Origin of the sequence: Lysinibacillus sp. FJAT-14222, assembly GCF_001278875.1 — a bacterium.
GTDB classification, from domain to species: Bacteria; Bacillota; Bacilli; order Bacillales_A; family Planococcaceae; genus Lysinibacillus; species Lysinibacillus agricola.
The window spans coordinates 57,672-149,134 of the sequence record NZ_LIYL01000059.1 but is presented as its reverse complement, the minus strand read 5'-3'; the positions used below and the strand labels follow the sequence as shown (position 1 = coordinate 149,134).

Sequence of the window (91,463 nt, the reverse complement as noted above, 5' to 3'; positions counted from 1 at the left end):
CAGCAACAGGGTTTTGTCTGTGCGAAAGCGAAGCGGCAGCAACAGGGTTTTGTCTGTGCGAAAGCGAAGCGGCAGCAACAATACTGTTTTATCTGCGCGAAAACGAAGTGTCAGCGACAAAGCGAGTAGCCCTACGCTACAATCAGCCTCTTCGAATTAATTCAAATGGATAAAGATGGTTAATAAACACACCTAGGAATTTAGTTTATTCAATTTAAGCCCCATGTTTTTACCCAATTCTCACTAATCTCAGCGAATTTTTTAACTGCAGGTGAAACAGGCCTTCTAATGGCTAATCCAATCGTTCGAGTTTGTTCTAATTCTAGTGGGATGACCTTTATGGTATCCAATCCTTTAGGGATGATCATTTCTGGTAAAATGCTAATACCTAAATTATTTTCAACCATAGAAAAAATAGAATTTTCATTCATATTTTCGAATCGAATATTTGGCTGGATATTGTTCTCTTTAAAAAATAATTGTATATCGTCAAAGCATTGATATGTTGGCATAATGAAAGGAGCATTTTCTATATCTTCAACCGATAGATGTTTGTTGCTATGTAAAGGTGATTGCTCTGATACTACACATAAAAGTGGCTCAGTCTTTAACTTTACAATATCGAAAGAATGTAAAGAGGTAGTTTTGTTATTAACAAAACCACAATCCACTTCACTTTCTAGCAACCATTTTTCTATCTCAGCATAGTTTCCTTCTATTAGCTGTATTTCTATATCAGGATATTTCTCCTCCATTTCCTTGATAATATAAGGAATCCAGTTTGTAGATATACTACTAAATACCCCTACCTTTACCGTCCCTTTATTCAATCCGTTAATAGCGTTTACTTCCTGCTTTAACATATCGTTATAGTATAGAATCTCTCGAATAGTGACTAATAAATCCTTCCCATTCTGAGTTAGCTTAATTGCAGAGTTATTCCGAATAAATAAAGGAAAGTTAAATTCTTTTTCTAAACTTGTAATGGCATGACTTACAGCAGATTGCGTTAATCCTAATTCTTCCGCGGTTTTTGTAAAGCTATTTACCTCTGCTGCTTTACTAAAAATTTCATACTTAACTAAACTCATCGTTGACACCCCAAGAAATTTTTTCATGTACTTCATTATAATTATTCGCTGTACTAATGACAAACGTGTACCTATAATCAGGATTACATTTAACAATGATTAAAAGGAGCTGAATTGTGATGAAGAAAATTTTAATTACAGGAGCTGCTGGAAAGATTGGTCAACATATAACCAATACTTTAATGAAGCAAACAAGCTATCCATTAAGATTGGCAAATATTAATTTATTTCCTTTAGAAAAATTTAAAAAGTCGTCAGTACATGAAGTTATTTATCTAGATGTATCTAGTTTAGAAGAATGTCAGGAAGCATGTAAAAACATAGATATTGTTATTCATTTAGCAGGAGACCCTTCTCCAGATGCAGATTTTTATAGTTCTTTATTAGAGAGTACTATCAAAGGTTCATACAATATATTTAAAGCCGCATCGGATAACGGTGTATCTAGAGTCGTAGCTGCTTCCAGTGCTCAAACAATTGAAGGATATCCACTAGACTTTCAAGTAACCGATTCTTCACCTATTAGACCAAAGAATATGTATGGGGTTAGTAAATGTTTTGTGGAAGCACTTGCATCTTATTTTGCTTATGAGAAACAGTTACAAAGTATTGCTATCCGTATTGGTGCTTATGACGATTACAAGCCTAAGGGTCAACTACTTTCAGCTCGAGACATGAGTGCGTATATAAGTCCAGAAGATTTTAGTGATCTTCTTCTAAAAACGATTTCTGCTAAAAACCTGCCTCCCTTTTCAATCTTACATGGTATATCTGACAATCGTTTTAAACGTTTAAATATTGAAGAAACAAAAAGATTAGTAGGATATACTCCGAATTCAGATGCATTTAAATTGTGCGGAATTCAATTTTTTGACCGTTAAACGTTGCATACACAAAGCACATTTCAATTATGACGAGGCATAATTGCGTCCGGAGGCTTTCGGCCAACAGATGTTTTTTGTGCGAAAGCGTAGCGGCAGCAACAGATGTTTCTTGTGCGAAAGCGTAGTGCTAACGTAGCGGCAGCACATGATGTTGGTCACTCAGTCGTGTGTTGCTGTCGCTGCAGAGGTCAGCCACTTTCAGCTCGAGACATGAGTACTGATGTAAGGCAGAAGACTTTAGTGACCTTCTCCTCATCTGTTTCTAGTTGAGAGAAGCAAGAAATGGAATCCATATTTCGATGAAAATTTAAATGTTTATATTTTAATATAAATATTGAAAATATGTATAAAGTGAAACATCAATCAGTGGGGGTTTCCTCCCCCATTGATATCGAATTCAGCTTGTTGACCGTTAGACATTGCATACAAAGCACATTTAAAAGGAGAATTTTCAGTGAAGAGCCTAACAAAAAACGCTAAAAAGGAAAAGATTATTCAGTCAGAACAGGTAGAAAATAAAAAGAAAAAAACTTATAAAGATTACTGGAACGAAATTATTAAAGCTCTTATTGCTACCAAGTAAATCTTTAATAATATATTAAATTGATATTAATAACGCCCACAGCATATAAGCCAAATTTTAATGCCAAGAGAAGAATTTCAGGTAAGTTTTCTGAATTCCCCTATAACCCATTGACGTTTTTGAGGTAGCAATCATCTCAAATCCTATCATGAACTAATTTCAACATCGAGCCTACACACTTCCGAAAAAAGGTCGATTCAAGGTTTTAAATGAACCTCGATTCGACCTTTCCCTCTTCTATCCGATTTAACTATGGTGCGGTGGCATGAATCGTTTGCGCTCGTACATTCGGAGATATTAAATATGCTATTAACTGGACTCTATTTTAGTACACTTCTTGCCAATTCGATAAAGACACTCATCGATGGTGAAATCCATTTCTCTTGATGCCACAGCATTTGAGTAGCAAATCGTATTTCAGATAAATCCCAAGGTAAAGCGATCAGCTCTCCCCGCTCCATCTCTCCCTTTATCGCCATTTCAGGTAGTAAAGCAATGCCAAGCCCAACCATTGTGCATTGTTTAATAGCCTCTACACTATTAAACTCCAGCTCGGTCAAGCTATCGGCCCCTTTTCTCAATAACGTGCGATAGAAGAAAGTCCAATAAGAGCAACCCTTTTCACTTAATAGAATTTGCTCTCTGTTAAAATCTTCGATACTTAATGTAGAGCGTGTAGCTAATGGATGTTCAGGTGAAACTACCATAAGAAAAGGTTCGTCCAATAAAATCTCTGTATGAAGATCCGTAGATATGACAGGTTCATCCAGCATAAAGACCACATCAACATTTCCTTCTCTCAGACTCTGTTTCAAATTGTCACTAGACAAGGGCCTAAATAAAAGACGAACGTGCGGATATCGTTCACGAAAAAGCCGGAGCAATGCGGGTAACCGATATGTACAGAGCACTTCGTCTGCACCGATTATCACCGTGCCAGTTAATTCTCCGCTCTGACTTGAGACATACCGAGCCTCCTCTACATCATTTAAAATTTTGTTGGCATAGGGCAACAGCTGCTGGCCTGCATCTGTTAATACAACACTCTTGCCCAATCGATCCAATAGCTTAACTCCCAATTCTTCTTCTAAAGCCTTGATTTGCATGGTTACAGTAGACGGAACATAGTTCAATACTTCGGCAGTGCGGCTAAAACTGCGAGTGGAAGCAAGCGTCCAAAATGTTTTAAGTTGGCGGATTTCCAATGAGACAGCACCTCTTCATTCAAAAAAATTGAACGTTATAGTCAAAAACGTTTCGTTGATTTGATGGTAGCAGTATCGTAGAGTAAAAATCAAGCTTCAACACCAAATCTTGTATAACTAAGGAGAATCGAATGATGAAAGATTACGAAATTTATTCACTGGGAGATGTCATACTGCAATCGGGTCAAAAGCTTCCTCAAGCCTTTCTTGCCTATAAAACCTATGGAACTTTAAATTCTGCCAAGTCCAATGCGATTGTCTATCCTACCTGGTTCGCTGGCCAGCACACCGATAATGAGTGGTTAATTGGACCTGGTAAAGCGCTTGACCCAGACAAGTATTTTATTATTGTGCCAAATATGCTTGGGAATGGTCTATCTTCTTCCCCAAGCAATACACCAGCCCCTTTTGACAGAGCAAATTTCCCGCTCATTACGATTTATGATAATGTTCAGCTACAACATCGGCTAGTAACCGAGAAATTTGGTATTAAGAAAATTGCTCTAGTCGTTGGGTGGTCACTTGGAGCACTGCAAACCTTTCAATGGGGAACAAGTTATCCTGAGATGGTCGAGCGGATTGCCCCGTTTGGCGGAACAGCAAAAACCAGACCACATGCTCAAGTTGTTTTTGAAGGGCTTATCGCAGCATTGCAAGCGGACTCTAATTGGAAGGAAGGCTTCTATGACAGTCAGCCTGTAGCAGGACTTGCCGCGATGGGACGCGCCTATGCTCCTTGGGGATTTTCTCAGGCTTATTATTTAGAGCAACTCTATCAGTCGGAGGGATATTCAACATTAAAGGCATATCTGGAAGACTATTGGGATCAAGTGTTTCTTTCTTTTGATGCCAACGATTTGATTGCTATGCTCCGTACAGGAATCAATGGAGATATTAGCGCCACCCCCGAAGACAACAGAAATTTTGAACAGGCATTAAACAAGATCACGGCTCATGCTCTTGTTATGCCAGGATCGACTGATCTGTTCTTCCCTCCTGAGGATAATGCATATGAAGTAAAACATATGCCTAATGTTTGTTTTCAACCTATCGAATCCAAATGGGGACATTGCTTTGGAATCGGACAAAACGAACAGGATTCACTTGAGATAGACAACTATCTGAAACAATTTTTGCAGTTGGGATGAGTATTTTTACGTATTCTAGTAACAGGGAAGTAAACTGAAACTTTAATCAGTGGGGGTTTGCTTCTTCCTCCACTGATAATTAGTCTTCACCAATCGGGCTTTTATGGGCAGTTCATCTCTCGCCTAAACTTCTTGCTTTCTCTGAATTTTGAGGTTGGAGTCTTATATCTGACGCTTCGCTTTCGGTACTGATAAATGACTACCAATTAATGTGGGATAAAACGAAAGACATAAATCCAGCATCATAGTTTGCAACAGCGACCACCGTGCCATTCAGGTATCAAGTTCACATCGTTTCATCGGCTTCATCCATTCTCTTATACGCTCCCTATATTGATCCCATTATGATTGTATAAGGTTATGATAATCAAAAAAAGCTGGATATAGGTTTAAAGTGTACACTTTCTAGTCGAGAAGGGATTTTATAATCCTGGAGAAGAGGAATTTATCGCTAACTATTATATGAGGTAGTACGGTTATAGTATTATATTAATGAAGCCTGAATCATTAAAACAAATAATCCAGGATAAAGTAGAAAACCTTTTCAAACACTATCAAAAACTATAAATCAGCATCGTTAGGAGTTAACTCTCAATTTTAATGAACAAATGATTTTGCTCTTTTCTTCTAAAAAAACGATAGATGTACAGAGAAGATTAGGAGAAAACCGAAATCAGTTTTCCCCTCTTTTTTATTTAAAACCCGGCTATGCTTCATCATCAATCTTCCACCCGAGACTAATGCGCTCAGGCTATCCATTTTTACATCAATTAGTTTGTAAAGTAAATTCGGGGTGATCACCAACGGTTTGCTCTAATAACTTCAATGGCTGTTTTTTTAAATAGTGATTGAAGAAATCTAGTGAGTAATCGTTAATAAGGTGATGAGCGCTTCGTATATCGACTCCCTCTATCTTTTCATATAACGGTAAAAACAAGTAAAAATCAGAAAAACCCATATGCGTCATATTTTTAATTTGAAGCCAATAATTTTTATGACGTTCAGCATCCGCATCCTTCGATAAAGTTGCCTCTATAAGTCCGGCGAAGTCCTCAGTACCTGCGCCTTCATCGGCAGTCATGACCATAAAGGGTTTCTTCAACTCGCCCGCGGAAACTGGACGTTTGCCATATGGAAAACCATCCATATTAATAGCTGCTTTTATTCTAGAATCCCTCATTACCATCTGAGTAGCTGTTGCTCCACCGAATGAATGACCAAACACACCTATATTTTGCATATCCATTCGACCTGTAAAACGATGGTCTGGATCAGCTTTGGCCAACTTTTCTACTTGATCCAGTACAAATTTTGCGTCTTCCACCCAAACTTCATTAGCTTCATTCCAATAAGTAACTGAATCCGAATCTTGCGGTACATAATTAGCTACTCGTCCATCTGGAAAAATAGAAACTATGCTACTGTAAGTGTGATCTATACTTACGACAATATATCCATGACTAACTAATTGTTCAATCTGAAATGTGTTCTGGTTTTTTTGCCCATTAAACCCATGTGAAAAGACAAGAACAGGATACGAAGATTCCTGATTGGATATCATCGCATTCTCAATGGCATTTGTTTTGACATAGCCAAGAGTTGTAAATAAAAATTTGGGTAGATCCATCACTTTACTGTACGCCTCGGCAAATACATCCCCATCAGAGTGGTACTTAACCTTCTCACCTTCAGCCGTGGCATCAGCAGGATACCAAATTTGTACCATTAACTCTCGCTTGTCGCCAGATTCGGGTGTCAGCGTTTCCTCCCGCTGATGATCCTGCCAATCATAGGTTACTGTACCAATTTTGTACGGACCTGTGGGCTTCTCAAAGGTGAACACTGGAAATATAATTGGTAGAGCCACTGCTACGGCAGAATAAATCACAGTTAGCGCTGATAGCATAATCAGCTTTGCAGCGGATGTCTTGTTGGCTAGTCCCTCATCAGGCTTGGATTTCAATCTGATAGCGAGCATTACTAGTGGGACTACTGTCATCGTATAGGCAGGAATCATTTGCCAACGCACACCCTCAATAACCACATGTAGCAATGTAAAGATGGCAGAGATACCAAAACCAATAAGCAACTGACGCTGCGATTTGTTCTTAGCGAACATGAACCAAACTAATAGAAAAATATTGAAAGCAATTAGTAACATTTCAAAAATCCTCATAATTCTATAACCGCTCTCCTTACGATTGCCATTCGCTGAATTCTTTAAAGAAGTTCAATATTCAATCTTTATTTTTTGCGCTTTTTCCTAAAATAATTTCCACCATTTTGATAGCATATTCTTCACTATCAAAATCATCATAATTACTTAATACTGCAATCGTTAAATGGTCTTCAAGGAAGCGCATAAAGTGTGCAGTGTAACTAACCCAGAGCCCTGAATGTTCCAAGTAGTGACAATCAAAGTCTTCACCAATAGACAAGCCAAAAGCATAGTCTTCATTATCAATAATTAGCTCACCAGCTGGAGTAGTTTTTGGTCCTACCTCTCCCATTCTTGTAACAAGCTCTTTCCCACCTACAGTACCTGTAGCGAAGTTTTGTCCCCATTTTACTAAGTCCTCAACAGTTGTATGGACCGCTCCATCTCCAGTATGTTCCCAAAGGCTTTCAAAAACTTCATATGCCTCTTGCTCATTCTTCGTGTAACCACGAGCAACCGGAGTATCTGTAGGATAACAATCAACGATCGTTGTGTCGTTCATATTTAAAGGCTTAAAAATACGCTCCTTCGAAAATTCGCGAAGAGATTTTCCACTAGCTTTTTCAACTACTATAGATAATAAAAAATATCCTGTATTACTATACTCATATTTTGTTCCGGCTGGAAAATCTGCAACTGGATGATTGGCAAGATGCTCAAGTGATTTTTCAACAGGTAAACTTTCCGAATATAAAATCCCCTCTTTTTCAGCTAATTCAATATAATCTACTAATCCACCAGTATGATGAATTAAATGCCTTAAAGTCACAGGCTCAGCATATACACCTAGAGAAGGTACATATTTTAATATTGAATCGTCTAGACTCAGTTTCCCTTCTTGTTCTAATAATAAAATGGCGAATGCTGTGAATTGTTTAGAGCTGGATGCGATATTAAAAACGGTTTTTGTTGTGATCGGCAGTTTTTTCTCTATCGAATCCAAACCAATGGCCTCTTTATAAGTAGCGCCATCATCGAAACTCGCCATATAAGCACACCCTGGTCCATCTGGTGAGAGGTTTTTAAATAATTGTTGAATCGCTGCATCTGTTGTTTGATTGTATGTACTATTCATTTAGTTCCACCTCATTTAGAATCTGATAAATTTTTCCCATAAAGGGTTATGGCCCTATTATAAAGCTTCACATTGTGTGAACCTCAAGTCTTTTCCGTATATACGCAAACAAACTTCTTCATCACGTCTATCCAAAACAAAGGCTATCCTTCAAATTAGCGTTTTTTTATAGCAATACTAACTTCAGTGACATACTCATCTCTATATAATGTAATAAACTCATCTGTATAATATTTTTCTATAAAAGGCCCATCTAAACGATATCCATTTGAATGAGCCCAGTCATACAAGGCACTATAAGCATAACTAATACTGTCATAATTACCTATATGTATGGTATAGATATAATTTGTTTCCTCAAAATATTTTATTCTAGTATCATTTGCTTCCTCTTCTAATACTATTGGTTGACATACTTCTACATCATATCGAGAATTATCTCCCTCCTCCATTGAATGAAAAATCGCAAGGTGTTTGCTTTTTAAAATTAGATTCAATTGATTTACGGATATAAGAAGTTGATCTATTAACAATTCCAAGGCATTTTCATCGACAACCTTTCTTAAACATAGAGCATGAAATGGTTTCCTTACACCACAAAACACGTCATAGGCATTTACCCTTTTTATCATATTTTTCGGTTCAATATAGGTTTTCATTTCCTCGATAACACGGTAATATTCAATTGTTTTTTCATACAATTCAGCAATCTTCTGTTCATATTTGCCTTTGATTGATGTGGCATCCATTTCCATCACATTTTTTATTTCATCAATGGAGAAATGGTATTTACGCAATAATTTTATTTTATTAGCTATGGCAATATCCTCGTTCGTATAATATCGATAACCGTTCGTTTCATCTTTTTTTGGCTTTAATAAACCTTTCTCATCGTAATACCTTAACATTCTTTGGGATACTTTATTTCTCCTCGAAAATTCCCCGATTTTATACAACAATAACACCTCTTTTGATTGAACCGTTTAGCTCAATAAAATGTTAACCCTTAACCTTATACACATTTGAATATAGAATTTCTCTGTAAAGGGCAAACTCTCCATCCGTTAAAAGTTGAGGGTAGCTCATGATTTTAAGTGGTAAATCGTCCTGCCCTTTCTGAAGAGGAGGCTGTACATAGTCGAAAGGATTGAGACGAAAACCCAATCGCTCATAAAAGCCTATTCTCCGTTGCGCCAATTCCGTGTCAGGATACTCCACCTCCAAAAGAATGGGCTTTTTTGACTCTTCGATATACGTGGCCATTATTTTTCCACCTATGCCACTTCCACGCATGATCGGATCGACAGCAATATGCTCCACAAATCGGAACAAAGGAAATTCCCATGCCGCTAAAAAAGCTTCAATTTGGTTGTTGTTATCCGTTTCCGTAATGAAACGGTAATGTGGATCGGTCAGCAACTCCTTCTGTCCCGCATATGTTCTCCGCTCACTTTCTGGAAATGATGCCTCCATAAGTGCAAAAATTTTATCAAACTCTCTTTCGTTCATCATCACATTTCTCCTTTGTTAGATGCTTATCACGATAAATATCGTCTCACCAATAGGATGCATTATTCCACATATTTGATTTATGTAAAAGGGATAGACCTATGTAATAAATGAGATTACAACACAAAAATTTAAAAGAAATAACTACTAGATAAAAGAAATTATAAAGCTTCTCAACGTGTGAACCTCAAGTCTTTACCTATGAAATAATGAAAACAGTCCTGATCGTTTGCTATTTCATAAACCTTTCCCTATCATAAATTACATCTAAAATTAGCAATAAAGAGGACAGTTAAAGCCATATTTCAGTATAAAAATAAAAATCTTGCTACACTTATTTATGCAACAAGACTTTTTAAAGTTGTCTCATCTTAAATTAATAAGTCTATGCTTTCAAATGAATAACCCTTAGCTTAATAAAGATATCCTAATAAATCGACCTTGCCATTTTCCCATTTGATATTGCCCACTTCTTTAATCATTAGTTCATTCATTTTTTCATGTCCTATTCCGTAAGTCGTTTGATTTTCATCGTCGATTTTGAACCATGTACACTCATTATTAACAGACTTGAATCCTGCATTTAAGTACAATTTTTTGTTATCTGCAAACAAGAGTAAAAAATCAACTGACTTCCCTTCACAGAAATCATCTATATTAGAGAGTATTAATGAACCTATTCCCTGTGACCGCTTCATTTTTGATACACATAAGTCAATTATGCCAAGAACCCTTATAGGTTTCCCGTTTAAATTCATTACTCTATAATCCAAGCCCACTTGACCAACAAGTTCATTTTTGTCATCAATAGCTATGAACCTAAAATGCGGTAATTGCTTAAAGTAAATCCTGTCTTTTGGATATTCATCTGTAAAACACTCTACTAATAACTGCTGTAACTCGGTTCTCAATTGGCCATTAATTTCATATTCAAAAATTTTTTCAATTTGCAATTCAGTTTCTCCTTATTAGTTTGTCTTAGGAATTAACACTAAATTTGTTCTGAATAAATCTGACTGATAGTTCAATTTCTTTAATCAAGGCAAGAATTCCTCTATAGTTTTAGAGAATGTCTTTGCTCAATACCGTTATTTAATGAGTATATATTTTCTTCTCTTACTATTTTTTACCATAAACATAGACTATTCATCTTAAAAAAATAAATAACTTGCACTTGCTAAAAGAACTCACGGTGTTTTAACATAGTGAAGCAATGAATACGGGACAGTAACCCTTACTCTTACACAACCTAGAAAACATCTTACCTAAGGAGTGATAGAATTGGCACGTGTTTTATTTATTAATGGTGGATCAGAAGGACATATCAATCCAACTATTGGCGTTGTACAGGAGCTCATTTCGCGAGGAGAAGAGGTCGTGTACTTTACAATAGAAGCTTTTCGAGAGCGTTTTGAGAAAACAGGAGCGACTGTGCGCACATTTGATGGTCAAAAATTTATAAAAGCTTTTATCTCAGGTGGAAGAAATCATTTGCTCGAAAGGGTCAATGGACTTTTACTTACTGCAGATGTCGTCATACCAAGCGTACTTGAACAGATTAAAGGAGAGCATTTTGATTACATCATCCACGATTCTATGTTTGGTTGTGGGCATTTACTTGCCAAAATCCTGAAGCTTCCAGCAATCAATTCATGTACATCTTTCGCAGAGACTAAACAATCATTTGATCAAACATTAGAGCATCTTTCACAAAATGTCCCAACTGAAGATTTAACAAGGATCAATAATGATTTTCTAAACCTGACGACAAAAATCAAAGAAAAATATGGTGTTGAAATCAATTCTCCGTATGAAGTTTTCTGTAACCCGGCACCACTGACAATCGTTTATACAACTAGAGAATTTCAACCTTCTGGAGAAGCTTTTGACCAATCCTATAATTTTGTAGGCCCGTCTATTTCTTCACGATTAACGCAAGAAGACTTCGACCTTACTGCATTCAAAGGAAAAAACCCTATCTACATTTCACTCGGTACTGTTTTAAATCAAGCCATTGATTTCTATAAGCTTTGTATAAAGGCATTTGAGAATACTGAGCATACCGTTGTCATGTCTATCGGGGAACAAACCCAACTTGATGCATTAGGAGAGATTCCTGAAAACTTCATTGTGAAAAATTATGTTCCACAAACAGAATTGCTAAAATACACCAAACTATTTATCACACATGGTGGAATGAACAGTACCAATGAAGCTCTCTATTACGGGGTTCCGCTAATCGTAACTCCACTCAGTGCGGATCAGCCAATAATTGCTGAACAAGTTACCAATATCGGAGCAGGTATTCAATTACAAATACAAGGTTTGACGGCAAATCAACTACATGAAGCTGCCAATCATGTGTTAAACAACTCTTCCATCCATAAAGCTGTAGCAAACATTAGAGAATCCTTCCTAACATCAGGTGGGTATCACAAAGCTGTTGATGAAATTTTCAAATTTAAAAGTCAATACGATTTTTAAAAGCTTCCATGTTCAGCTATTTTGCACGTTCTTAATATATATTTGTTCTCTATGAATAGACAAAGGAAAGGAGAAAATGAAGATGAAGTCACTTTTCTCCTTTTTTATCTAAAAACTCTGCTATACCTCCTCTTCGGCCATTAACCAACTCACAATTGCAACTATTGGGAATGTAATGATGGCCGTTAAAATAGCTATTATAGGGGCTATACTAATAGTTTGTGCAACATATATCAAATACATAATTGGCGCAAGTAATAACATACTTGGAACTGTCCAGCCTGCAACTGCTACGTAATGATACAAAGCCTTCGCCCATTTTACTTTTAATAGGATTGGTAAAATCAACAGTAAGCTAATGATTACTGGAATCGTAAATGCGTAACTAATACCTTTGAACGTAAAACTAGTGATCACAGCTAATACAATCCATAAAACTTGCGTACTCATGGCAAAATTCGTAGAACCACATTTTTTCGAAATCCACTTCGCAAAAAAGAAACAAAACACAATAGTGAGTAAGACCATCAACGTAAGAATCAACGGATCATAAGTACCAAATATAACCATACTATCTTCATCTATTCTAGCGTTAAATACAATTGTTAAAAGACGAATTAGAAGGAAATAGAAAATAAAAATGGAAACAAGACTACCAATCATCGCTAATAAACTAAGAGCAAACCCTTTAATATGTGTCACTTTCTTTTTAAAGCTGAAGAAGAATATCGTAACTGTTAAGACAAGTAAAACAATCATCAATGGGATGACTAACTTTTCGGAATACACGATTAATGTTTTTTTCATTAATGGGAAATAAATCGCATTCCCTTTACTTTCTTCTATAGCTTGAAACTCTTTTGGGTCCATCATCATATACTTTTTCACTAAAGGAAGAGCATAATCACCAAAGTGACGAATCGTTTCCTCATCACTATTTCCTACATGATCTATCGCTGCGTGATATGCCTCTAAACCACCCATATTTGCAAAGTTATACCCTATTTTTTTTGTCACTTTTAATTCGGTAAAATCTGTATCATTCGGCATCTTTTTATACATTTCTGTAGCAAATGAGTATGCCACTGGGTATGGAACAATCTGTTTATACAATTGCACCATTTTTAAATCATTTGAACTCGTTTCAAACAACATTGGTACTCCTGTATTGCCTCTTGCTTCGAAATTAATCATCACGCGTATTTGGTCTAAAATATCTTTTCGATCTAGAAAAGCACTCGCTCCGATTAAACCTTGCTCCTCACCGTCTGTTAAAACAAAATAGATTGTATTTTTAGGTGCCGGCATTTGTTTTAATGCTCTGGCTGTCTCCATAATTGTGACGACGCCGTAACCATCATCTGATGCTCCAGGAGTTTCTATTTCAGAATCATAATGAGCTGTTAATAAAATCGCATTATCATCACCGGATGTCCCTTGGATTTTTGCAATAATATTTTCAACATTCTCTGCACCTATTTCTGAAGCATACTCCCCACCACTAATATCCTTAACTGGCTTCGTTTGAATTTCAACAGGCACATCTATATTTTGAAAGTGTTTAACAATATAATCTCTTACCTTTTTATTCGCTGGCGAGCCTATTGGATGTGGTTCCTTAGCTACTTCTTTTAAATAATTAAGAGCTCGATCCGATGAAAAATCCTTTTCTGTTTCCCCCACTTCTTGTTGAGAAGGACTTAAAAATTGACTAAAGCTTATAAAAAACGTTAACAAACCTAGTAAGATTGCAAAAAAAAGCAATTTTCTTTTTTTCATCTTTTTCTCTCCTCGTATCTTTTACTAAAACTAAGTTTGATAAAATCCCTGATATTTCTACCAAACCTCTAAAAAAATAATTGGTTCACCAAAAACTAACCGAACGGTCAAGTAAATTGTACTCAAAACTAACCAATCGGTCAACAAATTTAATTTGTGATATAATGATTAAAAATGAGACAACCACTCTCTTAGGAGGTACGTTCATGATAGATGGTAGGGAAAAAAAGGGAAATAAAACAAAAGAGGCATTACTGAATGCTACTATTTCTTTAATTGCAGAAAACGGGATAGAGGCGCTAAGCGCTAGCAGCATTGCAAAGAAGGCTAATGTCAGTAAAGCAAGTGTATTTCATCACTTCGGTTCTATGGAGACTATCCAACAAGAAGCTTTTATTTTTTCTGATGTATTAATGAATGAAGCATTAGAACAAATTTATAATAAATCTAAAGAAACAGATTCTTTTTCTGATATTATGCTAAAATATTTTCTTTTTTTTATTGATGAAAATAATAAAAAATACTTGAATCTGATTAATGTTCAAATGCAATTTGTGGTGAAATCTTCATACGATCAAGAGTTTGATGATCTTATCTTCAATCAAGACCGAGAAAAAACACCGTTTGATTTATTTGAGCTTTTATTAAATGATTTTTATGGTGATCAATTAACCCCTTCTGACATTGAACTAATAAATGATTTAATCGTAACTTATTTAAATGGATTTGCTACTTTTTTGATCTCGGTGGAAGACACAGAATGGCTCATTTCATTATGGAAAGAACAAATTAAAATGACCGAAATCTATATTCAATCACTTCTAGACAAGAAATAATTCAAAGGCCAATATTCAAAAAAAACTAGAATCTATCACTCATTGAAACAAGCATTGTGTATAAAAAAAGTGAAGTTTCAACCTTTGCTAATTTAATCTTTTGTCGACAAACTGACGAATCTATTAATACATATATTGATAGATTCGTTCTTTATTTAGTTTCAATATTCTTGATATTACATCATGTCCACTTTAACGTTGACTCAAGCTCGGTTCATTCAAAAAACACAACGAATATCAAAACCCCTTTTCATTCTTCACTATAATTAATATTAGGAGTGATACATGATGAACAACATGATTCAAGATATGATTAATTGGATTGAAGAGCATCTGTTTGAGGGTTTTTCTCTGAAGAATCTAAGTGAAGCAATGGGCTATTCTTCTTACTATTGTTCCTTTAAATTTCATCAAATAACGGGCATTAGCATCAAACGATATATGACCCTTAGAAAAACCTATCTTTCTTCAATCTCTCTTACAGAAACAGATGAAAGGATCATTGAGATAGCAATAAAACATGGCTATTCATCCCAAGAAGCATTTTCCAGAGCTTTTAAGGAGATATTCGGCGTAAGCCCCAATGCCTTTCGTTTATGTCCTGAACCATTGCAATCATATGTAAAACTCACTATGAATGAAGCGAGGGATTATTATATGGACATTTCAAAAAAATTAAAAATTGAAGATTTACAAAATCGTCTGGATGAGTCTTTTGATCACGAAGTATTGAATATTTTAAATGGACAAATGATGTATGAAGAATTCAGTTCTCAACAATTAATGGGAAAAAGCGATTACGCACCTTTTAATGAAGCGATGTGTGTACACGACACCATTAAAACCATTTTTAGCGACTCATTCAAACAGGTTCGAGCGACAGGACATGAAATCTCATTAGCAGAATATGAAGCAATTACAGTTGCACCACTTGAAAAGACCTTATTTTCAAAAGAATATCAATGTATCGTTCTTTGGTTTGGAGAAGATATGTTTTGTCAGATGAATTTAATAACCGTGTTAGCGTATTTAGAACAAATATCATTCAAAGGAACGATTTACTATCATGCGGTGAGAGAGCAAACATATGATGTGAAAGAAACTGACATAACTTTAGGTAACTATTATGATATATATGAAGCAGTGTTAGTAGACCACCGCATGCCAGATGTAGAATTGATGCCTGTGATGTATCAAGGAATCAAATTGTATTTAGAACTTTTGCAAAACGACAACGAAATTACAAAATATATTCAAACACATCAACATCTATCTCACCATGAAATCGTACGAAATCTACTACACCTCTTCCCTCAGTATGGTTTAGGGGATTCTCAATATTTAGAATTAATTAAAGCAACGCAAATTAAAGATTGAGCGTTGCTTTCCTCCCCTTTAGAGTGATGAAGAGTTGCTATCAAACTCTTAACCGTTCATTTCAACACCACGAAAAAACGAATCATCTGCTTTGTAGTTATTTTCAAATAGCACAATTGACAATGCATTAGATTTTTTATTATCTTTAATAATATATAAAATTTGTCAAGTAACATGAAAACAAAGAATGGAGTGTATTGAATGAAGCTTATAAAAGTTGTAGATTATAACCACAATTGGAGCAGCGACTATCAAAAAGAAGAACATTCTATTAGGGCTATTCTTCAAGAAGAATTAGTAAATAGTTTTCATATTGGAAGTACATCGGTTCCGGGTCTAAAAGCAAAACCAATTATTGATATTTTACTAGTAGTCCAAGATATTAATAAATTGGATTCATTTTCTAAGCAATTTCAAGAGATTGGATACGAAGTCAAGGGCGAATTCGGGATAACTGGAAGAAGATATTTCCGTAAAGGTGGCGATCATCGCACACACCAAATTCACGCTTTTCAATATAACAACATTGAAGAAATAGAAAGACATTTAGCATTTAGAGATTATCTTCGAGAGTATCCCGAAGTTTGCAGGCAGTATGGGGAATTAAAGAGTCAGCTTGCCGAAAAGTATCCAAATGATATGAATGGCTATTGCGACGGGAAAGATGATTTTGTCAAAAGTGTTGAAAAAGATGCTATTAAATGGCATTGGACTGTCCGTTAATAGTAATGTTCATTTAATGGCTGTCCTTGAAAGCCCACTTTACTATATAATAAGGATTTAGAATATTGAGTAACAAAAAATGGGATATAATTTTTTATCAGACAATATCATAAACGAGGGTGTAATGAATGAAAAAAACAGTGAAAATTGCCTCCTAAATAAAAATTAATACTATTTAGGAGGCAAATAATAATGATTTTCAATAAAATTGATCGAAAGAACTGGCATCGACACGAGTATTTCGAGCATTATATTACCCAACAAACAACATTTAGTATGACGTCAGAAATAGATATTAGCATTCTTTATAAAAACATAAAAGATAATAATTTTAAGTTTTATCCAGCGTTCATTTATATGGTGACAAAAGCTGTCAATACTAATATTGTATTTAGAACGGGTTTTAATAGCCAAGCTGAATTAGGTTATTGGGAAAAATTAAATCCAAGTTACACGATTTTTAATGAGGAATCAGAGACATTTTCGAGCATTTGGACAGAAACATCGGATAATTTTAAACAGTTCCATCAGAATTACGAAAGTGATTTAAAGAAATATAACGGTAGGATACGTTTATTTCCGAAATCCCCTATTCCTGAAAATATTTTTCACCTATCAATGATTCCATGGAGTTCATTTACTGGTTTTAACCTCAACATTAATAATGGAGGTAATTACCTTTTACCGATTATCACTGCAGGTAAATTTGTGCAGAAGGAAAATGCTATTTATCTTCCTGTTTCTTTACAAATGCACCACGCTGTATGTGATGGTTATCATGCAAGCTTATTCATGAATTCCCTTCAGAGTTTTGCCGATGAATCCCATGATTGGTTATTAGATTGAATATTTCTCAGTAATTCTCAAAAATGCGTTCCTGCTTATTGTAGGTTTGGAATAAAGTTTGATTAAAATCACCTCTCAAGCCTACATTTTACGATAAATAAATAAAAAGAATCTGTTTTGAAAAAAGTTTGATCAAAATGGATTCTTTTTTTGTGAAGTATTGTTCAATTTTTATAAAAAAGTTTGATTATTTTCTACTGTTGATCTTCAACAAACGCGCTCTTCAACGGAATAAAATTTCAGTTAAGTGAAAGGTGGTTTCATTCGTTCATTAAAACAACTTTCCCTTTATTTCTGTTTGAGGATTCTGCAATATCTCATTAATGATATATAGTTCTAGAAAATGTGTACAAAATTTCCATTGTATTGTTATCGCTTTTCCTGGGTCTGGCTAAGACAAGATTCTATAGAGTTTTTCATATGATTAACGAGTGCTGTCACCTCGGAATCCAGCCCTTCCCACTTATCAACATATTCTCCTCGATAGGCTTTTCTGGCTAAGTTGAGTAAAGTCGAATATTCTTTGGGCAACCGAGGTAAAGCCCATTTTGCAGCCACATCTTTTGGAGAAATTTCACTGATAGACACTGTCTGCCACATTCGAGCTAGGGTTAAAATTACATTACGCTCATCACCTTTGATACCCTCAATCACCCCAGGCAAAGACTCCTTAATCGCTCTTCGAATATCTGTCATCGGAATGGGGTCAAGTATATCTGAAGCATCAGGTCCAAATAGAGAAATGCTATTCTTTCTCGCTTGTGCTAGAACAATAGCCAAATCAGGGTCATTAGTTGGTTCCTGAATTTGTCCTTTCTCAAACTCACTCCTGAGCCACTCACCATAGGTAAATTCATTTCTTGGTGGATATAGCCAAGGTACAACATCGCTATGGTTTATAACCGTGACTTCAAGTGGTCTCACAGAATCTGTATTTCCTATCTTTCCAGATATAAGCTTTAGTCGGTCTTGTTAGTTTTTTTCGAGTTACTTCAAGTAAACTATGATTCACGACCACTAAGACATCTACATCACTGTTAATGCGTAAGCCACCATTTACTGCAGAACCAAATAGATATACCCCGACTATCGAACTTCCAAGCAACTCCTCTACGATTTTTAATGCTTGCATCGCTTGTTTTGGTATTTTTTCGTTACTCAAATCGCTCATCAACTACAAACTCCTCTCCTCTGATTTTGTTCGCATAATGTACGTTCATATTGGTTTCATTGGTATTCAATTAAATGACCGATTACTGAACAAAAGAAACATTTTTTACAGAACATTTTATCAAACTTTATTTCAAAACCACACTTATTAACACTTATTACAGAAACGCTTTTATAATCTCCCTTTTGTAATAAAATTCACTTCCACTATTACATTATTAATTTGTTATTTTTCTCATAACCCATTCAATGGGCCCTCTTTTAAATTTTCTACTCCATAAAGCAGAAAATAAAATACTCGCTACGAAAAACAATACAGTAAATATTAGTGAAAATGCTAGCGTTTGGTTTTCTAATCTATTTAATATTGTTAATATGCTAACACCTATGAATACATGGCTTACATAATGAGTTAATGTTAATTGTCCTGTTTGTATAAGTAATTTTGTCAACCAATGGCTAGCGAACTTTTCTGCTATATAAATAGAAGCAACGATGACAATTATCGCTGAAGCGGAATTTGATAAGATATAGAAGATGTTTGGTGGAATTGGCCCAGTATGAAACAGATATTCTGCACTGTTTACATCTAATACCGACAGAGATAGTAGCATTAATACTTTTGAAAGTACCTCTATTGTTATTAGTAAAAATAAAGAAATAAACAACATTTTGTTTCTTACAGCTTTCTTCAATAAATCAAGTCTGCCAAGGATCATTCCAAGAAAAAAGAAACATACCCAAGGGAATACTGGATGATACCCATTAAACAAAAGATTTCTTATAAAGCCTTCTATTGTCCAAAAATCAAGATATTCCATAAATGGTTGTTCAGGATGCCATCCTTTCAAATAATTCATTGTCACTTGTAAGATTTGCGAGGTTATTAAAAAAAGACTAGATATGATGATCATGAACTTTGTAGAAGCTACTATTAGAAATGATGCAATCAGCATATAAACACCATAATAATGGAGGATATCTCCAGTCCAATCTGCCACATATAAAAGTAAACCTAGAATAAAGAGAAAAGCGGAACGTTTCCTTAAACTCATCCTATTTTCTTTTATATAAGAAAGGTCACCGCTATTTCTAGCTTTTCTTGTCATCAAAGCAACTCCGATACCTGCCAGCGTAACAAAAGTGGCAGACGCTCTTCCTTCAAAAAGTCCAGTAAACCATATAAGCCAATCCGGCCCATTTCCTACCGCTCCCATTATAATTTTAAAGTTAACTATAAGCATTCCAAACATAGCCAAGGCTCTAGCGAAATCAAGCCCTTCAATACGCTTAGATTGTAACTGTTTGGTCATAAATGTTCCTCCTTAAATACACTATTAATCGCTTCCTTTCATACTTCTCTAAAATCTAATAAACTATGAAAAAAATTTCATTCTCCTGCCCTTCCCTGATTAAACAAGCCTCAGTTTTATATTTAACAGTAAAAGTAAATTTTGATGTAATGTAAAAAAGCTGTATCATTCATTTTTCGTTTTTTTACCGACCGGTAAGTAAATAATAATTAATTCTTTTAACAAAATCAAGCAATTTGTATTACTCTTTTTTGAAAGCGCTAGATTTAGGTTTTATGTAAAACATCAAATTTGAATGGTTACGTGGACAACCCTATCGAGCAGACCTTTACCACTAAAGCAGAAAGTGAAAAAATATCCGAGTAAGCAGGCATCCATTGTTAGGACACATGTTCACTTGGATACTCCTGAAGTAGTAAGATGAATTTGAAAAGATTAAAGAGATAGTCTGCAGCTGACATTCACAATCCTGTAACTTAAGCCAATTTCTAAATCTCCCCCTATTAAGTTATCCTATAGTTTAGCTGGTAATGAATTTAAAAATTTCACCCGGTTTTCATTCTTACCTAGAGGTACATAGCCACAGTGTAACCATTGAATGTTTTTCATGCCTACAGCTTTCAATGTAGCTTTAATAAACGTTTTTTTGATACCATTTCCGCCAATAAATTGAATATACCATTTAGGAGCTTGGCCGGTTGTGATCACTTTTACCGATTGGATATTCGTTAGCAACCCTTTCATTGAACCATTCTTATTTTCAATATAAGCAAAATCTTTAAGCAGTACTTTATCTAGAAATCCTTTTAAAATAGCTGGGACATTATACCACCAAACTGGGAATATAAAAATCACCTCATTACTAGACTTTAACATTGACTGATACTTACCCACTAAATCATTTCCATACTGACCTCTTGAATATAATTTCAATTCACTAGCGTGATAGGTTGGATCAAATTCATCTTGGTACAAATCAATAATTTGATACTGTTGATTTCTTTCCTTAAATGTTTCTACTACTTTAGATAAAATTGCATGATTATAACTTCCATCCCATGGATGAACATATACGATTGTTTTCATATTTTTCTCCTTTAGCTTTTAAAATAAGGTGGTTTTCAAATATGCAATAGTGCACACACTTGCACATATAGAACAGAAAAACTCACAATGTTAGCAATTATTTAAGAGTTTTTCTAATTGATCAGTCGTCATTTTAAATTTATCAAATATCATTTGGCTATTTACTTCGTAATAAATATTTCGGCCTATTTTCGTTTTGGAAACAATTTCAAACCTAAACATTAAATCTAAATGTCTTGAAATAACCGATCGATCCTGAGGGAGATTTTCAGCAATTTCAGTTATATTTTTCGCTCCATAAACAGCTAAATATCTAATAATTTCAATTCTAACAGGGTCAAATAATGTTTTATAAAAGTCAAAATCAATCGCATTATTTATTTCATTTGAACATTGAAGTTCTTCATCTCTGTTCATATTTGTCTCACCACCTGTAACACATGATATATGCATGAGTATGCACACGTCAAGTGTAAAGATTAAGAAAGCAGATTTAAATTATTTGTATTTAAAAAGTTACACCAACAAAATACCCAATAGAAATAAAAATTAATACCCATGTCAAAGCTCCAAAACAAGCAAAAGCAAGGTAATACCTAAACTTCATCTGGGTTATTCCAGAAATGTAACTTGTCAGATGCCTTATTCCTGGAACATAGTATCCTATAATGATTGTCCATGGTCCAAAACGTTGAAACCAACGTTCCACTTTAGTAAACCGCTTATTATTTAGGCCAACCCATTTTCCATATTTTAATATAATAGGTTTCCCCAATTTATTACCAATTAAATAACTAATAATCATACCCGTAGATGAGCCAAGAAAACTTAAGATTATACTCAACGTAAAGCTTAAATTCCCCTCTTGACACATATATCCGATAAACATCATTAAAATCTCATCAGGAATAGGTAATCCTATTATTCCTAAAGATAAGAGTAAAAATATAGCAAGATACCCATATTGACTTATAAAATCGTTCATGAATTCCATGAATAAGTTTCTCCTTTTTTAAACGGTTCTTGTTGAACTACACATAGATGCTCGTTAGTTGTAACCCGCGTGCCTAGCATCTATATAAGCTCCTATCATTCCAGACTCAATTACAATCAATATGGTATTTTGTGGATTTTTATTAATAATGATATATAAATTGGAGCCAAAAATCATTGTAACCAATTTGACGGTGCTGGCCTATATTAAAAAGCTCGCATTTTGAAAAAGAATAATCCAAATGCGAGCTGTATTTTTTTATACTGAATTATGCATTCATATCTGTAATAGCTGGAATATTAATTTCCTTTACGCATGAAACAGGCGATAAATTAATCACACATTGGACAATGGCAACAATATCTTGTACAGGAATGCGTGTACCTTCATACAACATAATTGCCTTTTCAGCCCCTTCTTCATATGGTACTTCAGCAGCTAACTCTCCTGGATTAATACATGTTACAGAGATTTTATCTTTCCTAACATGCTCACGTAAAGCATTTGTAATACCACGTAAGCCAAATTTAGATGTGACAAACGAAACTTGTACATTATTCGTATGATCTAAACCTGCTGTCGAACCAATCAATATAATTTTTCCGTTCTTCGCCTGTCTCAAATTAGGTAAAAGCGCCTGAATATATGTAATTGTTGAAGTTAAATTAATATTAATTAAGTTTGCAATATCCCCAACTTCATCGTTATCAAACGTATAGTCATCTTCAAAACCACGCTTTTCCCAAACACCGACATTGTAAATTAATACATCAATCGCAATGTCTTTTAAAGCTTCTTTTAAAGTAGGAATATGTTGCTGACTAGTTAAATCAATTGTCAGCCATTTACGATTTACGCCATCATCTATATCTAAACTGCTTGGTCGTGTGCGAGATACTAGCCACACTGTATCCCCTTTGGTCGGCAAGCCCTTTACAAATGCATCACCTAGACCTTGGCTTGCCCCAAATATAATAAAGTTCCTACTCATCCAATCATCCTTTCTATTTTACTACAACCTAGTATAGTTAATCAGAAAATTAATAACAACTAAAGTGATTTGGCGCATCACCATAACGTGTGGTAGATTTCCGTTCCGACCGGGAGCTTTGTTGCTGTCGCTTCGCTTTCGCACAGAGCAAAGCTTCCTGGGGGCGTTCGATGAACCGCTTCACTCGCGAGGCTCGCTATTAACTTTCGGTTATAAGACCGTTATTTCAAAAAAATAAATTTAATAGACATTTACTATTTGAATCTTTCGAAAAGGTCTGTTTTAAACTTCTTTCACCCAATAAGTTATACAATCGTCACTTCGATCTAGAAAACCATATTCAATTAAGTATCTTCTAATTGAAACATAATCGATATATATAGGCTTTAAAATAGCATTTACTTCTTTTTCGCTATATTTACGCCCTACCGCAAACTTCGTGACAATATGTTGCAGTAAAATTATTTTTCGTTTTTCCTTACTCGGAAAGCTTTCAATAGGACCATCTAAGCCATTTTTAAAATACGTTGCTAGTACTTTTTCTTTCTCTTCTACTGTAATCGCATAACGCTCATCCACCTGTGTTGCCCCCTTATGAATTGGTTCATATACTTTTGTTGTTTCTAAAGCTTGCATAATTGCCAGAAAAACTTTTGCTTGTTTTTCTTTTTCTTTCAATTTAAATCGATGTTGTCGAATTGTTGAAATGCTATTTGCAGAAGTGCTATTAACAATTTCCTTATCTGGCGCCCCTGTTGCAAATAGCTTTAGCAATTCGGTTTGGATATCTGATAGCCCTGTATCCTTCTTATCTAATTGAAGTAACGCTTCAAACACAGAGATATGTTCATTTTCGATATGGCGTTGTATAGCTTTTTTAGCCGTAAAAAAACGATCATTTATTTTGAATACTTCTTCGGCATCAAATGATTCTTTACAAAATATACATTCATATGCATCGCCTGCTTTTACATACCCCTTCGATAATTCCTCTATTGTCAAATCACTTACATTCACAAACAAAACCCCTCTTTGTTTATTATTTAATAAACAACATACAATAAGTTTATTCATTTGTAAACAACAGCAACTTTTGTTTATATAAAAAAGAAGAATCCATTTTGAAGTTATTAATCAATAATAGATTCCACTTTAGTAGATTTAAAGTATTTCATTCTTTTTTTCTTCAACATCAAAAATATTGCCATTCACTAATGTATGAAAATATTCATCTAGCTGCTCTAAGCTTACTAGATTCGGATTTTTACGCCACCATTCACTTAAAGCAACCATTGTAGCCACATGAAATTCAGCTAACAAATCATGCGGAATATCTATGGTTTTAGAATGTTGGATAAATTTTAATGAGTCTTTTTTTAATAACCGCATAGAGTAAGTCGTCATACAATCAAAGAAAAGTTCATCACCTTGTTGTGCAGAAACTAACTTATGCGTCTCTGAGTCTTCAAAAAATTCATCGGACCAATAAAATGGTTGTAAAATTCTTTTGTCCAATGGAATTTCCCAATATCCCTCCATAATTTCATTTAGTCCGTACTCTAGCAATTTAAATTTATCATCGAAATGCTTATAAAACGTGGAACGATGAACCATTGCCTTTTCGCAAATTTGATCGACTGTCAATTTAGAAAACAATATCTTTTTTTCCGTCATGAGATCAAACAGGGCTTTCCATAACAATTGCATGGAGCGACGTTTCCTCAAATCCATCCGCATTCACCTTCTTTTTTAATCAATTTCTCCAACATTTATTCGATTTTGTCTCCTAACTACCCAAAGTAAAAATATTGAATATATTTTACTGTGAAAAATATTTCTATAATTGAAACGCATCAACAACATTTGTACGAAAGGAAGGAACACAACATGAACTTACATTTACAAAATGTAAAACGAACACCAATCATGGTCGCCCTTATGACGGGGGCATTCGTAGCAACATTAAACGAAACATTGCTAGGCAATGCCTTGCCTGTGCTAATGAATGAATTCCAGGTCGGGGCAACTACAATACAATGGCTAACTGCGGCTTACCTGCTCGTCGTTGGCGCACTTATTCCTGTAACAGCTTTAATTCAACAATGGTTTACTACAAGACAACTATTTTTCATTTCTATGATTACCTTTTTAATTGGCACGATTGTCGCTGCATTAGCACCTACTTTTATGCTGCTACTAGTTGGTCGAGTGGTTCAAGCCATTGGTACGGGATTAATCATTCCACTACTGATGAATACGTTGTTAATGATTTACCCTGCTGAAAAACGAGGTTCCATTATGGGCATACTCTTTTTAATATTTACATTTGCCCCTGCTATTGGACCTACACTTTCAGGAATTGTAATAGAAGCATTGGATTGGCGCTGGCTATTTTATATCGTTATTCCTATTACACTTCTTTCCTTTATTATAGGGTATTTTTATCTTGTCAATGTAACAGAGCTCACAAAATCCAAAGTTGATATTCTTTCCATTATTTTATCGACATTAGGTTTTGGAGGTGTAGTGTATGGTTTTAGTGCTACAGGCAACGGTGGTTGGTCTGACCCGCAAGTTTATTGGCCAATTGTTATTGGTAGCCTGGCATTAATCTTATTCGTAGTTCGCCAACTGCGTATTTCAAACCCCATTTTGGAATTACGTACATTCAAGTTTCCGATGTTCTCTCTCTCGATTATTCTATTAATTATTGTAATGATGTCGATGTTTGCAACAACCACCCTACTACCAATGTTTATGCAAAGCGTGTTGCTAGTAACAGCTTTTCAGTCAGGTCTCACTATGCTACCCGGAAGTGTCGTCAACGGATTAATGTCGCCTATTACAGGAAAACTATTTGATAGATTTGGCGCTAGAATCATTATTATTCCAGGTCTATTGATCGTCAGTATTGCGTTGTATCTCTTTACCAGATTTACACTTGAATCGACGACCTTGCAAATCACTATAACTCATTGCTTGTTAATGATAGGAGTGGCGCTCGTTCTTGTTCCCGTCCAAACATATGGTCTGAATCAAATTACGTCGGAATACTATCCACATGGATCTGCCATTTTTAGTACATTGCAGCAAGTTGCCGGAGCGATTGGCACATCCTTGTTTATCGCTACTATGTCAGCGCGGTCCCGTAGTCATTTGGCACAGTCTACTGATTCAAATGATGTAACTCAACAATTAACAGCATCTGTTGCAGGTTATAGCGACACGTTCATGTTAGGCTTTATCATTTCTATCATTGCCGTAGTAGTGTCTCTGTTTATTAGAAAAAAACAAGTAAATTGATCTCTTTTCTTTATCAAGGACTGCTTTGAGAAATCTCAGAGTAGTCTTTAACCATACAACTAAAACACTTAAGAAATTTTAGTTCATTGCCGCTCTTAACATTCATACCATATTAATATGTCAACTCGTGTCATATTAAAAAAGAATGGCGTGTGGTTCGACGGCTGATGAAAAAGGACAACTTCACTAATTGGTGAAGTTGTCCAAATTTAATCTAATTTTTATTGAATCGTACTCTAGAGTGCACAACATATGCTAGGCTATTTCTTAGTTTGATTCACCTTATAATGCAGTTGTACAAACTGCCCATACCGTCTTGTATCAATTAAAATTAAATCTATTTGTGGACTTTTTTCTTTAAACAAAGGGATACCCGAGCCTAAAATATGAGGTGTGACCGTAATAATATACTCGTCAATTAAATTTTGTTTGATAAAAGCATCGAGTATACCCGCTCCACCAACCATCCATATTTTAGAACCCTCTTGTTCTTTTAGCTTTCTCGTAAACTCTACTACATCTTCATGGACAAATTCCACATATTCATCTGACCCTTTTTCAGAATTGCTGAAGACGTAGCATTTTTTTTCAGGATACGGAAATGATTCTGAGTTTTTCAATATATAATCATAAGTCTTTTTCCCCATTATCGTTGTATCAATAGATTGATACATTTCTGCATATCCTGCATCCCCCTCCCCTTCTGTGTCAGTTAACCATTGTAAGTCATTATCTTCCTTAGCAATAAAACCATCTAGGCTTGCAGCAATGTATAAAACTACTTCACGTGACATACTTTAACCTCTCCTTTTATCTTATAAACTTCCCTTATTGATTAAGGAACAAACCTATACTAACCATAAAACATGACAAGTAATGGCATGATTAAATAAAAAAGGAGAAAATATTTTTTTACAAACAAGAATTACACTACTACTTTAATTTTTTTAGTACTTCAATATCATAGGATAGAATAACTTCGATATTATCAGACATCAGTTCTTGCTCAAAATTCCACCATTGTATTTTTTAGTAATTCCTCTATTTTCTCTTCAGAAAATCGTTTTTTTATTTCTTTAGCAGGGTTCCCATCAACAATTGTGAAGGGTTCAACATCCTTTGCTACTACAGAATTAGCTGCAATAATTGCTCTGTCCCCAATAGTTACGCTAGGCATAATGGTTACATCTTTTCCTATCCACACATCATTCCCAATAATTGTATCACCTTTGTATGGAAGCATCTCCAATGTTGAAGTATATTTTTCCCACCCATTTCCAAAAATATTAAAAGGATACATAGAACCATCCATTCTATGATTGGCCCCATTCATAATAAGGGTTACGCCAGGTACAATCGAACAAAATAGAGTCTGCAATTACATGCATTCCCAGCATGAATACTTCCAACTGTGACAAAGGCCGCTTCAGTTGGATTAATACGACGACTAACAATTTGTTGTAGATGTTGAACTAGTTGAGTTGCCGCAATAATGGAGTCTTTCGTTTCATGTGGTCGAGCTCCATGACCGCCCTTACCAAAGATTTTAATTGTAAAAGCATCAACTGAGGCCATTATTGCATTTGAAGCGGTTGACAGCTTGCCAATGGGAAGATCTGTCGCTAAATGTGCACCGAACACATAATCCACATCATCTAAAACCCCGTCTTCAATCATAAATTTCGCCCCACCTGGTGGCTTTTCTTCGGCTGGCTGGAAAATAAATTTAGCGGTTCCATGAAAACTGTCCTTATGTTTTTGAAGAACTTTTGCCATAGCGAGTAAGGTGGCTGTATGTCCATCATGTCCACAGGCATGCATAACGCCAGGCACTGTGGATTTATATGTAACTTCTTTTTGATCTTCGATTGGTAATGCATCAAAATCTGCTCGAAATGCTATCGTTTTTCCCGGTTCTTTACCTTGAATAAATCCGACTACACCTTTATCACCAACATTTTCTTGTACAGAAATTCCATAGCTTTTTAATGTATCTGCTATAAAGCGAGATGTTTTTTCTTCTTGAAAAGAAAGCTCTGGGTTTCGATGTAAAAAGCGACGATTTTCTACGATCTCGTCAAATAAACCCGTCAACTCATTGGTAAGTGTTTCAATAGCCATTCCTTAACCCCTCCTTATATCAGTTAATCATTCAATATATTCGAACAATAAATACGATTTTAAACATACAAACCTTATAAATAAACTACGTTTTATATAATTTGTATCCATTCCCAAAATGAAACAGCCACCTAGCCTCGATTAAATATCGATGCCAGATGGCTGCAAAAGTCTTCTATTCGACAGGGATAAAATAATTATTAGCCTTCATTAATCGGGCTTTTACGAGGTTGCGGTTTTACAATAAAGATGCACAACTGAAAAATATTACTTTTCGGATTTAATCAGTTCTTCCCTTTTAGCTAGGTAAAAAGTTAATGTTACTTATCTAATCGTTTTTTACACCTTTTCGATATATGAAAACACTGCTTAATATTCCAAGTCCACCAAATAACAAAATCCATATATTTTTTAAAAAAAGTCCATAAATCGTAATTACACTACTAATAATTCCACTTGAAAAAGCACTGGATACCATGGATTTTTTTGTTGGTTTAGGGAACTGAATAGAGGTTCCAAAATTTTCATTTCCCCATTTACATGCCACATCCATGATCTTTTGTAGTTTGTCTAACATCTTTTTATCCTCCAAATTTTAAAATATGAAATAAGAAAAAAATGCATTGGACAGAGCACCTAAAAAAGCCAACATTGAAAATGATAAACAAACCATTCCGCCAATCATTTTCGACTTCTGTTCTCTATTCTTTTTGGATAGTAAAACGAACCCGAAGATTAGTAGGAAAATTGCTAAAATGATATTCATCGCGATAAAGAACGGTGCTGTTTCTTTTAGAAAATCTATAATACGCCAAAATAAACTCATTGATATCTCCTCCTATTTTATAGTTGAAATCGAGCCTCTACTCAAAGATGCTTGCTACCAACTGCTTCGTCATAAATTGAAATGCGGCTAAGTGATCACAGTTTTGTGAAATTCCTTCTTTACTTGCAATGCTTGAAAGAAGGACGGTGAAGGTAGAAAAGGCTAAATTTTCAGAAACTTTCAATTTGAGATTTGCTCGTTTGATTGCTGTACGAAAAAGTTCACTACTATCAAATATTAGTTTTTCTTTCATTTCCTCCGAAAGTTTACTATAAAATGATGTGAAATCAGTCGTTTTCACGTCATAAAGAAATGGTTTGCTTTCGTATTCATAGTAAAGCTGGATTATTGCTGTTTCAAAGCCGGACTTTTCAGGGCATTGTTCAATTCGCTCAATGAAATTTTCATAAATAGTATCTTGAATGTCATACAGAACTTCAAAAAAAAGTTCTTCCTTACTTGAATATAAATTATAAAAAGTACCTGTAGATATTTCTGCTTTCTTACACAATGCGCCAATGCTTGTTTCTTTATAACCCGGAGAAATCCAAAATGCCATACACTCATCTTTCAATTTACTTTTAATCAGAGTTTTATCTTCTTCTGAAAAAACTTTTTTGCCCCTTGCCATAGATGACCCCTCCTTTTATGAATTATTTATATGAATATTCATATATTATATTCACATGATAGCATCAACACCAATTTTTAACAAGATATTAAATAACAAATTATTTCACATCTTTATCATTGCATGTGATTAAGGTTAATAGAGACAATCAAAACTTTATTTTAAAGCTACTGAATATTATCACCCGATTGCACCAGATCTATATATGAACCTTGCGGAATCATGAAATTTGTCAGGTTCCTTCTGCATTCTGGCACTTGTTAAATCAAAGTAATCTAAGTAAAAAAAGTTGTTTGATACTTTTGTATAAGTTTACTTTACTTTTTTTGTAAAAAGTGAGTTTGTTTATAATTTGATGCTAGAGATGATCGTCATGAAGAAAGATTTTGGTAATTCGATATCAAATAAGGTTTATGAAAATCGTGTACTTGCCAGAATGTCTCAGCAAGAATTAGCAGAGAAAGTCGGGGTTTCCAAGCAAACCATCTTCGTAATAGAAAAAGGAAATTATGGACCGACTCTCGAATTGCTGAATTAGTTAGTGTTGATATAAACGATATATTTACGTATGAGAAAGGAAATGACCAAAATGATAACTAAGTTTATGTCAGATATCCATAACGAAATTATTAGTTCAAGAAAGAAAAAAAGAGCTGCCTAGGCAACTCAACACCTTTATTTAATACCCTTCGATAGTTAAAGAATGAAATGAAAGCCTTTCCGCGGTTGATCCGATCTCAAATTTTAATTTAGCTGTCTATGCAAAAATTTAGACCCTTAGCGAGCCACGGAAACCCCTTGTAGCATAGTGGATTCTGCTCCATCGTGGTACATAACTCAACCTTTTTCTCTTGCCCGCTGTGTATCTCTTATATTCTTTTGAACCGTTATAGCTGCAAATAAACTAAGAACAAATGCCATACCAAAAAAGCCTTTTTCGCTTAAAACTACACTTCCTGCATTGTATAAACCGATGGCCATTAATGAAATAGATACAATAAGTGCGAACCAACTAAGACCATAATAAATAGTAGTAACTGGTACGCCCTCATCTTTATCTCTAACTGCTTTTTGTAAAGATATCGCCGAATACAGTCCGAACACTAAAACTGCAAAGTAAAATCCTTTTTCATTCAATTCCATAGTTGCGTTAAACAAGCCTATAAGATACGACGCAACACCTACTAATAGCGCTGCCCACGAAGCCCCTTTGAAGGCAGGAGTTGGTTCTCCTTCTTTCCGTTCTTCTTTCACTTTTAAATCATTTCGTTTTTCTTTATCTACTAAAACTTCATGATCATTGGACATTCAATTTTCGCCTCCATCTTTTAATCTAATAAAAATGGAGCACCAGAGACACTGCAGTGCACCTTCTTTGCTAAACTAACCTGCCAATAAGTTGAAAAAGAAAAAACGATCTTCGTTATTAAAGTATATGCTCATTCGCATTATAACTTCACAACCTTTAGGTGGCTGTTTGAATTGATTAAATCCTTGACGTTGATAATGATGGAATTACTTAACGATTAAACTCATTCCTAAACAGAGTATTGTAAAGAAATTACTGTATTTTCATTTTGAATGCATCCGTTTAAAACCATAATATTTCTCATTGGAATATTGTCGACTTGAGTCATTCCTAAATAAGAGATAGCTTTAAATTCGTTTTTCAATCTGTATAATCCAATTGCATGTAAGTTCCTTCCAAAACCTGACCCCAGAAAATTAGGATGCATGCCTATCCAAAAAATGCGTCCTTCCTTATCTGTATTTGGTTCTATATGTGGAAAAACTACACCAACAGGCTCTTTATTAACTTTATATACTGTAAACATTTCCTTAACTTGTGATGGGAGTTCAATGCTCATTCCCGTTAAAAACTTCTCTGCATCAATAAAACTTATACCCATCACTTCAGATAGAAAAGAGACAGAGTTATTATCAGAAATTGACCATACTTCATAATCTGGTATCGAAACATTTAATGATGTCATTAAAGATCTCTTGTATACAACCCTTTCACCAATGATTTCCATTTTAGACCTTGTACGATTTAAGCTATCTAAAAGCATTTTAGGGCACTCCAACATAATTTTTTTCAGACAACTACTATGTAATTTATCTAAAAGTTCATTTATAAGCACATCTATTTCAGAAGCAAGATGAAGTTTATTCTCTAAAATTTCTAACATAATTACACGATCATTTTTTAGGTTATGTACGCCAACTCTTTGTAAATGTTGAAGCAATTGATCCACGAATTTTCACCTCTTTTTATGTTTAAAACAATTACCTTCTTCCACTATCCTGCACTGTTAGTTGAAGAAGAAAAGGATGGGATTCAAGAAAAGCTCCATTAGTAAAAAAGCGATTGCCCTAATTAGTTTGACTGATCATTCTTTACACATAATTGACGTTCAAGAGTAGTCCAGGACTCTTAGCTTTTCAGTACCTTGAACTTCAATCCATCTTCCGTCTATTTCTTGACGAAAAATCCTTGGATCATTATGATTTTCTTCTATACATACCAAATAATAATTGCCACTTTTTCTAACTTCCCTTATTACATTAAAACTTGGATCCTCACCCGATCTATAGGGACCATTAATACTTACCTCAACTGGCTTTGGCTCTGGATAATATAAATTTGTATGGTTTTCTAGCGAATCACCAAGTAACGGACTAAAGCCTCGTATTATTCGTTGTTCAGAATACAAATCATAAGACCATTTAAGATACTCTAAAGGATTTTTTATATTCATCAGATTTTCTCCAGGGGGGCTCACAAGAATAATTGCGTTTTTTTCTCCATAATATTCTTCTAACTTAGATGTCAATTCGGATTTAGAGTAACTTCTAATACCCATATATGATCCTACTAGTAAAAGTACTATTATAATACTCTTCATGCTATGTTTAGAACTAAAAATAACAATTATTAGCGTAATCATTAAAGGGAACCAAACCCAAGGATCTCCAGCCTCAAATATTACATAAGCATATTGCTTTTGGGATAAAGGGTATATTAACGAAACTTCATGGGTTAAAAAGTCTACGATAATATGTCCGACAATTGTTGCTGAAGTGAGTATAATCCAAATTTTCCACCATATGATTTCTCGAAATATTTTTTTGGTAATCAAAGCAACAGGTAAAACAAAAATGGGAGCAAATAGTATGGAATGAGACCAAGGAGTAGAAGTTCTAACACCTAAAGTATCAGGTAATATACCTGCAAAACCACCAATAACAGATAAAATTATTTTTTTAGGTATCGAAAGATTTCTTGCATCTTTTAGAAGAAATACAATAACAGCTCCAACAAGGGCATGGGTAAGAACATGCATAAATAAAAGTAACATTTTCCTCCTCCTAATATTATAAAAACTCCAAACAAAATATTATTCTATTAAAACTAAAGCATGCGTTAGTTCAATAAAAAGCTAGAATTCAATTTAATTTTTTTACAAATAAAACTCTGTCTTGATTTGGTCCGTCAAAGTCTGTATTTATGGATAGATCCTCAACAATTCTATCTCCATCTTCAATTTCAAACCCCATTTTGGTATGATAGGCAATCGAACCTTTATTGACAGGTGACGTTACACAACGAACAATACTTCGATTATTTTGCTTTACCACATTAAAAAACATATTGTATAAATGTTTTCCAATATTATGCTTTCTGTATTCAGGATGAACTCCGACGAAATGAATATACGCTTCATTTGAATGAGTTTGAGAAAGGAATCCTATTAGAAACCCCACAAGTTTACCGTCCTTTTCCGCAACGAAACTTGTTTGTGTAAAATGGTCGAAGAATAATTTTGGTAGCATATCAGACATATTCCTACCACCCCACCACTCATTGATTAGAGGTGAAATTACATAGTAGTCTGAACCTTTAACTAACGATGTTCCATTTTAATCCCCTTCTATGTAAAATTCTATTTAAACTAATATTAACAAGGCTCAATAAGAAAAGTTCCTTTGACTTCGGCAACTGGATCTTAAACTCTTGTACTCGTTACTTCAAAAGTTAAACTACTAAACTAATTTTTATATACTCCGCCCAGTGACGGACTTCATTATCGTCTACTGTCAATTAGTATTTCACAATCATCAATCTAAGGTTCAAAATCGGCAGATATAAATCATAGAATTCATATCTGCCAAAGCTGCTTGCTCTAATTTTCTAAATTGTCTGTTCTTCGATTTAATCATTGTGGTTATATATTTGCCCGATAAAAAGTGAGGAATCTGCATCTCGTTTTTCTTTATTTTCGATGATGATTTTACCTTCATATAATGATTCACTTGTCCGTAAATCACCGATTAAGAACAAATGACCGTCAGAAATACGATTGACTAAATATAGTTTACCATCTGTAATCTGTAAAAAAGGTTCTTCTTTAACATTAGCAATGCTTGGATACTTAAAATTTAAAGGCTCTTCCCACTGTTTCTTTTCAATATTATAACGGTTCAGCTCTAACCCATTGGCTGAATGAACAGGAATGAATATATCTGTTCCTTGAAGAACCATCGACTTCACATGTGGTTTTAATTCGACTGGAATTGTCAATTCCTTCACTTCATTATTAAGATAGTTATAAAGATATATTTCGCTAGAGATTGTTTCACGATCACCATTATCTGGGTATTTGTATTTTTCAACCATATATAAGAAATAATTTTCATTACTAAATTTATTATAGTTATTTAATATACTAATGCTGGCCTGGCCGATCTCTTCTGATTCTAATTTTGCAAGTATTGAGTCATGTTCTAATTCCTTTTTGTTTTCATCAACCGTATATATATGCAGCTCTTCCTCACCATTGAGATAACTTATTGCTAATATCTTTATTTTTCCATTTTCTACATAGACATCTTGCTCATTGATCCAGTCATATCTTACTTGGTCTGGCATATTGATTTCAAATGAAGAACTGTCATTTGTTTTTTTATCAAGTGTATCGATTTGAAGAGTGAAAAAATTTCCGAGACCCTTATTTCGACCATTACTTTGAAAAGTGGTGTAAATCAAACGGTCTTCGTCTTCAAAATACTGACCAGGATTTAATTCTTTTCCACGCATAAAACTACGGTGTTCTTCAATATATTTTTGAAACATCAAAGGGTTATTTCGTCCTATCAACTCTCCAATAAAAGACCTGTTCTGATTAGTCGAACCATCCTTCGATATATTCAACTCACGATAAATATTACCGCTCTGATATCTCGCTTGAAGAATAAGATTGTCGATTTCCCCCTTATTTCCGCTAGTAGTTTCAATTTTAAAGGATGCACCCTTAGCCATTGCCTGTTGAATATAGTAAGTACCGATTGTCATCACGATGATTAAACTAATCAATATCGTTTTCCAATATTTTTTCATAGCTATCCCCCCCTTAGACCCTGATTTTATATTTTAGCAAATGATTCGCGATCCAAATGGCACTTCCTAATACGATGATGCTCACTACTATTATCATAAGAAGGACTTCAAGTGAGTAAAAATAACCATTAGAAAATTCATTCAATAAAATTGGCACAAAAAAGACACCGAACGAAAGCATTCCATAAACGATTGCGAAAAAAATGCCTTTTAAACCGTAACTTCGTTCAATTAAAATGGCAGTGAATAAAACTGCTACAAAGATTAGCCCTACTCCATAAATCAGGATAAATTCAGTAAAAGTATTCGGATACATCCAACCCCATATTTCAAAACTACTAAAATGATAAAACGAAAAATGCGATTGTAAATCTGTTGGTATAATACTATTAACAATTTGTATTTCGATCGGAATTAACAATATTTGCAAGGTAACTAAACCAAGTATTAATAGCATAATAGTCGTCAATTTTGCGAAATAAATAGTAATTCTTTCAGTTGGCAACATTAATAATCTGTAAATAAACGTATTTTTTCCAAACCAATCCCGATACCAAATAAAGAAAACATAAATCATCAAAATGGCTATGCTAAAAAAGATTGGCAGCAGAAACCATTCTGAGTCACCGAAATAATTAAATGAAAAGTATTCCTTAACATTTTGGCTCATTGATAGTTGATTCTGATCCGCTCTATCCATATATATTTTTGACACGACAATCGCCCCAATGAACTGACTGACAATTATCACACCTATTAAGATTAGGTACAATTTGAAAAATCGATTTACTTCGAAATTAAGAAGTTTTAAATAGTTTCTCATCCACGATACACCTCTCTCATGACATCAACTACTGATTTCCCTTCCTTTTCACGCACTTCCTCTACACTAAATTCCTTTAATACTTTACCGTTATCAATAAGCACTGCTCTATCTATCAAGTGTTCAATATCACTAATTTCATGGGTTGTGATAATCACACCACGCTCTTCAATTAAATGACTTGTAAACACTTCGGCAATCTGTTCACGGGAAAAAATATCAATACCAGAAAATGGTTCATCCATCAGTAAGTAATCTACGTCCAGTGCCAAACCTAATATCATATTGACTTTAGCCATATTCCCCTTTGATAAATTGGCAATTCGTTCAGTAGGGTCTAGTTTAAAAAATTGCAGCAACTCTTCTGCCCTTTGAGGATCCCAGTTTTTATAAAAATCGGCCATGAACGCAAAGGCATCACAAATTTTCATTTGTGGTAACATCGTAATCGTATCTGGAATAAAGGTAACTTTTTCAAAGCTTTCTTTCCGGATTTTTTCCCCATCAATCAAAATTTCACCGCTATTAATAGGCGTGAGCGCCATAATAGCTTTCATGATTGTCGTCTTTCCTACTCCGTTTATACCGATTAAACAAGTAATTTCACCTTTTTCAGCAGTGAATGAAAGACCTTTTAATACCTGTTTCCTGCCGTATTTTTTCATGACATTTTTTACTTCAATCATTTCGATTCCTCCGCTTCTCCGCTTTCGGCATCATGCTTTTTCTTTACTAGTTCCAACACTTCAGATAACGGCACATCGATGGATTTAATAGAACCTAAAAATAAGTCAACCGCTTCGATAATCAATTCCTCACGGACACTTTTAAGGACCGCTTCATCTTTAGTAATACAGCTCGGCATATTCCCCTCAGTAAAAATCAATCCTTGTTCCTCCATTTCCTTATAAGCTCGTTGTGCAGTATTTGGGTTAATCTTCAGCTGGTTGGCTAGTTCTCTTCTTGATGGAATCTCCTGACCAGGTTCAAAATACCCCTTGGCGATTTGCTCTTTAAAATGCCGGATAACCTGGACATAAACCGGATCCCGATTATTAAACTTTACAGTCAATTAACTCAACTCCCAGAAAATCATATTTTCGTGTATCAAGCGCTTAATACAGTTTGTGCATACTGGTGGGCAAAGAACTTTAAAGAACTACCCGATTTATTATTTAGCCATTACCCAGCTAATCGGTCTTTGTGTATTAATACCTTAATACACCATTCTCAAAAAAATGTAAAGTGTATTAAGCATACAATACACTCTTCGTAATGTATTATAGGCTTAATACACTTTACATGTCAATCAAATCCATGGAAATATATCTCTATGTTTAAAAAGACAACCAGTTGTGAAACTAACCTGCCACGAAACTTGAAGTAGAAAAAACTCTATGCCTACTTGAAGAAAAGCATCCTAATCCATTTAAGTACAATTCTCCACAAACTCTTTCATATGGTTTTTCTGATTGATGTGTAGCGCAAAATGCTAAACACTAAGTAAAATGTTTGGCATATATTTAGTTTGTTATTTTAACAAATGATTTTTCATTCTCGGTGTTTGTCAATATAGTTGTCGTATTTAGTTACTTTAGTATTTTGAAAGATTGGGTGAATCCCCATGTTCAGTCAAGGCTATCTCGCTGAGCTTGTTGGCCTGGCAATTAAGATTGAAAGAAAAAGCGTGCTTTCAATCTTAATCGCCAGGGAAATGGGACTATTATGGTTTTGTCACTGCTTCAGTTTGTCCTCATCTCGCATTGGATTGAGTGCTACTTGTTCAGTCGGTGCCCAATTTCTTGTACCTCGTGCCCAACGCTCCGGATGCTTCTCCTTCGCAGCCTCGTACACGTCTTTGCGCTTTTCTAATAGGGCTATGTGTTCGCCCGTATGACATTGTACAGGTGTTACAAAATTCAGCCCGCTATGCAGGTGGATTTCGTTGTACCAATGGACAAATTGTTGTGCCCATAACCATTGTTCCAGTTAAACTGGATCCCATACCAACTGAAACATCCTCGACTCATTCTTTCCAACAGACAGCTGGGCCAAGCTGTGTGATTAAAACTGCTGCGGGCGAAATCTCCTTCTTCAATGGCGTAGAAAGACGGGTCATTCGGAAGTTCTTTAACTGGCTCGAAAAGTCTCAATTCTTTGGCAAAAACGCATTAGCCACAGCAACAGAGTATACGTTGAACAGAAGAAATGAACTAAAAGCATTTTTGTATAATGGGCAAATCGAAATCGATAATAATCCAGCCAAAAATGCGATCCTTCCAACCGTGATTGGAAGGAAGAACTGGCTCTTCTCTGTCAGTGAGGCGGGCGCAAAAGCCAATGCAATCTGCTTAAGTCTAGCGGAAACAGCAAAAGCGAATGGTATAGATATCTATAAATACCTCGTTAAGCTTTTGACGGATTTACCCAATCTCGCAATTCATCAACAACCAGAATTATTACAAGAATACATGCCTTGGTCCGAGTCAATTCGAGCTACATATGCATAATAAAGCCAGCTATCTGAAAAAAATCATCAGAAAGCTGGCCATTTGTCGTGCGTGCTGTAATACTTGCTCTCTATTTATTAAAAATGAGTACTGAAGAAATCAAAAATATGTTCTAAAGAAAGTGATGATTCAATGAAAAAGTTTATGTTCGAATGTAAATAACTAATTGAAGTTGTCATATAAGATCTCAAATTTCATACCATTTCTTCCCAATCATAATTTTTTTATATTTTCTATTGTTAGTTCAGCAGAAATTATTGAATTAGCGAAATGAGCTTCCTCATTAGATTCTAAGTGATATTTTTTTAGTATTTCAGTATCCTTTAAAAGGTTTCCAGTTAAAATACAAACGGCTGTTTCATCAGAATCTATTACATTTTGAGCAACAAGTTTTTTCAATCCTGCAACTGTTGAGGCAGAAGCGGGTTCACATCCTATTCCACTTTGATCAACTATTGCCTTGGCGTTAAGTATTTCCTCATCAGTAACAGAAACGGTTATGCCATTTGTTTGTTCAAGAGTACGTAATCCCTTTTTCCAACTTGGTGGATCTCCAATATTTAAAGCAGAAGCTACAGTATCGGGATTTGGATTAGGAATTAGGGTTTCTTGATTATTTTCTACCATCTTGTGAAACGGACTGGCTCCTTCTGCCTGAACAACTGCTACTCTTGGAATTTTGTCTATAAAACCTAAAGTGTAAAGATCATTTAATCCTTTCCCTAAGGCGGATACATTACTTAATGCTCCTCCTGGTACGATTACCCAATCTGGTAATTTCCATTGAAGGTATTGTGCAATTTCATAAATTATACTTTTTTGACCTTCAATTCTGAACGGATTTATCGAGTTGCAAACGTATAATCCTAAATCATCACTATATTTTTCTAAAAACTGAATCCCATTATCATAAGTTCCTTCAAATGTAATAACTTTGGCTCCATAAGATAAAGTTTGCAGCACTTTATTCACAGATATATTTTTATTTGGAACAAAGACATAAGATTCTGAATTAGCCAGAGAAGCATACATTGCGAGTGAAGAAGAAGTGTTACCCGTTGATGTGCAAGTAAATTTTGTTTTTCCAAGTGAGTAGCCATGAGAAACAGCTACTGTCATACCGTTGTCTTTAAATGATCCACTCGGATTCTCACTCTGTGCTTTCACCCAAGTGCAGCGGTTACCTATATAGTTTGATATCTTTTCCGTTTTATAAAGACCAGTATTACCCTCGTATTTTGTAACAATATGGTTAGTCTCCAGTTCAGGGGAAATTAGTTCTTTATATCTCCAAACACCGCTAGCAAAAGGCGAAACTCGGTCTGCAAGTCGTTTATTGAATATTTGTTTTAAGTATTCAGAATCAATAGATTTAAAATCATGTATTACATCAAGTAGATTTCCACAATCGCACAAGTAGCGGAATGAATCTATAGAATATTCTTTGTGACAATCGATACATGAAAGTTTCATTTCTAGTTCATCCCCCTTTTAGCGTAACTCTATTATATTAGAAGAGTTATATTTATCTTCTAATTGTCTCATTTCGAACATTCCTTGAAGCTCAAAGACTTTTTGCATTGTTGAAATATTAGATTCTATATTTACTGTAGTTCCATCTAAAAGGATTTTGGAGAAAGTTTCCTCCATCGCTGTAATTGAACTACGTAAACCATGGTTAGCCTAAATCACCATATCTACACCCATAATTTCCAAATTTTTAACAGTTACATTAGGATATGTGGTCGGAACAATAACGATAGGTACAGTACCTTTAAACAATTCAGCAAACTTTTTAATTTCATTAATATCTTTCATTTTTGAATGGATTAATATTGCATCTGCTTCAGCTGCTTCGTAAATTCTTCGCAACATTTTGGCGTAGTTAACATTATTAAATCTTCATTTAAGTCTTGAGTAACCAAACATCATATGGAGATTTAGAATAAGAAGTCTTATTAATGATTAGGATACTCATATTTGCTTCCCCTTTCAGGAATAAACATTCCTCTCTACTTATTTAGTAGTAAAAAATATCATTTTAGTTTGTAAGTATTGTATATTGCTTGAAATTAGGGTCTTGATTATATACAATAATTATAATAATTAGAAAATTATTCATGTTTATTCTATTGTGGAATTTACACTATTTACAACCTCCTAAATCTTTATTTTGTTGCAACAACTTTTACATAACTTTATAATAAAGATAATTTTCTGAAAAATCTAATACACATTTTTATGGTATTTATAACTAAAAATTATGAATTGTAGAGGTGGAAGATGAACCTTCATGCATTAAGGATATTTCACATAGTCGCTGAAAAAGGAAGTGTAACCCAAGCTGCTAATGAAATTAACATAAGTCAGCCGGCTGTTACTGCACAAGTAAAAAAATTAGAACAAGAAATTGGCCTTAGTCTATTAGCTCCAAAGGGAAGAGGAGTTTTTTTAACCGAGTCGGGTCGTCAACTTACCAAATACACTAAGAAATTATTTACTCTTGAGGAAGAAATCGAAAAATATATAGAACAATTCAAAAAAGGACTAGTTGGAAAGTTAAGCATTTCAGCTACGTATCTACCAGCAAATTTTCTCCTACCAAAATGGCTTGCCGATTTTAAACAAAAATTTCCAGATATTGAAGTAGAATTAACTAGTACAAATTCTAGTAAAGCTATTAACCAATTAATTAATTATGAAGCTGATATAGCTTTTATTGGGGGCATAAATGAATCTCACCCTTTGATATACTGGAAGGAATTATTTAAGGACGAAATGTGGTTTGTAGTTAGTAGGAATCATAAGTTTGCTAAAAAAAAAGTTACCTTAGCAGAAACTATGCTTGAGCCTTTTGTTTTTCGGGAAGAGGGTAGTTCTTCTCGTGAAAAATTAGTTTCACTATGTAAAATAAATAATATTAATCAACCGTCTATTGGATTACAAATGAATGGATTAAACGAAACTATTAGAGCTGTTATGGAAGGTTACGGAATTACATTTGTTTCCTCTCTAGAAGCAAAAGAATATATTGCTCGTGGTGATTTAGCAAAAATTGATGTTGAAGATATTAGGATTGTAAATCCAATATCAATTTGTACACGAAAAGATGATGAACTTTCATCTCCTGCACTAAATTTCGTAGAAAGTATTATGGAAAAGGATAATAGTTGCACCTAATAACCTATAGAATCATTTTAAAACACCCTTTAAAAGGTGGAATTTTTTTATAGGGTTCCTAAATTAAAAGGATAAGTAATTATTTATATAAGAGCACCTATTTCTGGGTGCTCTCTTTTCTGAAATACAATTAAATTAAAATTGTTTCAATCTTTGTGGAATCAATGTCGTTTGTTACAGGCTAAAAAGCAAAGCTAACTCCATTTGTGGCTGGCTTACATAGAATTCTACTTCGTAAGTTTTTAATTAGATTCTTGTTTCATATAACCTTCAATTCGAAAAAAATACTTAAGGAGTAGAGACTTAATTCAAAAAATATATAAAAAACAATCAATCTTTTTTTACAAGCTACACTCGCCCCCAGTAACCGAAAGCGAGTATATGGGCATTCATTTTTAAGAAACATTTTCAAACTGACTATTATATAGATCCGCATAGAATCCTTTTTCTGCAATCAGCTCTTCATGATTACCACTTTCAATAATATCTCCGTCTTTCATCACTAAAATCAAATCGGCGTTTTTAATTGTTGAAAGTCTGTGTGCAATGACAAATGATGTTTTTCCTACCATCAATTTATCCATTGCTTCTTGAATAAGTGCTTCAGTACGCGTGTCAACGGAACTAGTAGCTTCATCTAAAATAAGCAACGGTGCTTTTTTAACCATCGCCCTTGCAATGGTAATAAGCTGTTTTTGTCCTACAGATAAACTTGTTTTATCGTTTAAAACTGTCTCATAACCTTTCGGCAAGGTTCTAATAAAGTGGTCCAAACCTACTGCCTTACAAGCTGCTACCACTTCTTCTTCGGTTACAGCTTCTTTGTTATAAACGATATTTTCCTTAACGGTACCTTCGAATAGCCAAGTATCTTGCAGCACCATGCAAAATAAGTCGTGAACATTTTTACGAGTAATCGACTTAGTCGCTACGTCCTCAATCATGATTTCTCCACTATCTACTTCATAGAAACGCATGAGAAGATTAACAAGCGTTGTTTTCCCAGCCCCAGTAGGTCCGACAATGGCAACTTTTTGACCAGCTTTTATCTGAGCAGAGAAATCATTAATAATAAGTTTCTCTTTTGTATATCCAAACTTAACGTTTTTAAATTGCACATTACCTTTAACATCTTTGGCATCTAAAGTGGCTTTCTTATCGCTTTCATCTTTAAGCTCCTCTTCTTGTAAGAACTCAAATACACGTTCACTTGCTGCGGCAGTTGACTGCAAGCTTGTAGCTGCCTGTGCAAACTGAGACAATGGTTGCGTAAATAAGCGGATATACACCATAAATGAAACAATAACACCAAATGTAATGGAACCTTTCATTGTAAGTGCAGCACCTACTACACAAACAACAACATAGCCTAAATTTCCAATAAAGATCATGAGAGGCATCATCATGCCCGACATAAACTGCGCGCGCCAAGCGCTATTAAAAAGACTTTCATTGATTTCATTAAATTCTTGCTTAGCTGCTTTTTCACCGTTATAAACCTTCATGACTTCATGCCCTGAATAGATTTCTTCAATATGACCGTTTATTCTACCAAGGTCTTGCTGCTGGCGTATGAAGTATTTGCGGGATTTGGATATGATAAAGATCATTAATACAAATCCAACGACAGTTGCAGCAATGGCAGAAAGTGTCATCGTAACATTAATAGAGAACATCATAATCAAAGATCCAAAGAACATGACTCCCGCTGTCACTAATGAACCAATACTTTGGTTTAGAGACTGCCCAATCATATCCACATCATTCGTGACACGACTTAACACATCTCCGTAGGTTGTAGAGTCAAAGTATTTCAACGGTAATTTATCGATTTTGTTCGAAATATCTGAACGTAGCCTTTTGGAAACTCGCTGCGTAATAGTTGCCATAATAAACGCCTGAATATAATTGAAAATAAAACTCAATCCATACAAAATAGCAAGAAGCAGACCAATTTTTCCTATAGCCGTAATATCAATCTCACCAGTAATACCTTCCATTATCAAATCGGTTATCTCACTGAGCATATTGGGTCCAATGATCGTGAAAATTGTTCCTACAGTTGCCAAGACAAGTGCAAAGATAATCGCTGGTAAATAAGGTTTACAATAGGCAATCAGCTTTCCCCAAGGCTTTTTAAAATTCTTTGGCTTTTCTCCAGGAGCTGCCATATTACCTGGAGCACCAGTACCTTTTCGGGGCTTATTTGCTTGTTTATTACTCATTTTCCAACTCCTCCTTCGATAGTTGCGAATAGGCGATTTCCTGATAAGTCTTACAAGTTTTCAATAATTCACTATGTTTCCCCATACCAACGATTTTACCTTCATCAAGAACAATAATTTTATCAGCATCTTTAATCGTTCCAATCCGCTGTGCCACAATCAAAGAAGTTGCACCTTTCGTTTCTTTTTTCAAAGTAGAACGAAGTTGACGGTCCGTTTTATAATCTAAGGCAGAGAACGAGTCATCAAAAATAAAGATTTCTGGATTTCTATTCACTGCTCGTGCAATAGAAAGACGTTGTTTCTGTCCTCCTGAGAGATTTGTTCCGCCTTGAGCAATAGCCGCTTCATATTCACCATCCATGTTCTCCACAAATTCTTTACCTTGGGCAATTTCCACCGCTTTTTTGATCTCCTCATCTGTTGATGGGGTCTGGCCGTTATCACCGTAAGTAACATTAGATTTTACTGTACCTGAAAATAATACGACTTTTTGAGAAACGTAACCTAGCTTATTATGAAGAGCTTCTTGTGCATATTCTTTCACATTAATGCCGTCGACTAATACCTCCCCCTCAGTAGAATCGTAAAATCTTGGGATTAAATTAATGAGCGTACTTTTACCACTACCCGTAGAACCGATTAAAGCGACAGTTTCACCTTTATGTGCTGTAAAGCTAATATCCTTTAAAACATAGTCTTCTGCATCAGGATATTTAAAACTAACATTACGGAGTTCGATCTCACCTTCGATACCCTTAGGCGACGATTGTATTTCTCCATCAATAATTGTCTGAGGTGTATCTAGTACTTCATTAATACGTGCTGCAGATACTGCTGCTCTCGGTAGCAAAATGAACGTCATTGATAATAGCATAAATGCCATAACCACCTGCATTGCATAAGATGAAAATACGACCATATCACTGAACAAACCGATTCGATCCATCCCCCCTGCATTATTAATCAAATGCGCTCCAATCCAGTAGATAGAAAGAGTTAAACCTGACATAATCAGACCCATCCCCGGCTGCATAATGGCCATAAGTCGGTTCACCAAAAGATTTGTATCTGTTAAATTCTTATTTACTTGTTCGAATTTTTCTTCCTGATACTCTTGTGCGTTATAGGCATGAACAACACGAAGACCAGTTAAACCTTCTCTTGCTACTCGGTTAAGATTATCTGTCAGTTTTTGAACGACTTTAAATTTCGGTAGCACAAAGATGATCAGGTTGCCTATCATAATAAGTAAAACAATTACTGCTATTCCTGTTGCCGCTGACCACTCCCAACTTTTTCCGGTAATCTTCAAAATAGCCCATACTGCAAGGATCGGAGCCTTAATCATAACTTGAAGACCCATTGCAACAGTTTGCTGTATTTGCGTTATATCATTAGTAGAACGAGTAATAAGACTTGCGATCGAAAAACCATTAATCTCCTCCATAGAGAAAGATAACGTTTTGTCAAATACTCCTTTTCGCAATTCCTTTGAAAGAGATGTTGCTACCCTTGCCGCAAAATAGCCCACAATGACTGCCAATATCATACTGCCAAGGGCACATAAAAGCATCATCCCTCCAGCTGCCCATACCTCGCTCGTTTTACTGCCCTCTGTTTGTACAAGGGTCGTAATTTTAGACATATAATCCGGTAACTTCAAATCCAAATAAACTTGCCCTACAATGAACACAATACTAGCTACAATTAGCGTCCATTCTTTCGGTTTTAAGTATTTAAATATTTTCAACATATTTGCAGTCCTCCTCATTTAGTTAGCATGCTAACTATATAGTCATAAAAACTTCAAAATAGCATCTTCTTCAAGATTCAATATTCTCTTTCATAGCATCCATCACTTCAAAAAACACGTCAAGTTTCTCTTCCGGGATACCTGATAGTAATTTTTGTTCAAGAATCGCTCTACGAGTCATGATGCCGTCATGTATTTTCAGCGCATCTTCTGTTAAGACAATTTTTTTAAGTCTTGAATCGTAAGGCACAGATTGTCTTGTGATCAAACCGTTATTTTCCATAGCCTTTAGTATTCTGGATGCTGTTGATTTGCGAATAGAAAATTCTCGTTCAAAATCTTTTTGAAAGACATCTTTATCTTGGTTTTTGCAAAGATAACTAATCGTCCAACCATGCATGGCAGTAAGGTGGTTATCTTTTTCCATTAGTGTATGATCCAATTGTCTTCTCATTAAAAGCGATAATGTGCGAAACTCTAATCCAACTGATCTCCTTTTAGTCAATTTATCTTCCTCCAATATGTTAGCCTACTATCTTTAAAACTAGTTTTAGTGTCCTAGATGAGCATGGCGTACTTAACAATTTATTCGTAAGATGCTTATGCCCTTAGGTGAAAGATGGACCATGTTCAGATTTATCTCCGTATTCAGTTTGCCATATTGACAGCAAAAAATTCAACAAAAAAGCAAAACCACTTTTTAGTTATGAAAATAAGTGGTCTTGCTTTCAACATATAGAAAACTGTACATAGTTCAAAAAACTAAGTTTCTTGTTGCTTTTAACTAAAGTATGCTTAAAAACGGCAAAATAACAATGTCCATTTTGCTGTCTAAGTCAGAGTGCGTGAATAATTTTTCAGCTTGACCTGGAGCCTCTACTCACATGATTGGGGACCCACAATCATGAACAAATTCTCTAGGATAGACTGGGGTTCATCTTAATTTAAATTCTTTTTTTAGCAAACCCAATCTTCCAACTAAAGTATTCGTTATCTACATTTTTTTCATATTTTAAATAAGCGTCGAATTTAGTACCTTCTTTACTTGTTAAGCCTTTTACCAATACCGTTTCTATCAAGAGGAATGAGTATAGATCTTTTTATTATATTTTTTTTTGTTTTGTATATGGTTTTTAAGGGTTAGGTTAAGAATGATTATTGTTGGTACAAAAGTAATGATATTTGTTAATAGAATGGCCAAATCATTAATCATCAGTCCATAGATGATCCAGATAAACACTCCAATTGTACATAAGCTATACATCGGTAGAGAGATATCTTGCGTTCTATTTGTTTTAATGACTTTGTATGCTTGCGGAATAAACGAACAGCTAGTTAATAGCCCAGCAAATACTCCTAATAATGTAATTGACATAAATCCCCTCCAAAATATTTGATCATGCAAATCGAAAACTCACCCTAAACCTGATTGGTCAACATTTCCTTCTTTTCCTTCAATTCTATATTTATGTTTTCTACATATTTTTTAAACTGAGGTTGATCTTCTGTTAATAGTTTTAGTATATGTTTTCCAATGATTTCTTCCGTATGTTTTAAATCGATTCTCTGGCCATTTTCAAAAACAGTCTCTCGCTTTCCATTTATGATTGTTTTTTTCGCTTTAGCAAGCCATGGATACATCGTTCTGACAACAGAGTTATTCGAGAGAAAATAACTTGCCGTATTGCCACCTAGTAAATTGATTTGTTCCGAAATTTCTGGACTGTTGAGCCAAGTAAGAAATTCAATGGATGCTTCCACATTTTTAGTTGATTTCGTTAGCCCTAAAATCCCTCCACCAAGCAAAGGTGTGTTCCCTGGAACATCGGCAATTCCAATTGAACCCTTAATATTACTTTGAGAGACAACAGACAAATGGTTCATAAATCCAATCACCATTGCCGATTTCCCTTTATTAAAAGCCTGTACTTCCTCTCCCCACCAATTCGAGTCAATGACCAGAGAATTCCTGTAATTATCATAAAGTAACTTCATAGCATTGATCGCTACTTCTGGGTCTAAATGAATATCTGTGCCAGTGAGAAGATCACCTTTTAAGGAATAATACCTGAGCAAATATTCAGCTGCAATGGTCTCAAAGTTTCCTGAAATCATGGACGCACCAGTTAATTCTTTTACTTGGTCAAAGTCGTTCTCATTGAAAAATGTGATTATTTCGTTATATTTTTCAAATGTCGTTGGAATTTTAAGTTCTGATTTGGTTTTTTCAAAGTATTTTCGCTTTACGATGTCATTTTCAAAAATATCTTTCCTATAAAATAACATCTGAATACTGATGTCAAATGGAACAGCATATGCAGTATCATTGATATTGACATAAGCATCTTTGATAAAGTATGGCAATGCTTCAATAAATGCATCTATTTCTACTTCCAATCCTCGCAGTGGGCGGTAAATTTTCTGCCCGTACCAAGAATAACCAGCAATATCCAATCTTATAATATCAAAGTCTTTCCACTTTTCGTCGTCCTCAATGATTTGAAAAACCTCATTATAGGATTTTATATCAAGATGTACGATGCAGTTTGTATTCTTTTCAAAATGCGTAATGACTTTTTTTAGCGCATGCGTTGCTGGTGAATCAATGGTAAGAATCTTAATCTCTGATTGAAAGTTTTTATATCGATCTGGCTTCATTAGAAATCCATAATTGGGATAAACGTTGGAATGACTTTTATCTTTTAAATTTATCGTTTGAATGATATTTTTCACGACTCGTTCACCTAAATATCCAAAATCCTGAAAATAGTACATCATTTCATTACTATGCATGTTTTTTAATGGTCCGAGCGCGATAATTTTTGGTAATTTTTTATTTGAAGCATAATGAAATGCTTTAATCAATAATTGTGCTTTAGAGACATTTGTTACAATGATACAGTCAAAGGACGATTCTAAGACTATTTTAAACGCATTTTCATATTCATGGGATAAAGTAGACTGATATACAGTAATATCTCGATTATCTAAATTCTCCAACAATGCATTTGTAAACTCATGCTCATTCGTAAAATTGTCTTTTCCAGTAAACAAGGCAATTTTTCCGATAATATGTTGATCAATAAGCGTTGCAATATCAATCCCAGCCTGATTAAAATCAAAAGTTATAAATTCCTGTACATTGGCTAAATTCCTATTAATAAAAATGATGTCACTTTTACTAATTGGAATATTCTCATAATACTCATTAGCATCATGTAATGCAGAGACCGTAATAATGCTAGCTGGACGCTCTTTAATAATTTCTTTAATAATTTGCTTTTCCCTTATTGGATTGTCATAAGTACAGTACAGCCTTATCTGATAATCTATGGAACTTGCTTCTTTTAAAGCATTTTCGTAAAAAATAGAGTATTCCTCTAATGCGAGGCTAGGTAATATCATAATAATAGTTTGGCTTTTTCCGGAACGAAGCAGCTTTGCATTATTATTTAGATTGTATCCTAATTTTTCAGCCGCATTTAAAACAAGTTCCATTTTTTTTGAACTGACATTTCCTTTGCCGTTTAAAACATTGGATACTGTACCATGTGATACGCCTGCTTCTTTTGCTATATCCAATATGGTCACCATCAATTCCACCACCTTTTAATTCTAACAATCATTTTTATCTATCTTACGTTTTCAAGTGTTAAAATTCTTTAACAATTGTTAAAAGGTCCTCGTATGCAGCCTTATTGGAAATTACCCAATTTCCACCTTTCAAATAATTGACATCACTTCCATCAAATTTAGATACACATAGCCCTAACTCTTTTGCGAAAATTCGTTGAGCCGCTATATCCCAAGGGCCCGCTATCGATGCTGCAAATGCAGCAAACTTACCCGTTATCACATGAATGCTGTCAATACCACCACAGCCAAAATATCGGATATCGAAGGCCTCAGTAGCCAACCTTTCCAAACTTGCTTTTCCATACCAGTTCCGTACATCAATAGAGACAAGTCCCTCCTGTAAAGAAATAGCTGGTGGAGTAGGTAATTTACTATTGTTTAAGAAAACACCTGCATTTTCTATCGCGTAATATAGATTCTTATTCATTACATCATAAATATAGCCTAATTTTCCAATATCATTTTCGTAATAGGAAATAAGGATACAAAAATGATCCTGTTGTTTTACGAAATTCGCCGTCCCGTCAATCGGATCGATTACCCATACATGTTCCCTATTCGTATCTTTGAATTGTTCTGCAGACTCCTCACCTAAAATCTGATGAGTGGGATAGTACTCCATGATTTTCTGGATAAAGAAATTTTGTACACTTTTATCCATATTTGTAACTAAATCGCTGAAGTTAGATTTTGTCTCAATTATTAATTGTTCAGTAAACGACTCACGTATCATATTCGCCGCTTCTTCAAGCCATATTAAAACATGGGCATGGGTATCTTGGATATATTTATTCATATTCATCCTCTTTTCATTTTCTTACTAATTTCTTGTCTATACTGATTTAATAGACTTGGCCAATCGGTTTGAATGACGTCGCACCCTTTTTCAATAAGTTTCCCCCAACCATAATCAGGCCCTTTTATGATGGATTGGTCATCATCATACTTTGCATACAATACATCCTTATCGTTCAATACGATTGCATTTAGCCAAATAAATAATCCCTTTTCTTTAATACCGCGGATGATACTATCTTGAAAGAATACACTATCCGTGTCCTTTGCAATTAATTCCATGCCTGTCAAATTAATAGTCTGATAGCTTAGGACCTCGTCTATTTCTTCTAATTTTTTTATAATCGGCATGTACGGATACTTTATAGGGTGTTGTTCCAAAATAGATAGGCAACTTTGATTCACTGGGGATTTTAAAATAATTTGATCTGCCATGTCAAACTGATCTAGGAAAGGAAGCAATGTCTCCCAATCTTCCCAAGAACGATCTAAATTGAGGAGCATACCACTACCTTTTAAGCTCGTTAAGACATTTTCTAACTTTTCTACTTTATAATTGACAACTTGTCCGATATTATTTCGATAGTTTAAAGACTCAATGAAGACAGAATCCATTTCCCTGATATTTTTTTCCTGTCCCAGAAGCCTGCGCTCATTTCCATCATGGAATATGTAAAATTCACCATCACTTGAGCGAACCACATCAATTTCTAAAATATCTGCACCGGATTGTATCGCTGCATAAAAAGCAGAGAGCGTATTTTCAATTATATTTCCCATGCTACTACCACGATGGACAGCAATTAAAAAGGACTCCGATCCTAATTTCTCATTTAATAATTTTGTCGTATCATTGTTGTTTTTGTTCCCAATCATGATGTACCTCCATTTTTTGTTTCCACAATTGCTATTTCATTTCATCGAACTTATCGTGTTATTTTCCTGCCTTTGTTCCTCGGCCATAAACAAGGTAAAGAACAATACTTGAAATGACCATTAATAGTACCGTATAGACAAAGGTTAATGCTCTTGTATCCTGTAACGCTTCTGGTGATGTACTGTTTTGTATCGTAATTCCTAATGTCTGATAAAATGGATGACTTAAAAACATCGATAAATTATATTCATCCAAAGTTGAATTGAATGTTAAGGCAACTAATGCCAAAGCAGAAGGTAAAATAATTGGCAATAACACTTTAAAGAAGGCCCTTATATTGCTTGCTCCTAAATTCTTTGCCGCTTCTTCCAATGAAGTGTCAATGGAATAAAAGGACGCTTTTAACATTCTTAATACAAAAGGAATTTGAACAATAATATAACCAATTAATAATATGCCTACCGTTCCAGTTAGTACTTTGTTAAACATTACTGCATTTGGAATGCTATATGTAATGATCAGACCCATCGCAATTAACACGGAAGGTAACATCCAAGGAATATGAAGAATATATTCGAGAATCGCCGTCCATCTGTTGTTATGCTTCTGAATTAACCGTGCAATATATAGGATCAACCCTACAACAATGATGGCAGTGAGTGCTGAATAAATGATACTCACAAGGAAAGGTTGGTAAGCACTTGCGTTGGTAAATACCGTAATATAGTTTTCTAATGTAAAACTGTCCCATGTTAATTTACCTGTAGTAATCGCCTTGGAATCAGTAAACGAAAATATAAAGATCAGAACAACTGGCAGTGTATAGAGCACAAATAATACATATGCCATCATGTGAATTATGACATTGGTAAATTTATTGTTGATCTTTTGTTTGATCAAACTTGTTTTTACTTTTGAAACGGACATATAGTTCCCCTTAGATTCTACCTTTGTCATGATTGCAAGTAGAATCATCGAAGCTAACCCTAGACAAATAGCTAAAAGGGCTGCTAAATCTCTAGAACTGACTATACCGGAAAATGTTAAAATCATCGGTGTAATCGTTTGGAATTCTCCTCCGACCACTTTTGGTGCTGCAAATGCCCCTAATCCGCCGATAAACTGCAAAATAGTCAAGGCAAAAATAGTTGGTTTTAAAACGGGAAGAATCACCTTTCTTATAATTTGAAAGTCAGTTGCCCCCATATTTCTTGCAGCTTCAATCGTTTGATAGTCTACCTTTTGCAAGGCATTTAATAAGAAGATGACATAATTTGATGTACTAGAGAAAGTCATAACAAACAAGACAGCCCAAAATCCCTTAAACCAATGCGGGTTCATATCCGGAAAAATGGCTAGCAAAACATTGGTTACGAGTCCTACATCGCCATAAATAAATTGATAGCCTGCTACTAATACTATTCCTCCATAGATTAAGGTTGAATAATAGCCAAACCGTAGAAACTTCATTCCCTTAATTTCAAAATAACTCATGATAAATACTAGAAACAGACCAACCATATTCACTGTTATAACCACAGCAATTGCTAAAATAAAGCTGTTCCATAAGCTTCTCATTGCACGTTCAGATTTCATCAACTTTTCAAATGGCTCTAACGTAAAGCCTCCATCCTGGAAAAACGTTGCGATTAATAAATTGATATTCGGGTAAATAAGAAAGGCGATACATAGCCACGATAATACAATTCCAATAGTAAGGAGAAACAGGTTATTGTTTAATTTATACTTATTTTGTATTTGCATCATGTCCACCTTCTAATAAGTTAAAATATCTGATGTTTGAAATGCGATTCTTTTTTTGCTTCCCACTTCATAATCGTTTGAATTATCTTCCGTTTCCATATTTGCGATTCGTTGATTACCTAACTCATAAATGACTTTAGAAGAAATGCCGTGATACTCTTTTTCAACAATTTCTCCTTCTACTATCACATCATATTTTTTGACATCGACATTTTTAGTTGTCACTTTACCTGGTCTGATATATGCTTTTTTCGACGGATCGATTTCTACATTACATTCATTTTTTATTCGCTGTAAAAATGATGGCTCTAAATAGTTGTTGTCGCCAATAAAATTACAGACAAATTCTGTTTTCGAATGATCAAATATTTCCTTTGGTGTTCCAACCTGTTCAATATTGCCTTTGCTAAATACTGCGATTCGGTCAGACATTGTTAATGCTTCTTCCTGATCATGTGTAACATAAATGGACGTGATTCCGAATTGCGACTGTAATTTTTTTAATTCTCTTCTAAGTTGTTTCCTTAGTTTGGCATCCAAGTTCGATAACGGTTCGTCAAGCACAAGAATTTTTGGTTTCAATACAAGAGCCCTTGCAATGGCAACCCGTTGCTGCTGTCCACCTGATAAGTCAGATACTTTTTTAAAAAGCTGTTCTTCATTTAAATCTACTTTTCTGGCTATTTCCCTAACTTGTTTATCCACTTCATCTTTTTTGTATTTTCTTAATTGAAGTCCAAATGCTAAATTTTCATATACATTCATAGTTGGAAACAGTGCATAGCTCTGAAATACCATACCTATTTCACGGCGTTCTACAGGAATATCGTTTATTCTCTCTCCATTAATTAGGATGTCGCCATTTGTTGGTTTGATAAATCCAACTAAACTCCTTAGCGTCGTTGTTTTTCCACATCCTGAAGGTCCCAGAAGTGTAAAAAACTCACCTTCTTTAATTTCAAGATTTAAATTTTGAATGGCTATGAAATCATCAAATTTGATTTGAATATTTTTGAATTCAATCATCTTATTCCCTCCGCTAGTACTAGAAAAGTGAACCTTGGTTTTCAACAAAAAACCAAGGCCAATTATTCTTATAAAATTTATTGAATTTCTAAGGTGATTTTTTCAATCCAAGCGTCAATATTTTCAGTAATGAATTCCCAATCCATATCTTGTTTCGTCACGGATTCATGTAATGCTTTTACCTCTGGATTAGCTGATTTAGCTGCCTCTATATTCGTTGGCATTGAGTTAAATTCTTTTGCCCATTCTGCTTGTACATCAGCACTTCCAAACCAGTTAATAAATTCTTCTGCAACCTCTTTTTTCTTCGTTCCTTTCACAATTGCAACTTGTTCTATAACATAGGGTACACCAATTTCAGGTGATACAATCCCTGCTTTCACACCGTATTCTTCTTCTCTTTGTTGAATTCCACTTGAGAACATTTGACCGAATGGAGTCGTTCCATTTGCTAAGTTTGCATAGAAAGGAGTACCTTCTGTCGCAGGAGTACCATTGTCAAAGAATTTCTCAATTTCCTCCCAGCCCTCAGCCGATATACCAAGTTCACCATTTGGATCCTGGTGACGTACTAGAATACCAGCAATGACGGTTCTAGTTGTGTCCCCTCCTAAATTAGTCGGTACTTCATATAAACCGTGAAATGCTTTATTTTCCCATAATTCCGGCCAGTCAGATGCAGCCGTTTCTTCTGTATATAAGTCAGAATTATAAATCAATAGAATAGCTTGTTTTACTAATGAATGATAGTAACCTTCTGGGTCGCTTGTTCCCGCTTCTACCTCGTCTGCCCAAACAGGAGTGAATGCTTCCAGAACACCTTCATTTTTTAATGCGATATAGTTCATTTCATTTAATCCGTAAACAACGTCTGCAATTGGATTTGCTTTTTCTGCAATTAATTTATTGCGAATATCTCCTCCACCAGCTTCAACGATTTCAATTTTAAATCCTTGTTCAGCAGCTTTTTCCTTCAGCCAGTCTCCACGACCATCTGATCCGGAGTTTGTATAAATTACTAGAGATTTATCTTTTCCTTTCGCAGCTCCCTCAGAGGAATCTTGATTCCCTCCACAAGCTGTTAAAACCAAACTAAAAACAAGTGCAACGATTAGCAACCACGTTTTCTTCATGAAAAATGTTCTCTCCTTTATTTTTTGAACGTGTCAATTTTGTCTTGCATGGTTATTATATAAGCTGATTTATTTTAAAACAATACGATTTACGGAGTCTTTAAAATGTTAATACATGCTTTACAAATTGAAAATAAGGATAACAAATATGGGTTTTTATATTATTGGAACGTGTCAAATTAAGGTTTTTCTGTTTTGTAAACATTGTAAAGTTCTTCATTTATCTACCTTTATCTCCCAATGATACAATCCAGAATTTCACTGTGGAAAAAGCTCTTATATCAAAGATTGAAGCTCCTTTTGCTAAGATAACACCCTGATATTAACTTCATACTACAATAATCTATCTAGGCCTAATTTTTGCATATTTTAATAGACTAACCTAGATTCTTATAACCTTGTATTATGTAACACGATTTCAAAACACCTAAATTAATTGATATACATAATCGTATTTGTGATTTGTAATATTGATTGACCTTTGATCCAACAAAAATAGAACGTATTTTGAAAAAAGATTAATCAAAATACGCTCTTAATATATACGGTAAAATATTCTTATAGACAAAAGAGTAATTATATTTATTAATGTTATTCCAGATAATGGCCCGATTGTTGAACACATGTAAAAGTAAAACACCGCTCTTCAACTAAACTGAAGTGGTTAGTTCAATAAAGAAAAAGATGGTTGCCTACGCAACTCAATAATCTTTAATTAACGTCCCCATTAGTTGAAGCTGAGGAGCCGGTTTTAAAAATGCAGATTTACAGCGTTACTAAATTGTCTATTTATACACGTTCCCTTATCCTGCGAATTCAATACCATCTTGGGAAAAGGAATATGAAGGAGTCTATAAAGAAAAGATGGCACAGGTTGTTGGTAATAACGTCATTCCTCTGCATCTTTCGAAATAAAAGAGCGTTACTTTTTGTTAACGGGTTCGGTTGAGATGTGCAAAACTCTAATTCACAACCTAATTAGCAAGGTAAATCGTAAAATTTGCAAAAGATGATTCGCAATATACTTCACATCAAAAATGGCTTGGAGGAAAACTCCGAGCCATTTTTAGTGTTTTACACTGTTATAATCGAAATCAACAATTTTAGTTTCCAAGTCGCCTTGAAAGTTTTTGGCGTAGGTCATAGTTAGATGAACGCTCTTGTCAATCCATCTAGTCGCATCGTCGGTAGAGGTATCCCATACAACATCAAAACTACCTAATTTATTAAAAAAATCCAATTGTTTAGTTGCAACAGTTTCACCATTCATTTTGTAATGTATATAAGCAATCTTCATATCCAGAATTCCCGTACCATATTTCACTATCTCTAAGCTATATGGCTTATCAGGACATTGCTCTTCAAAAACAACTTCAGGTTTAACAAATAAAAAATAACAGAGTAATATAATTGGTATAATCATTAGTATCAAATATGTTTTTCTCGTGATATTAACACACCCAAAGTTACTCATTTAATTTCCTATAAATTCAATCTTAGTCCCGGATATTCCTCTACTTGTTTTTACGTTTTCATCAGTATCATGGGTAATTGCAATATTTCTTATGTTCTTGTTCTCATCAGTAATAACTCTTATACCATTAGATAAATAATAAAAATCCGGATTAAGCATGTCCTCTGAGATTTTATCTGCATTTAACTTATTAATATTTTCGTTTAAATAATTACCATCGAAATTTTCTTCTTTAAGACTTATATAATTAGGATAAATTTATCGCAAAAAATCCGTTATTCATTACTCTTTTCTATGAATACTATACGGCATCCCTTTAGTATTCTTTCCTTGCGGTATCCATTCATAGTTTAGCTCTCGTTTAATTTAAAATCACTCTTTATTAATGAACAAAAATAAAAAAACATGGGAGAAATAACATTAAATGCTTTTACCCCCTCCAATAATTGTTTAGCTTATTTCAATGACCAATTATTATGACAATCTGGACATTCCCAATACAAAATTCTGTCTGCTTCTAACTTTGTGATTCCAATTTTTCTCGTAAAATGCGTTGCATTATACGATTTTTGCTGTTCTTTTGGTATTTCATCACCTTGTAAGCTAACACGACAGTGAGGGCAACGCTCTACATAATCTGCTAACAAATCTCTCACTCCATACAATGATTTACTCTTAATTTAACTAAACAATTCGACATTAGAACCATCAACATTTCGAGCAACTCTATAACGAATTAGTGGTTTCAAGCTCATTTATTCACCTTGTAGAAAATCCAAAATCTAAAGTGTATAAATTCAATAAAAAACATTTGGATATTAACTCTGATTTAGAGAGTAATTTACGTCTAGAAAACTTAAGCTCTCTTTCTTGATACTTATAAGACTATAAGCCCCGATGAAACAAAGAAAAAAGAAAATTTCAAAAAACTACAAGATGAATTCAATTTATAAGTTTTTTGCTGAATAGATTAAAAATCTCTTCCGCTTTTATTTTTCATTAAACTCAAATTCAATTTTTCCTTCTACCAAACGGAGTGACGCATTAAATTGTTTACCATTCTTTGATTTAAACCCTTTAACTACAGCTGTTTTACCAATCTTACATAAATCATTAATGTTCTTTTCAGTTAGTTTTTTTCCTAATAGCCTTCCTGGGAACGTTTGCTTACATCCATTTTTATAATTCGAACAACCGTAAAAACTTTTACGCAAACCTATCTTTCCTACTTTACATGTTGGACACGTCACAATATCTTTCACAGTAGCTGGTTTAAACTGCTCAGCTTCAATTGTAAGTGACTCTATCTGTTTAGGCACTTCCGCTATTAATTGATTAACAAACTTGCCTATGCTTTCAATAAAATGTTTTGCAGAGCCTTCACCACGACCAATTTTATTTAAGTAAATTTCCCATTTCGCAGTCATAGATGGACTTGAAAGTAATGTCCCTTCAATTGCCCGACATAAAAGCTCCCCTTTAGGCGTAATGCTCACTATGTTTTTTCGTACCTCAATAAATCCATGCTTTTTAATCGTCTCTATAATGCCACTCCGAGTTGCTTCTGTACCAATACCTTCAATCGATTTCAGCACCTCGATTTCCTCTTCATCCTCAACTGATTTACCACATGTTTTCATCATCGTAATGAGTTGCCCTTCTGTATAAGACTTAGGAGGCGTTGTCGTGCCTTCTAGAATAGAAACCTTACTTTGTACCATCTCATCTTGGAAAACGACAGGTAACGACTCTTCACGCTCCTGTAACTCTTTTCCACTTGAAAACAATTCTTTCCAACCTTTTACAAGTTCTGTTTTCCCTACCGTTTTAAACTCTATATTTTTGACATTTGTTATAATCGTTTTTTCATCGTATTCATAATCTTGGTGAAACATGGCGAGTGTCGTATTGACTATTTCGAAATAAATATTTCGTTCATCAACATTCATTGATTGTAACGCTTTTTCTGTCGGCACTTTTTTCGTTGGAATAATAGCATAGTGCTCCCCAACGTTGGCACTGTCGACGTAGCGTTTGTTATTCCCTCGATTTATCGTATTAAATGACTTTCCCACGAGCTGCTGATATTTTGCCAATGATTCATTTAAATAAGCAAACTCATTATGTGTAATGAGCTGTGAATCGGTACGTGGGTAAGAAACGAGCTTTTTCTCATAAAGTGATTGCGTAAGTTTCAACACATGCGACGGACTGTATTTCCAACGTTTATTCGCGGTGGCTTGTAATGTTGATAACGCATGTAGTTTGGGTGGTGCAATACGCTTCTTTTTATTTGTTACACTCGTAATTAGACCTGTATCCATCGGTTCAACCCCATGTTGTTGCAATAATTGCACAGCCTCGGTCCGCTCTTTTGTTTTTAACTTTGCCTTCCCTTTATATACACCATTTTGTGCTTTAAAAATTCCTTCAATTTCATAAAATTTTTCAGGCTTGAAATGTTCAATTTCCTGTTGTCTTTTATAAATTAAATATACGGTTGGCGATTGCACACGACCGATAGAGATACTACCCTTAAAGCCTTTTTTTTGTAAAAGTAGCGTATATAGGCGACTACAGTTCATACCTACTAACCAATCGCTAATTTGACGTGTTTTTGCTTCTTGGTACATAAGCAAATCACGCTCATTACTTTGCATATTATTAAAACCTTTTCGAATTTCCTCAACCTCTAATGAATTGATCCATAATCGTTTAACAGGCTTTTTTACTTTCGTCATTTTTAAAAGTGAGTAGAAGATATTTGAACCCTCACGTTCACTATCGCAACAATTATAAATCATTGTTACTTGCGGATCACTAAAGATTTTTTTGACAGCATTAAATTGTGAATACATTTTAGAGACAACTTTATCTTCAAATTTTTGTGGAATGATAGGTAATGATCCAAGCGACCATTTCTCCCATTCCTTTTGATATTCTTTTGGTTCCTTTAATTCAACAAGATGACCAACTGCCCAGGTAATTACTGCACCATTAGGAAAAGTAGAACAAGGTTCCAGTTCAATAAATGTTTTCTCTTTTTGTTTTATTTTAAATGCGTCTGCATAAGCTCTTGCTTGAGATGGTTTCTCTGCCAAAATACATACGTATCCCATTTATAGGTCAATCTCCTTCATTCTTTATTTTACAAGGTATAAGTCTTGTTCGGCCTTTTTAATAAGTCAAACAAGTCAATGTCAAATAATATAACGCTCAAAAATGCAAAAATTATTTAACACTTTATAATTCCCCTTTGTTAAAAATTTTCATATCTGTTTACTCCTAATCCTATTATTACTTCTAACTTCTCATATTTTAATAGTCATTTCGAATTTCCTCATTAATCATCACATCTTCTTTAAAATATTTTAGTAGCTTTTTATATAAAAACAAATAAACTCAACTAATCAGATTAGTTGAGTTTATTGTGAAATACCTTACTACTATTTTACTTTAAACAATTTAAAATATCACTTACTAAAATCTTTGTACCAGAGGCACCCTTCAAATATTTTAAATCTCCAGTCGCAAGCCAATCGATTTCGTCTAGCTTCATTAAAATTTGTGCAATTTTGACAGAATCAGGCTGCTGTGATTTAACTAAGTAATTTTCATTTATCACTTTATTACCAACTATCGCTAATGCATTTAAACATGTAATATGTGTCATTCGATAAAGCTTATTATCATCCCATTCATCAGGGAACAATTCTTTAATTGTATTGAAATAAAACAAACATAAGTTTAACTTTTTCTCTTTAGGAATTTTATCAAGTACAGATTTTTTAGTTAAAAGCTTAATCAAATTATAAAGATTTTGTAAGGTAATATTCTTTTCTTTACTACGTTTACCTGTAAGCGTTCCCTTGTTGAAAAACGGGCTTCAGGTTTCAAGATTAGGTTTGTTGCTACCCAGCTAATATCATCCTTATCGCGATTCAAATAACGACTTAATGACGTACCTATTCCTTTTGCTTTTGTATTAATGACATCAAACAGCAATTCCTTTACCTTTACAATCATTTGATATATAAACACTTACTTCTCCAGCTCCAGAATATACTGCTCGGTAGATACCGGTGAAATTGCAATCCAACCGACTACTAGCTTTTCTAGCACTACCACAAAACGCAACGTTGCATGATGTCCTTCATCCCACATATATTCACTTGGTACCTCTGTTTGAAATGTTGCCATCCCTGTTTCGATTCCTTCTTTATAAATTTTTAATACCTCTTGTATAAGGATAATAAAGTTATTGAATTTTGATTAATAAAAGCTAAGAGCCTTACTACATTCTATGTAGCAAGGCTCTTTAAAGTTGTTTCAAATTACATCCATCTGTTTATATAATACTTAAAAAATGAATAATAAAGTTGTTTACTTCTTATTGAACTAACGCATCTGTTCAAAGAATAGATTAATATCTTGTTTCCACTAATTATTAAAAGGCGATTATAACTTGTATATGCCATAATTGTGCGAATTTTGAAGTTCAAACTTACTTCTGCCTATTTTTTGGGAAACAATGTATAAGACCATGAATAAATAAAGTCAGCAATAAATACAATTCCCCAAATTACACCTATTGCAAACGCAGCATCATTTGGATAAGGTGATCCTTTAGCATTTTCATTTCCTAGCCACGAAAAATCACTTAAGTACATCTTTATTTCTGCCAAACTTTCTGTACCAATTACCCACAGAATAGCTTGAACTGTAATGAACAAAACTAAATGAATATAGGATGATACACGATATTTCTTTGCAATATATTTAGGATTATTATTTTTTTCAATAATCTCATAATCTTTATCAGTCAATAATTCAACGCCACGTAACTTGCCAATTTTTTTACGCATCCAACGATCCAATTTGATAAAATCGAGTATACCAAATGTAAAAGCATAAATGATAAAGATGATAATAACGATTTGAAAAGTTGATATTTCTCCTGTTTGACGATAGACATACAGTCCGAGTAATCCCTCAATTATCAACAAAAACAGAAATAAAAAAATAAACATTAGGCTATATCGAGTTTTTTTAAAAAAATAGCGAAATATACCGAATAAGATCAGGGATCCCAATGACAATACCTCTATAGAGATAAACAATTCCCAATTGTAATCAAGGATAACATCCAAAAAATTTTCACTCCCCTTCAAAAGATTGAATAACGGCAAAGGTTTTTAAAAGAGAAAACCTTTACCTAGAATTATGGTCTATTTCGATTTTCAACTTGATTTATCCAGTTTAAATCTGCTTCTAAATGCAAGAGGGTACCATTGATTAATAAATACCTATTCTCGTCACCTTGAAGAAGAAATTCCGTTTTAAATTTAGTCAATTCCATGACATCTTTCATTATCATCGCTTTTTGTTGATCAAGCATTTTCTTTTCTTGTTCGAAATCAATCTTACGAGCACAGCTCCATTTAAAATGAAAGTCTTCTTTAGTAGAATGATAGGGTACAGGTTCCAGTAACCAATTTTCCAACTCTTTTTTACCTTCCGTAGTGATTTCATAAAGTTTTCTTTCTTGGTCATCCATTCCTACAGATAAGACAAGTTGATCACGTATTAGACGGTCTAGAGTCGTATAAATTTGACCAGGATTAATTTTTCCTTTAACTCCCAGATGGGATTCTAGCTCTAGTTTTAATTCATACCCATGATTTTTTTGTAAAAATAGCAGTGTTAATATTCCGTACTTAACCGACATAATTGCTTAACCTTCTTTGAGTGATGATATAATATTTATTTTACTAGCTGTAGTACTGGAAATCCAAGAAGCAAGGAGACTTAGAGAAACACCAGCAATCAGTGCCAGAATAATATTCCCTAAAGGTAATTGAAAAGATATAAACCCTCCCAATAGTTCGGATTGGCTAGTTGTATAAAGTAAAACTACACCCGAAATTATACCACCAATAACCCCCGACAATCCTATAAGTAAACCTTCTCCAATGATCATCTTTTTAACTTGCTGTTTCGTAAAACCAAGCGCTCGCATTGTCCCTATCTCGGTGGTGCGTTCCAACGTATTCATTAATAAAGTGTTTGCTGTACCGATACTAGCTAGTCCAATGATTAAAACTAACATGATTAAAATCAACTCATTCATACCGGTTAATGCTGAAGTAGTTGATTTAATTTCATCTTCTACTGTTTCTACTTTTGAGAGATGAGTGCTGAAATCCAACCATAACTCATTACGTAATTGTTCACCAGTATATCCGTCATTTAAAGTTAATAATATGTCGAAATGATTCGCCCAACCAAATTTATTATTTAAATGATTCTCATTCATAAATGCAACATAGCCTGAGTAATTCGATGTTTTCACTACATCAAGGACTTCAAGTTGTTGTTTACCTGAGGGTGTATTAATGTAAATATATTCTCCTATATTTCCACCCCATTCATCAAAAGCTCTTTCGCCGAGGATAACAGAAGGTTCCTTTGCCAGTTCATAATATAAATTGTCTTTATTAGAACTTTCAAATAAGGTGGGGCCTTCTTCATCTACAGCAAAAATGGAAAACTGTCTCTTCTCCCCATCAGTGGTTACCCATGTAATTGGCTTAGCTTCCGTTAAAGGATCAACATTTACAACAGCATCATACGATAGTAACTTTTCTATATCCTGATTAGACCAAGGTGCTTCTGATGAAACTCTCAGGTCTCCTCCATACGTATTCCCGATTTCATTTTCATAACCTTCAGGTGCGGATTCAATAACAGCACTTAGTAATAGTATCACTGCAATCCCCACAGCAAGAATAGCAGCAGTATTAGCATTTCGATTTAATTGTTTTGTAAGGGTTTGCGTTGCCAGACTACCAGAGTAGCCGAAGATTAATTTTAAAATAGGTTTAAATATCCTGCTCACACCAAGTAACAATAATGGAAACAACAAAATGGTGCTTACTAAAATCGCTAAATAAGAGATGGGATGATTGATAAATACAAAAGCAAGCAAGCCAACACCTAGAACTGCCCTAACTATGTACAGGCTTCTCGATGATTGGGTTTGATTTGCCATTTTTAATGTCAATAACACAGAGGTTTTCCCCGCATTGTAAATAGGAAATAATGAAGATACAACAGGAAATAAAATTCCAACTACTACAGCTATTAATGCAGGTATTTTCCAATTTAATGTGTAAACCATGTCAAATTCAAATACGCTTAGTAAAGTTTGCATGAACATATCCCCAAGCCAAATTCCCATAGGCACCCCAACAGCTGTACCTATTAGCCCCAACAGTAGTACTTCAATAAGAATAAGTCTGGAAACAGAACTTTGTAGATATCCGAAACTTTTCATGATTGCAAATTCCTTTTTTCGCTCCATAACACTTGTATAAATCATATTAAAAACAATGAATCCGCTAATAAACATAGATAACCCAGCAATTAAGTAAAAGAACGTATATAGTCCCCCGATATCGTTACTTTGCCGATCATCCGCGACAACTGGTTGTACATATACATTTGAATTACGAAATTCTTCCTGGAGAGATTGAAAAAGTTTCTCTCCTTCTTCAGTTGTTTGAAATCTTACATAGGAAAGTTTGTCCTCCATACCAGTCCATTCTTGTAGCAATTCAAGTGGAGCCATGATTCGGAAGCTGGTTGATTCAGCACGCTCCCAGTTACTCGGACTTGCAAGCAACTGCGTATATTCAACAATGGCGGAAACCTTAGCTTCTCCCAAATCGGTAAACCTAATTGTATCTCCTACGTTTTTATTTAACAGATTTGCAACAGCTTTTGGTATCACCAAACCTTCATTATCCAAACTCCCTTCGATAACAGGAAGTTTCAGTAAAGAACTGCTTTGATCATTCACGCCTGTAATTCGGACGGATCTTTGATTTAAAGATTGATCACCCTCCAGCTCAAAAAAGGCTTGTTTATCAAGTGCAAGCATGGTTTCCGTCACAATTGGGCTAGTTAAAACTGACGAAACCACATCCTCAGAGTAAGTATGTTCATCGCTTAGAACCCAATAATCCGCATTTGCCACATACATTTCTTCATAATAATCGAAAACATCATTTGTTGTTTTGTCTGCAATAAGCATAGATGTTACAAAAGCTATACCTAAGATTATCCCAAGTAGGGAAATGAAAAACCTTTTTTTATTTTGTGTTATATTACGCCAAGAAATTCGCCACATATTTAGCATAATCATCATCCTTTCTAGAAATCACTTGATCAATAACACCATCCTTAAAAAGAATAATTCGATCAGCAAACCCAGCTGCGAAAATATCATGCGTTACCATGATGATTGTTTGATTATTCTCTCGATTGAATCTTGATATTAATCCGAGTATTTCTTCGGCTTTACCTCTATCTAAATTTCCTGTTGGTTCATCGGCTAATAGAACAGAAGGGTTATTAACTAACGCCCTGGCTATAGCAACTCGTTGTTGTTGACCGCCACTCAGCAAATTAGCACGTTTCCGACCAAGTCCTTTCAATCCGACAGAATCAAGTAGTTCTATAATAATTTGGTTCTTCTTTTTAGTTAAACTACCATCTGCATGAAGAGGGAAAGCTATATTTTCTTCTACACTTAATGTAGGGAGTAGCTGGTAATTCTGAAAAATAAAACCGATATACTTTCTACGAAATATCGTTCTTTCTTTTTCCGTCATATTACTTAAATTACTTTGATTTATTACTATATCTCCTTCAGTAGGGACATCAAGACCCCCTAAAAGTTGTAGTAATGTGCTCTTTCCAGAACCACTTGGGCCCATTACAGCCACAAATTCGCCTTCTTCAACGTTCAAATCAAAACCCTTCAAGACTTGAGTTCTTTCTTGCCCCTGTATAAATTCCTTTTTCAAATTTCTAACTTTAATCATGTTTTAATTCCTCCTATCCTTTCGAAATTATTATATACTAAGTATATAGTACATAAAAGTAAAATCGTTTAAATTTCATTATAAATTATGTATTTTTTATAAAAGACCCCCTAAGTATAATATATACTTAGTATACATTATACTTAAATATTGTATAATGATAATAAAGTCGTCACTTTATCGTAAGCCCGTATTCAAATAACGCATATAAACACGCAGCACCTCCGGTACTATAAAGGTACTCTGGTAATTCTAGAAATGGTTCCTATACGTGTATGCTACATACTGAGTTTGGTGATCTTCAACTTGCTATCCCTCGAAATCGTAATGGAGAATTTAAACAACAAACCGTAGTGCCCTATCGCCGTTCAAACGATACACTAGAAGCGTTCGTGATTCATATGTTTCAAAAAGGCGTGACAAACGCTGAAATTGCCGATCTCATCGAGCGGATGTATGGTCACCATTACACACCACAAACGATTTCGAACCTCACAAAGGTGATGTCTGACGAATTTCTGATCGCCAAAAAATCTGTGACGATTTCAAAAAGGTTTACCGTGCAGATAACTTGGAAAATGCACAGAAAGCGCTCCAAGATTTCATTGAAAAGTGGAAAACACTCTATCCCAAAGTCACAAAACCGTTAGCTGCCAATCCTTATATACTCACGTTCTATAGCTTTCCAAAATCCATTTGGCGTAGTATTTACTCCACCAACTTGATTGAATCATTCAATAAACAAATCAAGATATATAGCAAGCGTAAGGAGCAATTCCCCAACGAAGAATCGTTAGAACGCTTTCTAGTTTCACAGTTTTAAGAATATAATCAACGGTTCGCCACCAGGTACCATATAGGTTTTGACAAAGCTCTAGCAGAACTTGAAAATCTGTTCAAAACGAAAGAATAAAAGAGCGTCTACAAGAAAAGGAAAAACTTATTTACACAAAATTATTGACGGTACCTAATTTTTCAAAAAGGAGAGTTTATGAATAAGATTATTGTTTTTGTATTAACGATATTTATATTATTCTCAGGATTCGCAACACAAAGTTATGCGTTGTCAGATTCGAAATCTGCGGCAATTCAAGCGTTGCTAGATGATGCCCGTCGTATATCAGGTGTGCCGGGAATGTCAATCTCAATACTTGCTGATGATGAAGTGTTCTACTTTTCTTCAGGGTATGCAGACCGTGAAAAGGGGTTGTCTGCAAGTGAAAATACACTCTATGAGTTAGCCTCGGTCAGTAAAGCTTTTACCGGTATGGGTATTATGCTGTTGGAAGAGCAAGGGCTGCTCTCAATGACTGACCCTGTCCAAAAATATTTACCTTGGTTTACGTTAAAGTATCAAGGGAAACCTGTTGATATGCAAAGCCTTACACTAAATAACTTTCTTTACCATACCAGTGGTCTAACAAATATTAGGCATACTCAAAATATTCCTCAAGGCAATACACCGGATATGTTGCAAAAGACTGTGGAAATGCTCGTGGATGCTGAATTGGCGTTCCCTCCCGGTGAACAGTATAACTATGGAACTGTTAATTATGACGTATTGGGTTTGGTTATTGAGATTGTGTCGCGACAAAGCTATGAAGACTTTATGAGGGAACAGGTATTTCAGCCATTAGGTCTTCACCAGACGTATGTTTATAAAGAAGATGCTCAAGCCACTGGACAGTTGGCGCAGGGCTACCGTTCTTCCTTTTTTATGACAACTCCATTTAAAGCTCCGGATTATGCTGGGAATAAACCCGCAGGCTACATCATTTCTAATACAAAAGATATGGCGCGTTGGATGGGCATACAGATGGGTATCGTGCAGGACATACCCGAAATATTTCACACGGTTATCGAAAAATCACATAAGGGTGATATGTCTGTTTCGGCTGTCAACGATATGTATTATGCGGCAGGTTGGTCGGTAAACACCGACCAAACGATTATAGAACACACTGGGGGCAATCCAAATTTCAGAACCGAAGTAGCCATACTGCTAAATGAACGAACAGCTGTCTGCTTGCTGAGCAACGGTGCAAATACCAATATAAACCTGGTACTAAAAGTTAAAGATATATTAGACGGCAATCTAACTCAGTCATATGAAATAAGCGGCACACAGCTTTTGGATATCACTTTGTCGTCTATCACAATTATTCTTTGCCTATTGGCCGTTTTGTTATTTCTCTTAGGATTACGCAGAAGGAAAACGAATGAGCGGCAGCCAATGACAAAAAAGAGAATAATCGTAACAATTATTTTCCTGATCGCTACGATTGCCCTGGGTATACTGTGCTGTGCTTTAGATTGGTCAACGATACTTATTTGGCAAACATATAGTGTTCTTACAGCTTTGATTTCGTCAGCATTATTAACAGCAAGCATTACATGGTTTGTATACACTCACCGATAAAATACCTTGCTCCCAAGATAAGCATAATGTTAAGTAATTAAATTTCAATTTATCGGTATGCTTAATTTGAAAAACATAAGACACTTCGGTGTCTTTTTTAATATCATCGACAATTTTCCCAGCCAAACCTAATTACTATTACTTCCACTAACTTGTTCGTTCGGAATAAGGATTTTTAAACAACTATATTATTTTTTAAATGACTTTATTGTAAATTAAACAACTTTATTATTTCTGCACACCTCTGCTATATGCAAGCCAATCGAATGAGTGTTTAGTGAGTTATCTTTTATTCCATTTCAATTAATTTTATTTGATAATCTTCGCTTAACTTAACATTTACCCATTCGTTAGCATTAGATATCTATTTTATTGATTGTATTTGAATCTGTAGCATTATATTTTAGCTATATGATAACGCTAATTCAACAGGTGATTTCGTTTCAAAAGGTGAAACAACAAACCCGATGACATCTCCTTTGTCAAAAGTACTATTAACTGCATTAATAACATTTTCGCTAAATACCTCTTTACCACCTACATACGTAATTAAGGTTATATGTTTAATATTTAAAGAGTCACTCATTTCAACTGAAATGCCACCCCCGTTATGGATAAGATAGATTATTAGTTTATATGAGCTAATTTCATTAAATATAGAATTTTGGGTGATTTATGTAATTTCAACTCTCCCCCTCCCCAATTCTCCGCACTTGTCTATTTCTCTTTATAACTCTCATCATAATATATCTTAATTACAATTCATTTTTACAAATGCAAAAGGAGAGGGTGTAAAAACTTAAATGAATCTAACAAATGAGATTAACCAAAAAATACAACAAATTATTAAAAATCTGAAGCAAGACCAATTTAATGATGGCTCGTGGAGATATTGTTTTGAAAATGGACCAACGACCGATGCAAATATGATTATCCTGTTAAGATTATTAGATTATGATGATGAGAATCTTATAAAGAAACTTGTTGCACGTCTACTTCAGCAACAACAAAATAACGGTGCCTGGAAGCTCTATGATGATGAAAAAGGAAATTTATCTGCAACAATTGAAGCATATACAGCTCTTTTATTTTCCGGACATTTGAATAAAGATGATCCGTCGATGAAATTAAGTGAACAATTTATTGTGAAGAATGGAGGACTTGAAAAAAGTCATATTTCTACGAAGTGTTTACTAGCTATTACCAACTTATACCCTTGGCCAAAACTATTTCCTATCCCACTTAGTATCATGAATATACCAAAGTTTCTAACATTTAATTTTTTTCATTTCAGCTCATACGTACAAGCACACTTTCTTCCTATCTTAATATTAGGACACGATAAATTTGTAGTTACTAATAAATGGACGCCTGATTTACAACATTTATTTTTATCTCAAAAGAAATATAAAGCACTTAAAAAGAAAAAAAGATGGTTTAATTTATTTAAAAAGATATTGCCTACTTATAAGGATTCAACGAGGCTAAAAGCTGAACAACATATATATAATTGCATTGAAAAGGATGGGACATTATATAGTTACTCAAGTTCTACATTTTTTATGATTTATGCACTACTTTCTCTAGGTTATAAAAAATCTTCTCCTATTATTAAAAATGCTATTGGCGGTATTAGATCTTTTTTATACGAAAAAGGAGATGTTTTTCATATTCAAAACTCTCCTTCGACTGTTTGGGACACTGCGCTAATTTCTTATTCCTTACAAGAATCGGGTCTTACCATTAAGGATCCAGCTATCCAATTAGCTTCGAACTTCTTAATGGAATTACAACACAAACACTCTAATAAAGGATGGGGTTTTTCAGAAAGCAACTCCATTAATCCTGATGTTGATGATACACAAGCGGCATTAAGGGCACTATCTAATTTTACATGTAGTCATTCTAAATTTCGTATAGCCTGGAATTCGGGCGTTAATTGGTTATTAACCATGCAAAACAATGACGGAGGCTGGGGAGCATTTAATAAAAATAGTCCTTCATACATTAAATGGCTTTTCCCCATACAGAGTTTTGAAGACACTGCTATAGATCCTTCTGCTGCTGACATCACCGGCAGGACATTGGAATTTCTAGGGAATCATTTAAATTTGACTATGCAACATCCTCGTGTAATGAACAGTGTAAAATGGCTAATAAAGAATCAAACTAATGATGGTTCATGGTACGGACGTTGGGGGATATCTTACATTTATGGTACATGGGCCGCTATCACAGGCTTAAAGGCAGTTGGGGTTTCATCTGATCATCAAACTATTCAGAAAGCAAAAGAGTGGTTGTTAAATATAAGACAACCTGACGGAGGCTGGGGTGAATCATGCCAGAGTGATTTGCATAGAGAATATATTCCTTTGCCCTATTCTACACTAGTGCAAACTTGTTGGGCGGTTGATGCATTAATTTCTATCTCTGAGTTTCCTACAAAAGAAATCACAGAAGGAATTATAAGAATTTTAGAATGGCAAAATACAGAAACTAGTCGGATCTCTTATCCTACAGGTGCAGGTTTACCAGGACACTTTTATATATACTATCACAGCTATCAATACGTATGGCCTTTGGTTACATTGAGCCATTACTTAAAAAAATACAATTAGTTCATTATTGGAGTTTTTTTTGAAAAAATAGTTAATCTATCTACCCCCCTCCTTCTTCATCTCATATACTATATTGTTCCTATCTTTATCTCTGTAATTTACTTTTATTTGAAAGGAGGTTATGTCAATGTCCAATATTGATCCTAGTTTAATGCGTGTTTTCCGACAAAGAATTAGAAACCCTCATTGTTTCGGTCGTGTATGTGGAGTTCTTAGATCATGCAACCATCGTCAGTTAAGAAGTCCCGCAGGTGCATACGGTCTTGTTGATCGTCTATCTGATTGCTGTGGAGTACCTGTAACAAAAGCTCAGAGAGATCATGCAGCACACTGGCTTATGAATTGTGGAGTTGATCCCCAAAACACAGCTCATCGAAGAAGGATGTGGGGTATTGTTAGGGGAGGTTTGTGGTAAACCGAAACACTTTTAGAACTATGCATAAAGAATCTTAAATGTTATTAAGTAGACAATCAATCCAATTAAAGGAATTGAGGCAGTAGTGAACATTGGATACCAAACGTAATCTAGAAGTAATTAAAGACGGTCATTAAATATATTCCCTAATTGTTTAATTAAATAGCCCTAAAATGAAAAATTGGCGCTGATCCTTATTCCAGGAAAGCGCCCGATTGTAAAAGACTCGGAAAGCCGGTAGCCTCATTGGAGTGACTTTCTTGGCATTCTCAGAGCAATTGATTGAAATTAGCGCCCATCGCACACACTGATGTAACTTTGGCATAAAGTTTGATAAAAGGGAGATCACAAAACCTTATTTAGCAGCTAACAAAAAACTCCATTTTGAATAAAGATTGATCAAAATGGAGTCACGCTATTAAGTTTAGTATAAGAATTTTATATTAAACTTTGAACATTTGAATGAATCCTATTCAACAAACTCACCCGATTGCTTAAGTATGGTTATTCATATTTTTAGTAGTTTTCATTATTATGTCATAAATTTTCTAAACTGGTTTTAGGTATAATAGATTTGGTACTAGTTTTAATCTTAGATATTATTTGATCTCTTGGACCATTTAACCACTCAGAATTACTATAAAATTCCCGTTGTGAGTTCTCCAAATGTTCACTATTTTCATATTCTCTTATTAAATAATACGAATCAGGATTATGTAAAGATTGACCATAACTAATAACTTTCATTTTTTCTTTTTCGTGAAGAGGAATACTTTGTTCTACCATTATCTTGTGAAATTCAGTTCCAGTACCTTCTTCTAATTTGTATAATAATATTTCTAGTATAGCTTCCCTATTCATAATCTACCTTCTCCTTTTATAAAATGTAAGTGAATAAAATCCATTTTAAGAAAAAATCTATGCAATCATTCTATCTCATTTTATCAACTCTCTATTCATTTCTATTACATGATAACACCATGCTTTCCTTAATGTGTTTTTTATGGTGAACTTCTTCGTTTGTTGCGTAAGAAATGCAATTCCAACACGCTCTTAATATATTTTATTGATCATTCTTTTATAAAAAAGTTTGATCATTTCTATGATATTTCTTCCATTCAAAATATTATTTGGTCAACAGGATTTGTTCCTGACTATAAATGGATAGACATAGAGGGAATTTTAGATGCAAAAGGTTTTCCTCTTCATAAAAGAGGTGTGAGTCCAACACAAGGGTTATATTATATTGGATTACCGTGGCAACATCAAAGAGGATCGGCACTTATTTGTGGCGTAGGAAAAGATGCTGAGTTTTTATATTCAGTTCTGAAAAAGATGAATTAAGTTTATCAAAAGGGACGGTCTGTGCATCCCTACTATTAGAGGGACCGTCAGGAAAATATGAATTTACAATGTAAAGGAAATTTCAATAATAAAAAGCCCAACTTCTCTGCAAATTAAACTATAAAAAATAAAAGAGCCGCATTAAAATGCGACCCTCATCTTGGCTTATATTCTTATTTGATAATTTTAAACAAACTCTACGCAATAACTATAGAACCCCATCCTTGATAAAAAATAAATCATCAATAAGATTTGTCGATAGTCTCTTATTGCAACTTCTAATGACTGTATTTTCCTAGGATTGGAATATGTTTCGTTAGTCTTTTATACATGGAGAATATTATTTGTACTACAGGCTCCAATTTTTTTGAGAACTGCACAACTATCATACTTGCTCCTAAAGAAAGAAGAGCGCCGCCAATCACGTCCGCTGGATAATGGACTCCGACGAATATACGCGAAATACCAACAATGATGGCCCATACTAATACGGGGTACTTCCACGAGTCTTTTCGTAGAAGCAACGTACATGCTACAGAGAATACTAATACTGCATGATCACTTACGAACGAAGAATCAGTTGCATGAGGTACTAACTGATGAACATGGTATGTCACGAATGGACGTCGATGATAGTAGACAGAATGAAGGATTGCGTTTAGGGCCAATCCAAGTAAACAGGTGAAGACAATGTATATAGCAGTATATTGTTTTTCCACTCTTTTTTCTTTGTTTCCAGTAAACCATAAAAATAACATGAATACGATTACGACATAAGGAACGCTATTAGTGATGAAAATCATACCTTTATCCAGAAAAGGATAGCGGCCCGCTATATCATTAATCCAGTGAAATAGTCCATAATTCATTATTGTTTATCTCCTTGCTTTTATACTTTTGGTCCTCAGATAATTCAAGTGAACAAATTTGCATATTAAATGTAGCAAGTGTTTCTGAATGTTCTCTAAAAATCACGATCAATTATAGTTCAAAAATAGAGACATAAATCACATGATACAAATTGAATACCTGATTGCTTTCATAAATGACGACATCATTAGCCTCATGGTTGCTTTAACTTCTTTCAGCAAATGTTTTTGTACCGAAAGCGTAGCGACAGGTACAGAAGTCCCCCATGAACTTAAGACTCCCTCGTGATCATAAGGAGTTACGCTAGCTTAATAATATAAAAAAAGATAACTTTTTGGCTGTCCCCCACATAAGGCTAAGAATTGGAATCTTTATAGAACGAAAATACGCTCTTATGCATATTCTCGTTTTATATTTAGTTGTAATCTTAATCTTACGTACTAATGTCCTCTCCTATTTTGCATAACAAGATAAAATCATTAAATAGAAAATATTATAGTAAGCTAGCAAAAATCAGTATAAAGGTGATAAAATATTATAAAGGGGGCTACAAATATGGGGAGACTAAGCAAAAGGAATATACTGTGGATTGTGCCAATCGGGATTTTAGGGGTATTCTGGTATTTTTACGGTCCACAAAAGGACATTACAGATAATGAATATATTACATATGTTAAAAACTATTCATTTGAAAATAGTAATAAATCGTTAGAATCTGGCTTTGCCAACACTTGTAAAAATCCATATTGGGTATATTTTGAAACTCAAAAAGGACAGGACGTTGTAGAATTTAAAGGAGAGTGTCCTGTCAATAATAAAACTGAAAAAGTGAATGTTCAATTTTTAGTTGATCGGGATATGACAAATGTGAGATACGGTGCAATGCTAGTCGATAATAAAATGCTGGAGGAAGCGGATCGAGATAAATACCTAGTCGCTTTAGTAAGTGAATAAATAAAATGAAGTTCTCGTTTGAACAGCGAACGAGAGCTTCATTTTATTTAATCGACGGATAGGAAGGTCGAACTGACGGATTGAATTACTCAACCGACGGGATAACACCTCTCTACATTCGATAAAGAGCTCTTATTAATCATTTCACAGCTTTCCAAATGGTCCATCGATCCTTTTCCACTATAGAACCCTCAGTTAAAATGGCCTGATCAATATAATTCACTAAGTCATTTAATTCTGTATCGTCTAATTCATGTAAAATACTTCTACCTGTTCGTTCCCGTAAATCGTTTAATAATTGCTCTTTCTGTTCATACTCGTTTCTTGTTTCCAATAACTTTACTTCTGTAATCTCGCTAAAACCAATTTCCTTCAGGGTCTCAACGACTAGCTCACTGCTATGTCTGCGTTTAACTTCTTGTTCCTTTAATTTTGGAAACCGTTCAAAGAAATAGCCTCTAATATGGCTGTCATCTCCCTTAAGAAGACAATCTTCAGGAGTCCGGTCTTGGATAATATAGACCCCTTTATCCTCCAAAATCCTATATACCTCTTGAAAACAATCCTTTACATCTTGGATATGATGTATTAATGCTCGTTCCAGGACTAACTGAAAGCTGTCATCGTCTAATCCTGTAGCCAGTGCATTTCCTTGCTTGAAAGTTATATGATGATATTGTTTACAGTTTTCTTTTGCCCCAACGAGCATCATTTGTCTACTCCTACTCGCTATCTTTTTCAATAATTGAACGTAATTCACTAGCTTCAAAAGGTCCGTTTATCATTGTTTCTACCAACATAGTAGCAATTTCCTCTGGAGATTGTTGCATATCGTGTTGCAGCCAGTACGTAATAACCCTTAAAAGGGCATTTGAGTTATACGCTAATATTAATTCAATTGGAAACCTCCATTTGCTTTTATCAATACGATTAACTAGATAAGTATTGAAGTATCTCACGAAAAACTGTCTCATTTTTTCATGGAAAAATGGATCACCTTGTGTTCCTAATACTTCTTCATAACTTTTTGCATGAGTTTTTTTATTTTGTTTATTTTACGGACTGGATAATATTTAGTTCAAGTATTCGAATTTCCTTATTCAGCTTTGTAATGGCTGCTTCTATTTGTTCAAAGCGTTCCAAATAACTTTTACTGACATTGTGCGTGGGTAGCGCATCTTTTAACGCTGCCTGCCCTGCATATAGAATTTCAAGTGAATCCAACTTTTCAAAATAAGCTGTGCTATATTGTATCTCCATTCTCTCAAAGCCCCTTACTGTTACTTTTTCACTACTAATAAAAATCGATGTATTTACTAGCACTATAACCGAAAAAAGCAAGCACAAAACCATGTCTTAGTTATCATTTATTATCCAACAAAAGGTATAACCTATGCTAAAAAATATTTTTCCGTAGGTTAAGAGAATTTATTCTCAAGAAAAAGAAATTCATTATTCATTTTTTAAAATGGAATAGACAAACGTATCGTGTGCCTGCCCATTTTGATACATATAATCTCTAAGAATTCCTTCCTTTTGAAAGCCCATTTTCGTTAGCAACCTATTCGAGGCTTCATTTTCAATAAATACAACAGCACCTATACGAGTCAGCCCCATATGCTGAAATCCATACGACACAATTTCGGTAACCGCTTCTTGTGTATATCCTTTTCTCCAATAATCAGGATGAATTTCATAACCGATTTCTGCTCGTTTATGTATAGGCGACCAGAGGTTTAAACCAATCGTTCCAATTATTTCCTTTGACCCTTTTCTCTCAATTCCCCATCGTATCCCTCTTTTTTCAGCAAAGTTCTTTGAAAATAATTTCACTAAATTTTCTGCTTGCTGTATCTCAACGAATGGCTCTTGTCCATAATAGCGTGTGACATCTTCATTAGAAAAACATTTAAAAACGTCCTCCGCATCATCCTGCGTAAGCTCTCTTAAAATAAGTCTTTCTGTTTCTAAATAAGGAAACATTTTATTCTCCCCCTTTAATATCATCTATTCTCCACGCTTCCATTAAAATCCTTTTGAAATAAAAAAGAGGCACACCCAATTAAAGTGTACCTTCTTTGTTTAAGTAATCTTATCCAAAAATTTGAGCGGCAATGGTAAATAGTGTATTATTTCTTGTCGGCATTTTTTCAGCATGAAGAATCATAACGGGAGGTGTGTTTGCCTCTGTAAAGCCACTTTGTTCTAACCATTTCATTAATTCAGCGTGACCAGATGGTATATCAATTCTTAATTTTCCATCATGGTCTTTCGCTAAAATATTTATTATAAGACTAGCTGTTTTAGAATCAGGTGCTATAATTGGGCCTAAAATTAGATTGATTGGCCCTAAAATGGACATGCCAAAGCCTATAATATTTGCCTGATGATCTCTCATAACGATACAGCGCTTAGATTGTTTAATCCTATTCCTTAGAAATTTACTTCTTTTATCTCCAAAGGCAGCTGCATCTAAGCTGACAATATCAGTAAAGTCCTGCTCATTGAAATCTTCAATTGTACACTCGTTAGTAGCTAAGTTATGTGCACCTATATAACTGTCAGCCAGATATTTATGAACATAATCTACAGTGGTAAAGCCCATTTTCTTATATAACGGTTCCCCGTCTTTCGTTGCAACGAGCAGTATCACTGTATGTTCTGAAACACTTTCAATACATTTTTGAGTGGCTAATTTGCCTAGACCGAGTCCTCTGTAATTTTCATGCACAATGACCATGCCAATCGAAGCTAAATTTGAATCATATGTGATGATGGCAGCACTTGAAACTATTTTCCCCTCAGCATTTTTGTGACCAAATATTTTGCCTGACAACATAACCGTTCTAATTTCGAATTCATCGTAATCCCACCCAACAGAGTCAGAAAGAGCAATTAATCCTGGAATATCATTTTCATTAAATAATACTAGCTGTAATTGATTATGATATGTAGTCATTTATTCTCCCTTCAGCAAGAACATTTGTTTCTATTTTATATGGATACTATAATATTTACAAGTGGACTTTTTAAAAAATTTAGATTTATCATCAAAAATTGGTGATGACATTTTATAAAACGTAGCAATTTTAATACGTTGATTGGTGTGGAGGCTGGGCGACTCCTTGGGGATCAGCGTCGCAGATGAGACCCTGGAGCGAAGCGGATGTTTTCTGTGCGAAAGCGTAGTGCTAACGTAGCGGCAACAACAATGTTTTAGCTGTGCGAAAGCGAAGCGTCAGCAACAAAGCGCCCAGCCGGAACGGAAATCAACCCCATGTTATGGTGATGAACCCAAAGTATGATAGTGGTAGAAAAGATTTCCGTATAAACCTTGTAAAAATAGTAAAAATCTTTATAATAGTAGGCAGACTATGCACTCCTACTTTAAGCATATTAGGTGATTGAACATGACATCTTATGAACGCATACTTATAATGGTCCCGCCGTTTCCCTAGCTACGTCTACTCTTTTCTAAAGAAGTAGATTTTGCTTGTAGGAGGGCAATAAGTTGAAAAAATATGTAGCACCATCTTTACTTTTAATGATTGTTCTTGTAGCTTTTCCACAGATTAGCGAGACAATCTATACACCATCTCTACCTGATATTTCAGATGCATTGAATGCTTCAAATAGCTCCGTACAGTTAACCTTAAGTGTCTACTTTATAGGGTTTGCAATTGGTGTCTTTTGTTGGGGATGGATTTCTGATTTTATTGGACGAAGACCGGCAATGTTGGGCGGTTTAATTATTTATGGTATTGGAAGTTTCATGTGTTTTTACGCGGAAACGATAACTTTTCTATTAGTTAGTAGATTTATACAAGCTTTTGGGGCAGCGACAGGCTCGATTATAACGCAGACGATTTTGCGGGAAAGTGTATCTGGCAGTAAAAGACATGCGATGTTCGCACAAATTTCTGCAGTGATTGCCTTTACCCCTGCAGTGGGGCCGCTTATTGGTGGCTGGGTCGATCAAGCACTTGGTTTTAGAGCTGTTTTCTTTGTGCTCGTTGCGATGAGTATTTTGTTGTTTATCTATGCTTATTTCAGACTTCCTGAAACAACAGATAAATCAACGAGAAAAAGAATTGCTATTTTCCCAGTTGCAAAACGTATTATTTCATCACCACGGGTTCTTGTCTTTGGATTGCTGATTGGTGGGATAAATGGCGTGTTATTCAGTTACTATGCTGAAGCTCCCTTTATCTTTATTGACCACTTCAATTTATCGCCTGGACTTTATGGATTTCTTGGCATAATTGTAGCTCTTGCCTCAATTATTGGTGCCATGATTTCAAAAAAACTTGTAAACAATTATCAGCCAGAAAAAGTTATTCATCTCGGTTGTATTGTTATGACAGTTGGAGCTTTATTACTACTAATCGTTAGTACTTTACCACTCTCTAATATCGTCTTACTAATAGGCATTTTAGTAACCATGTTTATTACGTTATTAGGATCAGGAATTGCTCTGCCAAACTGCTTAAGCCTTGCGCTTGTTAGCTTTCAAGATGTTATAGGAACGGCTGGCGCGATTTTCAGCTTAGGCTATTACTTACTCGTTAGCTTACTAACGTCAGGTATGAGTTTCCTGCATAATGGCTCATTAACGATAATGCCACTTTATTTCTTCATCCTAACGATGATAATGTTAATATTCGGAAGAAAGTTTATTGTTTAAATTATTGTAGCGGGAATAAATAATCAATAACGCTTCCTTTTTCAGCCACCCTATAATATCTAGTAGGGTGGCTTCATTTTTACTGAAAGTAGTAATTGACTACCTCATCTGCCGAATTAAAAATGGTATTATTCTGAGTTTTATAAATAAACTTTGGTGAAGTACAGGCTTTTTCGAGACTCCTTGCTTGCTTTAGCGTATCGGTCATTTGCTCGATTATCTCAGTATAGCCATCGAGATTATTGGAGATTTTCGGCATCATTGAATTCGAAATGTCTAAAACGATGGAAACTTGATCCTCCGCAAAATTATTTAAATTAATAAAAAAACACTCCTCCAAATCTTTCGAATGCTTGTCAACATTAATAACAGCTTCACTATATTTTGCGATTAGTCCAGTAGATGTTACTGTAATCGTAAAGCCTTGTTCGGTTAGTTTTTTATTAATGGCATCTAACAATTTATTGACTTCCGTATCCATTAAGGGCGTTACAGTTGTCTGTATTAATTGATCACAATTTTGATGAGTGGTATCAATTTCTGTCTGCTTATCAACAAGTAATTTAAAGTTTGATATCGAGTACACAATAAATCTCCCCTTTTTTATAAGTTTGACATTCGGGCGTTTTTTTAGTCATCTTTGAGCTATATATTTTTACAACAATAATCGAATTTAGGAGAGATTACATGCAAATAAGAAATTCTGTTAAAGCTTTAATAATAGAAGATGACAAAATTTTACTAACAAAAAATCAAGATGTAGAAGGCAATTTTTATCTTTGTCCTGGTGGCGGACAGGAACATGGAGAGACTTTTCACGCCACTTTATTAAGGGAATGCATAGAGGAGATTGGCTGTTCAGTTGAAATCGGAGAGCTACTTTTTATTCGTGAATATGTAGGGAAAAATCATGAGTATGCATCTTTTGACTTTAATGTTCATCAAGTAGAGTTTTATTTTGCTTGTCAGTTAATTCTAGGGGAAAAAACGAACTTTCAGCCAACAAATCCTGATAGTCATCAAATTGGATTAGAATGGGTGACGATTAAAGACTTATCTAGCTTTCGACTTTATCCAAAAGAATTAAAAAAGTACCTCCAGCAATATTGTAGCGGTCAAGTAACTCCCATCTATTTAGGAGATATAAATTAATAAATGGTAAAAGGCTGTCGCAACGAAATATTGTGACAGCCTCTCTTAATTTAAACTAAATGTTTTACCATTGTATAATAGCTACTTCCAGGAGGATAATCTTTTATTTCGCCTACAACCTGATAGCCCCTAGTTTCATAAAACGTACGTGCTTGAAAGTCATATGTAGTTAGCAGTGCCTTCGTAGCTCCCATTTGCGTGGCCGTTTCTTCAGCTTTCGCCAGTAGCTGTCCCCCAATGCCTTTTCCACGATATTCTTCACTAAACCAAAACTTATTGATTTCCATCCACCCCCAATAAACTTCGGCAGTGATACCGCCAATCCATTGTTGTTGATGATCTGTAACGATCAAGTTTAACGGACGTATGGAGCCTTTTTGTCGAGCTTCTTTATGGTAGGGTGAATTTTCATCATTGTACTCTTTTAGATTTGTATTTAAAAACGTAGTAAAGTCATCATGCTTTTCTAATAAAACTTCTACTTGATAATCCATATGAATCCCCTTTCCATTTGCATTTTTATGCTTTATAACGCTCCATTAGCTTTTCCTGATGAGATGAAAAAATTTCTTCTAGTGAAATATCATATTTATTGGCTATAGCAATAATATTCCCTAAAACATCTCCAAGCTCCTCCACTAATTCTTGCTTATTTTCTTCATAGGATTGAATCTTTTCATCTGGTCGATTCCTACCAATTTCCAACGCTCGTATAGCTCTTGCTACTTCCCCAGTTTCTTCAGCAAGGAAGCCTATGCGCGTAAAAATACTTAAATCAGACCAACCGCGTGTATCGTAATAATCTTTCACCCATTTTTGAAACTCATTTAATTCCATTTCCTCTTCCTCCATTTCTTTCCTCTTGAAATTAAATTATACTATAAAAGTGAAACTTGAATCAGTGGGGTTTTTTTATCCTCCACTTAATTATTAAAGTTCACTGATCGTTAATGCGGAAAGAAACTTATCAGATATGGAGGAACGATTATGGATAGTATTGCAGTATTTTGCGGATCAAGCATCGGTGCTTCTGAGGCATATAAAGAAGGAGCTATTCTTCTAGGAAAAGAATTAGCAAAACGGAATATTACCTTAATTTATGGTGGAGCCAGTGTAGGTGTAATGGGAACAGTCGCAGATACGGTTCTTAGTGAAGGTGGCAAGGTGATTGGAGTAATTCCGACGTTATTAGAGGAACGTGAAATTTCTCATAAGCATTTAACAGAGCTCATTGTCGTCAATTCTATGCATGAACGCAAAAGCAAAATGATGGAACTAGCTGACGGATTTATTGCTTTACCTGGAGGACCTGGTACGTTAGAAGAATTATTTGAAGTATTCACATGGAATCAAATCGGCCTTCTACAAAAGCCTTGTGGTATTTTAAATATCAATCATTATTATGATTTACTCATTGGGTTATTTGACCATATGCAAAACGAACAATTTTTACAAGCCCAATCTAGAAATGCACTACTTGTAGATAAAGACGTTGCGGCACTATTAGACAAATGTGCAGCTTATGTTCCTCCTGCAGTTAAAACATATCAAACAAATAAATGAAATAAAGACTTCTTAAACCATGGAATTATAGGATATTGTATGGGTTTTAATAAAAATTCATTACTGTCTTACATACTTAAAAACAGCTGAACATATGCATTCAGCTGTTTTTCATGTTGTTGATAATTTTATACTACTCTCATAACTTTCTTGTTATTTCTCCAGACTTTATAATAATTGTGACATATTTTGCTTGACCACCGTCTATGTGGTTTTCCATCTGCGACACATCCATATCTGTCTCAAGCTAAAGAACAAAACGTTAACTTACAAGAAGGTGTTTATGCTTGGTGGAGTGGACCTGCATACGAAACTCCAGCTGAAATTCGTATGATACGTACATTAGGTGCAGATGCTGTAGGGATGTCAACAGTACCGGAAGCTATTGTAGCAACTCATGGAAATATGAAAGTGCTAGGCATTTCTTGTTTAACAAATATGGCTTGTGGAATTTTAGATCCGCCATTAAGCATGATGAAGTCATTGAAGTCGCAGCTTTAGCAAGAGAGAAATTTATCAAATTAGTAAAAGAAACAATTGCAAGAATGTAGATCTTATATTTTTATGGTTCATCACCAAAGGTTAAAACGTTTGTCATGAATAGAAGTTGATTGGAGTGGAGGCTGGACGACTACTTGGGGTTCACGGCTCATCGGACGCCCCCACGAAACATGGTTTGTGCTACCAGTGGGGGGTTCTTCATCCCCCACTTTGTACTATTATTTTCATGTCTTTTGCAAAACCTTTAAAATATCTTGAATTTCTATTAAATTATCAATGTTGTAATCCGCTTCAACTTTTTGCCATGCATCATTTCTTTTCCAAATAGCCATCATCCCTACTTTTTTAGCAGCTTCCACATCATTAAAAGGATGGTCCCCAATGTACATACTTTCATTTGCAAACACCCCTAGTTTGGATAGTGCACGATGAAATATTTCTGCATTCGGCTTTTTGATGCCTTCACATTCAGAGATAAGAATCACGTCAAAGTCCTCTTCAATCCTTAACGCTCGTATATTATCTAATTGAAATTGCCCATAACCATTTGTTATCATGCCAAGTTTTAAACCTTGCTTTTTCAAAATGTGCAGCATGCTATGCAAGTTTTCAAATGGAACACAATGTTGCTTAAATTCCTGTACATAATCCTCTAACATTGCTTCTGAAGATAACTCAATAGAAAAATCTTCGACCATTTGCTTATAGACTATATCTTTCCATACATAGCCTCGATTATCTAACTCAATAAAGCGATGAACATATGTCTCTTTTAAAATATGTGATAGTTTTGTCTTTAATCGTTCATATTGCTCTTCAATAAATAAACGAACAGAACGATCACGATCTAACAATGTTCCATCTAAATCAAATATTACTGCTTTTATCAATGTCATTTATCCCCTTTCATTTCACCTCTTTACGTTTTTTCACTGTCACTATTGCAATAATAACCATTTTGTTAATACTTCAGCTATTCCCACGTTGTCACCACCTGTCAAATTTAAATGTAAAATCTTTACAATAAATTCCTGAACTTCGTCATAATCCTGACTTTATGATAAGTCTTTGCTTAAATTAAACTGCTTAAACTTTTGTTGTTATACGTCAATTAAAACACTATACATAGAATGTTTTAAACTTTTTAACTTTTTAAAAAAACAATGAACCTTTTCAATTGGTAATCCGTCTAAATATTGGAAACATCAAATTCCAGTCAAAAAAGGAGAAATGATAATGAAAAAACCGATTAAAAAAACTTGGATGATTGCTTCAGCACTAACAATAGGAATGGCTGTTCTGACGCCACTTCAAGCAGGTGCTACATCAGTAGAACCAACAAATAATATTAATGTTCAAATTGAACAACAAATTACAGGAACGATTAAAGACATCTACGGAGATGGAATGAACCTTAAAGGAAGAGATGGTAAAAATTATTTTATCAGTTTCTATAAATTTTCTGAAGAACAACTAGAAAAAATGAACTTAGTAGAAGGACAGGAAATTACTGTAGAAGGTAGTGTAGTAGAGGATTATTCAGACTTCTTTACATTTGAAGTTTATAAAAGGTACTTGCCTAAAGAGGTAACAAATGAAGATCTAACAAAATTAGAAAAATTGTTTAATGAAATGAAGAAGATACAAAAAGAAATGACAAATGAAGAAAAGTTTACAGATAAAGAATTAGAAAAGAAATTTGAGGAAATTAATAAAATTTATGAAGAAATGTATACAATTACAAAGCCATATATTTTAGCTAATTGGCAGCCTCAAACATTCGAAGAATATTTAGGAGATTACGGATTTAGCGAAAATAATATAATTATTGCAGAAAATGATAAAAAAGAGCTTAAAGCCATTTATGAAGAATGGGTAAAGCTTGAAAAAGATGGTCAAGAGGAAAAGGCTAACGAAAAATATGATGAATTTTATCAATTACTTCAACCATATTTTGATGAACTTTATCCGCCTCTAACATTTGAAGAATACATCGAAGGCATGGAGTTTGATATCCCTGCTGAAACTTTAACAAAACTAAAAAATATTTATGAGGATGCCCGAAAAGCAGAAAAAGATGACAATTCTGAGTTGATTGAAAAACTATGGGAGGAATTCCATGACATCCTTGATCAGTTCATAAAGCCTCAAACATTCGAGGAATACATGGTTGATTTCGAATTCGAAGTTAGTGAGGCAGATCAGAAGCAATTAAAACAGCTTTATGAAGAAATCTTAAAGCTTGATAAAAAAGAAGATCAAGAAAAAGCTGATGAAAAATGGGAGGCATTTTACAATATTTTAGACCCATATTTTACAGCCAATAGAGAGATTCTATTCTCCGCTTCTAAAGTAATAATGAACGGCCAAGATTATCTTCCACAATAAGTAAAAGAAATCGGGGTGTCTCAAAAGTCATGGAAAATGATTTTGAGATTTCCCCTTTCATTGACTTCAATTAATTTGGTAACCTTTAAATGAATATAATAAATGCTTATAATAAGGGGTGAATGAATTGACGTTTTATCTATTCAAATTACTTGCTCGTTAGGGGACGAATGCCTAAGTCAGTGATTATAGGAGAACACCTACTAGTGGAAGATGGAGCTGTCCGTCTTACAGTGGTTGACACAAATCCATAAAATCAATCGTGGTCCGGATCAAAGGATGAAATAAGTCTTTGTGAAGTAGGAACTAGAAGTAATCGTTTTGAAGAGCAAGACGGTGAATTGGTACATTCCCTATAAAAGCCTGATACTACAATTGTAGAAAAAGAAAACGGAACCCTTTCTCCAAAGATGAAATAATATCTTGGAGGAAGAGCAAATGAGTAGAAAAAATGAAAATACAGCATTTCAATGTGAAAATTGTGGTACGATGGTTGATCCCTTAACCAATGGAAGTTTCCGAAATCATTGTCCAAATTGTTTATTTTCAAAACATATGGATAATATCCCAGGAGACAGAGCAAGTACTTGTCAAAGTTTAATGAGACCAATCGGAATCGATTATACTGGAAAAAAAGGCTTTCAACTTATCAATCAATGTACCAAATGTCAAAAGATTAGTCGCAATAAAATAGCTGTTGATTCCATTCAAGAAGATCAAATTATCCAATTTATGAAATCAATAATTTAGTAAAATATTTGTATAGACACATTGGAGATTAACCTCAATGTGTCTTTTATTATTGGGAAGTGAGTAAAAATAGAACAGTTATTTTACTTCTATAGCAAAAATATAAGAAGCACTTCCTTTGTCCCATCTACCAGAAATACTATATATAAGTCCCCTTCTCTTTTGGTGCAGTAAAAACATTACATTACCTTCTACTTTTACTTGTTTACTCTCACCTAAATTTTCTATTTCAACTTCTATTTCATCAATAGGCTGTTTTTTAAAATTGATTTTTATTGCACTTTGAGGGGATACTGGAAATGGAACAATTTTATTATTAGCAATAATTTCTGTTGGTGGAATTTTATCAACACACTCCACCTCTATCAATTTTTCCCAACAATATGTACCTTGTAGTATTGGTATATTTTCACTTTCCGACATTACAATTGGCTTTGATGGCCCAGCATTAAGTAACATAATAATCCATACAAATGCGAAAATAAATAAAATACTTATTATTTTCATCTTCAGACTACCCATATATTATCCCTCCTAACAACATTCATAATTACTAAATACAATTTCGCTGGAATGGAAAATGCGTTATCTTGCGCACCATTTTGTTATTAATATTGGATCAACACCATAACGTGTAGTTGATTTCCGTTCCGACTGGGCGCTTTCCCGGGGGCGTCCAGCCTCCGCCTCCACTCCAATCAACTTATATATATGGTATACGTTTAACAAATGTCATCTATAACTTTTGGTGATGAGCCTTAATACTATATGGGGATTTTTTTGTATGATTATTAATAAATTCATACGCTCAATTGATTAGAACCGTGCATAAAAATTAGATACATTAAAAAATTGGTATTAAAAATTCAATTTCACGTCATTTATATTATTATAGGCGTGTGTTGATTAGGAAAAAATAGGTTTATTATGGAGCGATAAAAGGGTTTTTGTTGCTATTTTGCTAATATATTCCTATTTTAACTGATTGTAGCGTAGGGCTACTCGACTCCCGCAGGAAAACGAGTAGCCCGTAGCGGAAACAGCCTCTTTGAATTAATTCGAGTGTATAAAAATGGTTAATCACCATACCTGATATTATTAGTTTCTATTTTGGTTATATAATAAAAAAGCGAAAGAAGTGAATAATTAGCAATCTTATATGACACATTACATATAGGAGGTGGAAGAATAATGTCTAGAATAATTGGTGTGGAACAAACATTAACAAACGTTGAGGACGCTTTAAAAGCAAAAGGTTATGAAGTTATTCAGCTTCGTACTGAAGAAGATGCAAAAAAATGTGATGCCTGTGTAATCACTGGGCAAGACAGAGATATTATGGGAATTAGCGATCCTATCATGGCAGGACCTATTATTGACGCTGATGGTCTTTCTGCTGACGAAGTACTTCAACGTGTCGATAAATATTTCCACTAATAAATGACTAGGTGCTGTCGCTATAGCTTTGTTGACTATAGAGCAGCACCTTTTAATATTTATGTGATTATAGAATGCTCATTAATAAATTCGCCAATTCACGTCTTTTATATCTTCTTTGTTTGGTTGTCTTACAAATTTTACGTACTCTTTTTCGCAAGCCCCAAATGAAAGAAATTGTTGTGCTTGTTTTAAGGATACCTCATTTGCACCACCTCTATAATCTGGATCACTAAATTGAATCCTATCATCTTCCCAGAAGCAAATCTTACAAATTTTATATGTATCTGGCGTTCCTCATCAATGCTTGTAATGAATCACCAACGATAACTTTGATACGCCTTTGATGACTTAGATACATACAACATATTTACCAATAATCAGTTACCCTTTCATCATTTCACTTATTTTCTTGTTGAATCACAATTCTTCCCCCTACTACACAATCCATTGTCACTCCTCTAAAAAAGAAATTTTAATACTGCAAATTCTTAAGAAATCTTCATAAATACCCTCAATAATTATTAATGATTTCCATTTACAATAATGATAAAGCCACAGGATTCTAGTAGTTCGCAAATGACAAGAGGAATCGGTGAGGAGATAAAATATGAAAAAACGAAATGTAATTTTGATGATTACTATACTATACACAGGTCTGATCTTATACTTCATGTTCTTAGGCTTTAATCGTCTAGACCGATACGAAGATTACAAAAGCTACGGCTACGAATTTCTGTTCATCCCATCAGGCGTTCCTCTGAATTTTCCTAGATTTACGTTTTCTTGGTTGTACGATTTTGGAAATATAGCAGCATTTATCCCCTTAGGTATTCTGTTTCCTTTACTTTATCAAGTTGATTATAAAAAATTTATAGGATGGTTCATGATCGTGATTTTTGGATTGGAAACGATTCAATCATTAGTACATCTCGGTACTTTTGATGTAAATGATGTTATTTCTAATACTATAGGTGCAACAATAGGATATGTTGTATACAAAGTTGGATTCACTTCAAACTTGACTTTAAAAAAACTCATTGCTTCGTCCTTATCTGCCATTATACTGTTAGTTTGCGTGATGATTGTCTCTGAAGTTTTAGATAAACGAGTAAGTCCTATACAACCCTTGCATGCTATTAAAGAAATAACAGGAGCTAAACCACTAACAAACGATGTACCGACCTTCACTGTAGCTGGTAATAAAATTGAACCTCAATTCAATTTATATAGTAATGAAGGAAATACTACCAAGACCTACACATATCCTATTGAGGATAAAGAAGAGCTAACATTGTTTCTAAACTTAGGCATTCCAGATCATGAGGAATTCAAAGGAGAAATAGCAATAATTACGGATGGAAATGTAATTTTCCAAAAAAATGAAGAGGATTTGAAAGAATCAGAAACAATAGAAATAATGCCATTGGAAATTCCGTTATATTACGAAGCCAAAAAAATGACCATTATGATCACAGGTAATATAATGCTATGGGATGTAGGCTTCACAGAACTGAAGCATTGGTGGGAATAGAGTGATTCATTTCGTCATTGGAGTAATTGCATCTTTCTAAACAATGCAGAAGAATGCTCTTATTTATACCATTCTGGACGTTCTCTTACGTTTCATAAACAAAGTGAAGCTTTGGCTCAAAATTAATTGAGTACTTGGGCTTCACTTTGTTTATTGTATATTTTTTATTTCAATGTTGTTGAATCGTAAAAAACTTCGTGACAACTAACTTTAAAAGATACTGAATTTCACATATCAATCGAGAATCCGAAAAGGTGCGCTTTTTTTATAATTCGGGCTTACCACCTTGTTAGAAGTTGTGACTTTATACATTAGATTAATCAAATTCTAAAATATTTTGTTCTACTACTACCTTATAAACATCTATAGTACTAATTAGAATCGATTTAAAATTTTCTGTTTCAATAAATGAATACCAAGACTTCTCATTGAACCTATTAGAAATTTCTTCTGTAAATGTTTCTTGTTCAATATTCGTCTTGATTTTATATTCTTCTTCACGATCTTCGTCAAAGTAAAACTTCATTGTATATTCATACTCCATAAGTCAACACCTCCCATCTATCTATATAATGGATTGGAATGACAAGAAATATGAGCATAATAAAAAGCCACACCTAGTTAGGTATGACATTTTATAAGTAAGCTTTAACTTTTGGCTCACTCGCTCCATTTTCAGATTCAATACTGCTCACACAATACTTTAAAATACACGCTCATTCTTCTTCCCAATTAACAGACATACCTCTCCAAAAGCCAATGTATATTGTTGAAGGTTTTCCATTGGGTTAGTAGAATTTTTCTCCAGAACAAATTTTATAAGTATTTCTTTGCCTCTGCTTTGTTAAATAGCGCTTACTGCACATTACTCAGTATTTAAGGGCTCAATATAAAAATACTTTTATAAAGTAAATAATTAAACTGACAGCAACAACCGTATTGATCACCAACGCGATCTTATATTGAAACCTAATTTTAAATAAAGACACCAGTATATTATGAAGAAGTAAATATATTGTTAATACAACAAAATGCATGATAGAAAACACGAAACTCATTATGACTAAAGAAAAACGACTCAAATCTCCTGGAAAACTATCTGCGGCTGTAAAACGTATACTGCCCACAAAAAGTACAGTTATCCATTGCATATAGTAGGTTAAGATAAACACTATTAAAAAATAAACTACATAAGATAAATATTGAAAAAATGACTTAATATCCATTTCACACTCCTTAACTAAACGAGAGTAATTGAACTCTGATTTCTATGTATGATTAATTACAATAACGGTATTACTAATTGATTTGTTGCACATTTCTCCAAATGTTCCAATCCAATTTTTTGTTCCCTGCTAACTGATCCTCATGTAAGTATTCAACGGCAACGGCCTTCTTGATTGCAAACACCTCAAAAATGTTCTGTTCTAACATTCTGATAATATCAATAGTTGATATATTTTCAATCAGTTTATCAGTTTATTTATAAAGTTCCATATTCCATTGTTCCAATTTATATACACCATTTTTATGTGGGGGATAGCTAAATTGTAAATTTCGTCAATCGTCTTGCTTATTGAGATTTTTCTTATACCTTCGCTCTAATCAAAACATAAAAAAAACATGAGAAATATGAGAAACATCGTGCCCATCTCGGGTGCATTCTATTGCGCATAATAAAAACACCCACATTGCGGGTATTAAATCAATCTTCATTTATTAAAACTATTTTCTGCTTCATTAGCCGTGAACAATGATTCTTTTGCCACTTGCTTTAGTTCACACTCATTTTCCTCATAATAAAGATTAAAATACTGCACTGCTTCTTCGTCTTCCATTATTTCGTTGTATATTTCAAGATTTTTTTGTAAATAACAATTAATTTTTTCTTGAGCAGCTATCGTTAGAAGACTTGCTGAAGTTAATTTTAGCAATAATTCATCATTCTTTTTTATTATAGTCCCCATTCTAATCCACTCCTTAACTATATTCTCACTTAAGTGGATCTGCAATATTTTTTATCCCTAGCCTTGTAATCACAATGGATGCCGATGTTGGAATACCATTTAATTTTATTTGAAGAAAAAAAGAAAGTAATTAAGAGTTATATGATTTATTATAATCATTATCGAGGGCAATGGAATTTAAAAAAAGCTACCGCCTGTAAAATACAGACAGCCGCTTCAATAAGTTTCCCAACCTTTTTTAAATGTCCTTTACAAAGGGTACATTTTATATTTTTGATGACTTAATTTAATTGATCACTTTTTGGTCACTCGCTCCATTTTCAGATTCAATTCTGCACACATAATTCTTTAAAATTACATCCTTTGCAGTGCCATTTTTCAGTTGTTTGCTCAAAATCCTCAAAGTCCACTGGTTCATTGGAGAATATATCAGCCTGATATTTTTTCATTTCTAGTACACTTCGCTGAAACGTATGTAAAATATTGTCCATATCAAATGCTGTAAAGGCGTATTTTTTCCGTTTACCCGTCAATAAATATTCATTATAAACATCAATCTGGTCAAGCGATACTCGATATTTCTGCTGAATATAGTAAGCATAGAGCGCTAATTGCTGGCGATCATCATCGGACTCTCCTCCTGTTTTCCAGTCGATAATAATCCACTTGTCTGCTATCTCATCATAATAATGAAAATCCATTACGACGAAAACTTGTATCCCCTCGATTTTCATAGAACGAAATTGTTCAGGCTCTCCGATTCGTAAGGAGCCTTTTTGCGCGGTAATTTGCTGGAACGTTTCACTATTAAGAAAGTTGTCAAACACAGCCGACATGCGCTCCTTATAGTCCTGTACAAGTTCAGGATTCAACTTCCCTTCGTAATAAATTTCTTGCATCATATAAAATTTATTAGGCTTATGTCTCCATAAATCTACATGTCGTGTAGAATCGATAAAAGCGGCATTAAGCTGGCCACGCGCACGATTTACAAGTTCAGCAACAGTCGGCGCCTTGCCAGTTTGTAAATAATCATTGATTGATTGCTCTATTAAATGATGGACGATTTGCCCAAATAAAATCGGCATGGATTGTAGCTTTTTTAAACGATAGACATGTTGATGATATGGCTCCACATTGTAACTTAGCCAGCCATTATGAGAAAAATAATATTCATAGCCATACT

General features: G+C 34.5%; 86 protein-coding genes, 10 pseudogenes and 1 other annotated feature (1 of these 97 only partly in view). Of the genes and pseudogenes, 27 read left to right on the top strand and 69 right to left on the bottom strand.

Annotated features, from left to right (window positions below; all coding sequences use genetic code 11):
* Positions 1-209: 209 nt before the first annotated feature.
* Positions 210-1,091: a LysR family transcriptional regulator gene (locus AN161_RS24425; protein ID WP_053596912.1), complete on the bottom strand. Its 882-nt coding sequence runs from the start codon at positions 1,089-1,091 to the stop codon at positions 210-212.
* 119 nt (positions 1,092-1,210) lie between these two features.
* Between AN161_RS24425 and AN161_RS24420 the strand changes: the two genes are divergently transcribed.
* Both AN161_RS24420 and AN161_RS31185 read left to right on the top strand, forming a co-directional pair.
* Positions 1,211-1,972 carry an NAD(P)-dependent oxidoreductase gene (locus tag AN161_RS24420; RefSeq protein WP_053596911.1) on the top strand — a complete coding sequence of 254 codons (762 nt, stop codon included), beginning with the start codon at positions 1,211-1,213 and terminating at the stop codon, positions 1,970-1,972.
* 457 nt (positions 1,973-2,429) lie between these two features.
* Positions 2,430-2,558: a hypothetical protein gene (locus AN161_RS31185; RefSeq protein WP_277815981.1), complete on the top strand. Its 129-nt coding sequence runs from the start codon at positions 2,430-2,432 to the stop codon at positions 2,556-2,558.
* Between the two features lie 320 nt (positions 2,559-2,878).
* On the opposite strand, the gene AN161_RS24415 is transcribed toward AN161_RS31185, so the two are convergent.
* A complete protein-coding gene (locus tag AN161_RS24415) occupies positions 2,879-3,763 on the bottom strand; it encodes a LysR family transcriptional regulator (RefSeq protein ID WP_053596910.1) in 885 nt (294 codons plus the stop codon).
* A gap of 134 nt (positions 3,764-3,897) precedes the next feature.
* On the opposite strand from AN161_RS24415, the gene AN161_RS24410 reads away from it, so the two are divergent.
* Entirely contained in the window at positions 3,898-4,911 is a 1,014-nt protein-coding gene (locus AN161_RS24410) for an alpha/beta fold hydrolase (RefSeq protein WP_053596909.1), read from the top strand.
* Positions 4,912-5,677: 766 nt separating this feature from the next.
* Here the strand turns inward: AN161_RS24410 and AN161_RS24405 are convergent.
* From AN161_RS24405 to AN161_RS24385, 5 genes are all read right to left on the bottom strand, one after another.
* Positions 5,678-7,072, bottom strand: a complete 1,395-nt coding sequence (locus AN161_RS24405) for a dienelactone hydrolase family protein (RefSeq protein WP_241774640.1) — start codon at positions 7,070-7,072, stop codon at positions 5,678-5,680.
* 76 nt (positions 7,073-7,148) lie between these two features.
* On the bottom strand, positions 7,149-8,204 hold the full coding sequence (locus AN161_RS24400) for a serine hydrolase domain-containing protein (protein WP_053596907.1): 1,056 nt from the start codon (positions 8,202-8,204) through the stop codon (positions 7,149-7,151).
* A 155-nt stretch (positions 8,205-8,359) separates the two neighbouring features.
* On the bottom strand, positions 8,360-9,160 hold the full coding sequence (locus AN161_RS24395; RefSeq protein ID WP_075807349.1) for a MerR family transcriptional regulator: 801 nt from the start codon (positions 9,158-9,160) through the stop codon (positions 8,360-8,362).
* A gap of 43 nt (positions 9,161-9,203) precedes the next feature.
* On the bottom strand, positions 9,204-9,713 hold the full coding sequence (locus AN161_RS24390) for a GNAT family N-acetyltransferase (RefSeq protein ID WP_053596905.1): 510 nt from the start codon (positions 9,711-9,713) through the stop codon (positions 9,204-9,206).
* Between the two features lie 413 nt (positions 9,714-10,126).
* On the bottom strand, positions 10,127-10,666 hold the full coding sequence (locus AN161_RS24385) for a GNAT family N-acetyltransferase (RefSeq protein WP_053596904.1): 540 nt from the start codon (positions 10,664-10,666) through the stop codon (positions 10,127-10,129).
* Positions 10,667-10,994: 328 nt separating this feature from the next.
* Here AN161_RS24385 and AN161_RS24380 point away from each other — a divergent pair, with 328 nt between their 5' ends.
* Complete coding sequence (locus AN161_RS24380) at positions 10,995-12,197, top strand: macrolide family glycosyltransferase (RefSeq protein WP_053596903.1); 1,203 nt, start codon at positions 10,995-10,997, stop codon at positions 12,195-12,197.
* 120 nt (positions 12,198-12,317) lie between these two features.
* On the opposite strand, the gene AN161_RS24375 is transcribed toward AN161_RS24380, so the two are convergent.
* On the bottom strand, positions 12,318-13,976 hold the full coding sequence (locus AN161_RS24375) for a M28 family peptidase (protein WP_053596902.1): 1,659 nt from the start codon (positions 13,974-13,976) through the stop codon (positions 12,318-12,320).
* A gap of 206 nt (positions 13,977-14,182) precedes the next feature.
* Between AN161_RS24375 and AN161_RS24370 the strand changes: the two genes are divergently transcribed.
* The 4 genes from AN161_RS24370 (at position 14,183) to catA (ending at position 17,758) form a co-directional block, all read left to right on the top strand.
* Positions 14,183-14,812 carry a TetR/AcrR family transcriptional regulator gene (locus AN161_RS24370; RefSeq protein ID WP_053596901.1) on the top strand — a complete coding sequence of 210 codons (630 nt, stop codon included), beginning with the start codon at positions 14,183-14,185 and terminating at the stop codon, positions 14,810-14,812.
* 288 nt (positions 14,813-15,100) lie between these two features.
* Positions 15,101-16,189 carry an AraC family transcriptional regulator gene (locus AN161_RS24365; protein WP_053596900.1) on the top strand — a complete coding sequence of 363 codons (1,089 nt, stop codon included), beginning with the start codon at positions 15,101-15,103 and terminating at the stop codon, positions 16,187-16,189.
* Positions 16,190-16,390: 201 nt separating this feature from the next.
* Positions 16,391-16,912: a GrpB family protein gene (locus tag AN161_RS24360; RefSeq protein ID WP_053596899.1), complete on the top strand. Its 522-nt coding sequence runs from the start codon at positions 16,391-16,393 to the stop codon at positions 16,910-16,912.
* A 192-nt stretch (positions 16,913-17,104) separates the two neighbouring features.
* Positions 17,105-17,758, top strand: coding sequence for a type A chloramphenicol O-acetyltransferase (catA, locus tag AN161_RS24355; RefSeq protein WP_053596898.1), 654 nt, complete (start codon positions 17,105-17,107; stop codon positions 17,756-17,758).
* Positions 17,759-18,127: 369 nt separating this feature from the next.
* Here catA and ant(9) read toward each other — a convergent pair.
* From ant(9) to AN161_RS24315, 8 genes and pseudogenes are all read right to left on the bottom strand, one after another.
* Positions 18,128-18,929 (bottom strand): annotated as a pseudogene (ant(9), locus tag AN161_RS24350) (aminoglycoside nucleotidyltransferase ANT(9)).
* A 217-nt stretch (positions 18,930-19,146) separates the two neighbouring features.
* Positions 19,147-20,241, bottom strand: coding sequence for a DUF418 domain-containing protein (locus AN161_RS24345; protein ID WP_053596897.1), 1,095 nt, complete (start codon positions 20,239-20,241; stop codon positions 19,147-19,149).
* A 513-nt stretch (positions 20,242-20,754) separates the two neighbouring features.
* Entirely contained in the window at positions 20,755-21,327 is a 573-nt protein-coding gene (locus tag AN161_RS24340) for an NAD(P)H-dependent oxidoreductase (RefSeq protein ID WP_053596896.1), read from the bottom strand.
* Between the two features lie 90 nt (positions 21,328-21,417).
* Complete coding sequence (locus tag AN161_RS24335; protein ID WP_053596895.1) at positions 21,418-21,744, bottom strand: helix-turn-helix transcriptional regulator; 327 nt, start codon at positions 21,742-21,744, stop codon at positions 21,418-21,420.
* A gap of 91 nt (positions 21,745-21,835) precedes the next feature.
* Positions 21,836-22,321 carry a DedA family protein gene (locus AN161_RS24330; protein WP_053596894.1) on the bottom strand — a complete coding sequence of 162 codons (486 nt, stop codon included), beginning with the start codon at positions 22,319-22,321 and terminating at the stop codon, positions 21,836-21,838.
* A 268-nt stretch (positions 22,322-22,589) separates the two neighbouring features.
* Positions 22,590-23,312, bottom strand: coding sequence for an SDR family NAD(P)-dependent oxidoreductase (locus AN161_RS24325; protein WP_053596893.1), 723 nt, complete (start codon positions 23,310-23,312; stop codon positions 22,590-22,592).
* Between the two features lie 282 nt (positions 23,313-23,594).
* Positions 23,595-24,329 carry a DUF2087 domain-containing protein gene (locus AN161_RS24320; RefSeq protein WP_053596892.1) on the bottom strand — a complete coding sequence of 245 codons (735 nt, stop codon included), beginning with the start codon at positions 24,327-24,329 and terminating at the stop codon, positions 23,595-23,597.
* A 144-nt stretch (positions 24,330-24,473) separates the two neighbouring features.
* Positions 24,474-25,043 (bottom strand): TetR/AcrR family transcriptional regulator, encoded by a 570-nt coding sequence (locus AN161_RS24315; RefSeq protein ID WP_053596891.1) that lies wholly within the window; start codon positions 25,041-25,043, stop codon positions 24,474-24,476.
* A 93-nt stretch (positions 25,044-25,136) separates the two neighbouring features.
* On the opposite strand from AN161_RS24315, the gene AN161_RS24310 reads away from it, so the two are divergent.
* Positions 25,137-26,615: an MDR family MFS transporter gene (locus AN161_RS24310; RefSeq protein WP_343069273.1), complete on the top strand. Its 1,479-nt coding sequence runs from the start codon at positions 25,137-25,139 to the stop codon at positions 26,613-26,615.
* A gap of 260 nt (positions 26,616-26,875) precedes the next feature.
* On the opposite strand, the gene AN161_RS24305 is transcribed toward AN161_RS24310, so the two are convergent.
* The 6 genes and pseudogenes from AN161_RS24305 to AN161_RS24280 all read right to left on the bottom strand — a co-directional run bounded on the left by AN161_RS24305 (position 26,876) and on the right by AN161_RS24280 (position 30,193).
* Positions 26,876-27,409: a dihydrofolate reductase family protein gene (locus tag AN161_RS24305; RefSeq protein ID WP_053596889.1), complete on the bottom strand. Its 534-nt coding sequence runs from the start codon at positions 27,407-27,409 to the stop codon at positions 26,876-26,878.
* A gap of 139 nt (positions 27,410-27,548) precedes the next feature.
* A pseudogene (locus AN161_RS24300) lies at positions 27,549-27,981 on the bottom strand (CatB-related O-acetyltransferase); the annotation flags it as partial.
* Positions 27,957-28,736, bottom strand: coding sequence for an amidohydrolase (locus AN161_RS24295; protein WP_053596887.1), 780 nt, complete (start codon positions 28,734-28,736; stop codon positions 27,957-27,959). The pseudogene AN161_RS24300 and the gene AN161_RS24295, both read right to left, overlap by 25 nt.
* A 328-nt stretch (positions 28,737-29,064) precedes the next feature.
* Complete coding sequence (locus AN161_RS24290; RefSeq protein ID WP_053596886.1) at positions 29,065-29,313, bottom strand: hypothetical protein; 249 nt, start codon at positions 29,311-29,313, stop codon at positions 29,065-29,067.
* An 18-nt stretch (positions 29,314-29,331) separates the two neighbouring features.
* Positions 29,332-29,562, bottom strand: coding sequence for a hypothetical protein (locus AN161_RS24285; protein WP_053596885.1), 231 nt, complete (start codon positions 29,560-29,562; stop codon positions 29,332-29,334).
* 37 nt (positions 29,563-29,599) lie between these two features.
* Positions 29,600-30,193, bottom strand: coding sequence for a TetR/AcrR family transcriptional regulator (locus tag AN161_RS24280; protein WP_053596884.1), 594 nt, complete (start codon positions 30,191-30,193; stop codon positions 29,600-29,602).
* 373 nt (positions 30,194-30,566) lie between these two features.
* On the opposite strand from AN161_RS24280, the pseudogene AN161_RS24275 reads away from it, so the two are divergent.
* Positions 30,567-30,793, top strand: a pseudogene (locus AN161_RS24275) (helix-turn-helix domain-containing protein).
* A 237-nt stretch (positions 30,794-31,030) separates the two neighbouring features.
* On the opposite strand, the gene yiaA reads toward AN161_RS24275, so the two are convergent.
* From yiaA to AN161_RS24235, 8 genes are all read right to left on the bottom strand, one after another.
* Positions 31,031-31,501, bottom strand: a complete 471-nt coding sequence (gene yiaA, locus AN161_RS24270) for an inner membrane protein YiaA (RefSeq protein ID WP_053596883.1) — start codon at positions 31,499-31,501, stop codon at positions 31,031-31,033.
* Positions 31,502-31,731: 230 nt separating this feature from the next.
* Positions 31,732-32,451 carry a GNAT family N-acetyltransferase gene (locus tag AN161_RS24265; protein WP_053596882.1) on the bottom strand — a complete coding sequence of 240 codons (720 nt, stop codon included), beginning with the start codon at positions 32,449-32,451 and terminating at the stop codon, positions 31,732-31,734.
* A gap of 159 nt (positions 32,452-32,610) precedes the next feature.
* Positions 32,611-33,555, bottom strand: a complete 945-nt coding sequence (locus AN161_RS24260; RefSeq protein WP_053596881.1) for a metal-dependent hydrolase — start codon at positions 33,553-33,555, stop codon at positions 32,611-32,613.
* A gap of 88 nt (positions 33,556-33,643) precedes the next feature.
* Positions 33,644-34,039 carry a GNAT family N-acetyltransferase gene (locus AN161_RS24255; RefSeq protein WP_241774639.1) on the bottom strand — a complete coding sequence of 132 codons (396 nt, stop codon included), beginning with the start codon at positions 34,037-34,039 and terminating at the stop codon, positions 33,644-33,646.
* A 370-nt stretch (positions 34,040-34,409) separates the two neighbouring features.
* Positions 34,410-35,594 (bottom strand): hypothetical protein, encoded by a 1,185-nt coding sequence (locus AN161_RS24250; protein WP_053596879.1) that lies wholly within the window; start codon positions 35,592-35,594, stop codon positions 34,410-34,412.
* Between the two features lie 13 nt (positions 35,595-35,607).
* Positions 35,608-36,417 carry a hypothetical protein gene (locus AN161_RS24245; protein ID WP_053596878.1) on the bottom strand — a complete coding sequence of 270 codons (810 nt, stop codon included), beginning with the start codon at positions 36,415-36,417 and terminating at the stop codon, positions 35,608-35,610.
* Entirely contained in the window at positions 36,414-37,103 is a 690-nt protein-coding gene (locus tag AN161_RS24240; RefSeq protein WP_053596877.1) for an ABC transporter ATP-binding protein, read from the bottom strand. Before AN161_RS24240 ends, AN161_RS24245 begins: the two co-directional genes overlap by 4 nt.
* Positions 37,100-37,489, bottom strand: a complete 390-nt coding sequence (locus tag AN161_RS24235; protein WP_053596876.1) for a GntR family transcriptional regulator — start codon at positions 37,487-37,489, stop codon at positions 37,100-37,102. Before AN161_RS24235 ends, AN161_RS24240 begins: the two co-directional genes overlap by 4 nt.
* An 835-nt stretch (positions 37,490-38,324) precedes the next feature.
* On the opposite strand from AN161_RS24235, the gene AN161_RS27915 reads away from it, so the two are divergent.
* Positions 38,325-38,927 carry a transposase gene (locus AN161_RS27915; protein ID WP_241774638.1) on the top strand — a complete coding sequence of 201 codons (603 nt, stop codon included), beginning with the start codon at positions 38,325-38,327 and terminating at the stop codon, positions 38,925-38,927.
* Positions 38,928-39,140: 213 nt separating this feature from the next.
* Here AN161_RS27915 and thrC read toward each other — a convergent pair whose 3' ends face one another.
* Complete coding sequence (gene thrC / locus AN161_RS24225; protein ID WP_053596874.1) at positions 39,141-40,400, bottom strand: threonine synthase; 1,260 nt, start codon at positions 40,398-40,400, stop codon at positions 39,141-39,143.
* 210 nt (positions 40,401-40,610) lie between these two features.
* Complete coding sequence (locus AN161_RS30255; RefSeq protein ID WP_053596873.1) at positions 40,611-40,802, bottom strand: hypothetical protein; 192 nt, start codon at positions 40,800-40,802, stop codon at positions 40,611-40,613.
* Positions 40,803-41,210: 408 nt separating this feature from the next.
* On the opposite strand from AN161_RS30255, the gene AN161_RS24215 reads away from it, so the two are divergent.
* Entirely contained in the window at positions 41,211-42,107 is an 897-nt protein-coding gene (locus tag AN161_RS24215; protein ID WP_053596872.1) for a LysR family transcriptional regulator, read from the top strand.
* A gap of 395 nt (positions 42,108-42,502) precedes the next feature.
* Here AN161_RS24215 and AN161_RS24210 read toward each other — a convergent pair whose 3' ends face one another.
* The 20 genes from AN161_RS24210 to AN161_RS24120 form a co-directional block, all read right to left on the bottom strand.
* Positions 42,503-44,332, bottom strand: a complete 1,830-nt coding sequence (locus AN161_RS24210; protein WP_053596871.1) for an ABC transporter ATP-binding protein — start codon at positions 44,330-44,332, stop codon at positions 42,503-42,505.
* A complete protein-coding gene (locus AN161_RS24205) occupies positions 44,325-46,088 on the bottom strand; it encodes an ABC transporter ATP-binding protein (RefSeq protein WP_053596870.1) in 1,764 nt (587 codons plus the stop codon). Before AN161_RS24205 ends, AN161_RS24210 begins: the two co-directional genes overlap by 8 nt.
* Before the next feature lie 70 nt (positions 46,089-46,158).
* On the bottom strand, positions 46,159-46,608 hold the full coding sequence (locus tag AN161_RS24200; RefSeq protein ID WP_143115058.1) for a MarR family transcriptional regulator: 450 nt from the start codon (positions 46,606-46,608) through the stop codon (positions 46,159-46,161).
* Positions 46,609-47,163: 555 nt separating this feature from the next.
* Positions 47,164-47,463 (bottom strand): SemiSWEET transporter, encoded by a 300-nt coding sequence (locus AN161_RS24195; protein WP_075807347.1) that lies wholly within the window; start codon positions 47,461-47,463, stop codon positions 47,164-47,166.
* Between the two features lie 44 nt (positions 47,464-47,507).
* Positions 47,508-49,682 carry an extracellular solute-binding protein gene (locus tag AN161_RS24190; protein ID WP_053596868.1) on the bottom strand — a complete coding sequence of 725 codons (2,175 nt, stop codon included), beginning with the start codon at positions 49,680-49,682 and terminating at the stop codon, positions 47,508-47,510.
* Positions 49,683-49,740: 58 nt separating this feature from the next.
* The gene (locus AN161_RS24185) at positions 49,741-50,520 is read right to left on the bottom strand and encodes an inositol monophosphatase family protein (RefSeq protein WP_053596867.1); all 780 of its coding nucleotides are present in this window, start codon (positions 50,518-50,520) and stop codon (positions 49,741-49,743) included.
* A gap of 2 nt (positions 50,521-50,522) precedes the next feature.
* Positions 50,523-51,395 (bottom strand): glycerophosphodiester phosphodiesterase family protein, encoded by an 873-nt coding sequence (locus tag AN161_RS24180; protein ID WP_082340384.1) that lies wholly within the window; start codon positions 51,393-51,395, stop codon positions 50,523-50,525.
* A 58-nt stretch (positions 51,396-51,453) separates the two neighbouring features.
* Positions 51,454-53,163, bottom strand: coding sequence for an iron ABC transporter permease (locus AN161_RS24175; protein WP_053596866.1), 1,710 nt, complete (start codon positions 53,161-53,163; stop codon positions 51,454-51,456).
* Between the two features lie 9 nt (positions 53,164-53,172).
* Positions 53,173-54,186: an ABC transporter ATP-binding protein gene (locus AN161_RS24170; protein WP_053596865.1), complete on the bottom strand. Its 1,014-nt coding sequence runs from the start codon at positions 54,184-54,186 to the stop codon at positions 53,173-53,175.
* Between the two features lie 77 nt (positions 54,187-54,263).
* A complete protein-coding gene (locus tag AN161_RS24165; protein ID WP_053596864.1) occupies positions 54,264-55,319 on the bottom strand; it encodes an extracellular solute-binding protein in 1,056 nt (351 codons plus the stop codon).
* A 1,066-nt stretch (positions 55,320-56,385) separates the two neighbouring features.
* Positions 56,386-56,742, bottom strand: coding sequence for a hypothetical protein (locus tag AN161_RS24160; protein ID WP_241774646.1), 357 nt, complete (start codon positions 56,740-56,742; stop codon positions 56,386-56,388).
* A 506-nt stretch (positions 56,743-57,248) separates the two neighbouring features.
* The gene (locus AN161_RS24155; RefSeq protein ID WP_343069294.1) at positions 57,249-57,449 is read right to left on the bottom strand and encodes a hypothetical protein; all 201 of its coding nucleotides are present in this window, start codon (positions 57,447-57,449) and stop codon (positions 57,249-57,251) included.
* Between the two features lie 333 nt (positions 57,450-57,782).
* The gene (topB, locus tag AN161_RS24150) at positions 57,783-59,912 is read right to left on the bottom strand and encodes a type IA DNA topoisomerase (protein ID WP_053596861.1); all 2,130 of its coding nucleotides are present in this window, start codon (positions 59,910-59,912) and stop codon (positions 57,783-57,785) included.
* A 332-nt stretch (positions 59,913-60,244) separates the two neighbouring features.
* Positions 60,245-60,601, bottom strand: coding sequence for a hypothetical protein (locus AN161_RS24145; protein WP_053596860.1), 357 nt, complete (start codon positions 60,599-60,601; stop codon positions 60,245-60,247).
* Positions 60,598-60,834: a hypothetical protein gene (locus AN161_RS24140; protein ID WP_053596859.1), complete on the bottom strand. Its 237-nt coding sequence runs from the start codon at positions 60,832-60,834 to the stop codon at positions 60,598-60,600. Before AN161_RS24140 ends, AN161_RS24145 begins: the two co-directional genes overlap by 4 nt.
* Positions 60,835-60,993 carry a hypothetical protein gene (locus AN161_RS30820; RefSeq protein ID WP_241774637.1) on the bottom strand — a complete coding sequence of 53 codons (159 nt, stop codon included), beginning with the start codon at positions 60,991-60,993 and terminating at the stop codon, positions 60,835-60,837.
* A 314-nt stretch (positions 60,994-61,307) separates the two neighbouring features.
* Positions 61,308-61,823, bottom strand: coding sequence for a hypothetical protein (locus AN161_RS24135; protein WP_343069272.1), 516 nt, complete (start codon positions 61,821-61,823; stop codon positions 61,308-61,310).
* A gap of 191 nt (positions 61,824-62,014) precedes the next feature.
* Positions 62,015-62,521, bottom strand: coding sequence for a PadR family transcriptional regulator (locus tag AN161_RS24130; protein WP_053596857.1), 507 nt, complete (start codon positions 62,519-62,521; stop codon positions 62,015-62,017).
* Between the two features lie 6 nt (positions 62,522-62,527).
* Positions 62,528-64,993, bottom strand: a complete 2,466-nt coding sequence (locus tag AN161_RS24125; protein ID WP_053596856.1) for an ABC transporter permease — start codon at positions 64,991-64,993, stop codon at positions 62,528-62,530.
* On the bottom strand, positions 64,962-65,681 hold the full coding sequence (locus AN161_RS24120; RefSeq protein WP_053596855.1) for an ABC transporter ATP-binding protein: 720 nt from the start codon (positions 65,679-65,681) through the stop codon (positions 64,962-64,964). Before AN161_RS24120 ends, AN161_RS24125 begins: the two co-directional genes overlap by 32 nt.
* A 242-nt stretch (positions 65,682-65,923) precedes the next feature.
* Between AN161_RS24120 and AN161_RS28330 the strand changes: the two are divergent.
* Both AN161_RS28330 and AN161_RS24110 read left to right on the top strand, forming a co-directional pair.
* Positions 65,924-66,594: pseudogene (locus AN161_RS28330) on the top strand (transposase); the annotation flags it as partial.
* Positions 66,595-66,672: 78 nt separating this feature from the next.
* Complete coding sequence (locus AN161_RS24110; protein WP_053596853.1) at positions 66,673-68,100, top strand: serine hydrolase domain-containing protein; 1,428 nt, start codon at positions 66,673-66,675, stop codon at positions 68,098-68,100.
* Between the two features lie 403 nt (positions 68,101-68,503).
* Here AN161_RS24110 and AN161_RS24105 read toward each other — a convergent pair whose 3' ends face one another.
* Positions 68,504-68,686 (bottom strand): hypothetical protein, encoded by a 183-nt coding sequence (locus AN161_RS24105; protein ID WP_053596852.1) that lies wholly within the window; start codon positions 68,684-68,686, stop codon positions 68,504-68,506.
* Between the two features lie 217 nt (positions 68,687-68,903).
* Here AN161_RS24105 and AN161_RS24100 point away from each other — a divergent pair, with 217 nt between their 5' ends.
* Positions 68,904-70,718: a prenyltransferase/squalene oxidase repeat-containing protein gene (locus AN161_RS24100; protein WP_053596851.1), complete on the top strand. Its 1,815-nt coding sequence runs from the start codon at positions 68,904-68,906 to the stop codon at positions 70,716-70,718.
* 127 nt (positions 70,719-70,845) lie between these two features.
* Complete coding sequence (locus tag AN161_RS24095; protein ID WP_053596850.1) at positions 70,846-71,133, top strand: hypothetical protein; 288 nt, start codon at positions 70,846-70,848, stop codon at positions 71,131-71,133.
* Positions 71,134-71,670: 537 nt separating this feature from the next.
* Here AN161_RS24095 and AN161_RS24090 read toward each other — a convergent pair.
* The gene (locus AN161_RS24090; protein ID WP_053596849.1) at positions 71,671-71,994 is read right to left on the bottom strand and encodes a hypothetical protein; all 324 of its coding nucleotides are present in this window, start codon (positions 71,992-71,994) and stop codon (positions 71,671-71,673) included.
* A gap of 252 nt (positions 71,995-72,246) precedes the next feature.
* On the opposite strand from AN161_RS24090, the pseudogene AN161_RS24085 reads away from it, so the two are divergent.
* Positions 72,247-72,477: pseudogene (locus tag AN161_RS24085) on the top strand (NAD(P)/FAD-dependent oxidoreductase); the annotation flags it as partial.
* 278 nt (positions 72,478-72,755) lie between these two features.
* Here the strand turns inward: AN161_RS24085 and AN161_RS24080 are convergent.
* Positions 72,756-73,346 carry an undecaprenyl-diphosphatase gene (locus tag AN161_RS24080; RefSeq protein ID WP_053596847.1) on the bottom strand — a complete coding sequence of 197 codons (591 nt, stop codon included), beginning with the start codon at positions 73,344-73,346 and terminating at the stop codon, positions 72,756-72,758.
* A gap of 556 nt (positions 73,347-73,902) precedes the next feature.
* On the opposite strand from AN161_RS24080, the gene AN161_RS24075 reads away from it, so the two are divergent.
* A complete protein-coding gene (locus AN161_RS24075) occupies positions 73,903-74,301 on the top strand; it encodes a hypothetical protein (RefSeq protein WP_053596846.1) in 399 nt (132 codons plus the stop codon).
* Positions 74,302-74,440: 139 nt separating this feature from the next.
* Here the strand turns inward: AN161_RS24075 and AN161_RS24070 are convergent.
* The 5 genes and pseudogenes from AN161_RS24070 to AN161_RS24050 form a co-directional block, all read right to left on the bottom strand.
* Positions 74,441-75,016 (bottom strand): annotated as a pseudogene (locus AN161_RS24070) (methyltransferase domain-containing protein); the annotation flags it as partial.
* A 7-nt stretch (positions 75,017-75,023) separates the two neighbouring features.
* Positions 75,024-75,326, bottom strand: a pseudogene (locus AN161_RS24065) (TetR-like C-terminal domain-containing protein); the annotation flags it as partial.
* 25 nt (positions 75,327-75,351) lie between these two features.
* A complete protein-coding gene (locus AN161_RS24060; RefSeq protein WP_053596843.1) occupies positions 75,352-75,561 on the bottom strand; it encodes a hypothetical protein in 210 nt (69 codons plus the stop codon).
* A 192-nt stretch (positions 75,562-75,753) separates the two neighbouring features.
* Entirely contained in the window at positions 75,754-76,284 is a 531-nt protein-coding gene (locus tag AN161_RS24055) for a GNAT family protein (protein ID WP_053596842.1), read from the bottom strand.
* 109 nt (positions 76,285-76,393) lie between these two features.
* Positions 76,394-77,260 (bottom strand): GNAT family N-acetyltransferase, encoded by an 867-nt coding sequence (locus AN161_RS24050; protein ID WP_053596841.1) that lies wholly within the window; start codon positions 77,258-77,260, stop codon positions 76,394-76,396.
* Positions 77,261-77,812: 552 nt separating this feature from the next.
* On the opposite strand from AN161_RS24050, the gene AN161_RS24045 reads away from it, so the two are divergent.
* Entirely contained in the window at positions 77,813-78,985 is a 1,173-nt protein-coding gene (locus AN161_RS24045) for a multidrug effflux MFS transporter (RefSeq protein WP_053596840.1), read from the top strand.
* Positions 78,986-79,064: 79 nt separating this feature from the next.
* Here AN161_RS24045 and AN161_RS24040 read toward each other — a convergent pair whose 3' ends face one another.
* Entirely contained in the window at positions 79,065-79,571 is a 507-nt protein-coding gene (locus tag AN161_RS24040; RefSeq protein ID WP_053596839.1) for a hypothetical protein, read from the bottom strand.
* Positions 79,572-79,672: 101 nt separating this feature from the next.
* Between AN161_RS24040 and AN161_RS24035 the strand changes: the two genes are divergently transcribed.
* Positions 79,673-80,137: an NUDIX domain-containing protein gene (locus tag AN161_RS24035; RefSeq protein WP_053596838.1), complete on the top strand. Its 465-nt coding sequence runs from the start codon at positions 79,673-79,675 to the stop codon at positions 80,135-80,137.
* A gap of 50 nt (positions 80,138-80,187) precedes the next feature.
* On the opposite strand, the gene AN161_RS24030 is transcribed toward AN161_RS24035, so the two are convergent.
* Positions 80,188-80,631, bottom strand: a complete 444-nt coding sequence (locus AN161_RS24030; protein WP_075807343.1) for a GNAT family N-acetyltransferase — start codon at positions 80,629-80,631, stop codon at positions 80,188-80,190.
* 25 nt (positions 80,632-80,656) lie between these two features.
* On the bottom strand, positions 80,657-80,974 hold the full coding sequence (locus AN161_RS24025; RefSeq protein WP_053597026.1) for a MazG-like family protein: 318 nt from the start codon (positions 80,972-80,974) through the stop codon (positions 80,657-80,659).
* Positions 80,975-81,124: 150 nt separating this feature from the next.
* Here AN161_RS24025 and AN161_RS24020 point away from each other — a divergent pair, with 150 nt between their 5' ends.
* Positions 81,125-81,700, top strand: a complete 576-nt coding sequence (locus tag AN161_RS24020; RefSeq protein ID WP_053596837.1) for a TIGR00730 family Rossman fold protein — start codon at positions 81,125-81,127, stop codon at positions 81,698-81,700.
* A gap of 246 nt (positions 81,701-81,946) precedes the next feature.
* A pseudogene (locus AN161_RS24015) lies at positions 81,947-82,251 on the top strand (purine-nucleoside phosphorylase); the annotation flags it as partial.
* Positions 82,252-82,425: 174 nt separating this feature from the next.
* Here the strand turns inward: AN161_RS24015 and AN161_RS24010 are convergent.
* A complete protein-coding gene (locus AN161_RS24010; protein ID WP_053596836.1) occupies positions 82,426-83,091 on the bottom strand; it encodes an HAD-IIIA family hydrolase in 666 nt (221 codons plus the stop codon).
* Between the two features lie 346 nt (positions 83,092-83,437).
* Between AN161_RS24010 and AN161_RS24005 the strand changes: the two genes are divergently transcribed.
* Both AN161_RS24005 and AN161_RS24000 read left to right on the top strand, forming a co-directional pair.
* Complete coding sequence (locus AN161_RS24005; protein ID WP_053596835.1) at positions 83,438-84,589, top strand: hypothetical protein; 1,152 nt, start codon at positions 83,438-83,440, stop codon at positions 84,587-84,589.
* Between the two features lie 186 nt (positions 84,590-84,775).
* Positions 84,776-84,949 (top strand) — a sequence feature (16S ribosomal RNA rRNA prediction is too short).
* 78 nt (positions 84,950-85,027) lie between these two features.
* Positions 85,028-85,339, top strand: coding sequence for an RNHCP domain-containing protein (locus AN161_RS24000; RefSeq protein WP_053596834.1), 312 nt, complete (start codon positions 85,028-85,030; stop codon positions 85,337-85,339).
* Positions 85,340-85,417: 78 nt separating this feature from the next.
* Here the strand turns inward: AN161_RS24000 and AN161_RS23995 are convergent, their stop codons facing one another.
* Complete coding sequence (locus tag AN161_RS23995) at positions 85,418-85,861, bottom strand: hypothetical protein (protein WP_053596833.1); 444 nt, start codon at positions 85,859-85,861, stop codon at positions 85,418-85,420.
* A gap of 669 nt (positions 85,862-86,530) precedes the next feature.
* On the opposite strand from AN161_RS23995, the gene AN161_RS23990 reads away from it, so the two are divergent.
* Positions 86,531-86,776 carry a YkuS family protein gene (locus AN161_RS23990; protein WP_053596832.1) on the top strand — a complete coding sequence of 82 codons (246 nt, stop codon included), beginning with the start codon at positions 86,531-86,533 and terminating at the stop codon, positions 86,774-86,776.
* An 81-nt stretch (positions 86,777-86,857) separates the two neighbouring features.
* Here the strand turns inward: AN161_RS23990 and AN161_RS27900 are convergent.
* Positions 86,858-87,090, bottom strand: a pseudogene (locus AN161_RS27900) (CPCC family cysteine-rich protein).
* 296 nt (positions 87,091-87,386) lie between these two features.
* Between AN161_RS27900 and AN161_RS23985 the strand changes: the two are divergent.
* On the top strand, positions 87,387-88,310 hold the full coding sequence (locus tag AN161_RS23985; protein WP_053596831.1) for a VanZ family protein: 924 nt from the start codon (positions 87,387-87,389) through the stop codon (positions 88,308-88,310).
* A gap of 316 nt (positions 88,311-88,626) precedes the next feature.
* Here the strand turns inward: AN161_RS23985 and AN161_RS23980 are convergent, their stop codons facing one another.
* Both AN161_RS23980 and AN161_RS23970 read right to left on the bottom strand, forming a co-directional pair.
* Positions 88,627-88,854: a hypothetical protein gene (locus AN161_RS23980; RefSeq protein WP_053596830.1), complete on the bottom strand. Its 228-nt coding sequence runs from the start codon at positions 88,852-88,854 to the stop codon at positions 88,627-88,629.
* 1,168 nt (positions 88,855-90,022) lie between these two features.
* Entirely contained in the window at positions 90,023-90,277 is a 255-nt protein-coding gene (locus tag AN161_RS23970) for a hypothetical protein (RefSeq protein ID WP_053596828.1), read from the bottom strand.
* 108 nt (positions 90,278-90,385) lie between these two features.
* Between AN161_RS23970 and AN161_RS29165 the strand changes: the two are divergent.
* Positions 90,386-90,500, top strand: a pseudogene (locus tag AN161_RS29165) (IS3 family transposase); the annotation flags it as partial.
* A gap of 103 nt (positions 90,501-90,603) precedes the next feature.
* Here the strand turns inward: AN161_RS29165 and AN161_RS23965 are convergent.
* Positions 90,604-91,463, bottom strand: the 3' portion of a protein-coding gene (locus tag AN161_RS23965; RefSeq protein ID WP_075807342.1) for a PD-(D/E)XK nuclease family protein. Its footprint extends 76 nt past the window's final position; the window shows 860 of its 936 coding nt (coding positions 77-936); its start codon lies beyond the right edge, outside the window; the stop codon is at positions 90,604-90,606.

Coding starts and splice junctions, on each gene's coding strand:
- AN161_RS24095 (WP_053596850.1), top strand. CDS start 70,846: ATGTCCAATATTGATCCTAGTTTAATGCGTGTTTTCCGACAAAGAATT.
- AN161_RS24030 (WP_075807343.1), bottom strand. CDS start 80,631: ATGGATTATCAAGTAGAAGTTTTATTAGAAAAGCATGATGACTTTACT.
- AN161_RS24005 (WP_053596835.1), top strand. CDS start 83,438: ATGAAAAAACCGATTAAAAAAACTTGGATGATTGCTTCAGCACTAACA.
- AN161_RS24425 (WP_053596912.1), bottom strand. CDS start 1,091: ATGAGTTTAGTTAAGTATGAAATTTTTAGTAAAGCAGCAGAGGTAAAT.
- AN161_RS23995 (WP_053596833.1), bottom strand. CDS start 85,861: ATGGGTAGTCTGAAGATGAAAATAATAAGTATTTTATTTATTTTCGCA.
- AN161_RS23970 (WP_053596828.1), bottom strand. CDS start 90,277: ATGGGGACTATAATAAAAAAGAATGATGAATTATTGCTAAAATTAACT.
- AN161_RS24075 (WP_053596846.1), top strand. CDS start 73,903: ATGGGGAGACTAAGCAAAAGGAATATACTGTGGATTGTGCCAATCGGG.
- AN161_RS24090 (WP_053596849.1), bottom strand. CDS start 71,994: ATGAATAGGGAAGCTATACTAGAAATATTATTATACAAATTAGAAGAA.
- AN161_RS24025 (WP_053597026.1), bottom strand. CDS start 80,974: ATGGAATTAAATGAGTTTCAAAAATGGGTGAAAGATTATTACGATACA.
- AN161_RS24400 (WP_053596907.1), bottom strand. CDS start 8,204: ATGAATAGTACATACAATCAAACAACAGATGCAGCGATTCAACAATTA.
- AN161_RS24195 (WP_075807347.1), bottom strand. CDS start 47,463: ATGTCAATTACATTATTAGGAGTATTTGCTGGGCTATTAACTAGCTGT.
- AN161_RS24405 (WP_241774640.1), bottom strand. CDS start 7,072: ATGTTACTAATTGCTTTCAATATTTTTCTATTAGTTTGGTTCATGTTC.
- AN161_RS24020 (WP_053596837.1), top strand. CDS start 81,125: ATGGATAGTATTGCAGTATTTTGCGGATCAAGCATCGGTGCTTCTGAG.
- AN161_RS24290 (WP_053596886.1), bottom strand. CDS start 29,313: ATGTTAGACAAACTACAAAAGATCATGGATGTGGCATGTAAATGGGGA.
- AN161_RS24330 (WP_053596894.1), bottom strand. CDS start 22,321: ATGGAATTCATGAACGATTTTATAAGTCAATATGGGTATCTTGCTATA.
- AN161_RS24370 (WP_053596901.1), top strand. CDS start 14,183: ATGATAGATGGTAGGGAAAAAAAGGGAAATAAAACAAAAGAGGCATTA.
- yiaA (WP_053596883.1), bottom strand. CDS start 31,501: ATGTCCAATGATCATGAAGTTTTAGTAGATAAAGAAAAACGAAATGAT.
- AN161_RS24390 (WP_053596905.1), bottom strand. CDS start 9,713: ATGAACGAAAGAGAGTTTGATAAAATTTTTGCACTTATGGAGGCATCA.
- AN161_RS24130 (WP_053596857.1), bottom strand. CDS start 62,521: ATGTCGGTTAAGTACGGAATATTAACACTGCTATTTTTACAAAAAAAT.
- AN161_RS24160 (WP_241774646.1), bottom strand. CDS start 56,742: ATGATTATACCAATTATATTACTCTGTTATTTTTTATTTGTTAAACCT.
- AN161_RS24335 (WP_053596895.1), bottom strand. CDS start 21,744: ATGAACAGAGATGAAGAACTTCAATGTTCAAATGAAATAAATAATGCG.
- catA (WP_053596898.1), top strand. CDS start 17,105: ATGATTTTCAATAAAATTGATCGAAAGAACTGGCATCGACACGAGTAT.
- AN161_RS24360 (WP_053596899.1), top strand. CDS start 16,391: ATGAAGCTTATAAAAGTTGTAGATTATAACCACAATTGGAGCAGCGAC.
- topB (WP_053596861.1), bottom strand. CDS start 59,912: ATGGGATACGTATGTATTTTGGCAGAGAAACCATCTCAAGCAAGAGCT.
- AN161_RS24375 (WP_053596902.1), bottom strand. CDS start 13,976: ATGAAAAAAAGAAAATTGCTTTTTTTTGCAATCTTACTAGGTTTGTTA.
- AN161_RS24280 (WP_053596884.1), bottom strand. CDS start 30,193: ATGGCAAGGGGCAAAAAAGTTTTTTCAGAAGAAGATAAAACTCTGATT.
- AN161_RS24120 (WP_053596855.1), bottom strand. CDS start 65,681: ATGATTAAAGTTAGAAATTTGAAAAAGGAATTTATACAGGGGCAAGAA.
- AN161_RS24215 (WP_053596872.1), top strand. CDS start 41,211: ATGAACCTTCATGCATTAAGGATATTTCACATAGTCGCTGAAAAAGGA.
- AN161_RS24190 (WP_053596868.1), bottom strand. CDS start 49,682: ATGGTGACCATATTGGATATAGCAAAAGAAGCAGGCGTATCACATGGT.
- AN161_RS24365 (WP_053596900.1), top strand. CDS start 15,101: ATGAACAACATGATTCAAGATATGATTAATTGGATTGAAGAGCATCTG.
- AN161_RS23990 (WP_053596832.1), top strand. CDS start 86,531: ATGTCTAGAATAATTGGTGTGGAACAAACATTAACAAACGTTGAGGAC.
- AN161_RS24295 (WP_053596887.1), bottom strand. CDS start 28,736: ATGGCTATTGAAACACTTACCAATGAGTTGACGGGTTTATTTGACGAG.
- AN161_RS24080 (WP_053596847.1), bottom strand. CDS start 73,346: ATGAATTATGGACTATTTCACTGGATTAATGATATAGCGGGCCGCTAT.
- AN161_RS24105 (WP_053596852.1), bottom strand. CDS start 68,686: ATGAGTGACTCTTTAAATATTAAACATATAACCTTAATTACGTATGTA.
- AN161_RS24285 (WP_053596885.1), bottom strand. CDS start 29,562: ATGAGTTTATTTTGGCGTATTATAGATTTTCTAAAAGAAACAGCACCG.
- AN161_RS24250 (WP_053596879.1), bottom strand. CDS start 35,594: ATGAAAAAATATTGGAAAACGATATTGATTAGTTTAATCATCGTGATG.
- AN161_RS24035 (WP_053596838.1), top strand. CDS start 79,673: ATGCAAATAAGAAATTCTGTTAAAGCTTTAATAATAGAAGATGACAAA.
- AN161_RS23980 (WP_053596830.1), bottom strand. CDS start 88,854: ATGGAGTATGAATATACAATGAAGTTTTACTTTGACGAAGATCGTGAA.
- AN161_RS24315 (WP_053596891.1), bottom strand. CDS start 25,043: ATGGATTTGAGGAAACGTCGCTCCATGCAATTGTTATGGAAAGCCCTG.
- AN161_RS24055 (WP_053596842.1), bottom strand. CDS start 76,284: ATGTTTCCTTATTTAGAAACAGAAAGACTTATTTTAAGAGAGCTTACG.
- AN161_RS24420 (WP_053596911.1), top strand. CDS start 1,211: ATGAAGAAAATTTTAATTACAGGAGCTGCTGGAAAGATTGGTCAACAT.
- AN161_RS24100 (WP_053596851.1), top strand. CDS start 68,904: ATGAATCTAACAAATGAGATTAACCAAAAAATACAACAAATTATTAAA.
- AN161_RS30255 (WP_053596873.1), bottom strand. CDS start 40,802: ATGTTGCGAAGAATTTACGAAGCAGCTGAAGCAGATGCAATATTAATC.
- AN161_RS24325 (WP_053596893.1), bottom strand. CDS start 23,312: ATGAGTAGGAACTTTATTATATTTGGGGCAAGCCAAGGTCTAGGTGAT.
- AN161_RS24410 (WP_053596909.1), top strand. CDS start 3,898: ATGAAAGATTACGAAATTTATTCACTGGGAGATGTCATACTGCAATCG.
- AN161_RS24165 (WP_053596864.1), bottom strand. CDS start 55,319: ATGAAGAAAACGTGGTTGCTAATCGTTGCACTTGTTTTTAGTTTGGTT.
- AN161_RS23985 (WP_053596831.1), top strand. CDS start 87,387: ATGAAAAAACGAAATGTAATTTTGATGATTACTATACTATACACAGGT.
- AN161_RS24260 (WP_053596881.1), bottom strand. CDS start 33,555: ATGTTACTTTTATTTATGCATGTTCTTACCCATGCCCTTGTTGGAGCT.
- AN161_RS24345 (WP_053596897.1), bottom strand. CDS start 20,241: ATGACCAAACAGTTACAATCTAAGCGTATTGAAGGGCTTGATTTCGCT.
- AN161_RS24255 (WP_241774639.1), bottom strand. CDS start 34,039: ATGTCTGATATGCTACCAAAATTATTCTTCGACCATTTTACACAAACA.
- AN161_RS24240 (WP_053596877.1), bottom strand. CDS start 37,103: ATGATTGAAGTAAAAAATGTCATGAAAAAATACGGCAGGAAACAGGTA.
- AN161_RS24210 (WP_053596871.1), bottom strand. CDS start 44,332: ATGAGTAATAAACAAGCAAATAAGCCCCGAAAAGGTACTGGTGCTCCA.
- AN161_RS24135 (WP_343069272.1), bottom strand. CDS start 61,823: ATGTTTATTTTTTTATTTCTGTTTTTGTTGATAATTGAGGGATTACTC.
- thrC (WP_053596874.1), bottom strand. CDS start 40,400: ATGAAACTTTCATGTATCGATTGTCACAAAGAATATTCTATAGATTCA.
- AN161_RS24060 (WP_053596843.1), bottom strand. CDS start 75,561: ATGGAGATACAATATAGCACAGCTTATTTTGAAAAGTTGGATTCACTT.
- AN161_RS24125 (WP_053596856.1), bottom strand. CDS start 64,993: ATGCTAAATATGTGGCGAATTTCTTGGCGTAATATAACACAAAATAAA.
- AN161_RS24205 (WP_053596870.1), bottom strand. CDS start 46,088: ATGTTGAAAATATTTAAATACTTAAAACCGAAAGAATGGACGCTAATT.
- AN161_RS24245 (WP_053596878.1), bottom strand. CDS start 36,417: ATGAGAAACTATTTAAAACTTCTTAATTTCGAAGTAAATCGATTTTTC.
- AN161_RS24110 (WP_053596853.1), top strand. CDS start 66,673: ATGAATAAGATTATTGTTTTTGTATTAACGATATTTATATTATTCTCA.
- AN161_RS24050 (WP_053596841.1), bottom strand. CDS start 77,260: ATGACTACATATCATAATCAATTACAGCTAGTATTATTTAATGAAAAT.
- AN161_RS30820 (WP_241774637.1), bottom strand. CDS start 60,993: ATGGCAACATTTCAAACAGAGGTACCAAGTGAATATATGTGGGATGAA.
- AN161_RS24340 (WP_053596896.1), bottom strand. CDS start 21,327: ATGAAAACAATCGTATATGTTCATCCATGGGATGGAAGTTATAATCAT.
- AN161_RS24175 (WP_053596866.1), bottom strand. CDS start 53,163: ATGATGCAAATACAAAATAAGTATAAATTAAACAATAACCTGTTTCTC.
- AN161_RS24000 (WP_053596834.1), top strand. CDS start 85,028: ATGAGTAGAAAAAATGAAAATACAGCATTTCAATGTGAAAATTGTGGT.
- AN161_RS24185 (WP_053596867.1), bottom strand. CDS start 50,520: ATGAATAAATATATCCAAGATACCCATGCCCATGTTTTAATATGGCTT.
- AN161_RS24180 (WP_082340384.1), bottom strand. CDS start 51,395: ATGATTGGGAACAAAAACAACAATGATACGACAAAATTATTAAATGAG.
- AN161_RS24170 (WP_053596865.1), bottom strand. CDS start 54,186: ATGATTGAATTCAAAAATATTCAAATCAAATTTGATGATTTCATAGCC.
- AN161_RS24305 (WP_053596889.1), bottom strand. CDS start 27,409: ATGTCACGTGAAGTAGTTTTATACATTGCTGCAAGCCTAGATGGTTTT.